Source organism: Candidatus Pelagibacter sp. PS_37 (genome assembly GCF_059417825.1).
Map to the genome: position 1 here is coordinate 1,204,859 of NZ_CM182067.1, position 112,265 is coordinate 1,317,123.

The 112,265-nt window shown below is 29.4% G+C and carries 127 protein-coding genes, 1 tRNA gene and 2 pseudogenes (1 of these 130 cut by a window edge); 61 read left to right on the plus strand and 69 right to left on the minus strand.

The annotated features are described in order from the left end of the window. Position 1: 1 nt before the first annotated feature. The 13 genes from glcF to hspQ all read right to left on the minus strand — a co-directional run bounded on the left by glcF (position 2) and on the right by hspQ (position 11,582). Positions 2–1,297, minus strand: coding sequence for a glycolate oxidase subunit GlcF (gene glcF, locus AC5SL9_RS06350; RefSeq protein WP_006997636.1), 1,296 nt, complete (start codon positions 1,295–1,297; stop codon positions 2–4). Beyond that, entirely contained in the window at positions 1,297–2,565 is a 1,269-nt protein-coding gene (locus AC5SL9_RS06355) for an FAD-binding protein (RefSeq protein WP_006997635.1), read from the minus strand. Before AC5SL9_RS06355 ends, glcF begins: the two co-directional genes overlap by 1 nt. Beyond that, positions 2,531–4,027, minus strand: a complete 1,497-nt coding sequence (locus tag AC5SL9_RS06360) for an FAD-linked oxidase C-terminal domain-containing protein (RefSeq protein ID WP_011281593.1) — start codon at positions 4,025–4,027, stop codon at positions 2,531–2,533. Before AC5SL9_RS06360 ends, AC5SL9_RS06355 begins: the two co-directional genes overlap by 35 nt. Positions 4,028–4,032: 5 nt before the next feature. Next, positions 4,033–5,196 carry a pyridoxal phosphate-dependent aminotransferase gene (locus AC5SL9_RS06365; protein ID WP_271481366.1) on the minus strand — a complete coding sequence of 388 codons (1,164 nt, stop codon included), beginning with the start codon at positions 5,194–5,196 and terminating at the stop codon, positions 4,033–4,035. Between the two features lie 73 nt (positions 5,197–5,269). Next, positions 5,270–6,421, minus strand: a complete 1,152-nt coding sequence (locus AC5SL9_RS06370) for an alpha-hydroxy acid oxidase (protein WP_494573996.1) — start codon at positions 6,419–6,421, stop codon at positions 5,270–5,272. A gap of 8 nt (positions 6,422–6,429) precedes the next feature. Next, positions 6,430–6,939 (minus strand): acyloxyacyl hydrolase, encoded by a 510-nt coding sequence (locus AC5SL9_RS06375; protein WP_006997631.1) that lies wholly within the window; start codon positions 6,937–6,939, stop codon positions 6,430–6,432. Continuing rightward, complete coding sequence (locus AC5SL9_RS06380; protein ID WP_006997630.1) at positions 6,940–7,320, minus strand: cytochrome c-type biogenesis protein; 381 nt, start codon at positions 7,318–7,320, stop codon at positions 6,940–6,942. After that, positions 7,317–7,838 carry a DsbE family thiol:disulfide interchange protein gene (locus AC5SL9_RS06385; protein ID WP_494573997.1) on the minus strand — a complete coding sequence of 174 codons (522 nt, stop codon included), beginning with the start codon at positions 7,836–7,838 and terminating at the stop codon, positions 7,317–7,319. The genes AC5SL9_RS06380 and AC5SL9_RS06385 overlap by 4 nt, the downstream gene beginning before the upstream one ends. After that, a complete protein-coding gene (locus AC5SL9_RS06390; protein ID WP_494573998.1) occupies positions 7,835–9,712 on the minus strand; it encodes a heme lyase CcmF/NrfE family subunit in 1,878 nt (625 codons plus the stop codon). The genes AC5SL9_RS06385 and AC5SL9_RS06390 overlap by 4 nt, the downstream gene beginning before the upstream one ends. A 1-nt stretch (position 9,713) precedes the next feature. Further along, positions 9,714–10,133 (minus strand): cytochrome c maturation protein CcmE, encoded by a 420-nt coding sequence (ccmE, locus tag AC5SL9_RS06395; protein WP_494573999.1) that lies wholly within the window; start codon positions 10,131–10,133, stop codon positions 9,714–9,716. Positions 10,134–10,143: 10 nt separating this feature from the next. Beyond that, on the minus strand, positions 10,144–10,371 hold the full coding sequence (locus AC5SL9_RS06400) for a heme exporter protein CcmD (protein ID WP_006997626.1): 228 nt from the start codon (positions 10,369–10,371) through the stop codon (positions 10,144–10,146). After that, positions 10,368–11,078: a heme ABC transporter permease CcmC gene (gene ccmC, locus AC5SL9_RS06405; protein ID WP_494574000.1), complete on the minus strand. Its 711-nt coding sequence runs from the start codon at positions 11,076–11,078 to the stop codon at positions 10,368–10,370. Before ccmC ends, AC5SL9_RS06400 begins: the two co-directional genes overlap by 4 nt. A gap of 183 nt (positions 11,079–11,261) precedes the next feature. Continuing rightward, positions 11,262–11,582, minus strand: coding sequence for a heat shock protein HspQ (gene hspQ, locus AC5SL9_RS06410; RefSeq protein ID WP_006997624.1), 321 nt, complete (start codon positions 11,580–11,582; stop codon positions 11,262–11,264). 78 nt (positions 11,583–11,660) lie between these two features. On the opposite strand from hspQ, the gene AC5SL9_RS06415 reads away from it, so the two are divergent. Together AC5SL9_RS06415 and AC5SL9_RS06420 are read left to right on the plus strand one after the other, a co-directional pair. Then, a complete protein-coding gene (locus AC5SL9_RS06415; RefSeq protein WP_494574001.1) occupies positions 11,661–12,212 on the plus strand; it encodes a septation protein A in 552 nt (183 codons plus the stop codon). Further along, complete coding sequence (locus tag AC5SL9_RS06420) at positions 12,205–12,549, plus strand: DUF2794 domain-containing protein (protein WP_020168913.1); 345 nt, start codon at positions 12,205–12,207, stop codon at positions 12,547–12,549. Before AC5SL9_RS06415 ends, AC5SL9_RS06420 begins: the two co-directional genes overlap by 8 nt. 5 nt (positions 12,550–12,554) lie before the next feature. On the opposite strand, the gene AC5SL9_RS06425 is transcribed toward AC5SL9_RS06420, so the two are convergent. Beyond that, positions 12,555–13,316 (minus strand): Bax inhibitor-1/YccA family protein, encoded by a 762-nt coding sequence (locus AC5SL9_RS06425; protein WP_020168914.1) that lies wholly within the window; start codon positions 13,314–13,316, stop codon positions 12,555–12,557. Between the two features lie 60 nt (positions 13,317–13,376). On the opposite strand from AC5SL9_RS06425, the gene AC5SL9_RS06430 reads away from it, so the two are divergent. From AC5SL9_RS06430 to AC5SL9_RS06460, 7 genes are read left to right on the plus strand one after another with little or no spacing between them, the layout of a single operon-like run. Continuing rightward, a complete protein-coding gene (locus AC5SL9_RS06430) occupies positions 13,377–14,414 on the plus strand; it encodes an aldo/keto reductase (RefSeq protein WP_494574002.1) in 1,038 nt (345 codons plus the stop codon). Then, entirely contained in the window at positions 14,405–14,911 is a 507-nt protein-coding gene (locus tag AC5SL9_RS06435; RefSeq protein WP_271564332.1) for an invasion associated locus B family protein, read from the plus strand. The genes AC5SL9_RS06430 and AC5SL9_RS06435 overlap by 10 nt, the downstream gene beginning before the upstream one ends. 4 nt (positions 14,912–14,915) lie before the next feature. After that, positions 14,916–16,103: an argininosuccinate synthase gene (locus AC5SL9_RS06440; protein ID WP_494574003.1), complete on the plus strand. Its 1,188-nt coding sequence runs from the start codon at positions 14,916–14,918 to the stop codon at positions 16,101–16,103. A gap of 4 nt (positions 16,104–16,107) precedes the next feature. Next, complete coding sequence (locus tag AC5SL9_RS06445) at positions 16,108–16,725, plus strand: DsbA family oxidoreductase (RefSeq protein ID WP_494574004.1); 618 nt, start codon at positions 16,108–16,110, stop codon at positions 16,723–16,725. A gap of 56 nt (positions 16,726–16,781) precedes the next feature. Next, entirely contained in the window at positions 16,782–17,240 is a 459-nt protein-coding gene (locus tag AC5SL9_RS06450) for a membrane protein (RefSeq protein WP_018413650.1), read from the plus strand. Next, on the plus strand, positions 17,240–17,620 hold the full coding sequence (locus AC5SL9_RS06455) for a phosphate-starvation-inducible PsiE family protein (RefSeq protein ID WP_011281610.1): 381 nt from the start codon (positions 17,240–17,242) through the stop codon (positions 17,618–17,620). The genes AC5SL9_RS06450 and AC5SL9_RS06455 overlap by 1 nt, the downstream gene beginning before the upstream one ends. A 6-nt stretch (positions 17,621–17,626) precedes the next feature. Beyond that, positions 17,627–18,769 (plus strand): FAD-binding domain-containing protein, encoded by a 1,143-nt coding sequence (locus AC5SL9_RS06460; protein ID WP_494574005.1) that lies wholly within the window; start codon positions 17,627–17,629, stop codon positions 18,767–18,769. Here the strand turns inward: AC5SL9_RS06460 and AC5SL9_RS06465 are convergent. Genes AC5SL9_RS06465 through AC5SL9_RS06490 form a run of 6 tightly spaced genes read right to left on the minus strand, consistent with a single transcriptional unit; the run spans position 18,766 to position 22,419 of the window. Next, entirely contained in the window at positions 18,766–18,987 is a 222-nt protein-coding gene (locus AC5SL9_RS06465) for a hypothetical protein (protein ID WP_011281612.1), read from the minus strand. The two genes, AC5SL9_RS06460 and AC5SL9_RS06465, sit on opposite strands and share 4 nt — an antisense overlap. Then, the gene (locus AC5SL9_RS06470; RefSeq protein WP_494574006.1) at positions 18,984–19,703 is read right to left on the minus strand and encodes a type 1 glutamine amidotransferase; all 720 of its coding nucleotides are present in this window, start codon (positions 19,701–19,703) and stop codon (positions 18,984–18,986) included. The genes AC5SL9_RS06465 and AC5SL9_RS06470 overlap by 4 nt, the downstream gene beginning before the upstream one ends. Positions 19,704–19,746: 43 nt before the next feature. Continuing rightward, positions 19,747–20,355: a MarC family protein gene (locus tag AC5SL9_RS06475; RefSeq protein WP_011281614.1), complete on the minus strand. Its 609-nt coding sequence runs from the start codon at positions 20,353–20,355 to the stop codon at positions 19,747–19,749. Positions 20,356–20,396: 41 nt separating this feature from the next. Continuing rightward, a complete protein-coding gene (locus AC5SL9_RS06480) occupies positions 20,397–20,810 on the minus strand; it encodes a YqaA family protein (RefSeq protein ID WP_494574007.1) in 414 nt (137 codons plus the stop codon). Continuing rightward, entirely contained in the window at positions 20,807–20,929 is a 123-nt protein-coding gene (locus AC5SL9_RS06485; RefSeq protein ID WP_018413654.1) for a DUF2256 domain-containing protein, read from the minus strand. Before AC5SL9_RS06485 ends, AC5SL9_RS06480 begins: the two co-directional genes overlap by 4 nt. Next, positions 20,929–22,419: a cryptochrome/photolyase family protein gene (locus AC5SL9_RS06490; protein ID WP_494574008.1), complete on the minus strand. Its 1,491-nt coding sequence runs from the start codon at positions 22,417–22,419 to the stop codon at positions 20,929–20,931. Before AC5SL9_RS06490 ends, AC5SL9_RS06485 begins: the two co-directional genes overlap by 1 nt. A gap of 27 nt (positions 22,420–22,446) precedes the next feature. On the opposite strand from AC5SL9_RS06490, the gene AC5SL9_RS06495 reads away from it, so the two are divergent. Continuing rightward, a complete protein-coding gene (locus AC5SL9_RS06495) occupies positions 22,447–23,157 on the plus strand; it encodes an SDR family NAD(P)-dependent oxidoreductase (protein ID WP_011281617.1) in 711 nt (236 codons plus the stop codon). On the opposite strand, the gene AC5SL9_RS06500 is transcribed toward AC5SL9_RS06495, so the two are convergent. From AC5SL9_RS06500 to hemC, 6 genes are all read right to left on the minus strand, one after another. Further along, positions 23,154–24,146 carry an MBL fold metallo-hydrolase gene (locus AC5SL9_RS06500; protein WP_271616709.1) on the minus strand — a complete coding sequence of 331 codons (993 nt, stop codon included), beginning with the start codon at positions 24,144–24,146 and terminating at the stop codon, positions 23,154–23,156. The genes AC5SL9_RS06495 and AC5SL9_RS06500 overlap by 4 nt on opposite strands. A gap of 74 nt (positions 24,147–24,220) precedes the next feature. After that, positions 24,221–25,066 carry a bifunctional 5,10-methylenetetrahydrofolate dehydrogenase/5,10-methenyltetrahydrofolate cyclohydrolase gene (locus AC5SL9_RS06505; protein WP_011281620.1) on the minus strand — a complete coding sequence of 282 codons (846 nt, stop codon included), beginning with the start codon at positions 25,064–25,066 and terminating at the stop codon, positions 24,221–24,223. A gap of 8 nt (positions 25,067–25,074) precedes the next feature. After that, positions 25,075–25,365, minus strand: coding sequence for a YggT family protein (locus AC5SL9_RS06510; protein WP_006997601.1), 291 nt, complete (start codon positions 25,363–25,365; stop codon positions 25,075–25,077). Further along, the gene (locus AC5SL9_RS06515) at positions 25,362–26,447 is read right to left on the minus strand and encodes a mechanosensitive ion channel family protein (RefSeq protein WP_006997600.1); all 1,086 of its coding nucleotides are present in this window, start codon (positions 26,445–26,447) and stop codon (positions 25,362–25,364) included. Before AC5SL9_RS06515 ends, AC5SL9_RS06510 begins: the two co-directional genes overlap by 4 nt. 2 nt (positions 26,448–26,449) lie before the next feature. Next, a complete protein-coding gene (locus AC5SL9_RS06520) occupies positions 26,450–27,148 on the minus strand; it encodes a uroporphyrinogen-III synthase (protein WP_494574009.1) in 699 nt (232 codons plus the stop codon). Between the two features lies 1 nt (position 27,149). Further along, entirely contained in the window at positions 27,150–28,073 is a 924-nt protein-coding gene (hemC, locus tag AC5SL9_RS06525) for a hydroxymethylbilane synthase (protein WP_494574010.1), read from the minus strand. 59 nt (positions 28,074–28,132) lie between these two features. Here hemC and tsaD point away from each other — a divergent pair, with 59 nt between their 5' ends. Genes tsaD through acs form a run of 3 tightly spaced genes read left to right on the plus strand, consistent with a single transcriptional unit; the run spans position 28,133 to position 31,678 of the window. Then, positions 28,133–29,206 carry a tRNA (adenosine(37)-N6)-threonylcarbamoyltransferase complex transferase subunit TsaD gene (tsaD, locus tag AC5SL9_RS06530; RefSeq protein ID WP_018413662.1) on the plus strand — a complete coding sequence of 358 codons (1,074 nt, stop codon included), beginning with the start codon at positions 28,133–28,135 and terminating at the stop codon, positions 29,204–29,206. After that, a complete protein-coding gene (locus AC5SL9_RS06535; protein ID WP_018413663.1) occupies positions 29,206–29,619 on the plus strand; it encodes an EVE domain-containing protein in 414 nt (137 codons plus the stop codon). The genes tsaD and AC5SL9_RS06535 overlap by 1 nt, the downstream gene beginning before the upstream one ends. Positions 29,620–29,632: 13 nt before the next feature. Next, complete coding sequence (gene acs, locus AC5SL9_RS06540; protein WP_494574011.1) at positions 29,633–31,678, plus strand: acetate--CoA ligase; 2,046 nt, start codon at positions 29,633–29,635, stop codon at positions 31,676–31,678. On the opposite strand, the gene AC5SL9_RS06545 is transcribed toward acs, so the two are convergent. Further along, positions 31,675–32,298, minus strand: coding sequence for a hypothetical protein (locus AC5SL9_RS06545; RefSeq protein ID WP_018413665.1), 624 nt, complete (start codon positions 32,296–32,298; stop codon positions 31,675–31,677). The genes acs and AC5SL9_RS06545 overlap by 4 nt on opposite strands. 135 nt (positions 32,299–32,433) lie before the next feature. On the opposite strand from AC5SL9_RS06545, the gene AC5SL9_RS06550 reads away from it, so the two are divergent. The 6 genes from AC5SL9_RS06550 to purH all read left to right on the plus strand — a co-directional run bounded on the left by AC5SL9_RS06550 (position 32,434) and on the right by purH (position 38,772). Next, the gene (locus AC5SL9_RS06550; RefSeq protein WP_018413666.1) at positions 32,434–32,694 is read left to right on the plus strand and encodes a DUF4212 domain-containing protein; all 261 of its coding nucleotides are present in this window, start codon (positions 32,434–32,436) and stop codon (positions 32,692–32,694) included. Next, complete coding sequence (locus tag AC5SL9_RS06555) at positions 32,694–34,502, plus strand: sodium:solute symporter family protein (protein ID WP_018413667.1); 1,809 nt, start codon at positions 32,694–32,696, stop codon at positions 34,500–34,502. Before AC5SL9_RS06550 ends, AC5SL9_RS06555 begins: the two co-directional genes overlap by 1 nt. Before the next feature lie 75 nt (positions 34,503–34,577). Next, entirely contained in the window at positions 34,578–34,934 is a 357-nt protein-coding gene (locus tag AC5SL9_RS06560) for a hypothetical protein (RefSeq protein WP_018413668.1), read from the plus strand. Positions 34,935–34,962: 28 nt separating this feature from the next. Next, positions 34,963–35,622 (plus strand): ribulose-phosphate 3-epimerase, encoded by a 660-nt coding sequence (gene rpe / locus AC5SL9_RS06565; protein WP_018413669.1) that lies wholly within the window; start codon positions 34,963–34,965, stop codon positions 35,620–35,622. Positions 35,623–35,626: 4 nt separating this feature from the next. Further along, a complete protein-coding gene (locus AC5SL9_RS06570) occupies positions 35,627–37,237 on the plus strand; it encodes a heparinase II/III family protein (RefSeq protein ID WP_494574012.1) in 1,611 nt (536 codons plus the stop codon). Further along, on the plus strand, positions 37,216–38,772 hold the full coding sequence (gene purH, locus AC5SL9_RS06575; protein WP_494574013.1) for a bifunctional phosphoribosylaminoimidazolecarboxamide formyltransferase/IMP cyclohydrolase: 1,557 nt from the start codon (positions 37,216–37,218) through the stop codon (positions 38,770–38,772). The genes AC5SL9_RS06570 and purH overlap by 22 nt, the downstream gene beginning before the upstream one ends. Here purH and AC5SL9_RS06580 read toward each other — a convergent pair. Continuing rightward, positions 38,762–39,106, minus strand: coding sequence for a 4a-hydroxytetrahydrobiopterin dehydratase (locus AC5SL9_RS06580; protein WP_494574014.1), 345 nt, complete (start codon positions 39,104–39,106; stop codon positions 38,762–38,764). The genes purH and AC5SL9_RS06580 overlap by 11 nt on opposite strands. A gap of 22 nt (positions 39,107–39,128) precedes the next feature. Next, positions 39,129–39,203 (minus strand) — tRNA-Gly (locus tag AC5SL9_RS06585). Positions 39,204–39,300: 97 nt separating this feature from the next. Here AC5SL9_RS06585 and AC5SL9_RS06590 point away from each other — a divergent pair. Further along, the gene (locus AC5SL9_RS06590) at positions 39,301–39,942 is read left to right on the plus strand and encodes an LON peptidase substrate-binding domain-containing protein (RefSeq protein WP_494574015.1); all 642 of its coding nucleotides are present in this window, start codon (positions 39,301–39,303) and stop codon (positions 39,940–39,942) included. 2 nt (positions 39,943–39,944) lie between these two features. Here AC5SL9_RS06590 and AC5SL9_RS06595 read toward each other — a convergent pair whose 3' ends face one another. Further along, positions 39,945–41,039 (minus strand): FAD-dependent monooxygenase, encoded by a 1,095-nt coding sequence (locus AC5SL9_RS06595; protein ID WP_494574016.1) that lies wholly within the window; start codon positions 41,037–41,039, stop codon positions 39,945–39,947. Positions 41,040–41,103: 64 nt separating this feature from the next. On the opposite strand from AC5SL9_RS06595, the gene AC5SL9_RS06600 reads away from it, so the two are divergent. Both AC5SL9_RS06600 and AC5SL9_RS06605 read left to right on the plus strand, forming a co-directional pair. After that, complete coding sequence (locus AC5SL9_RS06600) at positions 41,104–43,194, plus strand: FtsK/SpoIIIE family DNA translocase (protein ID WP_494574017.1); 2,091 nt, start codon at positions 41,104–41,106, stop codon at positions 43,192–43,194. Then, the gene (locus AC5SL9_RS06605) at positions 43,194–43,748 is read left to right on the plus strand and encodes a LolA family protein (protein ID WP_494574018.1); all 555 of its coding nucleotides are present in this window, start codon (positions 43,194–43,196) and stop codon (positions 43,746–43,748) included. Before AC5SL9_RS06600 ends, AC5SL9_RS06605 begins: the two co-directional genes overlap by 1 nt. Here AC5SL9_RS06605 and AC5SL9_RS06610 read toward each other — a convergent pair whose 3' ends face one another. From AC5SL9_RS06610 to hisB, 7 genes are read right to left on the minus strand one after another with little or no spacing between them, the layout of a single operon-like run. Further along, positions 43,749–44,252 (minus strand): GNAT family N-acetyltransferase, encoded by a 504-nt coding sequence (locus AC5SL9_RS06610; RefSeq protein WP_271726606.1) that lies wholly within the window; start codon positions 44,250–44,252, stop codon positions 43,749–43,751. After that, positions 44,249–44,614 carry an HIT domain-containing protein gene (locus tag AC5SL9_RS06615; RefSeq protein WP_494574019.1) on the minus strand — a complete coding sequence of 122 codons (366 nt, stop codon included), beginning with the start codon at positions 44,612–44,614 and terminating at the stop codon, positions 44,249–44,251. Before AC5SL9_RS06615 ends, AC5SL9_RS06610 begins: the two co-directional genes overlap by 4 nt. After that, complete coding sequence (hisE, locus tag AC5SL9_RS06620; protein WP_018413682.1) at positions 44,614–44,919, minus strand: phosphoribosyl-ATP diphosphatase; 306 nt, start codon at positions 44,917–44,919, stop codon at positions 44,614–44,616. The genes AC5SL9_RS06615 and hisE overlap by 1 nt, the downstream gene beginning before the upstream one ends. A gap of 2 nt (positions 44,920–44,921) precedes the next feature. Beyond that, a complete protein-coding gene (gene hisF / locus AC5SL9_RS06625) occupies positions 44,922–45,677 on the minus strand; it encodes an imidazole glycerol phosphate synthase subunit HisF (protein WP_494574020.1) in 756 nt (251 codons plus the stop codon). After that, positions 45,670–46,389: a 1-(5-phosphoribosyl)-5-[(5-phosphoribosylamino)methylideneamino]imidazole-4-carboxamide isomerase gene (gene hisA, locus AC5SL9_RS06630; protein ID WP_494574021.1), complete on the minus strand. Its 720-nt coding sequence runs from the start codon at positions 46,387–46,389 to the stop codon at positions 45,670–45,672. Before hisA ends, hisF begins: the two co-directional genes overlap by 8 nt. Before the next feature lie 2 nt (positions 46,390–46,391). Then, positions 46,392–47,018, minus strand: a complete 627-nt coding sequence (gene hisH, locus AC5SL9_RS06635; protein ID WP_494574022.1) for an imidazole glycerol phosphate synthase subunit HisH — start codon at positions 47,016–47,018, stop codon at positions 46,392–46,394. 5 nt (positions 47,019–47,023) lie between these two features. Beyond that, complete coding sequence (gene hisB / locus AC5SL9_RS06640; protein ID WP_018413686.1) at positions 47,024–47,614, minus strand: imidazoleglycerol-phosphate dehydratase HisB; 591 nt, start codon at positions 47,612–47,614, stop codon at positions 47,024–47,026. 91 nt (positions 47,615–47,705) lie between these two features. Here hisB and hslV point away from each other — a divergent pair, with 91 nt between their 5' ends. Further along, entirely contained in the window at positions 47,706–48,221 is a 516-nt protein-coding gene (gene hslV, locus AC5SL9_RS06645) for an ATP-dependent protease subunit HslV (protein WP_006997574.1), read from the plus strand. Next, positions 48,221–49,588 carry an ATP-dependent protease ATPase subunit HslU gene (gene hslU, locus AC5SL9_RS06650; RefSeq protein ID WP_271499265.1) on the plus strand — a complete coding sequence of 456 codons (1,368 nt, stop codon included), beginning with the start codon at positions 48,221–48,223 and terminating at the stop codon, positions 49,586–49,588. Before hslV ends, hslU begins: the two co-directional genes overlap by 1 nt. On the opposite strand, the gene AC5SL9_RS06655 is transcribed toward hslU, so the two are convergent. Further along, positions 49,578–50,099: a Smr/MutS family protein gene (locus tag AC5SL9_RS06655; protein ID WP_494574023.1), complete on the minus strand. Its 522-nt coding sequence runs from the start codon at positions 50,097–50,099 to the stop codon at positions 49,578–49,580. The two genes, hslU and AC5SL9_RS06655, sit on opposite strands and share 11 nt — an antisense overlap. Further along, entirely contained in the window at positions 50,100–50,693 is a 594-nt protein-coding gene (locus tag AC5SL9_RS06660; protein ID WP_271742108.1) for a Tim44/TimA family putative adaptor protein, read from the minus strand. Positions 50,694–50,751: 58 nt separating this feature from the next. On the opposite strand from AC5SL9_RS06660, the gene AC5SL9_RS06665 reads away from it, so the two are divergent. Further along, positions 50,752–51,174: an FxsA family protein gene (locus AC5SL9_RS06665; RefSeq protein WP_494574024.1), complete on the plus strand. Its 423-nt coding sequence runs from the start codon at positions 50,752–50,754 to the stop codon at positions 51,172–51,174. Next, positions 51,158–51,580 carry a protein-export chaperone SecB gene (locus AC5SL9_RS06670; protein WP_271480204.1) on the plus strand — a complete coding sequence of 141 codons (423 nt, stop codon included), beginning with the start codon at positions 51,158–51,160 and terminating at the stop codon, positions 51,578–51,580. The genes AC5SL9_RS06665 and AC5SL9_RS06670 overlap by 17 nt, the downstream gene beginning before the upstream one ends. Here the strand turns inward: AC5SL9_RS06670 and dnaQ are convergent. From dnaQ to AC5SL9_RS06695, 5 genes are read right to left on the minus strand one after another with little or no spacing between them, the layout of a single operon-like run. Further along, positions 51,573–52,244 carry a DNA polymerase III subunit epsilon gene (dnaQ, locus tag AC5SL9_RS06675; protein WP_494574025.1) on the minus strand — a complete coding sequence of 224 codons (672 nt, stop codon included), beginning with the start codon at positions 52,242–52,244 and terminating at the stop codon, positions 51,573–51,575. The genes AC5SL9_RS06670 and dnaQ overlap by 8 nt on opposite strands. A 1-nt stretch (position 52,245) precedes the next feature. After that, complete coding sequence (gene coaE, locus AC5SL9_RS06680; protein ID WP_494574026.1) at positions 52,246–52,815, minus strand: dephospho-CoA kinase; 570 nt, start codon at positions 52,813–52,815, stop codon at positions 52,246–52,248. After that, positions 52,812–53,609, minus strand: a complete 798-nt coding sequence (gene aroE / locus AC5SL9_RS06685; protein WP_494574027.1) for a shikimate dehydrogenase — start codon at positions 53,607–53,609, stop codon at positions 52,812–52,814. Before aroE ends, coaE begins: the two co-directional genes overlap by 4 nt. Next, positions 53,606–54,193 carry a Maf family protein gene (locus AC5SL9_RS06690; RefSeq protein ID WP_494574028.1) on the minus strand — a complete coding sequence of 196 codons (588 nt, stop codon included), beginning with the start codon at positions 54,191–54,193 and terminating at the stop codon, positions 53,606–53,608. The genes aroE and AC5SL9_RS06690 overlap by 4 nt, the downstream gene beginning before the upstream one ends. After that, a complete protein-coding gene (locus AC5SL9_RS06695; protein WP_020168957.1) occupies positions 54,186–55,010 on the minus strand; it encodes a pyruvate, water dikinase regulatory protein in 825 nt (274 codons plus the stop codon). The genes AC5SL9_RS06690 and AC5SL9_RS06695 overlap by 8 nt, the downstream gene beginning before the upstream one ends. 283 nt (positions 55,011–55,293) lie before the next feature. On the opposite strand from AC5SL9_RS06695, the gene hemE reads away from it, so the two are divergent. From hemE to AC5SL9_RS06740, 9 genes and pseudogenes are all read left to right on the plus strand, one after another. Then, positions 55,294–56,295 (plus strand): uroporphyrinogen decarboxylase, encoded by a 1,002-nt coding sequence (gene hemE / locus AC5SL9_RS06700; RefSeq protein WP_494574029.1) that lies wholly within the window; start codon positions 55,294–55,296, stop codon positions 56,293–56,295. Beyond that, on the plus strand, positions 56,296–57,330 hold the full coding sequence (gene hemH, locus AC5SL9_RS06705) for a ferrochelatase (protein ID WP_494574030.1): 1,035 nt from the start codon (positions 56,296–56,298) through the stop codon (positions 57,328–57,330). It begins immediately after the preceding gene. Then, positions 57,323–57,757 (plus strand): protoporphyrinogen oxidase HemJ, encoded by a 435-nt coding sequence (gene hemJ, locus AC5SL9_RS06710; protein WP_271616658.1) that lies wholly within the window; start codon positions 57,323–57,325, stop codon positions 57,755–57,757. The genes hemH and hemJ overlap by 8 nt, the downstream gene beginning before the upstream one ends. Positions 57,758–57,823: 66 nt before the next feature. Then, a complete protein-coding gene (gene rho / locus AC5SL9_RS06715; protein ID WP_006997560.1) occupies positions 57,824–59,092 on the plus strand; it encodes a transcription termination factor Rho in 1,269 nt (422 codons plus the stop codon). A gap of 65 nt (positions 59,093–59,157) precedes the next feature. After that, a complete protein-coding gene (gene mnmE, locus AC5SL9_RS06720; protein WP_494574031.1) occupies positions 59,158–60,489 on the plus strand; it encodes a tRNA uridine-5-carboxymethylaminomethyl(34) synthesis GTPase MnmE in 1,332 nt (443 codons plus the stop codon). A gap of 165 nt (positions 60,490–60,654) precedes the next feature. Further along, positions 60,655–62,526 carry a tRNA uridine-5-carboxymethylaminomethyl(34) synthesis enzyme MnmG gene (gene mnmG / locus AC5SL9_RS06725; RefSeq protein WP_494574032.1) on the plus strand — a complete coding sequence of 624 codons (1,872 nt, stop codon included), beginning with the start codon at positions 60,655–60,657 and terminating at the stop codon, positions 62,524–62,526. Beyond that, positions 62,526–63,161 (plus strand): annotated as a pseudogene (locus tag AC5SL9_RS06730) (16S rRNA (guanine(527)-N(7))-methyltransferase RsmG); the annotation flags it as partial. The gene mnmG and the pseudogene AC5SL9_RS06730, both read left to right, overlap by 1 nt. Positions 63,162–63,174: 13 nt before the next feature. Next, positions 63,175–63,969: a ParA family protein gene (locus AC5SL9_RS06735; protein WP_494574033.1), complete on the plus strand. Its 795-nt coding sequence runs from the start codon at positions 63,175–63,177 to the stop codon at positions 63,967–63,969. Then, complete coding sequence (locus AC5SL9_RS06740) at positions 63,969–64,817, plus strand: ParB/RepB/Spo0J family partition protein (RefSeq protein ID WP_494574034.1); 849 nt, start codon at positions 63,969–63,971, stop codon at positions 64,815–64,817. Before AC5SL9_RS06735 ends, AC5SL9_RS06740 begins: the two co-directional genes overlap by 1 nt. On the opposite strand, the gene holA is transcribed toward AC5SL9_RS06740, so the two are convergent. From holA to AC5SL9_RS06760, 4 genes are read right to left on the minus strand one after another with little or no spacing between them, the layout of a single operon-like run. After that, complete coding sequence (gene holA / locus AC5SL9_RS06745; RefSeq protein WP_494574035.1) at positions 64,807–65,802, minus strand: DNA polymerase III subunit delta; 996 nt, start codon at positions 65,800–65,802, stop codon at positions 64,807–64,809. The genes AC5SL9_RS06740 and holA overlap by 11 nt on opposite strands. Continuing rightward, positions 65,799–66,263 carry a hypothetical protein gene (locus AC5SL9_RS06750; RefSeq protein WP_494574036.1) on the minus strand — a complete coding sequence of 155 codons (465 nt, stop codon included), beginning with the start codon at positions 66,261–66,263 and terminating at the stop codon, positions 65,799–65,801. The genes holA and AC5SL9_RS06750 overlap by 4 nt, the downstream gene beginning before the upstream one ends. Before the next feature lie 3 nt (positions 66,264–66,266). Next, positions 66,267–68,801, minus strand: a complete 2,535-nt coding sequence (gene leuS / locus AC5SL9_RS06755; RefSeq protein WP_494574037.1) for a leucine--tRNA ligase — start codon at positions 68,799–68,801, stop codon at positions 66,267–66,269. A 31-nt stretch (positions 68,802–68,832) separates the two neighbouring features. After that, positions 68,833–69,393 carry a DUF3576 domain-containing protein gene (locus AC5SL9_RS06760; RefSeq protein WP_494574038.1) on the minus strand — a complete coding sequence of 187 codons (561 nt, stop codon included), beginning with the start codon at positions 69,391–69,393 and terminating at the stop codon, positions 68,833–68,835. Between the two features lie 217 nt (positions 69,394–69,610). On the opposite strand from AC5SL9_RS06760, the gene AC5SL9_RS06765 reads away from it, so the two are divergent. Continuing rightward, positions 69,611–70,618 carry a porin gene (locus AC5SL9_RS06765; RefSeq protein WP_494574039.1) on the plus strand — a complete coding sequence of 336 codons (1,008 nt, stop codon included), beginning with the start codon at positions 69,611–69,613 and terminating at the stop codon, positions 70,616–70,618. Between the two features lie 36 nt (positions 70,619–70,654). Here AC5SL9_RS06765 and AC5SL9_RS06770 read toward each other — a convergent pair whose 3' ends face one another. Continuing rightward, positions 70,655–71,197: a thiamine phosphate synthase gene (locus AC5SL9_RS06770; RefSeq protein ID WP_494574040.1), complete on the minus strand. Its 543-nt coding sequence runs from the start codon at positions 71,195–71,197 to the stop codon at positions 70,655–70,657. On the opposite strand from AC5SL9_RS06770, the gene AC5SL9_RS06775 reads away from it, so the two are divergent. Beyond that, a complete protein-coding gene (locus AC5SL9_RS06775) occupies positions 71,192–71,842 on the plus strand; it encodes a YggS family pyridoxal phosphate-dependent enzyme (protein WP_494574041.1) in 651 nt (216 codons plus the stop codon). The two genes, AC5SL9_RS06770 and AC5SL9_RS06775, sit on opposite strands and share 6 nt — an antisense overlap. Here AC5SL9_RS06775 and AC5SL9_RS06780 read toward each other — a convergent pair. Then, complete coding sequence (locus tag AC5SL9_RS06780) at positions 71,839–72,327, minus strand: L,D-transpeptidase family protein (protein ID WP_494574042.1); 489 nt, start codon at positions 72,325–72,327, stop codon at positions 71,839–71,841. The genes AC5SL9_RS06775 and AC5SL9_RS06780 overlap by 4 nt on opposite strands. Positions 72,328–72,347: 20 nt before the next feature. Between AC5SL9_RS06780 and AC5SL9_RS06785 the strand changes: the two genes are divergently transcribed. After that, entirely contained in the window at positions 72,348–72,929 is a 582-nt protein-coding gene (locus tag AC5SL9_RS06785; protein ID WP_494574043.1) for a winged helix-turn-helix domain-containing protein, read from the plus strand. 6 nt (positions 72,930–72,935) lie between these two features. Here the strand turns inward: AC5SL9_RS06785 and AC5SL9_RS06790 are convergent, their stop codons facing one another. From AC5SL9_RS06790 to AC5SL9_RS06815, 6 genes are all read right to left on the minus strand, one after another. Next, a complete protein-coding gene (locus tag AC5SL9_RS06790) occupies positions 72,936–73,865 on the minus strand; it encodes an adenosine kinase (RefSeq protein WP_494574044.1) in 930 nt (309 codons plus the stop codon). A gap of 1 nt (position 73,866) precedes the next feature. Then, positions 73,867–74,520: an endonuclease III gene (gene nth / locus AC5SL9_RS06795; protein ID WP_494574045.1), complete on the minus strand. Its 654-nt coding sequence runs from the start codon at positions 74,518–74,520 to the stop codon at positions 73,867–73,869. Next, complete coding sequence (gene dapB / locus AC5SL9_RS06800; RefSeq protein ID WP_494574046.1) at positions 74,520–75,296, minus strand: 4-hydroxy-tetrahydrodipicolinate reductase; 777 nt, start codon at positions 75,294–75,296, stop codon at positions 74,520–74,522. The genes nth and dapB overlap by 1 nt, the downstream gene beginning before the upstream one ends. A 36-nt stretch (positions 75,297–75,332) precedes the next feature. Then, positions 75,333–76,463, minus strand: coding sequence for a molecular chaperone DnaJ (gene dnaJ, locus AC5SL9_RS06805; RefSeq protein ID WP_494574047.1), 1,131 nt, complete (start codon positions 76,461–76,463; stop codon positions 75,333–75,335). A 32-nt stretch (positions 76,464–76,495) separates the two neighbouring features. Continuing rightward, positions 76,496–78,439, minus strand: coding sequence for a molecular chaperone DnaK (dnaK, locus tag AC5SL9_RS06810; protein ID WP_494574048.1), 1,944 nt, complete (start codon positions 78,437–78,439; stop codon positions 76,496–76,498). Positions 78,440–78,501: 62 nt separating this feature from the next. Then, entirely contained in the window at positions 78,502–79,137 is a 636-nt protein-coding gene (locus AC5SL9_RS06815) for a nucleotide exchange factor GrpE (protein WP_494574049.1), read from the minus strand. A 36-nt stretch (positions 79,138–79,173) separates the two neighbouring features. On the opposite strand from AC5SL9_RS06815, the gene rdgB reads away from it, so the two are divergent. After that, a complete protein-coding gene (gene rdgB, locus AC5SL9_RS06820; RefSeq protein WP_494574050.1) occupies positions 79,174–79,776 on the plus strand; it encodes an RdgB/HAM1 family non-canonical purine NTP pyrophosphatase in 603 nt (200 codons plus the stop codon). On the opposite strand, the gene AC5SL9_RS06825 is transcribed toward rdgB, so the two are convergent. Beyond that, entirely contained in the window at positions 79,760–80,911 is a 1,152-nt protein-coding gene (locus AC5SL9_RS06825) for an ABC transporter substrate-binding protein (RefSeq protein WP_494574051.1), read from the minus strand. The two genes, rdgB and AC5SL9_RS06825, sit on opposite strands and share 17 nt — an antisense overlap. A gap of 32 nt (positions 80,912–80,943) precedes the next feature. Between AC5SL9_RS06825 and rsmI the strand changes: the two genes are divergently transcribed. After that, entirely contained in the window at positions 80,944–81,807 is an 864-nt protein-coding gene (gene rsmI, locus AC5SL9_RS06830; RefSeq protein WP_494574052.1) for a 16S rRNA (cytidine(1402)-2'-O)-methyltransferase, read from the plus strand. Beyond that, complete coding sequence (locus AC5SL9_RS06835) at positions 81,797–82,390, plus strand: BON domain-containing protein (RefSeq protein ID WP_494574053.1); 594 nt, start codon at positions 81,797–81,799, stop codon at positions 82,388–82,390. The genes rsmI and AC5SL9_RS06835 overlap by 11 nt, the downstream gene beginning before the upstream one ends. On the opposite strand, the gene AC5SL9_RS06840 is transcribed toward AC5SL9_RS06835, so the two are convergent. Next, complete coding sequence (locus AC5SL9_RS06840; RefSeq protein WP_018413725.1) at positions 82,387–84,675, minus strand: NADP-dependent malic enzyme; 2,289 nt, start codon at positions 84,673–84,675, stop codon at positions 82,387–82,389. The genes AC5SL9_RS06835 and AC5SL9_RS06840 overlap by 4 nt on opposite strands. 50 nt (positions 84,676–84,725) lie before the next feature. Here AC5SL9_RS06840 and murJ point away from each other — a divergent pair, with 50 nt between their 5' ends. The 3 genes from murJ to AC5SL9_RS06855 are packed head-to-tail and all read left to right on the plus strand — an operon-like array spanning position 84,726 to position 87,848. Beyond that, positions 84,726–86,249: a murein biosynthesis integral membrane protein MurJ gene (murJ, locus tag AC5SL9_RS06845; RefSeq protein WP_494574054.1), complete on the plus strand. Its 1,524-nt coding sequence runs from the start codon at positions 84,726–84,728 to the stop codon at positions 86,247–86,249. Between the two features lies 1 nt (position 86,250). Next, entirely contained in the window at positions 86,251–87,252 is a 1,002-nt protein-coding gene (gene trpS / locus AC5SL9_RS06850) for a tryptophan--tRNA ligase (protein ID WP_494574055.1), read from the plus strand. Between the two features lie 53 nt (positions 87,253–87,305). Beyond that, positions 87,306–87,848 carry a NifU family protein gene (locus AC5SL9_RS06855; protein ID WP_006997529.1) on the plus strand — a complete coding sequence of 181 codons (543 nt, stop codon included), beginning with the start codon at positions 87,306–87,308 and terminating at the stop codon, positions 87,846–87,848. Between the two features lie 33 nt (positions 87,849–87,881). On the opposite strand, the gene AC5SL9_RS06860 is transcribed toward AC5SL9_RS06855, so the two are convergent. Next, entirely contained in the window at positions 87,882–88,022 is a 141-nt protein-coding gene (locus AC5SL9_RS06860) for a hypothetical protein (RefSeq protein ID WP_494574056.1), read from the minus strand. Positions 88,023–88,041: 19 nt separating this feature from the next. Between AC5SL9_RS06860 and AC5SL9_RS06865 the strand changes: the two genes are divergently transcribed. Next, on the plus strand, positions 88,042–88,965 hold the full coding sequence (locus AC5SL9_RS06865; RefSeq protein WP_494574057.1) for a glucosaminidase domain-containing protein: 924 nt from the start codon (positions 88,042–88,044) through the stop codon (positions 88,963–88,965). On the opposite strand, the gene AC5SL9_RS06870 is transcribed toward AC5SL9_RS06865, so the two are convergent. Continuing rightward, positions 88,962–89,960, minus strand: a complete 999-nt coding sequence (locus tag AC5SL9_RS06870) for a polysaccharide deacetylase family protein (protein WP_494574058.1) — start codon at positions 89,958–89,960, stop codon at positions 88,962–88,964. The two genes, AC5SL9_RS06865 and AC5SL9_RS06870, sit on opposite strands and share 4 nt — an antisense overlap. Before the next feature lie 7 nt (positions 89,961–89,967). On the opposite strand from AC5SL9_RS06870, the gene AC5SL9_RS06875 reads away from it, so the two are divergent. From AC5SL9_RS06875 to pnp, 12 genes and pseudogenes are all read left to right on the plus strand, one after another. After that, positions 89,968–90,354 (plus strand): peptidase M22, encoded by a 387-nt coding sequence (locus tag AC5SL9_RS06875; RefSeq protein WP_006997526.1) that lies wholly within the window; start codon positions 89,968–89,970, stop codon positions 90,352–90,354. Between the two features lie 9 nt (positions 90,355–90,363). Continuing rightward, a pseudogene (locus tag AC5SL9_RS06880) lies at positions 90,364–90,741 on the plus strand (Fur family transcriptional regulator); the annotation flags it as partial. A 36-nt stretch (positions 90,742–90,777) separates the two neighbouring features. After that, positions 90,778–92,118: a tRNA (N6-isopentenyl adenosine(37)-C2)-methylthiotransferase MiaB gene (miaB, locus tag AC5SL9_RS06885; RefSeq protein WP_494574389.1), complete on the plus strand. Its 1,341-nt coding sequence runs from the start codon at positions 90,778–90,780 to the stop codon at positions 92,116–92,118. A gap of 2 nt (positions 92,119–92,120) precedes the next feature. Next, on the plus strand, positions 92,121–93,122 hold the full coding sequence (locus AC5SL9_RS06890; protein ID WP_011281670.1) for a PhoH family protein: 1,002 nt from the start codon (positions 92,121–92,123) through the stop codon (positions 93,120–93,122). Further along, positions 93,115–93,576: an rRNA maturation RNase YbeY gene (ybeY, locus tag AC5SL9_RS06895; RefSeq protein WP_494574059.1), complete on the plus strand. Its 462-nt coding sequence runs from the start codon at positions 93,115–93,117 to the stop codon at positions 93,574–93,576. The genes AC5SL9_RS06890 and ybeY overlap by 8 nt, the downstream gene beginning before the upstream one ends. A gap of 1 nt (position 93,577) precedes the next feature. Further along, on the plus strand, positions 93,578–95,122 hold the full coding sequence (lnt, locus tag AC5SL9_RS06900) for an apolipoprotein N-acyltransferase (RefSeq protein ID WP_494574060.1): 1,545 nt from the start codon (positions 93,578–93,580) through the stop codon (positions 95,120–95,122). Continuing rightward, positions 95,115–96,284, plus strand: coding sequence for a methionine adenosyltransferase (gene metK / locus AC5SL9_RS06905; protein WP_494574061.1), 1,170 nt, complete (start codon positions 95,115–95,117; stop codon positions 96,282–96,284). The genes lnt and metK overlap by 8 nt, the downstream gene beginning before the upstream one ends. Before the next feature lie 98 nt (positions 96,285–96,382). Continuing rightward, on the plus strand, positions 96,383–97,936 hold the full coding sequence (gene nusA / locus AC5SL9_RS06910) for a transcription termination factor NusA (RefSeq protein WP_026225039.1): 1,554 nt from the start codon (positions 96,383–96,385) through the stop codon (positions 97,934–97,936). 10 nt (positions 97,937–97,946) lie between these two features. Further along, positions 97,947–100,151 (plus strand): translation initiation factor IF-2, encoded by a 2,205-nt coding sequence (gene infB, locus AC5SL9_RS06915; protein ID WP_027306833.1) that lies wholly within the window; start codon positions 97,947–97,949, stop codon positions 100,149–100,151. Next, a complete protein-coding gene (gene rbfA, locus AC5SL9_RS06920) occupies positions 100,151–100,519 on the plus strand; it encodes a 30S ribosome-binding factor RbfA (RefSeq protein ID WP_271480381.1) in 369 nt (122 codons plus the stop codon). Before infB ends, rbfA begins: the two co-directional genes overlap by 1 nt. Before the next feature lie 13 nt (positions 100,520–100,532). Further along, positions 100,533–100,781, plus strand: coding sequence for a 30S ribosomal protein S15 (rpsO, locus tag AC5SL9_RS06925; RefSeq protein WP_018413733.1), 249 nt, complete (start codon positions 100,533–100,535; stop codon positions 100,779–100,781). Between the two features lie 21 nt (positions 100,782–100,802). Next, complete coding sequence (pnp, locus tag AC5SL9_RS06930) at positions 100,803–102,875, plus strand: polyribonucleotide nucleotidyltransferase (RefSeq protein ID WP_006997515.1); 2,073 nt, start codon at positions 100,803–100,805, stop codon at positions 102,873–102,875. Positions 102,876–102,948: 73 nt separating this feature from the next. Here pnp and AC5SL9_RS06935 read toward each other — a convergent pair whose 3' ends face one another. The 4 genes from AC5SL9_RS06935 to fabA all read right to left on the minus strand — a co-directional run bounded on the left by AC5SL9_RS06935 (position 102,949) and on the right by fabA (position 105,932). Continuing rightward, positions 102,949–103,341, minus strand: a complete 393-nt coding sequence (locus AC5SL9_RS06935; RefSeq protein ID WP_271616622.1) for a cupin domain-containing protein — start codon at positions 103,339–103,341, stop codon at positions 102,949–102,951. Between the two features lie 93 nt (positions 103,342–103,434). Then, the gene (locus AC5SL9_RS06940; RefSeq protein WP_006997513.1) at positions 103,435–104,220 is read right to left on the minus strand and encodes an enoyl-ACP reductase FabI; all 786 of its coding nucleotides are present in this window, start codon (positions 104,218–104,220) and stop codon (positions 103,435–103,437) included. Beyond that, positions 104,221–105,432 (minus strand): beta-ketoacyl-ACP synthase I, encoded by a 1,212-nt coding sequence (gene fabB / locus AC5SL9_RS06945; protein WP_271563956.1) that lies wholly within the window; start codon positions 105,430–105,432, stop codon positions 104,221–104,223. Then, positions 105,432–105,932 (minus strand): bifunctional 3-hydroxydecanoyl-ACP dehydratase/trans-2-decenoyl-ACP isomerase, encoded by a 501-nt coding sequence (gene fabA / locus AC5SL9_RS06950; protein ID WP_020168997.1) that lies wholly within the window; start codon positions 105,930–105,932, stop codon positions 105,432–105,434. The genes fabB and fabA overlap by 1 nt, the downstream gene beginning before the upstream one ends. 73 nt (positions 105,933–106,005) lie before the next feature. Between fabA and AC5SL9_RS06955 the strand changes: the two genes are divergently transcribed. From AC5SL9_RS06955 to AC5SL9_RS06970, 4 genes are all read left to right on the plus strand, one after another. Continuing rightward, a complete protein-coding gene (locus AC5SL9_RS06955; RefSeq protein WP_494574062.1) occupies positions 106,006–106,434 on the plus strand; it encodes a Fur family transcriptional regulator in 429 nt (142 codons plus the stop codon). A 104-nt stretch (positions 106,435–106,538) separates the two neighbouring features. Continuing rightward, the gene (locus AC5SL9_RS06960) at positions 106,539–106,955 is read left to right on the plus strand and encodes a rubrerythrin family protein (RefSeq protein WP_006997509.1); all 417 of its coding nucleotides are present in this window, start codon (positions 106,539–106,541) and stop codon (positions 106,953–106,955) included. A 57-nt stretch (positions 106,956–107,012) separates the two neighbouring features. After that, positions 107,013–108,344 carry a (Fe-S)-binding protein gene (locus tag AC5SL9_RS06965; protein WP_494574063.1) on the plus strand — a complete coding sequence of 444 codons (1,332 nt, stop codon included), beginning with the start codon at positions 107,013–107,015 and terminating at the stop codon, positions 108,342–108,344. A 2-nt stretch (positions 108,345–108,346) separates the two neighbouring features. Then, entirely contained in the window at positions 108,347–108,940 is a 594-nt protein-coding gene (locus AC5SL9_RS06970) for a DUF3501 family protein (RefSeq protein ID WP_006997507.1), read from the plus strand. Here AC5SL9_RS06970 and AC5SL9_RS06975 read toward each other — a convergent pair. The 5 genes in view from AC5SL9_RS06975 to ubiB are tightly spaced (at most 8 nt apart) and all read right to left on the minus strand, a layout consistent with a single transcriptional unit that may run on beyond the window. Then, on the minus strand, positions 108,933–109,382 hold the full coding sequence (locus AC5SL9_RS06975) for an SH3 domain-containing protein (protein ID WP_006997506.1): 450 nt from the start codon (positions 109,380–109,382) through the stop codon (positions 108,933–108,935). The genes AC5SL9_RS06970 and AC5SL9_RS06975 overlap by 8 nt on opposite strands. Continuing rightward, on the minus strand, positions 109,379–110,134 hold the full coding sequence (locus AC5SL9_RS06980) for a HesA/MoeB/ThiF family protein (RefSeq protein WP_271486380.1): 756 nt from the start codon (positions 110,132–110,134) through the stop codon (positions 109,379–109,381). Before AC5SL9_RS06980 ends, AC5SL9_RS06975 begins: the two co-directional genes overlap by 4 nt. Further along, a complete protein-coding gene (dut, locus tag AC5SL9_RS06985) occupies positions 110,131–110,568 on the minus strand; it encodes a dUTP diphosphatase (RefSeq protein ID WP_006997504.1) in 438 nt (145 codons plus the stop codon). The genes AC5SL9_RS06980 and dut overlap by 4 nt, the downstream gene beginning before the upstream one ends. A gap of 6 nt (positions 110,569–110,574) precedes the next feature. Then, a complete protein-coding gene (coaBC, locus tag AC5SL9_RS06990; RefSeq protein WP_271564426.1) occupies positions 110,575–111,780 on the minus strand; it encodes a bifunctional phosphopantothenoylcysteine decarboxylase/phosphopantothenate--cysteine ligase CoaBC in 1,206 nt (401 codons plus the stop codon). An 8-nt stretch (positions 111,781–111,788) separates the two neighbouring features. Further along, positions 111,789–112,265: the end of a 2-polyprenylphenol 6-hydroxylase gene (gene ubiB, locus AC5SL9_RS06995; protein WP_494574064.1), read on the minus strand. It continues 1,092 nt past the right edge of the window; only the last 477 of its 1,569 coding nucleotides appear in the window; its start codon lies off the right edge, out of view — the gene reads right to left on this strand; its stop codon occupies positions 111,789–111,791.

Below are 112,265 nucleotides of genomic sequence, written 5' to 3' on the forward strand. Positions count from 1 at the left end.
GTTAGTTTTTTTGTAATATTTTTGGTTTTGGGCCACCAGTATACCAATCTAATATCTCAATGGTATGTAAAATTGGAGTTTTCGTTCCATTAGAAATTTGAGTAATACAACCAATATTTCCAGTTGATATAAAATCTGGTTTCAAACTTTCAATATTTTTTACTTTTTTGCTTAATAGTTCTTTAGCAATTTCAGTTTGCAAAATATTATAAGTTCCAGCAGATCCACAACAGATGTGGCCTTCTGGAATTTCCATAATTTCATTATTTGTTTTTGAAAGTAATGACATGGGTTGACTGTGTACTTTTTGTCCATGTTGCATTGAACATGCAGAATGATAAGCAATTTTGTACTTCTTATCTTTTACTTTAAAATTTAATTTTAAATTAGTATCTAAATATTCAGAAACATCTTTTGTTAAATCAGAAATCACTTTTGCTTTCTTTTTCATTTCTTCATCATCTTTAAAAATGAAACCATAGTCTTTCATGGTAGTTCCACAGCCAGAAGTATTTGATAAAATAGCGTCTAAATTTCCTTTTTGATGTTCGTCATACCAAGTATTAATATTATTTCTAAAATCTTGGTGCGCGTCATCTTCTTTTCCCAAATGATGATTTAATGATCCACAACATCTGATCTTTTTAGGCACAACTACTTCAACTCCATGTCTATTTAAAAGTCTGATTGTTGCCTCATTAATTTGAGGAGAAATTTCTTTTTGAACACATCCAGTTAAAAGAGCAACTCTTGCAATTTTATTTTTACCAGTTGCGGAATAAATTTCTTTTTGTTTTATGGTTTTTTTTGGAAAACTTGTCGGCATCAAATTCATCATATCTTTTATTTTTAATGGCATTAAAAATTTAAAAGGTTTAGCTAATTTAACCATATAACTTGCTAATCTGAAGTATCCTGTATTTGGTAACACTACTGATAAAAAATTTCTAATTGTTCTATCAAAAAAAGATCTTTCATAGTTTTTTTCAATATATTTTTTACCATGATCAATGATGTGCATGTAATTCACTCCAGCAGGACAAGTGGTCATGCAGCTATAGCAAGATAAACATCTATCTATATGTTTTACAGTTTTTGCTGTTGGCTTTTTTTGATTTTCCAACATATCTTTAATCAAATAAATTCTTCCTCGCGGTCCATCTAATTCGTCACCAAATATTTGATGGGTTGGACAAGTTGCATTACAAAAACCACAATGAACACACTTTTTAAAAATTTTTTCTGTTGCAGCGTTGTCACTGTCTTTTAATTGTTTTTCAGTAAAGTTTGTTTGCATTAAATTCCTCTATACATTTTTCCAGGATTAAAAATTCTTTTAGGGTCAAAACTTTTTTTGATCTTTTCTGATATTAAAAGTCTTGTATCATCTACTGTAAAAATTGTTTCTTCGTAATCATATTCATCCGATGTCTTTATGATAGTTAAATAACCACCTAATTCCTTGGTTAATTTTTTAATATCGCTAACCTTAGAGTTCTTCTTTGATTGAACCTCTATCCAATATAATGAGCCACACCAATCAATGTAATATTTATACTTATTACCTAAGAATTGCATCAACTTAGGGCCTTTCGAAGGAGGCACTACTACTCTTAAAAGGTTATTCTTTGTTGATTTGAATATTTCAAGATTATTTATTTTTTTCCAAAATGGTGTTGATTGATGAACATCTAAAACTGTTGTATTCAGCTTACTAAGCTCCAGTTCATTTGTTAAAGCTTTTAATTTTTCATCTATTGAAATTTTATCTCCTTCTATTCTTAGCGCTAAAAATGAACCTTTGTATTTTAAGTCATTAAATTTAAAGACCATCTCTTTGTTTTGGTCATAATTTTCATCTTTGGGTTCTTCAGGAATATAAACAGCTCCAGAGACTTCGCTGCTTGAACTAGATATCTTATCAAATAAATTTTTAACTAATTTTTTATCATCAGTATGTATAGTAATTGTATTAGATAATTTTTTTTTAGGTAGAACCTTCAATGTTATTTCAGTTAAAGCAACTAAAGTTCCAAAAGATCCTGTTACTAGTTTTGATAGATCATAACCTGTAACATTTTTTACAACTGTCCCACCTGATTTAATTATATCTCCTTTACCATTCACACCTCTAAAACCTAATATGTGATCTCTTAAACTTCCTACTTTAAATCTTCGAGAGCCAGCAAAGTTACAAGCTAAATGGCCTGCTATGGTGCCCTTATTTGATTTTCCATTTTCAATAAATCCAAAATCAATAGGCTCAAAAGCAAGTTCTTGATTGTTTTTTTCTAACTCCTTTTCAACTAACTCTAATGGCGTGTTAGCTTTAACCTTAATATATAGTTCTTCAGGCAAATACTCAATTACACCTGACAACTTAGACATAGATAGTTTTTTTGCAGATTGAATGTTGTTACCAATAAAATTTTTTGAACCTGTGCCAATTATTTCTGTTGGTTGGTTTTTTTTGTAAAGTTCCTGAACTAGATTTGAAACTTGCAGCTCATCTTCTGGATAATAAGTATTATTAGAATCTTGGAAGATCTGGGAATTTTTCTTCATTTCTGTGGACATGTACCCTTCCTTCCTCTGCACATTTTCTTAATATTGGATAAACTTTTCCTGGGTTTAGTAAATTTTTTTCATCCAGTGATTTTTTAATATCTAATTGTTGTTGAATATCTGTATTATTAAACATCTCACACATTAGTTCTCTTTTTTCTACTCCTACCCCATGTTCTCCAGTGATCACTCCCCCTAATCTAACGCACGTCTTTAGTATCTCGGCTCCAAATTCCTCTGTTTTTCGCAGTTGTTCTTTATCACTTCCATCAAACATTATTAATGGATGTAAATTTCCATCTCCTGCATGAAAACAATTTGCTACAGGTAATTTGTATTTTTCAGAAAGTCTTTTTATTTCAAGTAAAGCTTCCGCAAGTTTTCCTCTTGGTATGGACCCGTCCATACAATAATAATCTGGTGCCATAGCTCCACATGCTGGAAATGCTGCTTTTCTACCTGCCCAAAATGATAGTCTTTCTTTTTCATTTTTACTTAATTTTAAACTTGAGCAATTATTTTTTTCACAAATACTTCTCACCTGTTTTAATAATTCATCTACCTCAGATTCGGTTCCATCTAATTCTACAATTAATAAAAGTTCCGCATCTCTTGGATATCCTGCTTTACTAAAATTATCTGTTGCCTCTATCAAAGCTTTATCCATTATTTCCATACCTGCTGGAACAATTCCACTTGAAATTATTTCCGATGCTGCATTTCCACCTTCTTCAATTGTTGGAAAGCCTATTAGCGCTGCTTTAACTACTTGAGGGTTTTTTAAAATTTTTACTGTCACTTCAGTAATTACTCCTAATAATCCTTCTGAACCACAAATTAATCCCATTAGATCATACCCTTCTTGATCAAGAGTTTTTCCACCAACTCTACAAACTGTTCCATCCATCATTACCATTTCAACACCTAAAATATTATTAGTTGTCGTTCCATATTTTAGAGAATGAACGCCTCCAGAATTTTCAGCAACATTGCCCCCTATTGAGCATGCAAGTTGACTTGATGGGTCTGGTGCGTAGTAAAAATTTTTATGTTGTACGGCATGTGTTATTCCTAAATTTGTTACACCAGGTTGGGTTACTACACATTTATTTTCAAAATCAATTTCTATAATTTTGTTAAATTTTCCAAGACTTAATAAAATTGCATCATTTAAAGGTAGAGCTCCCCCTGAAAGACCAGTGCCAGCACCTCTTGGTACAACTTTAATATTTTCTTTGTGACAAAACTTTAAAATGTTACTTACTTCTTCAGTGTTTTCTGGCATCACAACAGCGAGTGGTGTTTGTGTATAAGCTGCTAATGCATCAGTTTCATATGGTTTAATATCATCTGCATGACTTAAAACATTTTCTGGATTGATAATTTTTGCAAGATTTTTAAAAATATATTCTTTTTTATTGATCGTTGCTTTGTCAATCTTTGGCAGAACTAATTCACTCATTAGTCTTAGCCTAGCATTTTTTTGATGTTTTCCAATGCGTTAGATATGTTGTCTTGTGAAGCTGCATAGCTAAATCTTACGTAATCTTGGCAAGTTTTACCAAAAGCTGTTCCTGGAACTATTGCTACTCCTGCTTCATGCATACATTTTTTTGCAAATTCTGAACCATTCATTCCTGTTCCAATAACTTTAGGAAATGCATAAAAGGCTCCTCCTGGTAAACTGCATTCCACACCTGGTAAACTATTTAAACCTTCGTGAATCAATTTCCTTCTTTGATCGAATTTTACCATCATTTCATGGATTGCATCATCTGGTCCATCTAAAGCTGCAATTCCTGCAAATTGTGACGGAGCATTAACACATGAAACACTATTAATAATTAGTCTGTTTACATGTGGTATTAATTCTTCTGGCCACACACTCCATCCCATTCTCCATCCAGTCATGGCGTAAGCTTTGCTCCAACCATCTAAAACAATTAATCTATCTTGCAGATCAGGGTAATTAAAAAATGTTGGCATTTCTTTTCCATCATAAATTTGTCTACTGTAAATTTCATCGCTTAGGATTGCTACATGAGGATGTTTTTTTAACCCTTCTGCTAAAACATCTATTGCAGATTTTTCAACAAAACTTCCCGTTGGATTATTAGGGTTAATTAATATTAACAATCTAGTTTTATCTGTAATTAAAGATAGAATTTTTTCTGGATCAAATTTTAAATCTTTATCTTCTGTTAAGTCATAAGGCACTGCAGTTGAGCCTGTATAATTAATCATTGATTCATATATTGGGAATGCTGGTGTTGGATGTATAATTTCTGCACCTGGTTCACCAAAACATTGTATCGCATAATACATTGTTGGTTTCCCACCTGGCATTATCAATACTCTTTCAGGGTCAATATCCTTATTATAAAGTTTTTTAATTTTTCTAGTAACAGCTTGTCTGCACTCTAAAATTCCGTTTGATAAAACATATCCATGATGACCCTCATCTAATGCTTTTTTTGCAGCATCTACTACGTGTTGGGGTGTCTTAAAATCAGGCTGACCTAAACCTAAGTGGATCATTGGTTTGCCTTGTGCTTCTAATTTTTTTGCTTCAGCTAAAACACTAAATGCAGATTCAGTTCCTAGTCTTTGTAAATTTTTTGCTAATTTCATAATAATTTAATTCTAATATCAATATTCTATAATTTAATTTATTTTTTTTATATATAATTTTGATAAGTAAAAACTATTTTCTATAAATTAATTTTGACATATCTAATTCTCTTAAAGTCTTACAACCCATTAATACCATATTTCTATTAATTTCATCATGCATGTTTTGCAATAGACGTTCCACACCTGGTTGACCCCCAGCACTTAAAGCAAATAAAAACATTTTTCCAAAACTGCACGCCGTTGCACCAGCTGCTAAAGCTTTTAAAACATGGGTTCCACGTCTTACACCACCATCTAAAATAATCTCTAATTTATCACCAACAGCCTCTCTAATTGCATTAACTTGGTCAAAGGGTGATCTTGAACCGTCTAATTGTCTACCCCCATGATTTGAAATCATTATTGCTGTACAACCAATATCTATTGCTCTTTTTGCATCTTCAACTGACATCACCCCTTTAAGGGCAAATGGACCGTTCCATCTTTTTACACAGTATTCAGCATCCTTCCAATTCATAGCCGGGTCATATTGTTCATTGATATATTCGATAACTGATTTTGAGATATTTGTTCCTTTATCTGTTTTATTTTTAACATTTGATAATTCAAATTTTTTATGAGTAAAATAATTAAATACCCATTCAGGTTTCATGGCAAAACTCATTAAGCTTTGAAGTGTCAATTTTGGAGGGGTAGTAAAGCCAGTTCTGTGATCTCTTTCTCTGTTTCCAGCAACTAACGTATCAACTGTTAGACACATACCATTAAAACCAGACACTCTACATCTGTCTATTAAGTCGTCCGTAATTGATTGATCTTTATGAACATATAGTTGAAATAATTTTGGTCCATTTGAAATATCAGCAATCTCTTCAATAGTATTATTGGCCATTGTAGACATGCTATAAAAAGTTCCAAACTTTTCAGCAGCTCTTGCTGAGGCTTTGTCACCTTCATGATGGTAAAGTCTTTGCATTGCAGTTGGTGAGAGAAAAACTGGCATATCAATTTTTTTTCCAAAAACAGTTGTAGAAAGATCTGGTTTACCAACACTAGCAAGAATGTTTGGAATTAAATCACAATCATCAAAAGAATCTGTATTTCTTTTTAAAGTTTTTTCATCGTCTGCACCACCATCGATGTAATGAAAAATTGGAGAAGGTAATTTTTTTTTTGCTAATTTTCTAAAGTCATTAAAATTATAGCAGTCTTTTAAGTTCATATGTTCTTTTAAAATGATTTAAAGAAATTAAACATATAACTATTTGCTCCAGGATTTTTTGTTCCCAAGCTAGCATTAGAAAGATGATTATAAGAAAAACCAAGTTGACTGTTGCTTACAAAATCTACAGAAATTTGTAGTTCACTTTTAAATTCTAAAATATGACCCAGATCTTTACCATCACCTTTACTATACAATCCCGGTGCAAAGCTTGGAATAAAATTAATTTTACCTAACTTATATTGAGCTTGAATACCTGTATAAATATATGCAGCAGAGTCCGCAGTCACTAATGCACCCGTTATTGGAGAAATATTACCTAAAAAAGTATCTCTATTTAAATCCTCATTTTGATGTTGAAATCCGATTAATGTTGATTTTTTACCAGTATCACTGAAGTCAAACATTCCAGAATAGACATTAAATTTAGAACTATTTTCTTCTGAATAAACCATTGAAGACAATAGACTAAAAAAAATGATAAAAATAAATTTTGATATTAACTTGGAATGTTTCATTTAAATTTTGTTATTTTTATTAGATATTATTTTTTTATATATTATTGCACCACCAAACAAAAATAACAATAATGGTAATAACCATAAAACATAAGTATTTTTGTTTAACTGGGGATCAAAAATCACCCAATCACCATACTTTTCTCTTAAAAATTGGTATATTTGTTTTTCTTTTAATCCTTCATTAATTTTTCTATCAACAATTAGTTTAATACTGGAGGCAAATTCAGATTCTGAATCGTATACAGACTGACCTTGACAAATTAAACAACGAATATTTTTTAAAATTTTATTTTTTAAAATATCATTTGCTTCATCTGATTTTAACTCAAAAAAGCTTGTGGCTAAAAATAGGATTATAAATATTTTTAAAATTTTCATTTAATAACTAATTTAATTTCATTAACAATTTCTTGATTGATTGGACCAACAAATTTTTTAATTACATTTTTATTTTTATCTATTAAAAAAGTTTCTGGAACTCCATAAGCTCCAAATTCAACTCCTAGAGTTCCATCTTTATCAATTAAAATTCTTGAATATGGATTGCCAAGGTCATTAATAAATTTTTTTGCATTATTAAAATTGTCTCTATAATTTAATCCAATTAACTTAATCGATTGATTTTTACTTAGTTGCATTAATAAGGGGTGTTCTGTTCTACAAGGTACACACCAGGATGCCCAAATATTTACAATATAAAATGTGTTCTCTTCAAAAATCTTATCTGAGTTTATATAACTATTGGAATAAAAGTCCTTAGCTTTAAAAGTTGGGATATTTTTTTTCTCATTAACCTTTGGGGTATAGGTGTTTGGAGTATTTAATCCTTTATAAAAAATAACAAAACAAAAGCTTAAGAAAATAACTACAACAAATAAGCTAAACTTATTTTTCATATCTTTCTTTTAAATAAACTCATTAATCCACCAAGGCATAATAGTAAAACTGAGATCCATATCCAAACCATAAATGGCTTTACTTGATATCTAATATTAAAATATTCATTACCCTTTACAAGGTTCATTACTAAAAACTTATCTTCTAATAATGTTGTTCTTATATCTGCTTCACTGGTAATAATTACAGGTTGATTATAAATTCTAATCTCAGGTTTTAATTCAATAGTTTTGCCATTTTTGTTTTTTATCTCAAAAGATGCAATGATAGAGTTGAAATTACTTTCATTTCTTTCTTCTATCTTTTTAAAAAAAATTTCACCTTTATTATAATCATATCTTTCACCAATTTTTATGTTGGTTATAATTTCTGAGGATAAAATACTATTAAATAGAATACTTAATATTAATAAACTAAAACCAAAGTGTGAAACAGTTTGAGAGATATTATTAAATTTTTTAATAAATAATTCTTTTAAAGTGGCAAAGAAAAGAAAAAAAGCAGCTGAAATTAAAACTGTATAAAAAAGTAAGTCAGCAGTTAAATTTTTTATAATAAAAAAGGTTAACATTACCGAAATTATAAATGTGATAATAAGTGAGTTCTTATTTTCAATTTTTGATTTAATCCATTTAAGTCTTGGTCCAAGAGACATAAATAATAGAAATGGTATTAAAAAAGGAACAATTAATTTTTGATAAAAAGGAGGCCCTACTGATATTTTTTCACTAGATATTACATCTAGAAAAATTGGATATACCGTACCTATTAAAACAACAGCTAAAAAATACATCATAAACCAATTGTTTATTAAGATGGAAGTTTCTCTACTAAGCCAAAAAAAATTATTTGAGCTTTTATTATTTTCTTTGTGAAATATAAAAAATATTCCTAACGATAAGACAATTAGTGCAAATAAAAATATTAATATAAAAATACCTCTTGCAGGATCATTAGCAAATGTATGTACAGAATTTAATATTCCTGATCTTACTAAAAAAGTTCCACACATACTTAGGGTAAAAGTGGTAATAGATAATATGACTACCCAAGATGTTAGTGCAGCTCTTCTTTCTAACACGACAATGCAATGTAACAATGCAGTTAATGTTAGCCACGGCATTAAAGAAACATTTTCAACTGGGTCCCAAAACCAAAACCCTCCCCATCCTAACTCATAATATGCCCAAATTGATCCAAGCATAATTCCTATAGTTAGAAAAATCCAAGAAACTAAAACCCATTTTTTAATATGCTGTCCCCATTCTTTAGTGACATAATTTTGTGTAACTGCCGCAAGGGATGATGAAAATATTATAGAGGTACCAACATAACCTAAATATAAAATTGGGGGATGAATTGCTAATGCTGGATCTTGTAAAATTGGATTAAGACCAAGACCTTCATTAGGAATTGGAAATAAATAATTAAAAGGATTAGATGTCATTAATACAAATAAGAAAAACCCAATAATTATTATTTGCTGAAATAATAATGTTAAAATTCTATATTTTTTAGGTTGTTCTCTTGATTTAATTAAAAATAAAAAAATAAACAAAGTTAATACTAATAACCATAATAACAAACTTCCTTCATGGTTTCCCCAAGTTCCTGAGATTTTATAGAATAATGGTTTAGTTGTGTGAGAATTATTAAAAACAGTCTCATTACTAAAGTCTGATTTTATAAAAGATACAATCAAACTCAAAAAACTCACAATTACAAAAACTAACTGTAGAAATGATAGAGATAATATATTTTGGTTAATCTGCTTATTAGTATTATTAAAGTCTTTAATTGAAACCCCACAAAGCAATACCGAAAGTAGTAACCCTAAAATTAAAGAATAATAACCTATCTGATTAGCTAGCAATTTATTTATCTCCTAAGGCTTCTTTAACTTCTGGGGGCATATAATTTTCATCGTGTTTTGCTAAAATTTTAGTAGCTGTAAAATAATTCTTATCTTTTAAAAAACCTTCAGCAACCACTCCTTTTCCTTCAGCAAATAAATTAGGGACTGCCCCTGAATAAACAACATTAATTTCATTTTTAAAGTCAGTAATAACAAAATTAACTTTATCAGAGTCTATAAAAATCGATTGTTCTTTAACCATCCCACCCACTCTTATTTTTTTTTTATTTAATTCTATTAAAGATTTTATTTCAGATGGGGACTGAAAATATACAACGTTTTCTTTTAATGATTGTAAAACTAAAAAAACTGTTAAAATTACTGAGGCTAAGATTAAAGCTAAAAATACAATTCGTAATTTAACCTTTTTACCATACATGGTTTATTAGTTAAATATTTGATGTATTGGATAATATTTCTCTATTAATATTTTGTGATCTTGCAGCCTTAGCTTTCTCAACATTTAGAGAACCAAATTTAGAAGTAAATCTTTTTTGCTCTTTTGAAAGCTGTAATTTAGTTACAAAGTACAGGGCTGTAAAACTAATCAATGTAAATGAAAAAGCTGACCATACGTAAGCTCCATATCCATTCATTGAAATTATTTCATTTATCATAATCTATCTAATCCTTTATTTTTAATTTTTATCAGTTCTGTATTATATTTCATCAAAAAAATGAGTAATGAAAAAAGGGCAAATGCCGCAGTCATAATGCCCAATGGGACTAGCATTGATGGGTGAATTGCCGTGTTGGTTGATAAAATATTAATTGAAGATGGTTGATGTAACGTGTTCCACCAGTCTACAGAAAATTTAATAATAGGAACATTTACCACTCCTAAAATTGCAATCAAAGAAGTAACCTTTACTACCTGTTCTTTGTCCTCATAAATTCTCCAGGCCAATAAATACATTCCATAAAACAAAGCTAAAATTAACATAGAAGTTATTCTTGCATCCCAAGCCCACCAAGTACCCCAAGTTGGTTTTCCCCAAATTGAACCTGTAACTAATGCTATAATATTAAAAATGAATCCAGAAGGTGCTAAACTTTTAGCAATTAATGCAAAATTTTTATTTTTAAAAACAAAACTTCCAACAGACAAAAAAGCTAAACTTGTAAATATTCCAAGTGATATCCATGCAGCTGGCACATGAACATACATAATTCTTACTGCATCACTTTGTTTATAATCTTCAGGTGAAAGTATAAGCGCTTCTGTTAAACCAATTGTTAGGACAATAATAAATAAAAATAGAACATACTTTGGTGCTTTAGAGGTTATTGCAAAAATTTTATTAGGTTCAAAATATTTAAACATTTTTAAATTATATATATTAAAAAAAAGATAAATTAATTTTTTTTATGGAAGATCATCCTGATCAAGAATGCAGAGGGAGTCAATAATGATAAAAAACGTTATTTAACACTCTTGATCAGAACATGAATATAGATAGCAACTATATATGTCGAAGATTTGAATTAATTGTGTTTGAAAAAAGAATTAATTAGAGGGCTTAAAGTAGCTAGAGCCTCTTTTACCAGAAAAAATCTCTTCAATTAAAGGATGTTTAATTGGATCTTCTGAATCGTCCATTAATAGATTTTGTTCTGAAACATATGCTTCATATGTAATTTCATCATTTTCAGCTAACAAATGATAAAAAGGCTGATCTTTTCTAGGACGAACATTCTTTGGAATAGATTGATACCATTCTTCAGAATTATTAAATTCGAAATCAACATCATAAATTACACCTCTGAACTCAAAGTGTTTATGTTTTACAATGTCTCCTATTGAAAATTTTGCTTTTTGAATTGCCATTGTTATTAATATGGGGGTTTAAAAATAAAAATCAATAAAAAACATTTATATTTTTTTTATTATGTTAATATCTGTCAAGTGAATAAATCTTTTCTTAAATTTGCAACAGACTTTGGGCCTTTAGCCATTTTTTTTTATTATTATTATAATAATGATAAGAATCTAGCAGTTGCGATTCCTCCACTTATAGTTGCAACATTAATTGCACTAGCAGTTGTTTGGTTTTTTGAAAAAAAAATACCTATGATGCCATTAATAAGTGGTATCTTAATTACATTTTTTGGGGGTCTAACAATTTATTTTAATGATCCAGTTTTTATCTATGTAAAGCCAACGATCATTAATATTTTATTTGCCCTTGCTTTATATTTTGGAAAATATTTTACAAAAGAACCTGTCCTTAAAAAAATTATGGGTAAATCAATTGCTCTAACTGATATGGGTTGGGAATTATTAAACAAAAGATGGATGTACTTTTTCTTCTTTCTTGCAATCCTTAATGAATGTGTCTGGAGAACGCAAACAGAAGAGTTTTGGGTTAATTTTAAGGTATGGGGAATGTTACCAATAACCCTTGTCTTTACAGCATTTCAAATATCATTGATTAATAAATTCAAGCTTGATGAATAGAAACTTAAAGCTAGTCGTAAATAATCCTCACAAACAAATAGAAGAAAGACAATTTTTTGAAAAAAATGAACTTAAAATCATTTTAGATCTATATGCAAAAATGGTCTCTGAGGGATCATGGAAAGACTATGGTCTAAACATTTCTAACAGACAGGTTAGTTTTAGTGTCTTTAAAAATGCAGCAGAAAATGCTTTATATAAAATTTGTAAAAACTTTAAACCTAGTAGTAAAAATCTAAAGTATTTAATTACAGACTCTAATGGGAAAGTTTTAAAAAATTCCTTTGATCTAGAAATTTTACTTAAAAATACTAATTGGAAAAACCTTAAGAAATAAAAAGACTATCGTCTTTGACCAAATAATCTTAACAACATTATAAATAAATTTATAAAGTCTAGGTAAAGAGTTAAGGCACCCATTACAGCTTTTTTACCCATCAACTCACCCGTATCGCTTGATACATACATGTTTTTAATTTTTTGAGTGTCATAAGCAGTAAGGCCTACAAAAATTAAAACACCTAGAATTGAAATTACAAAATCCATCATTGAAGATTTTAAGAACATGTTAACAACTGATGCAACAATAATACCAATTAAGCCCATCATTAAAAATGATCCTAATTTTGTAAGATCTCTTTTAGTTGTGTAACCATACAAACTCATTGCACCAAAAGTAATAGAGGTAATAAAGAATACTCTTGTGATACTCGCTCCAGTATAAACTAGGAATATTGAAGATAATGATAGCCCCATTAAAGAAGCAAAAACCCAAAAAGTAGTTTGAGCAGCTGAAGCTGTCATTTTATTAATTCTAGCACTCATGTAAAAAACTACTCCAAGTGGAGCAAGCATAACCACCCATTTAAAACCTGAAAGAAATATAGTATTTCCTAAGCTTGTTAATGCTGTAATTGATCCATTGGCATCTGTTACTACAGATAGTTTGAAAAATATTAAAGATATAAGTCCTGTTAACAAAATACCAGAAGCCATGTAGTTATAGACTTTTAGCATGTAGGCTCTTAAGCCCTCATCCATTACTACAGTTGATTGCTGAGCTTCTTTTACTTTATTTAATATGTTTTGCTTATTGAATTCCATGACACATATATAATAGCCTTTTACTATTATTTCAAGATGTCTTAATAAGATTAAATTATTGTGAATTATAAAAAATTAGGAAATACAGATTTAGAAGTAAGCACTATTTGTCTCGGTACAATGACTTGGGGTGAGCAAAACTCTGAAAATGAGGGTTTCGAACAGATGGATTATGCCTTAGATCAAGGTGTAAATTTTTGGGATACTGCAGAGCTTTATGCTGTTCCTCCAAGAGAAGAAACTTACGGTCATACAGAAATCATAATTGGTAATTGGTTTAAAAAATCCAATAAAAGAGACAAAGTTATTTTAGCAACTAAAGTTGCTGGACCTATGAGAGCCTATTTAAGAGGTGGTGGAAATAATTATGGAATAGAGAAAATGACTCAAGCTGTAAATGATAGTCTAAAAAGACTACAAACAGATTATATCGACCTCTATCAACTACACTGGCCAGAAAGAAATACCAATATGTTTGGAAGATTGGGTTATGAACATAAAGATAATGGAGAATGGAATAAATTTGAAGATGTTTTAGGCAACTTACAAAAATTTGTTGATGCTGGTAAAATTAGAGAAGTGGGTTTATCTAACGAAACACCTTGGGGTGTCTCTAAGTTTTTAGAGTTATCAAAAGAAAAAGGTCTTCCAAGAATGATGTCAATTCAAAATCCTTATAACTTATTAAACAGAACTTATGAAGTTGGTCTTGCTGAAATTTCGGTAAGAGATGAAATTGGTTTATTGGCCTACTCTCCTTTAGCAAGTGGATATTTATCTGGAAAATATAGAAATAATCAAATGCCAAAAAATTCAAGAATTGAACGTGATGGTAGTTTTTGGACTCGGTACGCAAAACCTAATACTGGTAAAGCAGTAGATGCATACTTTGAAATAGCTAAAAAACATAACCTTGATTTAACTCAAATGTCTTTAAAGTTTTGTGAAATACAGTCTTTTATGACAAGTGTTATTATTGGGGCAACTACAATGGAGCAGTTGAAAACCAACGTGGAAAGTGTAAATATAGATTTAACTGATGAAGTAATTAAAGAAATAAATGAAGTACAAACAATTTACCCTAATCCATGTCCATAATTAAAAATTTCATAATCCTAATTATTGTAAGTGTGTTTTCTCTTAGTGCAAATTCACAAGAAGTAAAAAAAATTGGTAAATTTAAAGACTGGGAAACAATGGTTATCACTGAACAAGCAGGTAAAGTTTGTTTTGCTCAATCAGTTCCGGTATTACAAGCTCCAAAATCTAACCCTAGAGAAGCAAGGATGTTTGTTTCATTTAGACCAAGTGAAAAAGTGAGTAATGAAATAAGCATTACTGGTGGCTATGAATTTAACAACAAAAATTCTATTATAGCTACTTCAGGTAAATCTAAATACAAATTTGATATTGCTCAAGAGGGATTTGCTTGGATTGCTGATAACAAACTTGAAAATAAAATGATTAAGACCATGAAGAGAGGATCAAGAATTATGATCACTGGTCATAATCAAAAAGGCTCTCAAACTATAGACCATTATTCATTGTTAGGATTTACTAAAGCCTATAATGCTGCAAAAACTAGCTGCAGTTAATTAAATGAAATCTAAAAAGAAAATTGTACTCGCATATTCTGGCGGACTAGACACTTCTATTATTTTAAAATGGCTTCAAGAAAATTATGATGCAGAAGTTATTTGTTATACTGCAGATGTTGGGCAAGAAATTGATAGAAAAAAAATTATAAAAAATGCCAAAAGACTAGGTGTTAAAAATATCATTATTGAAGATTTAAAAGATACATTTGTAAAAGACTATGTCTTTCCAATGATTAGAGGGCATGCAATTTATGAAGGTGTTTATTTATTGGGTACTTCAATTGCAAGACCTTTAATTGCAAAACGTCAAATTGCTGCCGCTAAAAAATTTGGAGCTTATGCAGTTTCTCATGGTTCAACTGGCAAAGGAAATGATCAAGTGAGATTTGAATTGGGATATCATTACTTCGGTCCAAAAGTAAAAATTATTGCACCATGGAGAATATGGAAATTAAACTCTAGAACAGATTTAATTAAATATGCAAAAAAAAACAATATTCCAATTCCAACAGATAAAAAAGGTGCTCCTCCTTTCTCTATTGATGATAATTTATACCACACATCAACTGAGGGTAAGATTTTAGAAAACCCAAAAAATTCAGCTCCTGAGTTTCTTTTTCAAAGAACAGTATCTCCTGAAAAAGCACCTAACAAAGCTTCATTTGTAACTATAGGATTTAAAAATGGAGACCCCATAACTGTTAATGGTAAAAAACTATCGCCTGGAAATTTGTTAGAAAAACTTAATAATGTTGCCGGCAAAAATGGAATAGGTAGAGTTGATTTAGTTGAAAACAGATTTATTGGGATTAAATCTAGAGGTGTTTATGAAACGCCTGGTGGAACACTTTTAATGTCAGCGCACAGAGCAATTGAGTCTGTTACTTTGGACAAAGAAACTATGCATAAAAAAGATGAAATTATGCCTAAATATGCTGAACTTATTTACAATGGTTACTGGTACTCAAAAGCAAGATTTAAACTTCAAAAAATTGTTGATCTTAAAAAGAATAAAGTTAATGGCTCTGTAAAGCTTAAATTATACAAAGGTAATATCACCATAATGTCTAGACAGACAAAAAGTAATGCTTACTCAATGAAAAAAGTTTCTTTTGAAGAAAATAAAACCTTTAATAAATCAAATGTAGAAAGATTTATTAACTTTCATAAACAAAAGCTTCGTTCATAAATTAATGAAAATAAAAGTATTTGCTGACACAATTTGTGGGTGGTGTTTTATTGGTCAAACAAGATTAAATAAAGCATTAAAAAATTTTCCTGAAACTAAGTTTGGGATAGAGCATGTTCCATTTCAACTAAATACTGACATGCCTAAAGAAGGAATTGAAAGAAACAAGTACTTAGAAATAAAGTTTGGTGGAAAAGATTTTGCTCAACCAATGTATGATCGAATGACAGAAGAGGCGAATAAAGAAAATCTTAATTTTAATCTAGATAAGATAAAGAAAACACCCAATACTGTATTTTCTCACTTATTAATAAAATTAGCCGAACAATCTAATGTACACAACGAAATTAAAGAAAAAATATATCAATCATACTTTATTGAAGGTCTTGATATTGGAGATAAAGAAATCTTAATTAATATTGGCAAAGAATTTAATATTAATGGAGATACAATCAATAATTTTTTTAATTTAAAAAATATTGAAGAAGTTAATTCATATATTTCAGTCGCAAGAGAGAAAGAAATTAATGGAGTACCCTTCTTTGAAATAGGAACAGATTTTATTTCAGGCGCCCAAAGCTCTGCAAATTTAGAAAGTGTAATAAAGTCCAATTTAAGCTAAAAATTAAAGGACACTTTATCCTTTGCCTTTAACATATAAATATCTATTCTAGCTATATGGAAGCACTAAAAAATTGGATGAAAGATGCCGCTAACATTTTATTTGATGATAGCAAAAATGATCTAAGGTCTTTACCAAGATCTGTTAGATTACAAATTTTATTAGTTCTGAGTTTCGTTTGGACAACTGTTTTTAGTTTATACATATTTTCTTATACAACTTTTGTATTTGGTTGGGCCGGTTTATACGTTGCTCATATTGGATTGATATTTGCAGTTTATATGACATTCAAACATTTTCATAAAGCAGAGGCGCAATCTAGCAGTGTATTCAAAACTAAAAACTTTGATCCATTTAAGATTATGGTTATTGTTTTTGTAATTGTATTCATCTTTGTATTTTCTAAGGGAATAGAAATTTTAACAAGTCCAAACCCTAGCTCTTATTCAATTCCATATGATGGACCAGTAAAATCAGTGTTTGAAAAATGGCTACCATTTAGTAAAGATAAGTAATGGATAAAATAGCAAAAATTTTACAGCTTGCACTAATGTGCATTATTTTAGTGAGCACTGTAATTGCTGTTGGTATGGAAATTAATAATATGTTTCTAAATCAATCTGTAATGCTAGCAGATTTACTTTTAATGTTTCTTTATTTAGAGGTCTTAGCAATGGTTCGTGTTTTTTGGAATCAACAATCAATCAGTATAACTTTACCTCTTTTAATTGCCATCACTGCTCTCGCACGATTTATTATATTACAAGGAAAAGAAATGGATCCATCAGCATTAGTCTATGAAGCTATAGCTATAGTTCTAATTGCATCTGCAATAGTTATTTTAAGATTAAGACACAGTGATAAATTGGGTCTAAAGAAAAGAAAATCTAAATAGTTTAAAATGATTTTTGAAGCTTCAAGGGCTAAAGCCGTTGATAAATTAAATACTTTTGTTGAACAAAATCTTTCAGATTATTCAAAACTAAGAAATTTTGATTTTGGGCCTAGTAATAGATCTAATGTTTCTTGTTTATCCCCCTTTATAACTCACGGAATAATTAATGAATTAGAAGTAATTAATAAATCTCTTAAAAAGTTTTCATTTGCAAAAAATGAAAAATTTATTCAGGAAGTTCTTTGGCGTGTTTATTGGAAAGGTTGGCTAGAATTAAGACCTGATGTTTGGTCAGATTACTTAATAGAATTAGATAAAATTAAAAAAGAATTTAAAAACAATCAAAGTTATTTGGATGCAATTGAAGGAAAAACAAATGTAGATTGTTTTAATCAATGGGTAATTGAACTTAAAGAGAGCAATTATCTTCATAACCACACAAGAATGTGGTTTGCTAGCATTTGGATTTTTACACTAGAATTACCATGGCAGTTGGGTGCTGAGTTTTTTATGCAACATCTATATGATGGGGATGCTGCATCAAATACCCTTGGTTGGAGATGGGTTGCTGGCATTCAAACTCAAGGCAAGCATTACCTCGCAAGTGAATGGAATATAAATAAATTTACAAATAATAGATTTAAAAACATAAAACTAAGTGAAAATGCCAAACCTATATCCAATGATAAGATATATTCTGTTATTAACAAAGGCTTTAAAAATTCTGAGATTTTGGAAGATAAAACTTTATTAATATTTGAAAATAATATGACATTTGAATTTTCTGATTTTAAAGAACATAAGTTTAAAAAAATTTTGTTAGTCTCAAATAATACAGATAGAACTATCAAATTAAGTGAAAAGGTGTTGAAATTTAAAGCAAATCTTTTAGAGGATCAAAAAATAAGATTGAAAGAAAAATCAATAAATTGTGAAACTATTAATATTAATGATTTAAAAAATATTACCGAAGAAGTTTATGCGCTTTATCCAACCGTTGGTGAAAATTTAAATTTTATTCAAAATAATCAATTAAAAAATATAAGATTTTTATATAGAAAGTTGGATCAGTTTTCTTGGCAATATTGTAATAAGGGTTTTTTTAATTTTAAAAATTATATTCCAAAAATTATTGCTAATTTTAATTAAAACCAACGTATCATTCCGATTATACCTGCTGTTGCATAAAAAAATTGCAACACAAGTATTCCCTTGTGACCTCCTCTATATGCCCAGATACCAATTAAAATGGCAGACAACAGTAACAAACAAAATCCTAAAAACTCTATTCCAATGTTTAAGGCTACAAACATAGAATAAAGGATTGCCGTAATAACCCCTGCCCATTCAAAAAATTTATTATTCATAATAGCCTTTTAAAATTCTCATAAAGTATCTTAGAATAATTATTCATATCAGGCATATTATTTTTTGCAGCTTGATCAAATTTATCTAAAGCTCCCTCACCTAATTGACTTTCAAGAGCTTTTTTATATTCAGGCACACACCCCCATTCATTAACTGTTGTATCTTTAATTTCTATATGAAATTGAATTGCATATGCATGATTTTGGTATTTGAAAATTTGATATTTGGTTACTGGAGATGATGCTAGCAAAGTTATATCCTTATTATTTTCTATTCCTTGCACTTCATATGAATGCCACTGCAAACTTTTAATTTGATCTGGAAATTTTGAAAATAAAATATCTTTATTTTTTTCTTTAGTAAAATTTATATCCATTATTCCAATTTCTGCTGGATTTGATTTAACTACCTTACCACCTATTACCTCGCCTAATAACTGGCACCCAAGACAAAAACCTAAATAAGGTTTTTTTAAATTAACAACAAATTCTTTAATTGCTTTTTTTTCTTCAATTAGCCATGGATATTCTTGTTCCATAAAAGTATCCATTGGACCACCCATACAAAACATTCCATCAAATTTTCTCAGATCGCTTGGAATTTTTTCACCTTCATCCAGTTCTATGGTAGTTAAGTTAAAACCATCAGCTAACATTAAATCTTTGATATACCCTGGGTCTTCAATCTTTATGTGCTGTAAGACAATTATGTTCATTTCTATATTTATAGTATTTTAAAATAGTCTACTGAACAATATTTTAAGCTAGAAAGGTTTTTATTCCATCTAAAATATACTGAACACTTAATCCAACTAGAATAATTGCTATTACTCTTGAAATTACACTAATAACTTTTTTGTTTATTATCTGAGAAAATTTTGAAGCAGTAAAAAAAAATATAAAAGTTAAAAGCAAAACTGAAGCTAAAGCAATCATTCCAACAGATTGGTTTGTAAAATTACTTCCCATATCTGAAACAGAAACAATAACAGATGTGATTGCAGCTGGTCCTGCTATAATGGGTGTTGCTAAAGGAAATACACTTACATTTTCAGAATTAAAATCAATGTCATCTTCTTTTCGTTGTTGTCTTTTATCAAACAACATTTCCATGGAAATTATTAATAAAATGATGCCTCCACCAATTGTAAATGCTGGAAAAGATATATTCAAATAATTTAATAAAGTGCTTCCAAGAAATGCAAAGAATAGCAATATGATTGATGCAATTATTGTTGCGCTCAATGCAGTTTTAACTCTTTGTTGGCTGCTCATATTTTGAGTTACTGCCAAGAATAAAGGTGTATTTCCTAGTGGATCAATAACAATAAAATATAAAAAGAAAGTTTGAATAAATATTTCAAGCATTCACTTTTCTAGCATAGTTACCTGGATAAATTCAGCAAATATTAAAACAAATAATAAATTAAGACGTACCTACTTACTTTTCCAATTGCCACTAAAATAATAAAATCTAAAAATCTAACTCTTAATAAGCCTGCAATTAAAGTCAGTGGATCACCTATTATTGGAACCCAAGCAAATAATAATGACCATTTACCAAATTTATTAAACCATTTTGGTGAGTTTTCTATTTGTTTGTCTTTAAACGGAAACCACTTTTTTGTACTAAGATTTCTTGAATAAAATCCCAAGACCCAGTTAACAACTGATCCCAAAATATTCCCAAAACTAGCAACAATTAACAATAATAAATTATCAAAATTTGATGTTGCAATTAATCCTGCCAATGTCAGCTCAGATGAAAATGGTAAAATTGTTGCAGCTAAAAAAGATATAGCAAATAAAGATAAGTAAATCACTTAGAGCACTTTTTGGAGCAATACTTTACCTTATCCCAATTAAGCTTCCATTTCTTACGCCAAACAAAAGGTCTTTTACAAACGGGACAAACTTTTGAAGGTAAATTTTCTTTTTTCATTAAATAGTATTTTGTTTAATAAATTTATCAGCTTCAGATAAAATCATTTTCTTTCTTTCATCTTTCATTTTATCAAAAACATAAACCATCATAGACAATCTAGGGTTCTTTAAAAAAAATTTTCTATTTTTATCTATAAACCTCCAATAAAGACCATCCATCGTATTACACCATTCCCCTTTTTTAAAATCCATCATTTTCATAAAATAACTTGATCCACAAATGTATGGTTTCGTTGCAAAAATACCTCCATCACTAAATAAGCCCATTCCATAAACATTAGGAACCATCACCCAATCAGAAGAATCTACAAACATTTCCATAAACCACTTATAAACAATTGTTGGTTTCACCTCACAAAGGTTCATTATATTTGATAAAATCATTAATCTTTCAATATGGTGAGACCAGCCATGATTAACGGCATTTTTAATTGCATGATCCAATGGAGGCAAACCTGTTGTGCCTTCATACCAAGACTTTTTCATTTTTCTTTCATGGTTGAAAAAATTTTTTGTTTCCATTTCATCGGAGTAACCTTGATAAATTCCACGCATGAACTCTCTCCAGCCTATTATTTGACGAATAAAACCTTCAAGTGAGTTCATTCTAATTTTGTGTTTTTTATGAAATTCTAAAATTTTTTGAATGATAATTTCAGGGGTTATCAATCCTAAATTAATGTACGGGCTTAATGCGCTATGAAATAAAATATTGTCTTTTTGATTAACAGCATCTTCATAATCGCCAAATAAATTTGATTTTTCTTTAATAAAAAAATCTAAAAGTTTGACCACATCATTGTATTCTGTTGCTAACCAAAAATCATTTGTGCTACCAGGATGATCTTTAAATAATTTTTCAATAATTGGTTTTAATTTTTTAGTATGATTAGTTTCGTTAATTTTTGGAAATTTTGGTATTGATATATCTTTTGGTAATTTATTTCTGTTATCTTCATCAAAACTCCATTTACCCCCAATAGGATTTCCATCTGCTCCCATTAATATTCCAGATTTTTTACGAACTTCTTTGTAAAATGTTGCCATAAAAGGTTTTTTTGATTTTACTAAATAATTTTTAAACTCATCTCTTGAGTTTAAAAACATTGGAGTTTTAATAATATTCCAGTTTATTTTTTCTTTTTTTAAAAATTGATAAATTTTCTTTTCAAAAAATTTATCCTCAACCTCAAAACTTGAAATTTCAGTAATTTTTTTTTGATTAATGATAATTTTTAATTTTTTAAAATAGGTATCTTTAAAACCTTTGTCCTCAATTTTAGAATATTCAAGTTTGTATTTATTTGCTCTAAGCATATCTGCATAAGACCTCATAGAAGAGAGAAATAGTATTATCTTTTGCTTATGATGCTTTTCATAAGTACATAGTTCATAGTCTTCTGCCATGTAAAAAGAGTGGTCCTTTTTGAAGCGGTCTACGTATTTTAATGGAAATAATTGATTGCCAAGTATAAAAAACAATTTCATAGTTAAATATAACTAAATAAAAATTATATGTCAGAAAAATATCTTATTTTTGGTGCGACAGGTTCTGTGGGTTCCAGCTTAGCTGAACAATTGAAAAATTCAGGAAATGATATTCATCTAATAGCAAGAAATGAAAATGAAGTTAAAACTATTGCAGAAAAATTAGGCTGCACTTATACGGTTGCTGACGTTTTAGAAGAAGGATTTATAGAAAAAGTAAAATCAGACATTAGTGAAATTAAGGGTATCGCTTACTGTGTGGGATCTATTGATTTAAAACCATTAAGGATGGTTACAGAAGCAGATATGAATAAATGTATGAAACTAAACCTTTATTCAGCTATTGAAGCAATAAAAGGATTTCAAGAAAGTTTAAAAAAGAACAAAGGCTCAGTTGTTTTATTTTCAACTGTTGCTGCTCAAAGAGGTTTTACTAATCACACAATTATTGCTTCTGCTAAAGCTGCAGTTGAGGGGCTAACTGTTACACTAGCTGCTGAGTTTGCTCCACATATTAGAGTAAATTGTATTGCACCAAGTTTATCAAAATCTAAAATCGCAGAGCCAATGTTAAAAAATCCTGCAATTGCAGAAGGAATTGCTAAAGCTCATCCTCTTAAAAGATTAGGTGAAGGAAAAGATTCCGCAGCGCTTGCTAAATTTTTAATTACTGAAGAAAGTTCTTGGATTACTGGACAAATAATTGCAGTTGATGGTGGTAGATCGAAACTTTCTTAATTTGATAATATATTTTTTAAAGAGTTTATCTCTCCAATTTTAAAGATAATAGCATCATCTTTTTTAAAACCATACTCCTCAGCACTAGCTTTAAATCTTACTGGTGGTTCCATAATAGGTTCCAGCGATAAAACAAAAGTTCCCCAGTGTGTTCCCATAACCTTTTTACTTCTTAAATCTTGCGCTACATTTAAAGCTTCTTCTGGTGTTGTGTGATAAATCGATTTATCAAACATAGGCTTAAAGTCATAAGCTCCAATATTAATCATTGTTAAATCAATTGGACCATATTTTTCACCTAATTCTTTGTAAATATTTCCATAGCCAGTATCACAAGCAAATAAGATTTTTTTACCTTTATATTCAATTAAGAAATTGCCCCAGAGTGTTTTGTTCATATCTGTAAGGCTTCTCTTCGACCAATGGACAGCTGGGAGTAATGTTACTTTCAGATCATCATTAACCTGAATTTCCTCATACCAATCCATTTCATTTACATCTTTAAATTTATTTTTTGTAAAGTATTTTCCAAGATTTAGTGGGGCCAAAACTTTTGTATTCTTAAACGGATATTTTCTAATGGTGCCCATATCTTGATGATCATAATGATTATGTGTTAATAACAATAAATCTGTCTTTGGAATTTCATTTAAATTTAAGGCAGGCTCAGTAAATCTGTCTGGGCCAAAAATTAAAGGTCCCGCATTTTTTGAAAATACTGGGTCAGTTATAATTGTTGTATCTCCAAGTTTAATTAAGTAAGTAGCATGACCAATCCATGCAATATAATCTTCATTTTTATACTTTTCTAAATCAGATAAAACTTTTTCTTTATCAACAACGTGTTCTTTAGGGACCGTCATGTCTATTTTCTTTTTCAATTTAATGAATTGTGTGTAAGAAAACTTCGCTTGACTAGTTCTAACAGGTGATCCTTCTGGATTTCTAAAAGTTCCATCTGGTAAATGATGATAAGGTTTTTTTTCCATAGCAATTAGTGATGAGTTATATGCAATAATTATAAATATAAAAATTATAAATTTTGCCACCTATAATGATATTTTTATTTTTGAGATCTTTTAAAACACTCAATAGTATTTTTTAACAAGCAGGCAATAGTCATTGGCCCTACTCCACCTGGAACAGGTGTTAAAGCTCTTGCAACTTTTGAAACTTCTTCGAATGCAACGTCACCGACAATACCGTTTTCAGTTTTATTAATCCCAACATCTATTACAATTGCATCTTTTTTAACCCAGTCCGCTTTCACAAGCTCTGGAATGCCAACAGCAGCAACTATAATATCTGCCTCCAAGCATTCTGCTTTTAAATCTTTAGTCTTTGAATGAGTAATTGTTACTGTGCAATTTTCTTTTAAAAGTAACTGCGCCATTGGTTTACCGTTTAAATTTGATCTACCAATCATAACAGCTTTTTTTCCACTCAAATTTGGTTCAATTTTTTTAATCATTAAATAACATCCTAAAGGAGTACAAGGAACTGAACTTTCATAACCTGAAGAAAGATTTCCAACATTCATTGGGTGAAACCCATCAACATCTTTTCCTGGTAAAATAGTTTCAATAACTTTTTGCTTATCGATATGTTTTGGTAAAGGTAGTTGAACTAAAATTCCTGAAATACTTTCATCTTTATTTAATTCCTCAATTTTATCTAATACTGTTTTTTCTTCCACAGCTTCAGGGTATCTAATTACTTCAGATTTTAACCCTACTTCATTCGCAGCTTTCTCTTTCATACGAACATAAATTTGACTAGGGGCCATTTCTCCAATTAAAATAACTGTAAGCCCAGGAATTTTATTGTGTTTAGCTTTTAGCTCTACGACCTCTTGTCTTAATTGCTCTCTAAGTTCAGCTGCTATTTTTTTCCCATCTATTAAGATCATGTGTTCCTCTAAAAAATCATTGGCGCAATGTACAACTTCATACACATTTCTATAAACCAAATCAATAAAAGTAATATAACTGGTGAAATATCTATTGATCCTAAATTAGGTAAAAAACTTCTTATTTTATTAAGTGCAGGATTTGTTAATCGATAAGTCACCTCTAAAATAGAATAAACAAATCTATTTTGAGTATTTAAAACATTAAATGCAACAAGCCAGCTGATAACTACATTTGCAATTACCACATAAGAATAGAGCTTTAATATTTGAAGAACCAAATAAAAAATTGCTATCATTTTTTCTCGATATAAATTGACTGACTTGGGAATGCAAATGAAGCTTTGTTTCCTTCTACTATTTCTTTAATTGCAATCGCTAATCTTTCTTTAACTAAAAGAGAGTCGCTCCAACTGTTGCTGGCCGTAAAACATCTAACTAATAAATCTATTGAGCTATCAGAAAACTTTTCAATTCTTACCGCAACACCAACACTTTGGCTGAAGTCCTCACTTTTATTAATATAGTTTTCTATTTCTTCTCTTACTTTTTTTAACTGTGCAACAGTGGTATCGTATTGAAGAGTAATGGACCATCTTATTCTCCAATTGGTTGTTTCACTAATATTAACTACTGAGTTTTCAGCAAATTGAAAGTTTGGAATTATTGCTAAAGATTTATCAAATTTTCTAATCACTGTTGATCTAAATCCAATTTTTTCAACAATACCTTCAATTGTTCCTTCAACTAAAATCCAATCTCCAATTTTAAATCTTTTTTCAACTAAAACTAAAATTCCTGATATTAAATTTTTAAATAAGTCTTGTGCGCCTAAAGCAACTGCAACACCAAATAAACCCAGTCCAGCAATAATTGGTCCAATTTTTATTCCCCAAAGTTCAAGAACAGCCGCTAAACCTAGAATGAAAATCAAAATTTTTAATGATTTAATAATCCAGCCAATTAACTCTCTAGTTAACATTTTATCTAAACCACTTAAAATATAAGAGATGGGTTCAACAATTTGATGTATCACCCAAAAAATAAAAATAGTTATTAAAGTTCTATTAATTGTATCAATAGCTACTTTGCCATCTTCTCCAAAAGACATGTAATAACTTGCAATAAAAAAACCTAGAACAATGGGAAGAAATCTTGCTGGCCCAACCATTGCATGAACGAAAGTATCATCTAGTTTATTGGTTGTTCTTTTAGAGATACTTTCTAATCTTTTAATAATTACTTTACTGATAATTCCTCTAAAAATTAAAAAAATAAAAAAAATCCCAATTCCAATTAATATTTGAAAAATATCAATACCGTGAATTCCCTTTGACCAAACTGAAAAAAATAAGTCACTAAAATTGTTAAAAATGTCCATAGCTAAATTTTATATAGCAAAAATTCCTCTTCTCCAGGGTTAAAAAGAAAAATTTTTTTCCACTTTATTTCATTAAGAATTGAAGAGGTTTTTTCTCCAATGCACATCAAATTAGTATTCATCCATAAGGTTTCTAGCTGATAATTTTTAATTACTTTTAAAAAATTAATCGCACTATTTTGTGAATAAATGTAAGTGATTTCAGGCATTTTTAATTTTAGTTTTTCGATAAAGCTTTCATCATATTTTTCAATTGGGTTGGCTCTGTAATTAATTAATCGTTCTATCGTATACCCACTCGAAATGAGCTCCTTATCTAAATCGCTAGATATTATTTCTCCACTTATATAAATTAGCTTTCCATCAGAAGTGTTAAAATTTTGTAAAATTAATTCCTTAAGATTACTAACATTTCCTTCAGCTGCAAAAACATTTTGAAAACCAACACTTCTAGCTTTTTTTTCAGTAGCACTTCCAACACAAAAGCATTTTAATTTTTTATCAATATTTTTTATATCTAAAAATTTAATAGCGTTAGCACTTGTAAAGATAATTCCTTTAAACTCAGAATAGTTTGGAGCTTCATGTTTTAAACCTTCAATATTAACTAAAGGTAAATGAGATATTTCATGACCCAGTGATTGAAATTTTAATATCATTTCATGACAATCTTCTAATGGGCGTGTGAATAAAATATGCATATTATTTTTTATAAGAATTATTAGACATTTTTTTAAGAGTTTTTCCCATCTCTATTCCTAATTCTTCTGCTTTGTCTATGCTTTCAGATGATTTTAAATGAAATCTTTTAGTGCCATCTAACGAAAAAAGCTCTACTTCTAGATTAATTTTATTCTCCTCAATGTTTGCAAATGCTCCTACTGCTGTTTCACAGTCTCCTTCTAAAACTTTCAAAACATTTCTTTCAGCTTTTATGGAGCTATGTGTTGATTGGTGATCAACTTGTTTTAATAATTCAATTAAACTTTCATCGTTATCTCTACACTGCAAAGCAATAACTCCTTGTCCAGCACAAGGTATAATTTCTGAAGTAGAAAAAGTTTGAGAAATATTTTGATTTAATCCTAAAGAATCGATTCCAGCATAAGATAAGATAATTGCATCATATAAATTTTCCTTAAGTTTTCTTATTCTTGTATCAACGTTTCCTCTAATTAATTTACAATTAAGATCATCTCTTATTTTTTTAATCTGAAATTCTCTTCTATATGAAGATGTTCCAATAATTGAATTTGAAGCTAAATCTTTTAGATGTTTATTGTCTTTGCTAATTAAAATTTCTCTAGGATCATTTCTTTCTAAAAAGCAATCTGTCAACAATCCTCTAGTTTCTTCAGAAGGCATATCTTTTAATGCATGTACCGCTATATCTATTTTTTTTTCTAATAATTCAACCTCTATAGTTTTTGAGAAAAGTCCCTTACCCCCTACTTCTGATAACCTTTTGTCTTGAACTTGATCACCCTTAGTTACAATTTCTTTAATGATTACTTCTTCAATTCCAAAATCTTTTGAATGTTTGAGAATTTTTTCTCTGGCCTTTTCTGCATAGATTAGTGCTAATTTGCTTCCTCTAGTGCCTATAATAATTTTTCTATTTTTCATTTAATTGCTTTATACTTCATACTTATATTGAGAATGTATTATTAATAAAAACTAATTTAATGAATAAAAAACCCATAATTTTAGGAATTGAATCAAGCTGTGATGAAACAGCAGCCTCTATCATAACTGAAAATGAGCAAGGTATGCCAACAATTTTATCAAGTATTGTTTCAAGTCAGGTGGATGTTCATAAAGAGTTTGGTGGTGTTGTGCCAGAACTTGCCGCAAGATCCCATATGGAAAAAATAGATTTAATCACAAAAAAAGCATTTGATAAAAGTGGAGTAAAAATGGAAGATCTAGATGCAATAGCAGCAACTGCAGGACCTGGTCTTATGGTCTGTCTGTCTGTTGGTTTAAGTTTTGGAAAAGCAATGGCCTCTTCGCTAAACAAACCTTTTATAGCTGTTAATCATTTAGAAGGACATGCATTAAGCCCAAAACTAAATTCTGAATTAAATTATCCTTATTTATTACTTTTAATCTCTGGAGGTCACACTCAATTTTTAAGTGTGCAAGGCTTAGGAAATTATAAAAGATTAGGAACAACTATTGATGATGCTGTAGGTGAAGCCTTTGATAAAACGGCAAAATTATTAGGAATAGAATTTCCTGGTGGTCCCCAAATTGAAATATACGCAAAAAAAGGTGATCCTAATAAATATGAACTACCAAAGCCAATTTTTCATAAAGGAGGATGTAATTTATCATTTGCAGGTTTAAAGACTGCTGTTTTAAAAATATCAAAACAAATAAAAACTGAACAAGAAAAATATGATCTTGCAGCATCTTTTCAAAAAACAATTGAAGAAATACTATATAAGAAAAGTAAAATTGCTTTTGAAGAATTCAAAAAAATGAACACAACAAATAAAAATAAATTTGTAGTTGCGGGTGGTGTTGCTGCAAACAAGAGAATTAGAGAAGTTCTAACTAATCTTTGCAAAGAAGAGGAATTTGAAGCAATATTTCCACCTATTAATTTGTGTGGAGATAATGCAGCAATGATTGCAATGGTTGGATTAGAAAAATTTAAGTTAAAACAGTTTAGTGAATTAGATAGTCCTGCAAAACCTAGGTGGCCTCTAGATGCAGATGCTGCTTTTTTGAAGGGTGCTGGAGTAAAATTGTAATGCAGTATTGGTTGATGAAATCAGAACCTGATGTTTGGTCAATTGATCAGCAAAAAAAAGCTGGTGCTAAAGGTGCTCCTTGGGATGGAGTAAGAAATTATCAAGCTGCAAAAAATTTAAGAGCAATGAAAAAAGGAGACCTTTGTTTTTTTTATCACTCAAATATAGGCAAAGAAATTGTTGGTATAGTTGAGGTTATTAAAGAAGCTTTTTTAGATAAAACTGACAAAGATGGACGATTTGTAGCTGTTCAAGTAAAGTTTAAAGAAAAATTAAAGAAAAGTGTAACTCTAGAAGAGGTTAAAAAAACCAAGTCTCTTAGCCATTTATCACTTATTAGACAAAGCAGATTATCTGTTATGCCCATAGACTCTAAAAGCTGGAAAATTTTAAATAAGATGAGTAGTATTTAAATAAAAAAAATTCATGCCTAAAAAAAAATCATTATCAAAAGTAAAAAAAAAAACTTCTAAAAAAACTAAGGCTAAAAAAAAAGTAAAGCCTTTTAAGAAAAAGGTTTTAAAAAAAATAGAAGAAAAAGAATTAATCATAAAAACTAAACCTGAGTGGATAAAAAGTGCTCTAGTAAATAAAGCGAAATATCAAAAAAAATACTCAGACTCGATTAAAAATAACAATGACTTTTGGAAGAATGAGGGGAAAAGAATTACTTGGATTAAACCATATAAAAAAATTAAAGACGTTAAGTACAGTAAAAAAGAAGTTAGAATTAAATGGTATGAAGATGGGACTTTAAATGCTTCTGCTAATTGTATAGACCGTCACCTTAAAGATAAAAAAGATAAAACCGCTATTATTTGGGTGGGGGATGACCCAAAAGATACAAAAAAAATTTCATACAAACAATTACATAATGAAGTTTCAAAAACTGCAAATGGTTTAAGAAAATTAGGAATTAAAAAGGGTGATAGAGTTACAATTTATTTAACTATGATTCCAGAGCTTGCTGTAACAATGCTTGCTTGTGCTAGAATTGGTGCCGTTCATTCTATTATTTTTGGTGGTTTTTCGGCAGACTCTATTTCTGGCAGAGTTAATGATTGTGAATCAGAATATATTATTACAGCTGACGAAGGAGTTAGAGGTGGAAAAACTATTCCTTTAAAAGAGATCACAGATCAAGCTTTAAGAAGCTGTCCAAATGTTAAAAAATGTATAGTTGTTAAAAGAACTGGTAATATAGTTAATTGGGTTAAAGGAAGAGATGTTTGGTTTGACGATTTGATTAAAGATATGTCAACTAAATGTGAGCCTGAGGAAATGAATGCAGAAGATCCTTTATTTATTCTCTACACATCTGGTTCTACTGGAAAACCAAAGGGGGTTTTACATACAACGGGTGGTTATATGGTTTATGCATCTATGACCCATCAATATGTCTTTAACTATAAACCAAAAGATATTTATTGGTGTACAGCTGATATTGGCTGGGTTACTGGCCATAGTTATATAATTTATGGCCCTCTTGCTAATGGTGCAACAACAATAATGTTTGAAGGAATTCCAACCTACCCTGACAGCTCAAGATGGTGGGAAATCATTGATAAATATAAAGTTAATATTTTTTATACAGCGCCCACTGCTATTAGAGCTTTAATGAGAGAGGGAGATAAACCTGTTAAAAAAACCTCAAGAAAATCTTTAAAATTATTAGGTACTGTTGGAGAGCCAATAAATCCTGAAGCTTGGATGTGGTATTATAAAACAATAGGAAATTCTAAATGCCCAATAGTTGATACATGGTGGCAAACTGAGACAGGCGGAATATTAATTAGTCCACAAACAGGTGCTATAAATTTAAAACCAGGGTCGGCTACTAAACCATTCTATGGAATTAAACCTTCAATAGTCGATAAGGACGGAAAAGAAATTAAAGGAGCTGGTGAGGGAAGACTGTGCATTTCTCAATCTTGGCCTGGACAAATGAGAACTGTGTACGGTGATCATCAAAGATTTATTGATACTTATTTCTCTCAGTTCGATGGAAAATACTTTACTGGGGATGGGGCTAGAAGAGACAAGGATGGCTACTACTGGATAACTGGTCGTGTAGATGATGTAATTATTGTCTCTGGTCATAACCTTGGAACTGCTGAAATTGAGAGTGCATTTGTTGCTCATCCAAAGGTTGCCGAAGCTGCTGTAGTTGGATACCCACATGACATTAAAGGTAATGGCTTATACTGCTATGTCACTTTAAATGTTGGGGAGATAGCTGACCTAGATCTTGAGAGAGATTTAAAACTTTGGGTAAGAAAACAAATCGGTGCACTAGCGACACCTGACATTATTCATTTCTCACCTGGTCTTCCAAAAACAAGGTCTGGAAAAATTATGAGAAGAATTTTAAGAAAAATTGCAGCTAATGAACATGAACAATTAGGGGATACAACAACTTTAGCAGACCCAAGTGTTGTGCAAAGTTTGGTGGATAATAGAAAGAATATTTAAAATTCTATTAATTTCTCAAATTCTTTTTTAATAATATCCCATTTCAATATCATAGAATTCAATACGATTTTTCGATCTAAAGTTTTAAGCTCTTCAGCTATTGGTGCCCATTTGTATAATGACAAAGCACTAGGATTAAAGGGTAAATCTTTATAATAAATTTCCCAGTTTATATTTTGAAGTCTTTCATTAAAAGTTTTTTTTGCTTCCTCAATAATATCAAGTGGCATCTTATTAGAAATCTCATCATCTAAAATTTTAGAAAAAATCTCTTTAGACTGGTCAACGTTTTGAAAATTAAAGTTAACTTTTAAATAAGAAAACGTAAATAACATCAAATCTTGTAAGGCTACAGAATAAATATTCCATTTGGCAATATTAAGGGAAGACATGAACACATCATTATCAAAGTGAAGAACATACCTTGTTCCCATCCTGGTTTTTAAATAACTATATAAAGTTACTTGTGTTACCCAAGCAGATTTTGTTTGAATAAAGTGTTCAAGCTCATCTAAATTCTTAATTTTTTTCTTTGGAATAAAAGCCCTAAACATGGCAAACAAATAAACTTTAAAATCATCAAACGATATGTCTTTCCAGGAGAGTTTATATTTTTGCATAAAAATTCATATATGCTCATTATACCTTAAAAAGGTAGGTAAATAAGCACCTAATATGAACAATTTTAAGTCTTTTAAAAACTTACAGAATGGTTATGGTTTAGGGTAGTTATAACTAAAAATAGAGAGGTATAAATGTCAAACGCAACAAAACACTGGGAAAAGACTAGATCATTGTTATTCGTAACACTGGCTATTTGGTTTGTTTTCTCAATCGGCATCTTCCTTTTTGCAGCTGAAATGAATGAGGTTACAGGACCTTTCGGTTATCCATGGACATACTGGTTTACATGTCAAGGATCTCTTGGAATTTTTGTAATTTTATGTTTCTGGTTTGCTAATAGGCAAGAGAAAATCGATGAAGAATTCGGCTTCAACGAAAAAGGAGATCAATAATGATTAAAGGTAAATTTATAGACAATTTGCCAAAAGTTTACGGAATCTATACAGGAGGTTTTATAGGTTTCATAATCTTAATGGCAATTGGTGAGCAGATGGGTATGACTGCTAAAGCAATAGGTGTTGCTTTTGTAGCCTTTACAATATTCATCTATGCACTGATCGGTTATCTATCAAGAACAGCTCAAGCAGACGCATATTACGTGGCTGGAAGACAAGTGCCCACTGTATTCAATGGAATGGCGACGGCGGCAGACTGGATGTCTGGTGCTTCATTCGTTGCAATGGCAGGTGGTATTTACTTCAAAGGCTATGGATATATGGCTCTACTTGTCGGTTGGACTGGTGGTTACATATTAGTTGCAACTTTATTAGCACCATACTTAAGAAAATTTGGATGTTACACAGTTCCAGATTTTGTGGGTACAAGATACGGTGGTAACTTAGCAAGGTTCTGTGCTGTAGTAGTTTTGACTGTTGCTTCATTCACTTATGTGACTGCTCAGATTAATGCTACGGGTACTATTGCATCTGTTGCTCTAGATATCGACTTTAAATATGCTGTATATATTGGACTAATAAGTATTTTACTTTGTTCAATGTTAGGGGGTATGAGAGCGGTAACTTGGACACAGGTTGCACAATATATCGTGCTAATTATAGCTTACATGCTTCCAATTTTTTGGATCAGTAACAAAATGGGTGCGGGTTTCTTCCCTCACTTTATGTTAGCTGACGAGGTAGCTAGAATTGGTGAGTTAGAACAACAGTTTGGGTTTATTAAAAACTCTGCTGCTGATCTAGCAACGGTACCTAAAGGGTTAGCTGGAATAACTAAAGCACACTCTGCAGTAAATGCAACGCCTTGGGCGTTTATTTCATTAGCATTGGCGATGATGATGGGAACAGCATCATTACCACACGTGATGATGAGATACTTTACTACTCCAAGCGTTAAAGCAGCTAGAAAATCAGTTGGTTGGTCATTATTCTTTATCTTCCTTCTGTATTCTTCTGCGCCAATGTTAGCAACGCTATCAAAACTATCATTGATTGATCCGACATTACCAACTGGTATTATTGGTAAATCATTTGCTGAAGTTCAATCTTTAGATTGGTTCCAAAACTGGAATAGTGCAAACTTGATGTTTATCAGCGACTTTAACGGCAATGGAACTCTTGAACTTAATGAGTTTTTCATGGGCGGTAAAGCTGTTGTGTTAGCAACTCCAGAAATAGCTGGATTACCATATGTAATCTCAGGACTGGTTGCTGCTGGAGGTATGGCTGCTGCCATGTCAACAGCTGATGGTTTGATTCTAGCAATTGCTAATGCGATCTCTCATGATGTTTATTACAAAATGATTGATCCAAAAGCGGAAACTGCAAAAAGACTACTTGTTGCAAGGGTATTACTTGTAGTAATTGGTTTTGCTGGAGCAACTATTGCTGCAATGGAGATCCAAGGTATTTTAGGTTCAGTTATCTGGGCTTTTGACTTTGCGATGTCTGGTTTGTTCTTCCCACTTGTACTAGGTGTATGGTGGAAGAGAGCTAACAAAGAAGGTGCAGTTGCTGGTATGGTTTTAGGTCTTGGTTCTGCTATTTGGTACCTTGTATGGGTAAGAAATGGTGGAAGTGGGTTCTTAGGACTTACTCAGTTAACATTTGGTATCTTCGGAGCAGCTGTTAGTTGTGTATCAATGGTGGTAGTAAGTTTAATGACTTCTGCACCTGATGCTTCAATCCAAAAAATGGTTGATGAAGTTCGTATACCAAGTGGTAAAACTGTCACTGGTAAATAGAGCTTAAATCTTGATTCTAGGGGCGATTAATTTCGCCCCTTTTAATTCAATAAGTTTTCAAATATAAATTTCTAAATGTCTGCCAACTTTCATCCTCTAGTTTATTTTATAGATTATCTACTTGGAGTTATCATGTGGACTTTAATAGGAAGAGTTGCGATGAATATTTTTCAAAAAGAAGATTCTGAATTTTTTTTTATGAAGATATTTGTAAAATATACCAATCCATTAATAAAAATTTTTAAGCCAATAACCCCTTCTTTCATCATAGGACCTCTGATTCCATTATATGTTGCTTGGTTTTTTTATATGATTAGATTTTACTTTATGCCATGGGTCTTAGGTTATTCTGTAATGGGAATGTTATCATTTCCTCTAGAAAGTGAAATTTCTAAACAAATTTATCAATTATTTAATTCAATTAAATTTTAAAAATTGATACTAGTAGAGCTGGCAATCAATGAAAAAAATACAAATATCCCCTTCAATTTTATCTGCTGACTTTAGTCAATTAGGAAATGAAATAAAAAGACTTGAAGAAGGTGGTGCAGATATGATCCATGTGGATGTGATGGATGGTCATTTTGTTCCTAATTTAACCATGGGTCCACCTATCATAAAATCATTAAGAAAATTCACAAAACTACCATTTGATGTTCATTTAATGATTTCACCCGTGCATAAGTATATTAAAGATTATGCAGATGCAGGTGCAGATATTATTACTATACACCCAGAAGCAACTGAAAATTTAGCAGTCTCTATTGACCATATTAAAAGTTTAGGAAAAAAAGTAGGGGTTTCTTTAAATCCAGAAAGTAAAATTAATTTAATAACTGACTTATTAAATGAGATAGATTTAGTTCTAATTATGAGCGTAAACCCTGGATTTGGAGGACAAAAGTTTATGCCAGAAGTTTTAGAAAAAATTAAAGAATTAAAAAAAATAAGAGATCAAAAGAATATAGATTTTGATATCGAGATTGATGGTGGGATTAATTTTGACAATAATAAACTAGCAATAGAAGCTGGTGCAAATATTTTAGTTTCTGGGACAACTATATTTAAAAATAACAATGGAGATATAAAAAAAAATATAGACCTTTTAAAATCAAGTTAAAATAATGATTTTAAACAATTCATTTAGACTTATTAAAAAAAAAATCCGTCACTTTTATTTAAACTCTTATCTATATAATAAAAAAATTACACCCTCTTCTATTGAGTTACTCGAATATCAGCCAAGCCCTAACTTATTAGATGGCCTTATAAAATATGATAAAAAAAAGATTAACATAGAAAATTATTCGTTAAATGAAATTTGGGATAATCCAAATTTAAAAGGGAAAGACCAACAAAATTTAAACAGTTTTTTTTGGCTATTTAGCCTAGATCTTAGATCTTCAAAAAAAGATACTCAAAATGTCATTAATCAATGGATTAATACAAATGACAGGTATAACTCTAAAAATTGGAAAATTGATATAATTGGAAAAAGAATAATAGCCTGGATTTCAAATTCTAGGCTTACCTATGAAGATGGTAATATAGATTATAAAGACAAGTTTAACGGCACTATTAAGAAGCAGATCAATCACCTTATTAATGAAATTGAAATCTCTGAATTAATTGATAATAAAATTATAGGGTGTGCAGCTATCATTTTAACTGGTCTATCGTACCCTCAAAATAATAATTATTTAAACACTGGGTTAAGTTTACTAAAAAAATTAGCCAAATATTCATTGGATAATGATGGCTTTCCAAAATCAAGGAATATTAGGCAATTAAGTTTTTACTTAAAATATTTTATATTAATTAGGGAATGGTTCAAAGAATCTCAAAATGAAATACCAGATTTTATAAATGAAAATATATATTATTTAGGTCAGGCTTACGCTTTTATTTGGCAAAACAATAAAATATATTTTCTCTTTAATGGTAATCATAAAACAAATAATCATAATTTTGACCTTTATTTAAAAAGACTTGGATATAATTTTAAAAATCAAAATAATGAGCTGGGTGGCTATGTGGTCCTTAATAGTAAAAAAAATTCTTTAATAATGGATGTTGGATCGAGCCCAAATAAAAAATTATCTTCAGATTATCAAGCTGGTGCTTTATCTTTTGAGATTATATCAAATAGTAAAAAATTAATTAGTAATTGTGGTTATTTTCAAAAAATTGATCATCAATTAAATGAAATATCTAAGTCAAGCGCAGTCCATAGCACACTAATTTTAGATGACAAGTCCTCTTGTACTTTTAGCAAAGTAAGAGGTAAAAAATCTAAAATTAATCAAGAATTAAGAATATTAAAAAAAAAAGTAGTATTTGAAAAAAATTATTGGAAAATTAATGCTTCTCATGATGGCTATTTAAAACCACATGGTATTGTTCATGATCGAGAAATAGAATTTTACCCAGAACAATTAAAATTCATTGGCCATGATAAAATTATTTCTAACAAGGGTATTAAAAACTTAAAATTTGATATTAGATTTCACTTGGAGCCAAATATTCGATTAATGAAAACTCAAGATGAAAAATCAATACTTATTGATCTTGATGGAGAAGGTTGGAAATTTAGCTCAGAAAATTCTAAGATAAATATTGAAGAAGGGTTATATTTTGGAGAAAAAAATTCTTTTACAAATAATCAAAATATATTTATTTCAGGAATGACTAATGAAGAAAATCAAACTATAAGATGGGAAATCACAAAATTATAATGAAAAAAATAAAAAAAGCTCTTATTTCAGTATCTGATAAAAAAAATTTAGGCAGTCTTTTAAAAGTTTTAGCGAAATACAAAATTGAATTAATTAGCTCTGGAGGCACCTTTAAAGAAATAAAGAAACTTAAATTTAAATGCCAAGAAGTTTCAGAGTATACTGGTTCACCAGAAATTCTTGGTGGAAGAGTTAAAACACTACACCCAAAAATTCATGCTGGTATATTAAGTAAAAGAAACGACAAATCTCACACTAAAGAACTAAAAGCTAATCAATATGATGAAATTGACCTTGTTATTGTTAACTTTTATCCTTTTGAAAAAACTTTAGATGAAACAACCAATCATTCAAAAATAATAGAGAATATTGATGTTGGAGGTCCCACTATGGTTAGGGCAGCTGCCAAAAACTATAACGATGTTGCTGTTATTACATCCTCAGATCAATATGAAACCTTAATTAATGAATTAGAAAATAATAAAGGATCAACATCTATTGAATTTAGAGAAAAGATGTCTTTAGAGGCCTTTTCTGAAACAGCTTATTATGATGCTGTAATTTCTAACTATTTTAATAAAATTAAAAAAAACAATTTCCCCAAAAAAAAAATTATTTATGGAAATTTAATTGAAAAATTAAGGTATGGTGAAAATCCACATCAAGAAGCTGCAATTTATTCTAAAGCTCAAAATCTTAATATTAAACAAATTCATGGTAAGCAGTTAAGTTATAATAATTATAATGATATTTTTTCTGCATTAACAATATCAAAATCTTTACCAAAAAACTCCGGAACCGTTATAGTTAAACACGCTAATCCTTGTGGTGTTTCAATTAATAAAAATAGTTTAAAAAGTTATAAATTAGCTCTTGCTTCTGATCCAGTTAGCGCTTTTGGTGGAATAGTTTCTTGTAATTTCAAAATAAATAAAACTCTAGCATTAGAGCTAAATAAAATTTTCTTAGAAGTTATTATTGCTAATGGTTTTCAAACTGATGCTTTAAAAATTTTAAAAAAGAAAAAAAATATAAGAATTATTGATGCATCGGAATTTATGATGAAAGATTTAATAAGATTTGGCTCTGTGAACGAATCTATTTTAACACAATCTGAGGATTTAAAAGTTTTTGAACCAAAAGATTTCAAAGTAGTTTCAAAACTAAGACCAAATAAATCTCAATTAAAAAATTTAATTTTTGCATTTAATGTTTGCAGATATGTAAAATCAAATGCAATTGTTATTGCAAGCCAAGAAGCAACCGTTGGTATTGGCTCAGGGCAACCTAGTAGACTTGATAGCTGTCAAATTGCTATAGATAAAATGAATAAATTTCAAAACTTAAAAGAAGATGTTGTGGCAGCCTCTGATGCATTTTTTCCATTTGTTGATGGTATTGAAAAATTAGTACAATCAGGAGTTTCAGCTGTAATACAGCCTTCTGGATCAATTAGAGATAAAGAGATAATAAAATTTGCAAACCAAACTGGTACTATTTTAGTTTTCTCTAAAACAAGACATTTTAGACATTAAAAATTTGATCAATTTTTGCTGCTAAAATAAAATCATTTTCTGACAATCCTTCAATAGCATGAGTAGTAATTACAATTTTAGCATATCCCCAACCAAAAGAAATATCTGGATGATGATTTTCATTTTCCGATATTTCACTAACTTTATTTATAAAATTTTGACTATTAACAAAATTCTTAAAAGTAAAATTTTTCTCTAAAAAATATATTTCTTTTGTGTTTTTTTTAACATCCCAACCATCAACTTTTTTTTGATATTTATGAATTTCACTAATATCAAAAGGTAAAATTCCACCCTCACATGGTACACATTTCTTATTAAGTAAATCACTCATTTATTAATATGTTTCAAAATTTTGGAGCGGGTCAAGGGAATCGAACCCTCTACCTAATCGTTGGCAACGATTCGCTCTACCAATGAGCTAGACCCGCTTATAAAAGACACTATAAATAGATGGTTTTTTTAGTTCAATCAATAATAAAGTGTTTCATTGGTATATAGATTTTCAAAAATTTGCTAAAAGAAAGAATGAAAAAACAAGATTTACCAAAAACTATCCCTGTATTTCCATTAAGTAACTTTATTATATTTCCTCATACAACAGTTCCATTAAATATATTTGAACCAAGATATATTGAAATGATTAATGATAGTATGAAAACAAACAAGATGATTGGTTTGATTCAACCAAAAAATAATGATGATAGTTCAATCCCTGGTCTTCATAAGGTTGGCTGTTTAGGTAAAATAACCAATTTTAAAGATACATCAGATGGTAGATACATGATTGATCTAAATGGTATAACGCGGTTTGAAGTAACTAAAGAAATTAAAAGTTCAAAACCTTATCGTATTTGCGAAACTACTTATGATAATTTTGAGCTAGATTTAACTTCTGAAAAAAAGAAATTAAAATTTTCTGATCTAGAGTCAATATTTAAAGATTTAAAATTATTATTTGAAAAAAAAGGATATATTATAAATTGGAAATCTTTAGAGAAACAAGATTTGAATGAAACGATAAATGCTCTAGCAATGGCATCTCCTTTTTCACTAGAAGAAAAACAAATTTTATTAGAAAGTAAAAATTTAGAAGCAAGAAAAGATAGAATTTCAGAAATATTAAGTACTTATAGTTTTGATGATTTTCACAATACAACTATTCAGTAAACTTAAAAATTTATTCCTGCATCCGCTAGTTTAATAAAATAATTATTTAGATTTTTGTTTTTTCCAATTCTTTTAAGAATTTTGCTAAAGCTTTTATTTTGAACTTTTTTATCTAAATTAAAAGATTCATAAATTAAGTCTATGGCTTTAGAAAAAACAAAGTTTTTATCTTTTGTTTTTTTTTCAAATTCATCAAATATCTGTGAATCTAACTGCATACCTAATTCAATTTTGTCTTCAATAATTTTAGTTAGAATTCTAAGATCTCGTATTGTCATATTAAATCCTTGTCCTGCTAATGGGTGTACTCTGTGAAGCATGTCTCCAAAAGCTAAGATATTTTTATGATAATAGTTTCTTAAATTTGAAGAACTCAACTCGAAACTATTTAATTTATTAATTTTATAGATTAGATATTTGGGGTTATTTTTATTAATTAAATCTATTACATCGCTATTATTAAATTTTTTATTCTTAATATCTATTGAGTATACTACAGATGTTTCAGTACTAGAGATTGGTAAAAATGCAATTGGACCTTGCTTTGTAAAAATTTGAGTTGCTGTATTATTCACTATTTTTTTATGTTTTAAAATAGTGGTATAAGCAAGATTATAATAATTTTTACTAATTTTTTTAGTGAAGTACTTTTTTGCTAAAAAATTATTTGCATCACAATTTATTATTAAATCATATTCTTTTTTATTTAAAAACTCCTCATTAATATTTTTGCTTAATATTATTTTTTTAAAAAATTTACTTTTAATAAGGTTACTATTTAACGATTTTAGAAGCTCATCATTTTTTATAATATAAAATAGATCATTTTTATCATTTTCAAATTTTAATAAATTTTCTGTATCAATTTTATCAGTATAAATTTCTATTCTACTTATTTTCCAGTAATTATTTTTTGAAATTTGAAAAATTTTTTCTTTGAAAAATTCAAAATTACTTTTAGATATTCCTATTGTTCTATTGGAGGAAAAATTACTATTTCTACTTTTATAATAATAATGAACATTTATTTTTTTATTTATAAGGTTTTTAGCTAAAGATAGAGCAGTTAGACCTTCACCAATAATACAAACATTCATAATAATTTTAATTTTAACAATAAAAATTAGATGATACAAAGTGATTAATTAGACTCATTTATTTATGGAATTTAAAAAATTAGCCAACAATACAATTAATTTCGGTATAAACAGAATTATAGAAACTGCTGGAATTGCTTTTGTTATAATTGGTCTTCTTTTGCTGGTTTCCCTTGCAACTTTTTCTCCTGATGACCCTAATTTTATTTTCCCAGATAATACAGAAATTAAAAATTTGCTTGGTTTTAATGGAAGTTACACAGCTGATCTTTTTTTTCAAACCTTTGGACTCATTTCTTTATTAATTCCATTTACGCTCATATTTTCTGGCATAAATATAGTTCTGAATAAGAAAATTTTTTTGATATTTGAAAGTATTTTTTATTCAGTTCTTTATTCTTCATTTGGTTCTCTATTTTTTTCTTTTTTTTACCCTACTGCCTTCAAACTTTATATTAATGGAAATGGTGGTTTTATTGGAAAATATTTAGAAACAACTTTTTTAACTTCTTTAATTAATATTAATCCTCAAATTTCTTATTACTTTTTAATTTTAATTATTTTAATTTTATTTTTAATTAGTATCCAATTTAAAATTACTTATTTTTATAAATTGATAAAAAAACTTTTTAAATTAATCTTTATAAAAAAAGAAAAGAGTTATACTAATGAAAATGAGATAATTAGTGAATTTATACCACAAGAAGAAATTACAAATTTAATTCAAGAAGATTTACCTTTTATAAAAAGTGAAAATAAATCTCCAAGTAAAAAAATTCGCTTCAAACTACCTACTATCGACTTACTTAAAGTCCCAACACAAAAAGATAGGGGGAAACTAAAAGATGAAGATTATATTGATAGTGAATTTTTAGAAAAAATCTTATTAGATTTTGGGGTAAGTGGGGATATAAAGAAGGTTAGTCATGGCCCTGTAGTAACACTAAATGAATTTGAGCCAGCAGCAGGTGTTAAAGTATCAAAAATTATAAATCTCTCAGATGATATTGCTCGAAATACTAGCTCTGAATCAGCAAGAATTGCTACTATTCCAGGACGTAGCACCATCGGTATAGAGCTTCCGAATTCTAGTCGTGAGAATGTTTATTTAAGTGAAATACTCTCTAACTCTGATTTTAATAAAAAAGATATTCGATTACCAATTGCACTTGGTAAGAACATTTCCGGTGTTCCTATTGTTGGAGACTTAGCTTCTATGCCTCACTTATTAATTGCTGGAACTACTGGATCAGGTAAATCTGTTTGTATAAATACTATTATCTTGTCTTTACTCTACAGGCACACACCAGACAAATGTAAGTTCATACTAATCGATCCTAAAATGCTTGAACTATCAACCTATGAAGGCATACCTCACTTATTGTGTCCTGTGATTACTGAGGCAAAGAAAGCTGCTTCTGTCTTAGGTTGGGTTGTTAAAGAGATGGAAAATAGATACCGACTTATGACCAAAGAAGGAGTGCGTAATATTGATGGCTATAATACTAAGCACACTTTGGCTATGCCCTATATTGTTGTTGTAGTAGATGAAATGTCTGACCTAATGCTTGTTGCTGGTAAAGAGATAGAAAATTATATTCAAAAATTATCACAAATGGCTAGAGCTGCTGGAATTCACATTATAATGGCCACACAACGACCAAGTGTTGATGTTATTACAGGAACTATTAAGGCAAATTTTCCTACAAGAATATCTTTTCAAGTAACCTCAAAAATAGATAGTAGAACAATTTTAGGTGAACAAGGTGCAGAGCAACTACTTGGTAAGGGGGATATGCTTTATATGTCTTCAGCAAATAAGATCGTTAGAATTCACGCTCCATTTGTATCAGAAACTGAAATTGAGAAAGTTAATAATTATTTAAGAGGTCAAGCAGAGCCAGATTATATAGATGAAATCTTAAATTTTGCTGATGAGAAAGAATTGAGTGGAGAAGCTTCTGGCTCAGGGGATAAAGATGAGTTGTACCAGGCTGCACTTGATATTATTAGATCTGAGGGCAAAGCATCTACCTCGTTTTTACAAAGAAAATTACAAATAGGGTATAATAGAGCAGCAAGAATTATTGATATGATGGAAGCTGACGGGGTTGTGAGTAAAGCTAATCATGTTGGTAAAAGAGATGTTCTTTAATGCTTAAAGTAATAATCATCTTATTGTTTTTCAGTTTTTATCTTCCAGCCAACTCATCCCCAAAAGATAAAATAATTTCTCAAATGAAACTTACTAATAATTTAAGTTTTAATTTTATACAAACAATTAATGATAAAAGTGAAGATGGAAAATGTATTATTGAATATCCTAAAAAAATTTTTTGTGATTATATTAATCCCAATAAAAAGAATTTAGTATCAAATGGGAAATCTTTAGTTATTAAAACCAGTAACAAGGGAAGTTATTATCGTTACCCACTTAACAAAACTCCTTTAGAATTTTTACTAGATAAAGAATATCTAATTTCTAAAATAGAAGAACTTGAGCCAAGGGATATTGATAATAAGTATTTAAATTTTAAAATTTTTGAGAATAATAATGAAATTAATATTTTTTTTGATAAGAAAGATTTAAATTTAATTGGATGGCAAACTGAAGATATTTATCAAAATTTATCAATAACATTTATTTCTTCTATCAAAAAAAACCAAGAGATAAATGGAAATATTTTTAAATTACCTGAAAATAATTAATCATCTGATTAAGGTTTCAGACTTAAAATTCTTCATACCTCTAGCTAGGTAATTTTTTAATGCATTTTTGTGATCTAGAGAACAAGTGTGAAGCCAAACTCTTACACCACCCATATTAAATGAGCATTTAATTGCCTCACTTAATAAATATCCTCCTAATTTTTTTCCAAAATATTCTTCTAAAATTCCAAAATAAGCAATTTCAGCTTCTTTGCTTTGTTTATTAAATAATAGTTCAAAATAGCCAGCTATTTCACCTTTATCTTTAAGAATGTATGTAAATAACTGGTCATTAGAAACGTAATCTGTCCATTTTAAGTCTGTCCAAATAAGTCTATCAATCCATTGACAGTTCTTACCAATAGATTTGTAAAAAAATTTATTTAATTGAAAATCTTTTGGGTCTACAAGCTCTACGGAGTAATTCTCTGCAGGCCTCTTAACTTCTTTTAATTCATCTAGAGATCTTATCTCTAAATAATTTCGGAAAATTTTTTCTGTCACTCAACCATTTTTCCAACTTTTTCTCCTCCAAATAAATGGAAGTGTAAATGTGGAACCTCTTGACCGCCATCTTCACTCAAATTTGTTAAAGCTCTATAACCTTTACCCATGTCTGTTGAGATATTTAATATTTTCGAAACTTCTGTAATAGCTTTACTTAACGCAACGATCTCTTGATCTGAAGCTCTAGCATTAAAATCATCTAAATCAATGTACTCACCTTTTGGAATAACTAGTGCATGTATTTTTTTTTGAGGACTTATATCATGAAAAGAAAGAACATGTTCATTTTCAAATATTTTTTTACAAGGAATTTCTTTTCTCAAAATTTTTGCAAAAATATTATTTTTGTCGTAACTCATTATCTATTATTCTTTTCTTCAATACCTGATTGTTTTTTTCTGTCTTCCAACTCTTTTAAGACGTCTTCAAACTTAATATCGGCTGCCTCAAGTGTAACTAATATATGATATATTGTATCTGCTGCTTCATGAACTATATTAGATTTATCATTTAGGGCCTCTTTTAGTTCATCAAATTCTTCTTCCATTTTATCTATACATTTTGACAGGCCACCTGACAATAATGATGAAGTATAAGATTTATCTTCATCTTTATTTTTTCTGTCTCTAATTGTATTTACTAAATTTAATAGATTTTCTGACATCTCTAAATCCTAACGGGAATTCCTTTTGAATTCAAATATTGTTTAGCTTCATTAATTGAATGTGTTCCGTAATGAAAGATTGAAGCTGCTAGTACAGCGCTAGCATTGCCAAGCCTAATACCATCCACAAGGTGATCCAGGTTACCTACTCCGCCAGAGGCAATCACTGGTATATTAACTGTTGAAGATATTTTAAACATTAAATCATTATCATAACCAATTTGGGTGCCATCTCTATCCATAGAAGTAACTAATAATTCTCCTGCTCCATTATCTTCCATTTTTTTTGCAAATTCTGTTGCATCTATATTTGTGTTGTTTCTTCCACCATGGGTAAAAACCTCCCATTTATTGCCATTTTTTTTAGCATCTATTGCAATAACAATGCACTGTGATCCAAATTTTTTTGAACTTTCAATTATCATTTCAGGGTTTTGAACTGCCGCAGTATTGATTGAAACTTTATCTGCGCCACAATTTAATAATTTATTAATATCTTCAACTCCTCTAACCCCACCCCCAACCGTTAACGGCACAAAACATTTTTTAGACGTTCTTTCAACCACATCATATATTGTGTCTCTATTTTCATTGGAAGCAGTAATGTCTAAAAAACAAATCTCATCAGCACCACCATCACTATAAATTTTAGCTTGCTCAACTGGATCGCCAGCATCTTTTAAATCTACAAAGTTAATTCCTTTAACAACTCTCCCATTTTTAACATCTAAACAGGGTATAATTCTATTTTTAAGCATCTAATTCTTTTACTAATTCTTCCAATTTAATATCACCATCATAAATAGCTTTACCAACTATTATTCCTTCAATATTTTTTAAATCTTTTGCTTTTTTAATGTCATCAATTGAAGACACTCCTCCTGAAATAATTACTGGGCAATTAGATACATTTGCAACATTAATTGTTTCTTCAAAATTAGGACTTTGTTTAGTGCCATCTCTATTTATGTCTGTATAGATTAATCTGCTTGCACCATAATCATTTACTTCTTTTAAAAAATCTAAAGTCAATTGATTAGAGTTTTCCTTCCATCCTGAGACTGACAAGTAACCATCTTTAGCATCTAGACCTAAGGCAATTTTGTTTGGAAATTTTTTACATGCTTCTTTTAAAAAATTTTTATCTTTAATAGCTGCGCTTCCTAAAATAACTTTTTCAACTCCTGCATCTAAGTATTTTTCAATACTATCAATGCTTCTAACGCCTCCACCTACTTCAATTTTTAAATCAAATTTATGAACTATTTCTTTAATAATATCCAGGTTAACTGTCTCCCCCGTTAAGGCACCATCTAAATCAACAATGTGTAAATTTTTAAAGCCATGATCTTTGTATTTACCAGCTTGATCAACTGGTGATATTTCATATTCAGTTTTATTATTAAAGTCCCCTTTAATTAATCTTACACATTTTTTGTCTTTAATATCTATAGCTGGAAATATTTTCATATTTATAAATTTAAAAAATTTTCTATAATTTTAAGCCCCAATTTATCACTCTTTTCAGGGTGAAACTGGGTTCCGTAGATATTTTCTTTTTCAACTGAACAAACAATATTTGATGAATAATCTGTTGTTGCTGAAATTACACTTTTATCATCAGGTATAAATTCGTAGCTGTGTACAAAATACATATGTGACTTATTTTCTATGTTCTTAAAAATCTTACTTTCTTTAACAATATTAATTTCATTCCAACCAATGTGTGGAAGTTTGAATTTATTATTTTGATTGTCGATCTTTGAAACTTTTCCTGAAATCCAACCAAGTCCTTTTGTTTTAGTTTCTTCATATCCAAAATTTGCGAACATTTGTAAACCAACACAAATTCCTAGAAGAGGTTTTTTATTGGTTATTGCAAATTCATTGAGTGTTTCTACTAAGCCATTTATAGCATTTAATGCATCAACACAGCTCTTAAACGATCCCTGTCCCGGCAATACTACCTTGTCACTTGATCTAATCTTATTTAAGTCTGATGTTACTTCAATATTAACTTTATCTTTAGCGACTTCTTTAAAGGAATTTATTACAGAGCTGATATTTCCTGAGTTATAATCAACAATTGTGACATTCATTAAACTTATAATGAGCCTTTAGTTGACGGAATGCTCTTCTTATTTCTAGGGTCTATCTCTAAAGCTGTTCTTAATGATCTTGCAAGAGCCTTATAACAAGACTCAATTATATGATGGCTATTATCTCCATAAATATTTTCCATGTGCAAAGTTATTCCTGCTGATTGAGAAAAAGCTTGAAACCATTCTTTAAAAAGTTCTGTGTCCATCTCTCCAAGTCTTTCTACTTTTAATTTAACTTTCCATATTAAATAAGGTCTATTTGAAACATCAATTGCAACTCTTGTTAATGTTTCATCCATTGGAATCATTGCATGAGCGTATCTCTTAATTCCTTTAAAATCTTTCAATGCTTTTTTTAAAGCCTCACCTATAGCAATTCCAGTATCTTCTGTTGTGTGGTGAAGATCTATATGAGTGTCACCTTTTGCTTTAACTTTTAAATCAATCAGTGAATGCTTTGATAATTGTTCAAGCATATGATCTAAAAAACCTATTCCAGTATCAATTTTATATTGACCTTTCCCATCAATATTAACTTCAACACTTATACTGGTTTCTTTTGTTTTTCTGGAAACTTTTCCAATTCTGCTCATAATATATAATATGTATATAGGGATTAATTAACTATATCAATATTTGCAATCTACTACTTGAAGAATAAAAATTAATATCCATTTATAATCTATGACTACAATAGTACTTATTAGAAAAAACAATGAAGTAGTGGTTGCAGGAGACGGGCAAGTTAGTATGGGCAATACTGTTATAAAAAGTACTGCTGCAAAAGTTAGAAAAATTGAAAAAAGAAATGTAATAGCTGGATTTGCTGGATCAACTGCAGATGCTCTAACTTTGTTTGAAAGACTAGAGGCAAAACTTGAAAAACATGCTGGTAATCTTCCAAGAGCAGCTGTTGAGTTAGCAAAAGACTGGAGAACTGACAAATACTTGAGAAGACTTGAAGCTTTAATGGCAATTGGTGATAAAGAAAATAGTTTTATAATTTCTGGAACAGGTGATGTGTTAGAACCAGAGGGTGATGCCATAGGTATAGGATCAGGTGGAAATTATGCTTTGGCTGCTGCTAAAGTTTTATTAGATACAGATTTGAGTGCTGAAGAAGTTGCTAAAAAAGCAATTCAAGTTGCATCTGAAATTTGTGTATTCACTAATAATAATATTAAAATTGAAAAAATTTAATGGAAGACACAAACGTTACACCTTTCCCAAAAGAAAAAACTGAAAAGAAAGATAACTCTTTAGTCAGTTCTTTATCACCTAGAGAAATAGTTTCTGAATTAGACAGATATGTTGTTGGACAAAATAAAGCTAAAAAGGCAGTGGCTATTGCTTTAAGAAATAGGTGGAGAAGACAAGCTTTAAAAGGTGAAATGAAGAATGAAGTTTTACCTAAAAATATTTTAATGATTGGGCCAACTGGAGTTGGTAAAACAGAAATTTCTAGAAGACTATCTAAGTTAGCTGAAGCTCCTTTTGTAAAGGTGGAGGCTACAAGATTTACTGAAGTTGGATATGTTGGAAGAGATGTTGAACAAATCATAAGAGATCTTCTTGAAATTGCAATTGCAATGGAGAAAGTAAAAAAAAGAAAAGAAGTACATACAAAGGCACAAAAGTTAGCAGAAGAAAAGGTTTTGGATGCTCTAGTTGGAAATAAAGCAAGTCTTGCTACTAGAGAAAGTTTTAGAAAAAGATTAAGAGATGGTGATTTAGATGATAACGAAATTGAAATTGAAGTAAATAATAGTGGCTCTCAAGCTGCATTTGAAATTCCTGGAATGCCTGGAGCAAACATAGGAATGATAAATATTGGAGAGATGATTGGAAAATCTGTTGGTAATAAACAGAAAAAGAAGAAAATGACTGTCAAAGAATCTCATGAAATTTTAATTAATGATGAAGCTGACAAGTTAATAGAAGAAGATAAAATTATAAAATCAGCAAAAGATTCAACAGAAAATAATGGGATAGTTTTTTTAGATGAAATAGACAAAATTTCAGGAAGAACAGATAGATCTGGTGGAGATGTTTCTAGAGAAGGAGTACAAAGGGATTTGCTTCCTTTAATTGAAGGAACGACAGTAAGTACAAAGTACGGTACAATTAAAACTGATCATATCTTATTTATTGCCTCTGGAGCCTTTCAGCTTGCTAAACCTTCAGACTTACTTCCAGAGTTACAAGGTAGACTTCCAATAAGAGTTGAACTTGAAGCTTTAACCAGTGATGACTTTAAAAGAATTCTTAAAGAACCAGACTATAGTTTGATAAAACAATATGTTGCTCTTTTAAAAACAGAAAACGTTGAGCTAGAATTTTCTGATGATGGTATCGATGCAATTGCCAATATGGCTTCAGAAGTTAATAACACTGTAGAAAATATTGGTGCTAGAAGACTTCATACTATTATAGAAAGAATATTAGATGATATTAGTTTTACAGCAACAGATAGGGCTGGTGAAAAAATTATAATAGATTCTAATTATGTAAAACAAAATCTAGATGAGCTTGTTAAGGATACAGATTTATCTAAATTTATTCTTTAAATTTGTTTTTATTTTTAAGATAAATATAAAAAGCTCCACTACCACCATCTTCAATCTTAGCATCTGTTGTTTGAATAATAAACTGTGTTAAACTTTTATTTTTTTCAATAAATTCTGGAACTGAATATTTTAGTATGCTCAAATCTTTTGAGAGATAAGGATTTTCTATATTTTTAGATCTTAGTCCCTTGCCTGTAATCACTATTATTTTAGTAACATTTTCATCAAAACATTTTTGAATAAATTGTTCTATGGCCTTATTTGCTTCTTCAATAGTGTAACCATGCAAATCTATTTTCTTTATCTTCTCGTATCTTATATTTTTTTTAAGAATAAAATCTTTATTGGGAATTTTCTCTTTAGTGTTTAAAAAATTTTCCCAGTCCTGTATGTTTTTGTCTGGGTTATTTATATCTTTTTGTTTTACAGAATTTTTATTAAGAATTTTTTTTTTATTATTTAGGAAGTTTTCCCAATCTTCTTTATCTTTGTCTGTTATCTTCTTAATCAATTAGGTAATAGTATTAATTAATAACCAATTTGGATTTGATGATTTAATGTCTTTTGAAAAAACCCAAGTATCATAAACAGTTTTTATTTTCTCACTATCCCCTGATACAATATTTTTATCTTTATCTTTTATACATGTTATAATTTCACTAACAAAATCTACTGTAACTTCTAAGCTATCTTCAATTTTTTTATGCGTTTTAATTACAGCTGACTTAATCCCTATAAAAGTTATTTCAGCAAAATGACCTTTGTTAGCTCTATCTTCAAGCGCCTCCTTAAACTGATCATAAATTTTTTTACTTAAAAGCGGTTTGCTTGCTATCAGCTTGTTGTCACTATCACTAAAATCTGTAATAATTGTTTCATAAGCAATTTTAGCGCCTTTTAAAAATTCCTTTTGTGACACTTCATCAAAGTTTTCACTAACTGGTTTTGGAGCTATATTTGTTTTTTGAAATTCCTTTTCAAATTGTGGTGGAATTTTCCCTTCGAAACCAGTTTTTTTACCAAGTATTCCTCTTAGACGAAGAAAAATAAAACCAGCAATCATTGCTAAAAGAATAATATCTATGTATTCAAAACTATAACTCATAATTTAATAATATTTACTATGTTGATTAATTACAACTAGCAATTTAGACTAAGGACAAATGAACACATTTTTATTATTATTAATTGGTATTCCAATCGTTGAGATTTATTTGTTCATCAAGCTGGGTTCTCAAATTGGCGCCTTTAACACCATTTTACTTATCTTTATTACGGCTTTTTTTGGGGTTATCTACGCCAGATATGAAGGCTTTAACACTCTAAAATCGGGGATGTCTCAAATGGTAAAAAATGAACTGCCAGTTTATGAAATTATTTCCGGTGCTGCTTTAGCATTTGCAGCCTTACTTTTGATTTTACCTGGTTTTGCTACAGACTTCCTAGGTTTATTAATAATATTTCCACCAACAAGAAAATTGATATTTAAAAAAGTATCAATTAAAAAAAAGCCTATAAATAAAAAACAAGATTTTATTAATGGTGAATTTGAAGATATAGAGGATGAAAATGACAGAAAATTATAAAATTATTGGAAGCTTTATTAAAGATATGTCGAGTGAAACACCTGACACTCCAACACATATATTTGTAAGAGATAAAATTTCTAAATATAGATTAAATATTGATATTAATTCAAAGGCAGTAAAAGATGGAATTATTGAAGTCAACACAATCATAAAATTTTCAGACCAACCTGAAATTTTAAAAAAAGCACATTTTGAAATAACTTACACATCTATAGTTAAAGTAGATGAAAAGGTTTCTGATAAAAAAGAAATGGAAAAAATTATTCTATGTGATGTGCCTAATAAAATTTATCCTGACTTAGAAAGAATATTTTTAAATTTATTAACCGACTCTGGCTATCCTGGAATAAAATTTGAAAAAAAAATTAATTTTACTGAATTATACAAACAAAGAGCTAATTAAAAAAATTCTTCTTTAAACTATTTTTTAGATATTCTTTATGAAGTTTAAGTTCTGTCTCTGATGGTTTAACTACTTTTTTATAATACTGGTTTGTGTCATTGGAGTTTATTATTATTTTTTCATTATCTTCATTTTTAAAATTTAAAGTTGGTTCTTTTTGATCAAGAAGATTAATATAAACTTTAGCTAATAGATCACAGTCAATAAGGGCAGTATGTTGTATTCTTTTTGAGTTATCTATTCTGTATCTTTTACACAACGCATCAAGACTTATTGGAGAGCCTGGAAATTTATCCCTGGCTAAAGTAAGTGTGTCCACAACATTTTCACTATTTAATTTTGCCTTACCTAGCAATGATAATTCGTTGTTTAAGTGAGATAGGTCAAATTCAGCGTTATGTATTACAAGTCTCTTATTTTCTATAAAACCCAAAAACTCATCAACTATATCTCCAAACTTTTTGTGAGTAGATAAAAATTCATCCGTATAACCATGAACTTCTAGGGCTTTTTCAGAAACTTTTCTTTCAGGATTAAGATAACAATGAAATCTATTTTTGGTTGGTATCAAATTTTCTAACTCAATACATCCAATTTCTACAATTCTATGTCCATCTCTAGCAGATAGTCCTGTTGTTTCAGTGTCTAATATCACTTCTTTCATTTTATATAATTTTTTTTAGTATTTTTTTTACACTTTGCTTAACAAGCTTATTGGTAAAATTATTTTTAATAACATGATTGGCTTTTTTCTTTTTATAACTAAGTGGTAACTGTATTTTTTTAAATTGATTATATAAATTTAAATTAAAATTATCTCTTTTTTTTAGTCTTTTTATAATTTCACTTTTTTTTGACTGAACAAAAACTATTATATCACTTTTTTGGTTTAATTTATTTTCTAATAAAAGAGGAATGTCTAAAATTATAGCTTTTCTTTTTTTATTTTTTTTTAAAAAAACACTTAATTTCTTTCTAACTTCTGGATGAATAATTTTTGTAATTTTTTTTAAATTTTTTTCACTGTCTTCTATTGCTTTTATAATTTGTATTTTGTTTGCTGGAAATACTGAAAAATATTTAGGTAAATTTTTTTTTAATTTTCTAAAACAATTTTTGTTTTTTTTATATATGCTTGCTACTTCTTGATCTGCATTAAAAACTGGATAACCAAAAAGTTTAGCAATATGACTTTTTCCAGAACCAATATCTCCTACAACTGCAATTTTAATCATACATCTAAAAGATTAATTGTTTCATTGTCTACTTCTGGAACAACTTTATGCCAGATAAAAAAGGCTTTTTGAGCTTGATAAATAAACATCATTTTACCATTTTTTGTTATTCCACCATATTTTTTTGCATTTTTTAAAAAGTTTGTTTCTGGTGGATTATAAATTACATCATAAAAAAATTTATTTTTGCTTATTTGTTGATAATTAATATTAATTTCATCTTCTTTTTTTAATCCAATACTTGTTGCGTTTATGATTATATCAAAATCTAAAGTTTCTCCCCATTTAATTATTTCAATTTCCGGAAAATTTCTCTTTAGTTCTATTGCCTTTAATTCTGTTCGATTACTTAAATAAATTTTTTTAATTTGCATTTTTTTAAGCGCAGTAATAATTGAAGGAACAACTCCACCCGCCCCCAGTATTAGGGCTTTTTTATTTTTAGTTTCTTGTTCTATTTTTTCTAAACTAAGTTTAAAACCTTCAATATCAGTGTTATCGCCTAAAATTTTATTATCCTTTTTAAAGATTGTGTTTACCGATTGAGAAATTTTTGCTTCTTCACTTAATTCATCTAAAAAAGGTATAACTATTTTTTTGAATGGTACTGTTACATTTATTCCATGAATTTTTTCTTCTCTTATATTAAAAATTAATTCTTTTATCTCATTACTATTTAAGAGCTTTTTTCCATAAACTGCATCAATTTTATATTTTTTTATCCAGTAATTGTGTAGTTTTGGTGACAAGCTATGGTCAATTGGATTTCCTATAACTAAAAAATTTTTTTTCATTTTATAATTTTAAGATATTCTTTAATTTTTTTAACAGGAAGGCCCATAATTGTATCTTCATCTCCTTCTATCTTTGAAAACAAGTTTCTCCCCTCTCCTTCAATTTGATAAACATTATAAGCATAGAGATCCTCATCAGAAATTTTTTTCAAGTAGTTCTCTAATTCTAAAAAAGTCATATTTTTCATGGTTAATGAGGCTTTATCAGTGTAATTCCATATCATCGATCCACCCCTTGAGATACAAACTGAACTTATCAATTGATGAGTTTTTCCGTTCATCCTTTTTAATATTTCTAGTGCCTCTTCTCTATGATTTGGTTTTGAGATTATTTCGCCCTCTAAATCTATTACGCTATCTGCTCCAAGCACTATTTCCTCTGTAAATTTTTGGCTAATTTTATTGGCCTTTAATTCTGCTAGGTTTTTTGAAATAATTGTTGGAGTTGCCTTTTCTTTTAACAAACTTTCTTTAACGCTATCCTCATCCACATTGGATGACTCCACCCTAAATTGAACATTATTTTCCTCTAAAATTTTTTTTCTCACACCACTTTTAGATGCAAGTATTATTTCTTTAACCATTATTTTTTTTTATTTCATATATTTTAATTATTGATGCTGCAGTCTCTTCCACTGATTTTCTAGTAACATCAATTGTTGGCCATTTATATTTAGTAAATGTTTTTTTGGCTTCGTTAATTTCTTTTTCGATTTTGCTAATATTTGTATAGTTTGTATTTTCTTTTTCTTTAAGAGCATTCATTCTATTTTTTCTAATATCAACTAGACGCTGAGGTTCGGTTGTTAAACCAACCACACAAGAAAGTTTGGGATTCTTTTTTAAGCTTTCTGGTATTGATTGCTCATTTACCAAAGGAATATTTAAAGTTTTATAACCTCTGTTAGCAAGATAAATTGATGTTGGTGTTTTGCTTGTTCTGCTTACCCCCAATAATATCAAATCTGCTTTATCTACATCTTCAACAAGGTTTCCATCATCATGAGCCATTGTAAATTGGATGGCCTCTATTCTTTCATAATATTCTTCGTTCAAAGCATGTTGTCCGCTTGGGACGTGAGATGCTTTTTGATTTAAAAGTTTAGAGAAGTTCATTATTAAATTTCCTAAAACACTAAAACATGGAATTTTCTTTTCATCTCCTTTATTTGCTAAAAATTTTGCAAGTGAAGTGTCAACAATCGTATATAAAATTATTGCATTATCATTTTTTTTTGCCTCATCCATTATTTTTGAAACTTGATTTTCTGTTCTTGTAAAAAAATAAGATTTAACATCATATTTTATGTTTTTGAATTGAGCCTTAATTGCTAGAAAAACTCTATCTAGTGTTTCACCCGTAGAGTCGGAAATAAGGTATATTTGATATGTATTACTCATGAATAAAATGTTGATAATTAAGTATTATTTTTATCATTCTTCAAAATAATCTTGTTTGTTATTTTTCTTTGTAAAAACCCATTTTTATAAACATTAATAAACATGTTAAGCAATAATATACATTTTATCTAATAATATTAAATAAACCCTTAAATTTAAGACTATGTGCTAATTCTATAAATTATTAATTGTTAATAAATCATGTATAAAAACTGAAAACAATTAATTACCATTATTCACATACTATATAACTAATACTATAATTAAATATCTACTTATTATTATGACACCCATCCAAGATACCATAATAAACAAAAAAACTAATAATTCTCCAATATGGTTAATGAGGCAGGCAGGTAGATATTTACCAGAGTTTAGAGAAATTAGAAAATTAAATCCAGATTTTATAAACTTATGTCTAAACGAAAACCTATCTTCAGAAATAACCTTACAACCTCTTAAAAGATTCGATCTAGATGCTGCTATAATTTTTTCAGATATTTTAATGATTCCATATGGATTAAACCAAGAGGTAAAATTTGAAAAAAATTTTGGTCCAAAACTGGGTTCATTAGATTTACAAAAAATATCTAAGATTGATGAAATTGATTTTATAGAAAAGTTATATCCGGTTTATAAATCAATCAAAAAAGTTAGCGAAGACAATTTAATAAAAAATAAAAATTTAATAGGATTTGTGGGCGCACCATGGACATTGTTAGTCTATATGATTAATAAACATTCTCCAAAAAAAGATCTGGTAAAAAGTTTTTTTAAAGATGAATTTTTAATAAATAGAATTTTAATAATTTTAGAAAAATTTTTGAAATTACATATTGACCAACAAATTAAAAATGGTGCTACAATAATTCAAATCTTTGACAGTTGGGCTGGTCTCTTAGAAGAAAAAGACCTACCAAACTATGTATATGTGCCAACACTAAATTTAGTGAATTATATTAAATCATTAAATATTCCTGTAATTTGTTTTCCAAGGGGAATAAAAAATTATAAAAACTATTGTGATATCGTTAAACCTGATGCAGTTAATATTGACTATGATGTCGATCCTGTTTCAATATGTAGAGAAATAAAAATACCAGTTCAAGGAGGCCTTGATCCTAAAGTTTTGTTAACGGATAAAGAAAATTTGAAAAAAGAGACTTTGAAATATTTAAACATCTTTAAAGATCATCCCTATATATTTAATTTAGGTCATGGGGTGTTACCTGAAACCAATCCTGACATGGTCGACTACTTAGTCAAAACAGTGAAAGATTATTAAATGAAAAAAGCAGTAATTTTATTTAACCTTGGTGGTCCTGATAAAATTGAAAATGTAGAGCCGTTTTTATTTAACTTATTTAATGATCCTGCAATTCTAAATTTACCAGCTTTATTAAGATACCCTTTGGCAAAACTGATATCTAATAGAAGAGCACCAGTTGCTAAAAAAATTTATGAAGAGCTAGGTGGCTCATCACCGATACTAAAATTAACCAAAGAACAATCAGAAGCACTAGAAACAAAATTAAACCAAACTGAAACCGATAGCGAATATAAATGTTTTATTGTAATGAGGTGTTGGAACCCTAGAGCAAATGATGTGATCAAAGACGTTCAATCATTTAACCCCGAAGAAATTATTTTAATGCCTCTTTATCCACAATATTCTGCCGCAACTTCTGGGTCTTCAATTAAAGAGTGGAAAAATGTTTGTAAAAAAAACAACTACCATGTTAAAACAAGTACAATATGCTGTTATCCAACAGATCAAAATTTTATCAATGCACATACAAAAGAAATAATAAAAAAAATTAAAGATCTTAAAAATTTTAAATTAATATTTTCTGCGCACGGCTTACCAGAAAAAAATATTAAAAAGGGAGACCCCTATCAATGGCAAGTAGAGCAATCTGTTAAAAAAATAGTTGAGAATTTGAACATTAAAAACTTGGATTGGATATTAAGTTATCAAAGTAGAGTTGGTCCACTGAAATGGATAGGACCATCCACAGAAGATATAATTGTTGAAAATTCTAAACTTGGCAAGCACATTGTTTTGGTCCCCATCGCATTTGTTTCTGAACACTCAGAAACATTGGTTGAACTAGATATAGAATATAAGGAAATAGCAGACGCTAATGGATGCAAAAATTATACACGTGTTCCGGCTCTTGGCACTAATGAGGATTTTATTAAAGCAATGTCAGAATTAATAATAAAAAAAAATGAATATAAATTAAGTGAAAATCTTTATCCTCCAAAAATTCAGTGTCCTTCAAATTTCAAAAAGTGTCCTTGTTTAAATTATGAATAGTTATCTTTTGTTTAAAAGCCTGCATCTGATAGCCGTAATTTCTTGGATGGCTGGACTTTTATATCTTCCAAGAATTTTTGTTTACCATGTTGAAAATATTGATCATAAAATTTCATCCTCAATATTTAAAACAATGGAAAGAAAATTATTTTATTTTATCATGATGCCAGCAATGATTTTATCCTGGATTTTTGGATTAATATTAATCACTGTTGTTGGCTTTGAGGTTATTTTAACACTTTGGTTAAAACTAAAATTAATATTAATAACTTTGTTGACAATTTATCATTTTTATTTAGGAAAATTACTTAACGATTTTAAACTAGATCAAAATACTAAATCCTCTAAATTTTTTAGAATAATTAATGAAGTGCCAACAATATTGCTTATTTTGGTTGTTTTTATTGTTATATTTAAACCGATCTAGACTTGAAATACTCGTTAGAGTATATATATTGAAATTATCCAATAACCTTAATCACAATCCCTCAACATGAATATTCAAGAATTAAAACTAAAATCGTCTGAACAATTAATAGCTCAAGCAGAAAAGCTTGGGATTGAAAATGCTAGCACACTTAGAAAACAAGAAATTTTATTTGCGATACTAAAAAAAGTTGCAGAAAAAGAAGAAATAACTGGAGCTGGTGTTTTACAATTATTACAAGATGGATTTGGTTTTTTAAGAGCAATGGAATCAAATTATTTAGCTGGACCAGACGACATCTATGTTAGTCCAAGTCAAATTAGAAAATTTGGTTTAAGAACAGGAGACACAGTCGAGGGTCCTGTTAGAGCGCCCAAAGAGGGGGAAAGATATTTTGCGTTATTACAAGTAGAAAAAATAAATTTTGAAGAACCAGAAAAAGCTCGTCACAAAATTGCATTTGACAATTTAACTCCACTCTACCCAAACAAACAAATGGTGATGGAAGTTGAGACAACCAAGATTGAAAAAAAACCAGACTTAACTCCAAGATTAATTGACCTTGTGAGCCCTATCGGAAAAGGTCAAAGATCAATAATTATATCTCCTCCTAAAGCGGGTAAGACAATGATTTTACAAAGTATTGCAAACTCAATTGCAAAAAACTATCCAGAAAGTTACTTGATGGTTTTATTGATTGATGAAAGACCAGAAGAAGTAACGGATATGAAAAGAACAGTTAAAGGTGAGGTTATCAGTTCTACTTTCGATGAACCTGCTTCAAGACACGTTGCCGTAGCTGAAATGGTAATTGAAAAAGCAAAAAGATTAACTGAGCATAAGAAAGATGTGGTAATTTTATTAGACTCAATCACAAGATTAGGTAGAGCTTATAATGCAGTAATTCCAAGTTCTGGAAAAGTATTAACAGGTGGAGTTGACGCGAACGCTCTTCAAAGACCAAAAAGATTTTTTGGTGCTGCAAGAAACATTGAAGAAGGTGGATCTTTAACAATCATCTCAACAGCCTTGATTGATACTGGATCAAGAATGGATGAAGTAATTTTTGAAGAATTTAAAGGAACTGGAAATAGTGAAACAGTTCTAGATAGAAAAATTGCTGAAAGAAGAATTTATCCAGCGATTGATATAACTAAATCTGGAACAAGAAGAGAAGAATTACTTTTTGATAAAGATGACCTTTCAAAAATGAATGTGCTAAGAAGAATTATCAGTCCCATGGGAACAATGGATGCTATTGAATTTATTAATTCAAAACTTAAAGAAACAAAAAGCAATGCAGATTTCTTTAGCTCAATGAATAAACCAGCTTAGTAAAAATTTACTACCAATTGATTTAAAGTTTTACAGAACTACAAAATTGAAGCTATAATATTAGCATGACAATTTATGCTCTCTCCACTGGCCCAGGAATTTCTGGAATAGCAATTGTTAGAGTTTCTGGAGAAGACACCAAGAAAGTAATAAAGCTATTAACAAATGCAGAGCTTCCTAAGCCAAGAGTTGCTACATTAAGAAAAATCAATAAAATCAACACTTCTGAGCTTATTGATGAGGGTATAATATTGTGGTTTCCTGGCCCTGAGAGCTACACAGGTGAGGATATGGCTGAATTTCATATACATGGTAGCAAGGCAGTAATTGATGCCCTACACCACTCTATTTCAAAAATTGAAAATTGCCGTTTAGCCGAAGCAGGTGAATTCACAAAACTTGCATTTCAAAATGGAAAAATAAATTTGCTGAAAGCAGAAAGTATTGCAGATTTAATTTCGGCAGAAACTGAAATCCAAAGACAACAAGCAATAAAAATTATGAATGGAAAATCTGCAGATAAATTTAATAGTTTAAGAGAAAAACTTTTAAAAATTTTATCTCACGTTGAAGCAAAAATAGATTTTCCAGATGAAGACCTGCCTGAAGATATTTTGAAAAATATTAAAAAAATCTCCAATGAAGTAATTTTAAATATTAAAAAAATTTTAGATGATCAAAAGATTGGAGAAAGAATTAGAGAAGGTTTTAAGATTGCAATCATAGGACCAACCAACGCTGGAAAGTCTAGCTTACTAAATCACCTTTCTAATCGAGATGTAGCAATCGTTTCAGAAATAGCTGGAACAACAAGAGATGTAATTGAGACTCATTTAAATATTGATGGTTATCCAGTTGTTGTTTCTGATACTGCAGGAATTAGAGATTCTAAAAATGAAATAGAAAAAAAAGGAATAAAATTAGCCCTTGATAAAGCAGAAAATGCAGACTTAAAGTTAATTGTTATAGACGCTAAAAGCATTGATTTTAAAGGAGTTTTGAAGGAATTGATGGACGAAAATGCAATACTAGTGATTAATAAATCAGATCTTCTAAATAAAGATTTAAATTCTGAAATAAAAAATTATGAACATGTTTTAATTTCTGTAAAAAATAATCTCAATTTAGAAGATTTAATTTCAAAGATTAAAAATAAGTTAAAAAATAAATTTATCACAAGTGAGGATATTTTAATTACCCGTGCAAGACATAGACAACATCTTGAACAAAGCTTAAATTGTTTGAAAAACTTTGAAGAAAAAAATGAAGCAGAAGATTTTGATAAAGCTGCAGAAGATCTTCGTTTAGCAACACGACATTTAGGAATGATAGTTGGAAAAGTAGATGTTGAAGAGATATTAGGTAGTATTTTCAATGATTTTTGCATTGGCAAATAATCAACATTAGAGGGGTTTTTTAGCCTATTTTCTCTATTTTAGTTGATAACCATAACTAATTCTTCAATTTTAATCATAAAAAAGTAGCCTTAATTAACTTAAGAAATATTTATTAAAAAAATACTGTCTGCTTGTAAATATTTATATCAGTTATAAATTTAACTTATGAAAAATGATTTATCATTTGAGGTAGTAGTTATTGGAGGAGGACATGCTGGCTGTGAAGCTGCTGCAGCGTCTGCTCGTCTTGGAATTAACACTGCTCTTTTTACACACAAAATTGAGACCATAGGAGAGATGTCTTGTAACCCAGCGATAGGTGGTCTTGGCAAAGGTCATCTTGTTAGAGAGATAGATGCTTTAGACGGTGTGATGGGAGATGTTGCAGATAAATCAGGTATACAATTTAGATTATTAAATAGAAGTAGAGGGCCAGCGGTACAGGGGCCTAGAACGCAATCAGACAGATCATTATACCGTAAATATATGCAAGAAAAATTACTAAACTATTGTAATTTAAGCGTTTTTTCTGATCCAGTAATAAAATTTATTTTTAATAAAAACACTATAAGTGGTTTTGAAACAAAGTCAGGTAAAAAAATTTTATGTGGTAAGCTAATCTTAACAACGGGCACATTTTTGAATGGCTTGATTCATATTGGTGATGAAAGAACACCGGCTGGAAGATTTAATGAGAAGCCTTCAACAGGATTAAGTGAACAACTTGAAAAATATGATTTCAAAATAGGAAGACTTAAGACAGGAACACCACCAAGGCTTGATGCTAGAACAATTAAGTATGATAATTTAGAAGAACAGTTTGCAGATGAAGATCCTTACTTTTTTTCTTTCTTAACAAAAAAAAATTTAAACAAACAAATTTCATGTCGGATGACTTATACGAATGAAAAAGTTCATAAGATAATCCAAAAAAATTTAAAAAGAAGCGCGATGTATTCAGGTAGTATACAGGGGGTTGGCCCAAGATACTGTCCTTCAATAGAGGATAAGATAGTAAAGTTTGCAGATAAGGACCGTCATCAGATATATTTAGAGCCTGAGGGCCTGAATGACCACACAATATACCCAAATGGAATATCTACTTCACTACCTGAAGATGTTCAGCAAGAAATTTGTAACAATATCAACGGTTTAGAAAATGTTGAGATAATTAGACCAGGTTATGCCATAGAATATGACTATATCGACCCTAGAGAACTATTTTTAACTCTTGAAACTAAAAAAATTCAAAATTTATATCTTGCTGGACAAATAAATGGGACGACTGGTTATGAAGAAGCTGCAGCCCAAGGATTAATTGCTGGAATTAATGCTGCGTTATCCTTTAAGAGAGAAGAGCCATTTATTTTAGATAGATCAGATGCATACATTGGAGTTATGATAGATGATTTGGTAACAAAGGGTGTTGCGGAGCCTTACAGAATGTTCACTTCAAGAGCAGAATATAGACTAAGTCTCAGAGCAGATAATGCCGACCAAAGGTTAACAAATAAAGGAATTAAAATTGGATTAATATCAAAACAAAGAGAGGATATTTTTAAAGATAAAGAACATAAATTAGAAATAATATCCAAAATAATGTCTGAATCATCAATATCTCCAACAAAAATAAATAATTTTGATATTAAAATTGCAAAAGATGGTATTATAAGAAAATCTTATGAAATACTAACCCAAAAAGGTGTTGATATGAAAAAAATAAGAGAAATTTGGCCTGAAATTCCTTATTTTGATAAAAAAATAGACGAGCAAATTGAAATAAATGCTCATTACAGAGGTTATCTTAAAAAACAAAAAGCAGATATATTAGCATTTAAAAGAGATGAAAATTTAGTTATACCTGAAAATGTTATTTATGATGATCTTTCTGGACTATCAAATGAGGTAAAAGCCAAATTTAAACAAATAAAACCAAAAACTATGGGACAAGCACTGAGAATTGATGGAATAACCCCAGCTGCTGTATATATTTTGTTGTCACATGTAAAAAGAAAGTCTATTAAGCTAATAGCTTAATGGAAGAAATTTTTAAAAATTATTCACTACTAAAAAATCAAAATGTTCCACGTGAAACATTAATTGAGTTTGATCTATTCATATCTATGCTTCAGGAAGAAAATGAAAAAATTAATATAATAAGTAAAGAAACAGCTAAGAATGAGGTAATTAGAGAGCGTCATATAATTGATTCAGCACAAATTATTGAATTTGTTGATTTAAATAGCAATATTGTAACAGATATAGGTTCAGGTGGAGGTATGCCAGGTATAATTATATCAATTATGATTAAAAATCAAAAAAATTTAGCCAAAGTTCATTTATATGAAAAAAGTCACCATAAAAGCTCTTTTTTAAGAAAAGTATCAAGAGATTTAAAATTAAATACTGAAGTTATGCAAGAAAATATTTTTGAAGCAGAAAATTTAGACTCGGGTACAATAATGGCAAGAGCTTTTAAACCTTTACCAATAATTTTAGATTTAGTTTATAAAAATTTTAGCAGTTATAAAAATTTAATTGTATTCATGGGAAAAAACGGAGAAAAAGTTTTAGAAGAAACTTTAATGAATTGGGATTTTGATTTTGAAAAAAAAAAAAGTATTACGAGCGAAGATTCATTTTTATTAAATATAAAAAATATAAAAAAAAAAATTAAAAAACTAAATGCAAATTATTTCTGTGATAAATCAAAAGGGTGGGGTTGGAAAAACAACAACAGTAATTAATCTTGCAGCAGGTTTAGCGCAACAAGAGAAAAAAGTTTTAGTAATAGACCTTGACCCACAAGGAAACGCTACTACGGGTCTTGGTCTTTCCAATTTAGAAGGCTCGACAGATACTATTTATGGGGTGCTAAATGGAACAAGAGTCATTTCTGATGTGATTAGAAAAACTGAGTTTAAAAATTTAGATATTATCACTTCGAATGTAGATTTATCTGGGCTTGAGGTTGAGACAGCTGATGATAGCATGAGAGCATTTATTTTAAAACGTGAATTAACCGCTTATTTAAATGATTCTAGAACAACTTATGATTATGTGCTTATAGACTGTCCACCATCACTAAGCTTGCTTACCGTTATGGCTCTTGTGTCTTCTCACTCACTATTAGTTCCACTGCAGACTGAATTTTTTGCTTTAGAGGGTTTAACCCAGCTAATGAAAACCATAGAACGGATAAAAGTTAATTTAAATCCTGAATTAAAAATTAGAGGCATACTTTTAACAATGTTTGATAAAAGAAATAAGCTATCCACACAAGTTGAAAAAGAAGCAAGAGACTATTTTAATGAAAAAGTTTATCTAACAGTGATTCCAAGAAATGTTAGACTGTCTGAGGCACCGTCCCATGGCATGCCAGTTTTAATGTATGATAAATCTTGTCCAGGTAGTAAATCATATTTTAACTTTACAGACGAATTTATTAATCAAGAACAAAAAATAGGGAGCGCCGCATAATGGATGCAAATAAAATAAAAAAAGGCCTAGGTAGAGGCTTGTCATCTTTAATAGGTGAAACAAAAGCGGAAATAAATATCAATAAAGTTTCGATATCTGATATCGTAAGTAATAAATTTCAGCCAAGAAAAACATTTGATGAAGAAAGTTTACAAGATTTAACTAACTCAATAAAAGAAAGAGGCATTATTCAGCCAATTATTGTCAGAAAGTCTAATGAAGGTAGCTCAAAGTATGAGATAATTGCAGGTGAGAGAAGGTGGTTGTCAGCACAAAAAGCAGGGCTACACGAAGTTCCAGTAGTTATAACGAACATAGATGATTTAAAATCTTTAGAATTTGCAATTATTGAGAATGTTCAAAGAAATGATTTAAATGTAATAGAAGAAGCACAAGGTTATCAGCGTCTTATTGAAGAGTTTTCATATGATCAAGAAAAAGTAGCACAATTTATTGGAAAAAGTAGAAGCCATATTGCTAATTGTTTGAGATTACTTAACCTTCCGGAAGCAGTTTTAAAGTTAATTCAAACGCAAAAATTATCAGCAGGACATGCAAAAATTTTAGTAGGTCTGGATAATGCAGATTTTGTTGCAAATAAAATAATTGAAAAAAATCTCTCAGTTAGACAGTCAGAAAATTTTGTTAAAATATTTAAAACTAAAAAGCACTCTCTTAAAACATCTAAGGATATTAACCTACAAGTCTTGGAGAACTCAATTAAAGAAAAAATTGGTCTTAATGTTTTAATTAAAAATAAAAAAAATAATTCAGGAACTTTATTATTAGAATATAAAGATTTAGATCAGTTGAATAAAATAATTGAAATTATTAAATCTAATTATTAGTTTTTTTTGAATTATTAATTATAAAATCTACCAATATATTTTTAGCAAGCACAGAGTTTTTTTTAACTAAAAGTTCAATTTCATTAGTTTTATAAATTAATTGTTCTAACCCATCTTTTTTCCAAGACCTTATTTGCTGAGTAACAAGAGGTTTATCTTTCCAAAAAATTGGTGGTTTATAAGCAGAAATCGCTTGTTCGATATTGTTTTTTTCATTAACTAATTCATGAATTTTAACTAGTCTTTTTAGCTTAGCTAATAATGTTCTAATAATTATGATATTATCTTCGTCTGAATAGTTGTTTTCACCTAAAATAGTGACTGTTTTCCTAGTATTTTTAGCTAGTGAGTGATCAACGAGTTCTGAAGCACTATAATTATCTGCAAGGTTAGTTAACTTAATTATTTCTTGAATGTTCAAATTTTTTTTATTTAATGAAAAATTTTCAATCTTTTCTAATTCATTATTCAGATTTTTTCTATCACCCCTGCTTCTTTCTACTAAGACATTAATTAATTGCTGAGATATTGGGATTTTTTTATTTCTAAAAAAAAGACTAATAATTGAGTTTAAAGTTTGACTATTATCTTCATAAAACGGGATGCATACAATTGATTTTTCTTTTTCAAATAGTTTTCGTAAGCTAGATTTTTTTTCTAAATTTTTTGAATTTAAAATAATTTGTATATCTTCAGGGTTTTTCTCCATCAACTCTTCTATGATTGTTTTAATTTTATCTGTAGTTCTATTAATAATTATGAGTTTTTCATTATCAAAAAAGGATTTAGTAAGAACGCTATTAAAAAAAATATTAATATCATCTAGTATCTCTTTTTCTTCATATCTATGAATTTTATCTTGATAATTTTTTTCAAATAAATTTTTAATATTCTCTTCTTTTAGACCTTCATTATCACCATAGAATAGATAAAATTTATAATTATTTAGTTTTATTTTGTTTAATTCAAACGACTTTAGTATCATTGAATATTGGATAGTTTAAAAATTAATTTATCAGAAGCTGTCTCAGCTAAATTATTTTTATTTTCTTCTTCATATTTTTTCAAATTAAATTTATTAGAAATGTTATTATAATTAAAACTTTCCAAAATTATAAAATTGCTTTTAAACTTATTGTTCATCAAAACTTCTACATTAATAGAAACTGAATTTTTAAAGGATGTGGCGTCCCCAGCAGTATTTTTTGCTAAAGTTATTTTTTCTGAAGTGCTAGAGATTCTTAGTATAAAATCTTTATCTTTTTTAGCTTGAACATAGTTATTTAGTTTTTCTTTGATCTTTAGATTAACTTTTCTATCTCCAACAAAGTTTAATTCACTTACTGAAAAATTATAATTTACAGAATTCTTTTTGGAGTAAATTGCTTCATACCCACAGGATGATAGTAGTAATAAAAGAAGAAGTATAATTTGTTTTTGGAACATTTTTTATAGTATAATATTTATAAGCCTGTTGGGTACAAATATTGATTTTTTTATTGTTTGGTCTTTTAAAAATTTTTCAATTTCTAGGTTTGTTTTTATGATCTCTAAAATTTCTTTTTCAACCACATCTCTTTTTACTTTTAAAATAGCTCTTTTTTTACCATTTATCTGAACAACAAAGTTAATATCTTCTTCTATTAAATCTTTCTTTGAAATTTTTGGCCAATTTATTTGATTTTCATTAATGGTATTTAAACATTCATTTGAAAAATGTGGAATAAATGGATTCATTAGAATTAAAATTTTTTTATAATTTACAATTAAAATCTCTTTTTTTATAGGTTTGTCTATTTCTTTGATTAAAAAATTATACATTTCATAAAAGTTAGCAACTATTACATTGTAATGAAATTTTTCTAAGTTTTGGGTTATTTTATTGATTAATTGATTAGTAAATTTAGTTAAATCTTTACCTTCATCTCCTTCGTTATTATCTTTTATTTTATCTAAAATTTTAGAATTTAAAGTCCATAATTTTTGAACAAATTTGAATGATGCTATCATACCCTGATCAGACCATTGTACATCTTTTTCTGGGGGACTGTCTGATAAAATAAATAATCTTACAGAATCTGCCCCATAATTTTTTATTATATTCTCTGGATCAATAGTATTTTTTTTAGATTTTGACATAGACTCTGTTGGTCCAACTATTATTTTTTCAGAAGGGTTATCTTTTTTATAAAATTTTTTACCATCTTCTGAAATTACCTCATCAGGACTTAACCATGCATTTGTTTGATCTTTATAGGTTTCGTGACAAACCATTCCTTGTGTAAACAATCCATCAAATGGTTCTTTTAATTTAAAATCATCATTTTTATAAGAAAGAGCTTGCATAAAAAACCTAGAATATAATAAATGCAAAATAGCATGTTCAACACCTCCGATATACTGGTCAACTGGCATCCAATAATTAGCCTCTTCTTGAGTAAATCCACGATCTAAATTATGAGGTGAGCAAAACCTTAAAAAATACCAAGAAGAATCCACAAAAGTATCCAATGTATCGGTTTCTCTTCTGTATTTTTTTCCATCTAAAGTAAAGAATTTCCAGTTATCCTCCGAATCTAATGGGTTTCCTGTGGTATCTAATTTTTCAATTTCCGGAAGTTTAACTGGCAGCATATTTTTTGGAATTTTAATAGGTTGATCATTTTCATCATAGGCCATTGGAATGGGGCAACCCCAATATCTTTGTCTTGAAATACCCCAATCTTTTAATCGATAATTAGTTTTTTTTGTCCCTAAATTATTCTTTTCAAGAAATTCTATAGTCTTAATAATAGATTCATTCGGAACTTTTAAACCATCAAGAAAATCTGAATTATAAAGATATCCTTCACCCGTATAAGCCTCATTATTTATTTCAAAATCTTTATCTTTTTCAGGCTTAACAACAGGTGTAATTTTTAAATTATATTTTTTTGCAAAATCTAAATCTCGTTGATCATGTGCAGGACAACCAAAAACAGCACCTAAACCATAATCCATTAATACAAAGTTTGCAAAATAAACAGGAACTTTCATATTTTTATCTAGCGGGTTAACTGCAATCATATCAGTTTTAAAACCAAGTTTTTCCGCAGAAGCAATGGATTCTTCAGTAGTTCCTGTTTTAGAGCATTCTTCTCTAAATTTTTGAAATTCCTTATCTTCCTCATAATATTTTGCTAAAGGGTGATCGACTGAAAGAGCAAGAAAAGAAAAACCAAATAAAGTGTCAGGTCTTGTTGTATAACACTTAATATTTTTAATAGGTTTTTCACTTTCAATTTTAAATTCAACTTCACAACCAAACGATTTACCTATCCAGTTCTTTTGCATCACCTTTACTTTGTTGGGCCAATTTTCTAATGTATCTAATCCCTTCAGTAAGTCTTCTGAGAATTTTGAGATATTAAAAAACCATTGATTTAACTTCTTTCTTTCAACTATGGCTCCTGATCTCCAACCTTTACCATCTACAACTTGCTCATTAGCAAGAACAGTTTCATCAACAGGATCCCAGTTAACATAATTCTCTTTTCTATAAACTAATCCTTTATCATAAAGATCAAGAAAGAATTCTTGTTGGTGTTTGTAGTAATCCTCAGAACAAGTTGAAATTTCTTTATCCCAATCAATTGATAGCCCAAGCTTTTTTAGCTGAGATCTCATGGTTTCAATATTTGACTCTGTCCAAGTTTTAGGATCTAAATTATTTTGTCTTGCAGCATTTTCTGCTGGCATACCAAACGAGTCCCAGCCCATTGGATGAAGAACATTATAACCTTGTAAAGTTTTATAACGAGCTAGCACATCACCGATTGTATAATTTCTGACATGACCCATGTGGATTTTGCCCGACGGGTAAGGAAACATTTCCAAACAATAAAATTTTTTTTTTGTCTTATCTACCCTAGTAGAAAAAGTTTTATTTTGGTCCCAAAACTTTTGCCATTTTTCTTCTACAATTTTAAAATTATATCTATCCATAAAATTTAATGATATTTTTTAATTTTACAGCTTAATCTGGTTTTCTATATATATAAGGTTTTGAATTTTTTGTTTTTTTATTTGTTTGATATACTGCAGCAGTTTTTAAAATCTTAGTTTTTAATTCATTGTTGATATTACCTTCTTTTTCAGAGGTAACACAATTTGATTGAGCTACACATTTTTTATTAAAAACTTTTATATCTAGAGCATCAGACCTTATTTCATTTGTTAAAAATCGAATTGAAATTTTAATACTTTCATTTGAATTTTGATCAGTTGAATACCAATCAGTGATTATAATACCACCACTGTAATTAACAGAAGCTAAAGGCATGAAATCTAATGTATCTAAAGACGCTCTCCATAATTCATTAGAGCTTGCAAACTCAAAAACTCCCCCACCAGATTTACCCATCTGTTCTGAAAGCCTAAATCCTCTTCCTTCTTCTAAGTTTTTAGCAACTCTTTTTGCAGGATCTGGATCGTACTTTCTAGCGTCAGCCCCAGGAAGCTTTCCACCACATGAAATTAAAAGAGTAGAAGATAATAATAAAAGCAGAGTGATATTTAAGTTCTTAAATGAAATCATAATAAATTAATTGTTAATTTTATATTTTTATACAATATATAGAGAAATATTGTAAAAATATAAGAAAATAGCCATTTTTAAAGTGATGTAAAAATACAACACTTATCATAATTTTCAATAAAAAACTAAACTTTTCATAAAAAATAGAACCAAAATTGATACATATTCAGTGTTTATTATTAATAATAAAAACAATAACAACTAACAAAGGAAAAATATGAATAACTTTAAAAAAATAGGTATGTCTGCATTAGCAGCATCTCTAGTTTCTACATCAGCATTTGCTGGTGAATTAACAGCATCTGGTTCAGCATCAGTAACTATGGAAGGTTTTAGTGGAACTGCAGTTCAAACTGAAACTGCTCTTTCAATGGGTGACAGTGTTTATTTAGCTGGTTCTACAGAGCTTGATAATGGAATGACTGTTTCAATGTCTTTTGAGTTAGACGGTGTAAACGAAGGTGGATCTTCAGCATACGATAATAACTCATTAACAGTTTCATCTGATTCATTGGGAACAGTTACATTCGCAGCTCACGGTGGATCTTCAGCTTCAACAGCTATAGATACTACTGCTGCAGGCGACATAATGGATAACTTTGATGACGTTGTAACAACTGCTGGAGGCAACTCTGCAGCTGTTCAAGCTAATCTAACAAAAGAAGCAGGTACTGGAAACAACAGTATTTATTACACATTACCATCTATGGTTGATGGTTTATCTGTAAGTGCTTCATTATCTACATCAGGTGGACAAACTGACAGCACTGGAAACAATGCAATAGGTTATAATGCTGTGTACACAGGTGTTGAAGGTTTATCAATTGCTTATGGTATTGCTGATATCGAAACAGGTGCTTCAGCATCTGATGGTGATCAGACAGTTATGAGCGCTTCATACGCTTATGGTCCAGTAACAGTTGCTTACTCTAATAGTGATTACGATGTTGGAGCAGCTAATACTGAAGCTCTTAAGCAAGAAGTTTCTTCTTATGCAGTTTCATACACTGTGTCTGATTCAATTTCACTAACATATGGTTCTGAAACTGTTGAGTCAGGTTTAGCAGGATCTATTGATGCAGAATATGAAAAATTATCTGCTTCATACACTGCTGGTGGAATGACTGTTACACTTACAAGCGCAGAAGGTGATAACATTTCTCACACAACAGCTTCTAATGAAGACATGGAATATTGGGCTTTAGGCCTATCATTTGCATTCTAATTAATTTAGAACACAAATTAATAAAAGGGCCCCTTTTTAGGGGCCTTTTTTTTGTTTAAAAAAAGAAATACCAGCAAAACCATGGCAGTTAGTAAGAGCTAGTTTTTTGAAATTATTATCTGATATTCCGCCAAGAGCTATGACAGGCTTACCACTTAAAAGAGAAAGAGATTTAAATTTATTTATACCTAAATAATTTTTATTTTTTTTAAAGATTGATGATAAAAATATAGCATTAACATTTTGTAACTCTTTGGTTCTCATTTCATAAACATTATGAGCCGAACCTAATAAAATAAAGTTTTTTTTAACTGAATAAGAGAGGTGTTTTTTATCATGATTAAATGAGGGAATATATGCACCATCTAAATTGAGCTTAATGGCTAATTTTATATTATTAGAAATTAAAAACTTATTTCCTTTTTTCTTACAATAATTTTTTATTGTTAAAATTAATTTTTCATCAATATCTTGATTATAATTTCTAAATATTATGATTGTTTTTTTATCCTGTTTATCTATGTGACTTTGGTCAAATTTTTTTATAAAGTAATATCTGTTCAAAGTTTTATTATGCATAACACTGTTAAAAATTTAATTTATATAGAAGAGCTTATCAAATCAAAAGCAAATCATGATAAATTACCTAAAATTATAACGGTATCAAAAACCTTTCCTATTGAAAACATTTTACCCCTAATAGAGCACGGCCAGCTTCATTTTGGAGAAAACAAAGTTCAAGAGGCTCTAGATAAATGGAGAGATATAAAGATAAAAAATGATACTATAAAGCTTCATTTGATTGGCAGACTTCAAACTAATAAAGTTAAATTTGCATTACAAATATTTGATTATATTCACTCCTTAGATAGTGAAAAACTAGCAATTAAAATTTCGGAAGAGCAAAAAAAACAAGAAAAAAAACCTAAGATATTTATTCAAGTTAATATTGGTAATGAAGATCAAAAATCTGGAATAAATAAAGACAACTTAATAGATTTTTATAAATTTTGTAAAAATTTAAATTTAGATATTATTGGAACAATGTGTATTCCTCCAAATGATGGTAATACAGAAAAATACTTTGCTGAGATGAGTGACCTAAATAAAGAATTAAATTTTAAAGAATTAAGTATGGGTATGTCTGGAGATTATCTAGAAGCAATTAGATACAATGCAACATATGTTAGGGTAGGCTCAAAAATATTTGGTAATAGAAATTAACCTGTTTTAATTTTAGTTTTTTTATCTATTAACTTTAATAATATTTCAAAATCTTTTTTTTTTAAAGCGATACATCCTGCGGTTGGTTTATAATTATCTGTTAAATGAATAAATACTGCACTCCCTTTACCTGGAGTTTTTTTTTCATTGTGACTAATTGAAATTATATAATCATATTTATGATCTTTTCTGTGTAGATTTTCTTTAAGATTTTTCTTACTTGTTTTGATTTCTTCATTATATTTTTTATGTTTTGGGTCATCACACCAAGCCATATTTAGTTTAATGATTTTTTTATTGATTTTACATTTTGGGATACCAACACGATCTTTTCTAAAATACAATTTTCTTAAATTAAACAATCCTTTGGGGGTTGAATAATCGCCCTCTTTTTTATTAGAATTTATGCCACTTTTTCCAATACAACATCTCAATTTAAAGTCGTCGATTATAAGAGTGTTTTTATTGGGCACATGAATTATCATAAGTAATATTAAATATAATTATGCAAAATGTTTTTATTATAAACTTTAATTCACTATATGAAATTTTAGACGAGATAAAAGAAAATTTATCTTTTACGATTATAAAAATTGACAATGAAGACGATTTTGAAAAGAAATTTGATCTAAATAGATTAGATTATTTAGTAATTTCCAAAACAGATCATAAATTATTATTAAATAATAATATAACTGATAAAAATTTTTTAGATTTTATTGATTTGCCTTTATCTTTTAAAAAATTATTAGAATTAATAAATATTAAATTAATCAAATTAAAATTTAACCAACAGTCTAAGATTATAATTAAGGGCTATGAATTAAATTTAAATTCTAAATTTTTTTCTAAAGATAATTTAAAATTAAAGTTAACAGAAAAAGAAATTGAAATTATATTATATTTAAATGATAAAAAAATTAAACACAATGTTGCAGACTTACAAAAAAATATATGGGGTTATGCAGTAAATATGGAAACCCATACAGTAGAAACACATGTTTATAGATTACGAAAAAAAATAAGTGATTTATTTAAAGATGAAAAATTTATATTAAGCGATAAAAATGGCTATTTTATTGACTAAAATAGGTTAATTTAATCTAGCTCCAACTTTTTGAATTATCTTTGAAGACATTTCGGTTCCTTTTTCAAGACATTCTTTTGTTGAGATATTATTAATTAGTCCATGAAGAAATCCAGCTGCAAAGAGATCTCCTGCACCCGTTAAGTCTACAATTTTTAAATTTGGTTTACTTTGACATTCTACAATTTCTTGATTTTTAATAGCAACACTTCCTTTTTCACCACGTGTGATAATTAAAAGTTTACCTAGTTGTTTGCCAAATTCAATCACCTCTTCAAAGCTTTTGGCATCAATTAATGATCTAATTTCTTGTTCGTTAGCAAAAGTAATATCAAGTTTATTTTTAACTAAATCTAAAAAATTATTTTTATGTCTCTCTACACAAAACTGATCTGATAAGGACATTGCTTTAGTGTTAGAGAATAACATGGCTTTATCAAAAGCTGACTTTGGTTCGCCCTCATCCCACAAATATCCTTCTAAAAATATCAATTCACTATCTTTAATTGCTTTTTCATTAATATCACTAGGGCTAATTTTTCCAGCAATACCTAAAAATGTAACCATAGTTCTTTCTGCATCCGGTGTGATTAAAATTAAACAAGTCCCCGTTGGTGAGATTTCCTTTTTTTTATTATAAAAATATTGAACTTTTTCTTTGGTTAGACCTTCTTCGTATTTTTGTCCTAAATCATCATCGTTAACTTTACCTATAAACCCAACATCATTTCCTAATTGTGATAATCCAACAATAGAGTTTGCAACTGATCCACCAGAGATAGTTTGTTCTATCTTAAGACTTGATAAAAGTTTTTTAAATTCTGTCTCATCAACCAGTTTCATTGTACTTTTTATTAATTGATTATTTATTAAATATTGATCATCAACTTTACAAACGACGTCAACAATGGCATTACCAATTCCTAGTATTTTCATATTAAGCATTTTTTATTTTAACTGGATTTTTTCGATTAGGATAACAAGTCGTGCAAATTTTACAAGTCAAACCATAACATTCTCTTGCCTTACAAAATTCTCTTCCATAATAAATTATTTGTAAATGCAATTTGCTCCATGTTTTTTCTGGGAATATTCTTTTTAAATCTTTTTCAGTTTGAATTACATTTTTGCCATTCGTTAAACCCCATCTTTGAGCCAATCTATGGATGTGAGTATCAACTGCAAATGCTGGAACTCCAAAACCTTGAGACATAACTACACTTGCAGTTTTATGGCCTACACCAGGTAGTTTTTCGAGCTCTACAAAGCTTTTGGGTACTTTGCCTCCATGCTTTTCAAGAAGCTGTTTAGACATCAAATAAATACTTTTAGCCTTAACTCGAAAGAGACCAATACTTTTAATCAATTTTTCTATTCGTTTTTTGCCTAATTTTACAAAATGCTCAGGTCTATTATATTTCGGATATATATTTTTAGTTACATTATTAACATTTAGATCAGTACATTGTGCTGATAAAAGAACTGACATTAAGAGAGTAAAGTTACTAGTATGATGTAGCGGGATAGGGGTTGTTGGATAAAGTTTATTTAAAATTTTTAGTATTTTTTTTGCTTTATCTTTTTCATCCATTATTTAAAGTTTAATAAATCTCTCATCGAATAAAGTCCTGGTTTTTTATTAATCAACCATTTTGCAGCAGTTAGAGCTCCATCTGAATAAAGTGCTCTATCAAAAGCCTCATGATTTAATTTTATTATTTCTTTGCCACTAGAAAATGTAACTTCATGTTCACCAATAATTTCACCTTTTCTAATTGAATTGAAATTAATTTTTTTTCCATAAGGAAAAGATTTTTTATTTAAAAATTTTTTACCCATTAAGTTATAAAGGTTTTTATTTTTTCCATCTGCAATTCCCTTTCCAAGCATTAAAGCCGTTCCTGATGGATAATCTTTTTTGTGTTTGTGATGAACTTCAAATACCTTGCTTAAATATTCTTCATTTAGTGATTTTGAGGCAATTTCTGTTAAATACATTAATAAATTAACACCAAGGCTCATATTACCTGCTTTTAAAATTGGAATGGTTTTAGAAAATTTTTTAATCAAGGCCTCTTCTTTTTGATTAAATCCTGTTGTTCCAATTACTACTCTTTTTTTTAATTTTGAGGCAATTTTTAAAATATCTAAAGTACAGTTTGGGACTGTAAAATCTATTATTACATCAGTTTTTTTAAAAGTTTGTTCGGTGTTTACATCAAGCTTGATACCAGCAATTTTTTTATTGATAGCTTTGTTTTCTGTCAGAGCAGTTAGTTTAAAGTTTTTATTATTTTTTGAGGATTTAATAAGCTGTTGACCCATTCTCCCTAGACAGCCAGAAATAGCTAAATTAATTTTTTTCATCTAGGAAAATATTAACCTTTTTTAGTTAATTAGTCTTTAGTTTTTCCAAAAACTTTTTGCTTTTTGAAAGAATTGTTTGATACTTGGATTAGACTTTTCATTTTCAATTTCTCTAAATTTTTCAAGTAAAGCTTTTTGTTCTTTATTTAAATAAATAGGAACTTCAGTATTTACTTGGACATAAAGGTCCCCATTTCCACTACCTCTCATATAAGGCATACCTTTACCTTTTAGCCTAAATTGTTTTCCATTTTGAGTTCCATCAGGTATTTTAATTTTAGCTTTTCCGCCATCAATTGTTGGTATCTCTATTGTGGTTCCTAAAGCTGCATCAGCAATGGATATAGGAAATTCAAAAAATAAGTTTTCATCAGATCTTTTAAATAAATCATGTGAATGAACATTTACAAAAAGATAAAGATCACCATTTGCTCCACCTTTGGATCCTGCTTCACCTTTGCCAGCTAATCTAATCCTAGTTCCATCATCGACACCTTTAGGTATTGTAACTGATATTTTTTTCGAGGCTTGTTTGTTACCTTGACCATTACAATCTGTGCATGGATTTGTTATTTCTTCACCAGAGCCTGCACATTGAGGACAAGTTTGTTGAACAGTAAAAAAACCTTGGTTAGATCTTACTTTTCCATTTCCACCACAAACCGTACATCTGTCTGGAGAATGACCAGGTTTAGAACCATTACCACTGCAAGTATTACATTTTTCTGTAGTTGAGAATTTTATATCTTGTTTTTTACCCTCATATGCTTCTTCAAGGGTAATAGATAAATCATATCGAAGATCAGACCCTCTATTATTAGTTTTTCTTCTTCCTCTTGATTGTCCACCACCAAAATCTCCAAAAAAATCTTCAAATATATCTGAAAAATCAGCTCCACCAAAACCACCTCCAAAGCCTCCTCCTTGTCTGCCTCCACCACCCTCAAAAGCAGCGTGGCCAAAGTTGTCATAGTTTTGTTTTTTTTCTTTATCTGAAAGAATGCCGTAAGCTTCACCAGCTTCTTTAAATTTATCTTCTGAGGCTTTATCACCTGGGTTTTTGTCTGGGTGATATTTTACAGCTAATTTACGGTAAGCAGATTTTAATTCTTCAGGGCTTGCACTTTTGCTAACCCCTAAGACGTCATAAAAATCTCTTTTAGCCATAAGTTACTTTAAGATGATAGTTGCTGTAAGTCTTAGGCGCTTTTTTCTTTATCTTCTTCTTTGCCTTCTTTGCTTTCTTCTTTAACTTCTTCAAAGTCAGCATCAACTACATTATCGTCTTTTTTTCCTTCATCATTTTTATCACCTTCTTTTGGTGAGCCTTCTTTTTTCTCTTGAGATTTATAAATTGCTTCACCTAACTTCATGGAGGCTTGAACTAAAGTCTCAGTTTTCTTTTTAATTTCTTCAGTATCAGTTCCTTTAATAGCTTCTTTTAAATCAGTTGAGGCATCTTCAATTGCCTTTTTATCAGCATCAGAAACTTTGGCACCGTGCTCTTTTAGATTTTTTTCAGTAGAGTGTAAAAGAGTGTCTGCTTGATTTCTAACATCAACAGATTCTCTTTTCTTTTTGTCATCTTCTTTATTTGCTTCAGCATCTTTTACCATTTTTTCAATCTCTTCATCACTTAAGCCACCAGAGGCCTGGATTTGAATTTTTTGTTCTTTTCCCGTTCCTTTATCTTTAGCAGAAACACTCACAATTCCATTTGCATCAATATCAAAAGTTACTTCTATTTGAGGCACTCCTCTTGGAGCAGGTGCGATCCCAACTAGCTCAAAATTTCCTAACATTTTATTGTCAGATGCCATTTCTCTTTCACCTTGAAGCACTCTGATTGATACAGCAGGTTGGTTGTCATCAGCTGTTGAAAATACTTGGCTTTTTTTTGTTGGTATTGTTGTATTTTTTTCAATTAATTTTGTTGAAACACCACCTAATGTTTCAATTCCAAGCGATAAAGGTGTTACATCTAAAAGAAGGACATCTTTAACGTCTCCTTGAAGAACACCAGCTTGGATTGCAGCACCCATTGCTACAACTTCATCAGGGTTTACACTTTTATTAGGTTCTTTACCAAAAAAGTTTTTAACTTCAGCTAGAACTTTAGGCATTCTTGTCATTCCACCAACCATTACAATTTCATCAATTTCACTTGCAGTAAGCCCTGCATCTTTAAGAGCAGTTTTACATGGTGGTAATGTTCTTGAGATTAAATCTTCAACCAAAGCCTCTAATTTTGCTCTAGTCATTTTTAGATTAATATGTTTTGGACCAGTTTTATCAGCTGTTATAAAAGGTAAATTAACATCTGTTTGCTCTGCAGAAGATAATTCAATTTTTGCTTTTTCAGCAGCTTCTTTTAATCTTTGAAGAGCCAATTTATCTGATCTTAAATCAATTCCAGAATCTTTTTTAAATTCACCAATTAAATAATCAACGATTGTATTGTCAAAGTCTTCACCACCTAAAAATGTATCACCATTTGTAGATTTAACTTCAAATACACCATCACCTAACTCAAGGATAGAGACATCAAAAGTTCCACCACCTAAGTCATAAACAGCTATTTTTTTATTTTGTTTTTTATCTAAACCGTAAGCAAGAGAAGCAGCTGTTGGTTCATTAATAATTCTTAAAACTTCAAGACCAGCAATTTTACCAGCATCTTTTGTTGCCTGTCTTTGAGCATCATTAAAATATGCAGGAACTGTAATTACAGCTTTCGTTACTTCTTGGCCTAAATATTTTTCAGCTGTTTCTTTCATCTTTTGAAGAATAAAAGCTGAAATTTGAGAAGGTGAATATTTTTCCCCTTTAGCTTCAATCCAAGCATCTCCTTTTTCTGAATTCACAATTTTAAAAGGTGCAGCTGCAATATCTTTTTTTACAGTAGGGTCTTCAAAACTTCTTCCAATTAATCTTTTTACGGCAAAAATAGTATTTTCAGGGTTGGTTACAGCTTGTCTTTTTGCAGGTTGACCTACAAGTTTTTCCCCATCCTCAGTAAAAGCTACAACTGAAGGAGTTGTTCTTGCACCCTCAGCATTTTCTAAAACTTTTGGCTGACTACCTTCCATGATAGAAACACATGAATTTGTTGTTCCTAAATCTATTCCTATAATTTTGCTCATAATTTAATTCCTTTCCTTCATATAAGTGTTAATTTTCAATCTACAAGTTCTTACAATTATAATTAATTGTCTGAATTTTCTTTATTTTCCTCGCTTTTTTGTTCATCTGGAGTTTTAGTTTTTTTTGAAACTCCGACTAATGCTGGTCTTAAAAGTCTATCTTTCATCATAAAACCTTTTTGAATTTCTTGAACTATTGTTCCAGGTTCTTTTTGATCATCATCAATTTCCATCATAGCTTGGTGTTGATTGGGATCCAATTTTTTACCAATAGAAACAACAGGTGTAATTCCATTTTTTGAAAAAATTGACACCATATCTTTACTAATAATTTCAAAATGCTCTAAAGTTTTTTTTAAAGCTTCAGTATCTTTTAGTACTTCATCACTTTCTAAAATTTGTTTTGATCTTTCAAGATTATCAATTAAATTTAAAGCTTCTTTTGCAAAAGAAAACCCACCATAATCAAAAGCATCATCTTTTTCTTTTTCAAATCTTCTTCTTTGATTTTCCATTTCAGCAAAAGTTCTAGTAAGTTTATCTTCTAACTCCTTAATTTTTTCTTCAGGTATAACCTCTTTTGCCTCTTCAGTTTTATTGGCTGAAATTTCTTGTTCTACTTGGTTTTGCTCCTCAGCTTCACTCTCTTTAACTTCTTCATTTTGGTTTTCAGAATTAATGTTTTGATCTTTTTCCATGACAACTTATATGGTATGAAATTTGATAATTGCTAGATGTTAAAGAATAAAATTATAAAATTGTTGGTAGGCACTAATAATAAAGGAAAATTAAGAGAAATTAAGGATTTATTGCCTAAAAATGTTGAAATATACTCTCCACAGGACTTTAAAATAAAAAGCCCTCCTGAAAATGGCAAAACATTTAAGGAAAACTCCTTAATCAAAGCTAAATTTTTTTCTAAAAAATCAAAAATGATATGTCTGTCTGATGACTCAGGTTTACAAATAGATGTTTTAGATGGAGACCCTGGAATTTATTCAGCTAGATGGGGAGGTAAAAAAGGTGATTTTAAAGAAGCAATGAATAGAGTTTTTAAGGAGTTAGATAAAAAAGACAAAAATTGGCGAGAGAAAAAAATTAAGGCCAGGTTTATTTGTGCCTTAACCATTTATAATAAAAATAAAGAAATAATAAATTCTATTGGAAAGGTTGAAGGTTTTATTTCACCAGTTATAAAAGGTAAAAATGGTTTTGGTTATGATCCTATTTTCATACCACTTGGAAAAAAAATTACATTTGGTGAAATGAGAGCATCACAGAAATATAAAATAGATCATAGATTTAAAGCTTTTAAAAAAATTAAAAAACTTTTTTAAATTCTCCATCTTCAGCTTTATAAAAATTTAAAATATGATTAATTTTATTGTTTTTAATTTCAAAAACTCCAACCTTTCCTTTAAACAAGGTTTTTTTAGTAAACATTTTTTTATCAATAACAGATTCGTTTTGAAGAATTAAATAATACACAAGCCCAACCAAGTCATAACTTAAAAATGACAATTGATTAGGGTACTGATTATATTTTTCAAAATATTCATTAGAAAATTCATCATAATTATCTTTATTTGCAGAAGGAAAATACAAGGGTTGTGAGCTTGTCTCTTTTAAAAGAGACTCATCAAACCATTGATTAAGAGTAATAAAATATTTTTCTTTAGGAGTTATATCCGTATAAAGTAGAGAAGTTGTTACACTTTTTAAACTTTCATCAAAATCAGAAATTACCACTGAGTCAAATTTTACACTACCAAGAGTATCTCTCTTTTTTAACCTTTCAATTAAAAACTCTTTATTGCTTTGTTCCGATTTCTCTAGTCTATTTATTTCATCTTCAAGGTTTTGTTTTCTAATTTCATAACGTGTAATTTTTTCAATTTGTTTGGTAAGTTTAGTCGGGTCAGTATTATAAATATAATTTTCCAATGTTTTTATTTTAGAATTAGAAATAGCTTTTTCAATTTCATTTTTAAAACTTACATCTGGAGTAAGAAAGATAGTTTTTTTTATTTCGTTTAATTCTATAAACTTCTTAATTGCATTTAGTTGTGAAGTTGCATTAATTCCAGCGTTAATAATGTTTTTGGAAAAATTATCATTCTTATTCGTTAGAGCCAAGAATGTTAATTCACTTAACTCACCTAGGTAAATTAGACTTTCGTTAAAAACTGGACCAATTACAATTTTTATTCCTGAATTAGCCAACTCTTTGGCTGCCTTTAAAGTGACCTCAGGGTTTGACCGTGTATCTTTTGGTATAATCTCAATTGATGCATTGTTTATTGTGTTAATTGCAAGACGTGTAGATTTAATTATAGAAGGTCCTATTTCAGAGTTCTTTCCAGTTAAAGGGACAAGAAGACCAATCCTAATTTTCTCATTTGCCAAGAGTGCTACTGGAGTAATTAAGAAACCAAAAGCTAAAAAAAGTATAATTTTAATAATTTTGTTCATTTTAATGTTATTATTATAACTATTATAATTTGATGATTCTACATACTGAAAATATAAATAATAAAGTTAAAATTGGTCTTTATATTGTATCTACTCCAATTGGGAACTTAAGTGACATCACTTTAAGAGCCCTAGAAGTATTAAAAAAATCGGATTATGTACTGTGTGAGGATACACGTATTTCAAAAAATTTATTAGAACGGTATGAAATTAAATCAAAACTTATTGCAAATCATAAATTTAATGAAAAAAAAAATTTATCGAAAGTAATTGATATTTTAAAATCAGGATCGGTCGTTTCTTTGATTTCTGACGCTGGAACTCCATCTATCTCAGATCCAGGAGCTATATTAGTCAATGAATGTGTTATTAATGAAATAGATATCTTTCCAATTCCGGGTGCGTCAGCTGTTTCTTCTGCAGTTTCCATAAGTGGATTTAATGAAAAATATTTTTTTTATGGTTTTTTTCCAGATAAAAATAGCAAATTAAATGAAGATTTCGAAAGGCTTGCAAATTTAGAGGGCTGTATTGTTTTTTTTATTTCTCCACGAAAATTTAATAGATCGATAAAAGATTTAAAACGTTACTTTTCAAATAGAAAAATTTTGGTTTGTAGAGAAATGACGAAATTTTACGAGGAATATATAAGAACAGATGTGGAGACACTTGAACCATTTAAATCTGATCCCAAAGGAGAGTTAACAATTGTTATTTCTGAAAAGGTAAAAGAAAAAAATTCATCGATAATATTAAAAGAATCTGATAAAATAATTATTCAAAAATTAATTAAAAAACTAAGCATAAAAGATATTACAGATTTAATTAGCCAAAATACGAATGTATCAAAAAAAGAAATTTACAATTATTGTCTAAAAATAAAAAATGAAAAATAAAATATTTTTAATAAGTTTAATTTTTTTAATCTTAACAGGATGTGTTGGGATTAGCTCAAAAGGAGTTTTTGGAACAGGTGTTAGTGTTGCGTTTGATCCAAGATCTTTAGGGACCCAAATAGACGATTCTGTGATGCAAAAGAATTTAGCTACAAGATTAGCCCTAAGAGACAAGAGCTATATCTTAACTGTAAGCACAAAAGTTTTAGATGGAAAAATATTTGTAACAGGAAAAGTAGATGATCCTGAAGAAAAACTTCAAATTACTAAACTTGCATGGGAAACAAAAGGTGCTAGATCAGTTAAAAACGATATTAAAATAAAAGAAGATTTTAATTTTCAACAATCTGCTAAAGATTTATTAATTACATCTCAACTTCGTACAGCTTTAATATTTAACAAAAAAATTAAAGCAACCAATTATCAAATTGATACTTATAAGAAAAAAATATTTATTTATGGGATTTCTTTAACCACAGAAGAAAGAAAAGAAGTAATAAATGAAGCAAAAGAAATACTAGATGTAGAAGATGTTATTGCAAGTATTGTCTTGGTTGAAGACTTAAGAATTCAAAAAAATTAACTTTTTTTATAATCAATTACATCAGCAGAGTAGGCAGCAACTGATGCTAAATTTATGATTTCTGAAGTAGATGATCTTAAAGGGGCTATTTCAATGGGTTGACCCAATCCAATTAAAAGAGGACCAATAACTTTTGTGTCACCCAAGCTTTTCATCATTTTATAAGAGATAGCAGCACTGTGTTGGCCCGGCATTATTAATATATTTGCATTTCCTACAATACTTGAGAAAGGATATAATTCTTTGTATTCTTCATTTAAGGCAACATCTGGCTGCATGTCCCCATCAAAATCAAAATCTACATTTTTATCTTTTAAAATTTCAACAGCTTTTTTTATATGTTTAGTTCTACTTGTTAGAGGTTGACCAAAAGTAGAGTGAGAAACAAAAGCAACTTTTGGAACAAAGCCAAACATTTTAACTACTCTAGCTGATGAAATTGCAATTTCTGCAAGCTCCTCTGAACTTGGATATTCATTTACACTCGTATCTCCAACAAAAATAGTTTTTCCTTTAGCAACAACCATATTTAATCCAAACATGATTTCACCTGGTCTAGCATCTACAACTTGTGTAACTTTATCAAAAGAAGCTCCAAATCTTCTAGTATTTCCAGTTACAGCACCATCTGCATCACCACAAGCAACCATACAAGATGCCCATACAACCCTATCATTTCTAACTAATCTATCACAATCTCTTTCCAAAAGACCTTTCTCTCTTTGCAATTTTTCAAATAAAAAGTTTACGTATTTCTCTCTTTTTAGTGTGTCTTCAGAATTAACTATTTCGATATCAAAATTTTCATTGTAGCCAATTTCTTTTATTCTTTCTTTAATTTTATTTTTTTTACCAATTAAAATTGGTGTACCTAATTTAGAATTTTTAAATGCAATTGCCGCCTTAAGAGTGTTTTCGTCTTCTCCATCCGCAAAAACAATTCTCTTTTGATTTTTTTTTATATGAGAGTTAATACCTTGCATAATAGTTACTGAGGGATCTAGCCTTTGTTTGAGTTGGTCTCTATAAGCCTCAAAATCTTTTATAGGTTTTTTTGCAACACCACTATCCATAGCAGCTTTTGCAACAGCTGCAGGAATTACACTAATCAGTCTTGGATCAAACGTGGATGGAATTATATAATCTTTTCCATATTTAGGACGATCTCCTCCCATGGCGGCAACAACTTCATCTGGAACATCTTCTCTTGCTAATTTTGCAATTGCGTTTGCAGCTGCAACCTTCATTTCTTCATTAATAGTTGTAGCTCTTACGTCTAATGCTCCTCTAAAAATATAAGGAAAACCAATTAAATTGTTTACTTGGTTGGGATAATCAGATCTTCCAGTTGCAATAATGGCGTCATCTCTAACTTCCATTATTTCTTCAGGTTTTATTTCAGGATCAGGATTTGCACAGGCAAAAATTATTGGGTTCTTAGCCATAGTTTTTACTAACTCTTTTTTCAAAGCTCCTTTGGCAGATAATCCTAAAAATACGTCAGCTCCATTTATAGCTTCTTCTAAAGTTCTTTTTTTAGTTTCTACTGCATGGGCAGATTTCCACTGATCCATTCCCTCAGTTCTACCTCTATAGACCACTCCTTTACGATCAAGCATGATTACATTTTCACTAGGTACACCACTATTTTTAAACAAATTTGTACAAGCAATTGCTGATGCACCTGCTCCATTTACAACAACTTTAATGTCTTTTATTGATTTACCACTAATATCTAGGGCGTTAATTAATGCAGCTGTAGTTATAATTGCTGTTCCATGTTGATCGTCATGAAAAACTGGAATATCTAAAATTTCTTTTAATTTTTCTTCAATTATAAAACAATCAGGAGCTGCGATATCTTCTAAGTTAATACCACCAAAACTGCATGCAAAGTTTTTAATACTATTAATAATTTCATCGGAATCTTGAGAGTCAATTTCTAAGTCAATAGAATCTATATCGGCAAATCTTTTAAATAAAACTGCTTTTCCCTCCATGACAGGTTTAGATGCAAGTGCTCCTAAATTGCCCATTCCTAAAATAGCTGATCCATTACTTATCACTGCAACTAAATTTCCTTTAGATGTATAATCGTATGCTGTCTCTGGATCGTCAGCGATTGCTTGAACTGGAACTGCAACACCAGGAGAATAAGCTAATGCCAAATCTCTCTTAGTTGTCATTGGTTTTGAAGAATTTATTTCTATTTTTCCTGGCTTATTTAAGCTGTGAAATTCTAGAGCTTCTTTATCAGTATAATGATCTATTTTAGTTTTTTTCATTTATGTTAATTAGATATACAAATGGAGCAAATTTAAGACTAATATGATTTATGAACCTTATTAAGTCAACAAGCACGTTTAGCTTTTTTACAATAATTAGTAGGTTACTGGGCTATTTAAGAGATATTTTAATAGCAGTATTCCTTGGAACTGGAATTTTGGCAGATGCTTTCTTTGTGGCGTTTAGAATTCCCAATACTTTTAGAAGATTATTTTCTGAAGGAACTTTTAATGCAGCTTTTGTTCCAAGCTACTCATCATTATTGAATAAAAAAAAAGCACAAAATTTTGCTAATAGTATTTTTAATCTACTCACCCTAGGTCTAATAGTTTTAGTTCTGATTGTAGAGATATTGATGCCTTTATTTGTTTATCTAATTGCACCAGGTTTTGAAGGCGATTATGATAAAATGGAACTAGCTATAACCTTAACAAGAATTACTTTTCCATTTTTAATTTTTATAAGTTTAGCATCATTTTTTTCTGCAATTTTAAATTCACATAATAAATTTGCAATAGCGTCCGCTGCTCCAATTATTTTAAATATACTTTTAATTGGAGTTTTGTTATTTGCAAAAACATTAGACGATAATCTTGTTTATTATTTATCTTATGCTGTAACCATTTCAGGCGGTGTACAATTTATTTTTCTATATTTTTTTGTAAAAAAAAATTTTTCACCTGAGATTAAATTTAAAATTAATATTGATAAAAAAATTAAAAACTTTTTTAAAAAATTATTACCTAGTATTTTTTCATCAGGTGTTACTCAAATAAATATTTTAGTAGGAACAATTATTGCATCTTTTCAAGCTGGTGCTGTTTCTTATCTTTATTATGCTGATAGAGTTTATCAAATAAATTTAGCCATTGCTGGAATTGCAATTGGTACAGTTATTTTACCCCAACTATCTAAATATGTTAAAAGTCAAAATAAAGATAAAATAAACTTAATTCAAAATAAAGCTTTAGAACTTAGTCTATTCTTGAGTATCCCAGCAACAGTTGCATTATTAATTGCCTCAGAAGAAATTATTTCTTCATTATTTGGCTATGGTTCTTTTGATGAGTTAAGTGTTAAGAATTCAGCAAAAGCTCTATTTTATTTTGCAATTGGTTTGCCTGCTTTTTCATTAATAAAAGTTTTTTCGACATTTTTTTTCGCAAGACATAATACAAAAATACCGTTTTATATTTCATTATTATCTGTTTTATTAAATATATTTATTAGTGTTATCTTTTTTAAACAAATTGGTTTTATAATTATACCAATCGCAACTACCATTTCATCTTGGTTTAATGCATTGCTATTGTTTATCTTTTTAAAAAAAGAAAGTTTTTTCAATTTTAATCTTATCTTTATAGATAGATTAATTAAAATTTTAACAACATCAGTGATTATGGGAATATTTTTTAATTATATAATTTATTTTTTTAACAATGAATTGTCCTATCAAGAAAATTTTAAAGCAATCTATTTAATGGGTGCTGTTATTGCTGGTCTTATATTTTATTTTTTCATTGCAGTTTTAATCAAGGCTTTTAAAAGAACGGATATTAATTTAAACTATTGATATGATTAAAAAAATTTTTTCTGGAGTACAACCTACTGGTAACCTACATTTAGGAAACTATCTCGGAGCAATTAAAAATTTTGTAAAACTCCAAAATGAAAAAGAAAATGAGTGTATTTTTTGTGTAGTTGACCTTCATGCAATTACAGTAAAACAAGATCCTAAGGAACTAAAAAAGAATATAAGAGAAACTGCAGCAACATTTATTGCAAGTGGAATAGATCCTAACAAAAGTATAATTTTTAATCAATCAATGGTTCCAGCTCACTCTGAAGCCGCATGGATATTAAGTTGTGTTTCAAGAATTGGCTGGCTTAATAGAATGACTCAGTTTAAGGAAAAAGCTGGAAAAGATAAGGAAAAAGCTAGTATTGGCCTTTACTCCTATCCTGTATTAATGGCTGCTGATATTCTGCTGTATGACGCAACCCATGTTCCTGTTGGTGATGATCAAAAACAACACTTAGAACTTTGTAGAGATATAGCACAAAAATTTAATAACGATTTTAATGCAACAGATTTTTTAAAAGTTCCAGAGCCCTTAATACAGAAAGAGTTTTCTAGAATAATGAGTCTTAAAGATGGTTTAAAAAAAATGAGCAAATCAGATCCTTCAGATTTGAGCAGAATTAATCTTACAGATAATAGCGAAGAGATATTAAATAAAATTAAAAAAGCAAAAACGGATCCTTTGCCACTTCCTTCAGATATTAAAGATTTAAACGAAAGACCAGAAGCTGAAAATTTATTAGGGATCTATTCAAGTTTAAAAAATCAAAATTTAGAAAAATCTATTATTGAATTTAAAGCAAAAAATTTTTCAGAGTTTAAGGAGAAGTTATCAGAGACTTTAATTGAAACTATTGACCCAATCTCAAAAGAAATAAAAAAATTATTAAATGATGAGGGTTATTTAGATAAAATTCTTTTAGAAGGTTCTAATAAAGCTAATAAAATTGCTTCAAAAAAAATAAAAGAAATTAAAGATTTAGTAGGTTTTTAATAAGATTATATTAATTAGTTTAAATTTTCTCAGTAATCATTATATATAAAAAGATGTTTATTCAAACCGAAGTAACACCAAACCCAAATTCACTAAAGTTTTTGCCTGGAAAAACAGTTTCCAATAATGGTTCATTTGAAGTGATAAAAAAAGAAGAAACTGATAATGAATTAGTAAGAAATATTTTATCAATTAATGGGGTTACAGGCGTATTTTTAGGAGAAGATTTTATATCTATAAATAAAAATGAAGAAGTAAATTGGGAGGATATTAAACATATAGCTATTTCACTGATTAATGATTTTTATTCTACAGGAAAAGAATTTGTAATTGCCAATGAGTTACTTGGAGAAAAAAAAGAGGAACACACTGAAATCGAAAAGCAAATTATAAGTATCTTAGAATCAAAGATTAGACCTGCTGTTGCAAAAGATGGTGGTGATATTAAATTTAAAGAATTTAAAGATGGAATTGTTAAGGTAGAATTACAAGGAAGTTGTTCTGGTTGTCCCAGCTCGACAATGACCTTAAAACAAGGTGTACAAAATCTTTTGTGTCATTATTTGCCTGAGGTTAAAGAAGTGGTTGCAATATAGTTATGAGAAAAAAAATAATTATTAGAAAAAAACTTACATCGTTTTTTGAAACTGCAAAAGATTTAAAAAAAAAAATAAACTAGAAGCACAAAAAAGTGGACTAGATAATCTTTCAAGAACTTTTTTATCAAGTTTAATCATTATATCGATTTTTTTTATAGCTCCATTAGCCATTAATCTTACAAAAGAAAAAATGATATTTTCTAAGGACTATGAAAATAATTCAAAGAATAATTTAAAAAAATTATTAGAAAACAAAACAACAAAACTAGATGAACAATTAAATAAAAAGTTTTTATATGAAGATGTTTTAACATTCGATGAAAAGCCTTCAGATGCCATACTATTAAGTGCTGCAACAATTGAAGAACTTTTTAAATCAACAAATTATAATTTAAAAGATGTTAGAGAAAATAAATTAGTAAAGCCTATAAATTTAGATCTATTACCAAAAGAAATTGGAAAAATAGAAAATACTAAAAAAAGAAAAGAATTATTCATTCAGATAATTTTGCCTTTAGTCATTGATGAAAATAATAGTATTAAACTAGATAGAATAAAGCTCTTTAATATTTTAAATAAAAGCAAAAATACAAAGACAGAACAAGAGTGGTTAAACATAAAATTTAAACAATATGGAGTTGTAAACAAAGATTTATCTACATTGAAAATTAGAATGGATGAAGTGCCCGTTTCAATGGCAATTGCACAAGCTGCAAAGGAAACTGGTTGGGGAACATCAAGGTTTGCTCAAGAGGGAAATGCATTGTTTGGTCAGTGGACGTGGAGTGGTGAAGGAATAAAACCAGCCGATGCAGAAGATGATAGTACACATAAAGTTATGAGATTTAAGGTTTTGCAGGCGTCTGTAAAAGCATATCAAAGAAATTTAAACACACACTCGTCTTATAAAGATTTTAGAAGTGCAAGAGCAGAATTGAGAGATGAAGGAAAAGAATTAGACAGTATGATTCTTACCGAATACTTAGATAAATATGCACAGACAGGAAAAGAGTATGTTAAAATTTTACAACAAATTATTAGACAAAATGATTTAACAGATTTTGATGATGCAAAGTTATTACCATCTAGCAAAGATTTAGAAAGTTTAATTTAATTTTGATTCACTGAAAATTGAACGCCGAACCATCTCCATATTCCATCATCATTAAGTGAACAATTAACTCTACCTCTTCTGAATGTAAATTTTTCTCTAAAATTTATGTTTAGTATATTTTTATTAAAAGTAATATTTGACTTATCCCATCCACTACCCTCATCAGAGAAACAATTAATATTTTCTATATTTTTTTGATTTTCAAAAAATTCAACAGATAGTTTTGGTGGATTGTTATTGATAATATACTTGTCTTCAGGGTTTAGAGATTTGTATGGAAGTGGACCAAGATTAATTAAAAATTTGAATCTTTCTAAGTCACCATATTTCTCATTAATTGGGAATCTGGGTAATTCATGAGGATCTTTATTAATATCAATAACACCAGAATGTTGTCCAAAAGCAAAATCAAAATTTTTGGAAATAAAATCTTTAATAGTTTTGCTATATTCACCAAATGGGTATGAAAAAAAGATTGGGTTATAACCTAAGTTCTGATTAAAAATTTCTATTGAAGTATTAATATCAGCCAAAAAATTTTTTGTTTCCATATCAACCAGGTAATTATGAGAATGAGAATGATTGCCAATGTAAGCATATGGCTCTTTTTCTACTTCTTGTATTTGTTGCCAACTCATATAGCCAGTTTTACCTACGGTTTCAGTTGAAACAAATAAAATAAAAGGAATTTTTTCTTTTTTCAAATATGGCCACGCAATTTTATAAAAAGATAAGAAAGCATCATCTACAGTGATAAGTATTTCTTTTTTATTTTTTGGAAAATTAAATTCTTTTTGTAAATATTGTGGATCAAAAAATTTATAATTTGAGGTATTGATTATAGACATTTGTTCTTTGAAAATATCCATTTGTATATTTGTTGAAGGATACTTATTTTCATCAAATCGGTGATACATCAAAGAAAGAATGCCACTATCTTCAGAATAATATTTGATATTATTTTCTTCTGCTTTAGAATTGACAGCAAATAACATTATTATAATGAAAAATTTAATAGTAGATGCCACAAGAGATAAAATTTTTTTAACACTCATAGTTAGTGAAAATATTTATACTTGTACTCATGAAAATAGTAAAATTAATTTTGAAAAATTAATGATCTTAATTAATGATTTTTTAAAGGTAAATTCCTCTACTTTAGATCAAATTGATATTATTTATGTTAACAGAGGACCCGGTAGTTTTGCAGGAATTAGAAATTCATTAGCGACGATTAAAGCTTTATTTCTAACAAAAAAAATCAATTATTATTGTTTTAGTTTTGAAGATTTTAAAGGATTTAAAGAAGTTAAGTATGAAGAAGTCCCTAGTTTATGTGAAAAATTTAAAATTAAAAAGAATTTGATTAATCCTATTTATTTAAGTTAAAATTAAAAAATGTCAGAAAATATTGAACAAAAATGTTTAGCTAAAGGAGTTAAACTAACGGATCAAAGAAAAATTATCGCAAAAGTAATGTCAGAGTCTAATGACCATCCAGATGTAGATGAACTATATAATAGAGTTTCAAAGATTGATCCAAAAATAAGTATTGCCACAGTATATAGAACAGTAAAACTTTTTGAGGAGTCTGGAATTTTAGCTAAACATGATTTTAAAGGAGGCAAAGCTAGATACGAGGAATTAAATGAAGGACATCATGATCATTTAATTGATGTTAAATCAGGAGAAATTATTGAATTTGTGGATGAAGAGATAGAAAAGCTACAAGAAAAAATTGCTGATAAATACGGTTATCGATTGGTTGATCACAAATTAGAATTATATGGGGTTAAAAAAAATCCTAACACAATGTTAAAAAAAATTTTTATTAAAACTTTCGGTTGTCAAATGAATGAATACGATTCAAATCGTATATTTGATACTGTAAAAAAAATAGGCTTTGAAAAAACTGAAAAATATGAGGATGCAAATTGTTATCTTTTAAACACCTGTCATATTCGTGATAAAGCAAAAGAAAAGGTTTACCATGAAATAGGAAGAGTCAAAAAAATTTTTAGAGAGAAAAAAAAACCAATTGTAATTGTTGCTGGTTGTGTTGCTCAAGCTGAAAATCAAGAAATGTTAAAAAGAGAACCTTATATTGATATTGTAATTGGTCCACAGTCTTACCATAAAATAAATGAGGCAATATTAAATCATTTAAAAAACAAAAAAAAAGAGGAAGAAACAGAATTTGATACAATTTCTAAATTTAATTATTTAAGTCAGATTAAAAATAAAGACAGTAAAGTCTCTTCATTTTTAACAATCCAAGAAGGTTGTGATAAATTCTGTCATTTTTGTGTAGTGCCTTATACTCGTGGACCAGAATACTCCAGACCTTTTGATCAAATCATAAATGAAGCAAAAGAATTGGTTCAAAGTGGTGCAAAAGAAATTATCTTGTTAGGTCAAAATGTAAACGCATACAGTTATGATGAGGAAGGTAAAGAATATAGACTATCAGATTTGCTAATCAAACTTGATAGCTTTGATAAACTTGAAAGAATTCGATACACAACATCTCATCCTAAGGATATGACAGATGATTTGATTAATGTTTATAAGACATCATCTAAACTGATGCCCCTTGTACATTTACCAGTACAAAGTGGATCAAATAAAATTTTAAATCTAATGAATAGAAAACACACCATTGAAGAATACCTGCTAGTTTATGAAAAATTAAGGAAGATTAACCCAAAAATTGAGTTTTCTAGTGATTTTATTATTGGATACCCAGAAGAAGATGAGCAAGATTTTAAAATGACAATGGAACTAATTGAAAAAGTAAAATTTATCAACTCTTATTCGTTTATCTTTAGCCCAAGACCAGGAACCGTTGCTGCAAATTTAACACTCGTGGATCAAAAAAAATCTAAACAAAGATTAGAGATAATTCAGGAGAAATTATTTAATAACCAAATAAAAAAAAATAAATCTTTAGAAAATAAAATTTTAAATGTTCTAGTAGAAAATAAAATGAAAGATGGGATTAAGTTATTTGGAAGAACAGAATATATGACATCAGTAATTTTTGATGGCAATATAGAAAATATTGGAAAACTTGTGCAGGTCGAAATAACAAGTAGTAATCAAAATAGTCTTTTTGGAAAATTAACTGAAAGCTCTAAAAAAAAGGTAGCTTAAAATTGAATAATACAGTTTCAAAAAAAATTAATTCAACATTAAAATTTGTATACTCTGATAATAACTCTTTAAGCGTTATCTTTCATGATAATGATTTATTAATGGGAGTTGTTGGTGAGTTTAATGAAAATTTAAAAGAACTTGAAAAAATTACTAATACAAATCTTTATTCAAGGGGAAATTCTATTTTAATAAAATCAACCCCAGAACAAAACGAAATTACAAAAAATGCTATTCAATTTCTTGCAAATCAATTTATTAACAATGGCAGTATTGAGAAAAAAGATATAATCTCATCTATAGATAAATTTATGATTGAAGAAAAAGTAAAAAATCAAAATGTTTCTGATATAATTAAAACACCAAAAAAATCTGTTATCCCTAGATCAGAGAGACAAAAAGAATATGTTAGAGCTTTAAGACAAAGTGATATTGTCATATCTGCAGGCCCTGCAGGGACAGGTAAAACTTTTTTAGCAGTAGCAGTTGGATTAACTATGTTGCTTGATAAAAAAATTGAAAGAATTATTCTATCAAGACCAGCAGTAGAAGCTGGTGAGAGACTTGGTTTTTTACCAGGAGATATGAAGGAGAAAGTAGATCCTTATTTAAGGCCTCTATATGATTCTCTCTATGATTTATTTGATTTCGAAAAAATACAGAGAATGATTGAAATTGGTGATATTGAAATAGCACCACTTGCTTTCATGAGAGGAAGAACGTTAAAGAATTCTTTTGCAATTTTAGATGAAGCCCAAAATGCAACAGATACTCAAATTAAGATGTTTTTAACACGTATAGGTGAGAATTCTAAAATTGTTATAAATGGTGATCCTTCTCAAATAGATCTACCAAATAAAAACATGTCAGGCCTAAGTAGATCTAAGAAATTACTTGGACACTTAAAAGAAATTTCAGTTGTAGATTTTGATCATTCAGATGTGGTGAGACATCCTTTGGTATCTAAGATTGTAAAAGCGTACTCTGACCAAGAAAATGATTAAAATTGATGTAGTTTCGGAGTGCACTCTCTGGAGCAAAAAAATCAAAAGAAATAAAACTTTTTTTAATTCTATTCTAAAATTTTTTCCAAAAAAATATAAATTTATAGGTAAAAAAATAAATCTAACAATTTTACTTTCAAATAATAAGAATATTAAAAAGCTAAATAAAGATTTTAGAAATAAAAATAAACCTACAGATGTATTATCATTTCCATTTGAAAAAAAATTTAACCCAAAAAAATCAAATTATCTTGGTGATATAGTAATTAGCTATGAGTTTATGAATAAACCAAAAAATATAAGCATTTTAGAGTTTAAACAAAAAGTAGTTAAAATTTTTATTCATGGATTTCTTCATTTATTAGGACACGATCATATAAAACTAAAAGATTTTAAAAAAATGATTAAAGAAGAAGATTTAATTTATAAATTCATCAAAATAAAAGTTGCTTAACTTGCTTAAAAAAAATTTTTTAAACATATTATATGTATTTTTTTTAGGTGCTATCAGCTCTTACAGCTTGCCACCTTATAATTATTTTATAATTAATTTTTTTACTTTTTCGTTATTCTTTATTTTCCTTTTTACACAAAAAAAAATTAATTCAAATAATAAATCGTTCTTTAAATATGGATGGTTTTTTGGTTTTGGTTATTTTTTATGTAGTTTATATTGGATTGCAATTTCTTTAACTTTTGATGAAAGCTTTAAATTTTTAATACCAATAGCTATAGTTTTATTTCCTGCTTTTCTTGCATTATTTTATGGATTTATAACTTATTTGTTTTCTGTTTTTTATTCTAGAGATGTTGTTAGTACATTTTTTATTTTTTCAATTTTATTTGGATCTATTGAATTTATTAGAGGGTCCATTCTTACTGGTTTTCCATGGAATTTAATTGCTTTTAGTTTTTCAGAAAGTATTTATTTTATTCAAATTCTTTCAGTAATTGGGACTTATTCTTTCAATTTAATTTGTATATCTTTGTTTACTGTTCCAGCTGTATTTATCTTAAGAAAAACTAGAAAAGAAATTATTGTCTGTTTTTTCTTGATAATAATTTCTGTAGGTTTTTTAGTTTTTGGCAATTTAAAATATAATCAATTTAATACTATAGCTGATATTAAAAATAATTTTACAATAAGAGCTGTATCACCCAATATTAGTTTAGATCGATTTTATTCAAAGCAGGATGAATTAAAGATAATACAAGAATTAATTACCTTGAGTAATCCAGAAAAAAAAGAGCCAATGATTTTTTTATGGCCTGAAGGAATTATTCCAGACAGTTATTTAAGAGATATGGATATATATAAGGAATTATTTTCAAATAGTTTTTCGAGTGATGATTTAATTATCATGGGTTTAAATAGTATAAAGACTGAAAATAGTGAAAATTTATTTTTTAATTCAATGGCGATTTTTAACAATAAATTGGATTTAATTCATAGTTATAACAAAATTAATTTAGTGCCATTTGGAGAGTTTACTCCATTTGAATCAGTTTTTAGTTTAATAGGACTTAAAACAGTAACCAATGATTACCAATCTTTTTCAAAAGGTGAGAACCAAAAAGCACTTTTAATAAAAAATGACAAGATAGAATTAAAATTACTTCCCTTAATTTGTTATGAAATTATTTATTCAAATAGACTATTTAAAGACAAAAATTTTGATTATATAATTAATATTTCAGAAGACGGGTGGTTTGGAAATTCTATTGGCCCAAAGCAACATTTTGCACACAGTGTCTTTAGATCAATTGAAAGTGGAAAATATGTAATTAGATCAGCAAACAATGGAATATCTGCCATTGTTAATCCAATAGGTATTATAGAAAAAAAAGTTGAGTTTGGCACTACTGGATATGTTGATTTTAAAGAGAGTAAAATCCTTAAATCTACACCTTATATGAATTATGGGGATAAGATATTTTTTATACTTATTTTATTATATATTTTTTTAATTTTTTCATTTAAGAAAATTACACATGAGTAATTTAAAAAATTTTTTATTTACAAGCGAGTCTGTTTCTGAAGGACATCCAGACAAAGTGTCAGATCGTATTTCTGATATGGTTGTGGATAGCTTTCTTTCAGGTGATCCTTTTTCAAGAGTAGCATGTGAAACTTTAACCACTACAAATAAAGTTGTTTTAGCTGGAGAAGTAAGGGGACCGAGCATCAAAGAAGAAGATCTTATTCAAAAAGTAAGAGAATGCATTAAGGATATTGGGTACGATCAAGATGGTTTTACTTGGAGAGAAGCTACAAAAATAGAAAGCCACCTTCACGCACAATCTGCTGATATAGCCATGGGTGTGGACTCATCAAGTAATAAAGATGAGGGAGCAGGTGACCAAGGAATAATGTTTGGTTATGCCTGTAACGAAACTGAAGAATTAATGCCAGCACCAATTCATTATTCTCATAAGATTTTGAGATTAATGGCGGAAGATCGAAAATCTGGAAAATTAAAAAATATTGAGCCAGATTCAAAAAGTCAAGTCACGTTTGAGTATGTAGATGCAAAACCAACCAAAGTAAAATCAGTTGTTATATCTTCACAACACTCAGCAGATGTAGATCAAGCAAAAGTTAGAGAATTATTAAAACCTTATTTATTAAAATCAATTCCAGAAAAGTTTTTGAAAGATTTTAATGAAGAGGAATTATATATAAATCCAACTGGAAATTTTGTAATTGGTGGTCCAGATGGGGATTGTGGCTTAACAGGTAGAAAAATTATTGTAGATACTTATGGTGGAGCAGCACCTCATGGTGGAGGAGCTTTCTCTGGTAAAGATCCAACTAAAGTTGATAGATCAGCCGCTTATGCAGCAAGATATATTGCTAAAAATATTGTTGCATCTAACATTGCTGAAAAATGTTTAATTCAACTAGCATACGCAATTGGAGTTTCTAAACCTTTATCAATTTATGTAGATTTATTTGATAATGATTTAGAAAAAAATAAATTTGTAACAGAAAAGATCTCAGAAAATTTTGATTTAAGCCCAAGAGGTATAAGAGAAATGCTTGGCTTAAATAAACCTATTTATGAAAAAACAGCAGCTTATGGTCATTTTGGAAGAGTGCCTGAAGCTAACGGCTCATTTTCATGGGAAAAAACTGATAAAAAAGACGTTTTTTCTAAATAGTTGCTATTGAATTAAAAAAAAATCTTTATATATTGCCCTTACATTATTGAAATTACAGAATGGGCTTTAGCCCATTTTTTTTTGGAGCTAATAAACTTATGTTAAATAGAAGATCAGATAAATTAGAATTATTAAGAATTGCTGAAGCAGTTGCTTTAGAAAAGTCTATAGATAAAGAATTAATTATAGATTCCATGGAAACTGGAATTGCAAAAGCTGCCAAATCAAAATTTGGACAGGACAATGAAATTAAAGTTTTAATAGACAGAGAAAGTGGCGATATTGGAATTTTCAGAAAATTAATTGTTGTAGAAAAGCCAGAAAATACAAATACAGAAATTAATCTTCAAGATGCAATCATTTTAAATGAAGTCAACAAAGATAAAAAAATTGGTGACGAAATTTTACAACCGCTTCCCTCTTTTGATTTTGGAAGAATAGCTGCACAAACAGCAAAACAAGTTATTAGTTTTAATGTAAGAGAAGCAGAACGTGAAAGACAATACAATGATTTTATAGATAAAAAAGACTCAATTCTAAGTGGAATTGTTAAACGTCTAGAGTTTGGAAATGTGATAGTTGATTTAGGTAGAACTGAAGCAATTATTCAAAAAAATGAAATGATCCCTAGAGAAAACATTAAAGCTGGAGATAGAGTTAAAGCTTACTGTTATGATGTTAAAAGAGAAGCTAGAGGACAACAAATATTTTTATCAAGAGCACATCCAAAATTTATGGAAAAATTATTTGTTCAAGAGGTTCCTGAAATTTATGATGGTTTAATTGAAATCAAATCATCAGCAAGAGATCCTGGAAGTAGAGCAAAAATCTGTGTTAAAGCAGTTGATACTTCATTAGATCCAGTAGGAGCTTGTGTTGGAATGAGAGGATCAAGAGTCCAAGCAGTAGTTAACGAATTACAAGGTGAAAAAATTGATATTGTTAATTGGTCTGAAGATCCAGCAATAGTAGTTTCAAATGCATTGTCACCAGCTGAAGTTCAAAGAGTAAACGTTGATAGTGTTGCAAAAAAATTAGATGTAATTTTAACAGAAGAAAATTTAAGTAAAGCAATTGGTCGTAGAGGTCAAAACGTAAGACTTGCTACTAAATTATTAAATTACGAAATTAATATAATGACTGATGCAGAAGATTCAGAAAGAAGACAATCTGAATTTAAAGAAAAAACCGAAAACTTTGTTAAAAACTTAGAGCTGGACGAAACATTAGGACAATTACTTGTTGCTGAAGGTTTTTCTTCAATCTCAGATATTAAAGATAGTTCACCAGAAAATTTAATGAAAATTGAAGGTATAGAGGAAGACACTGCCAAGGCTTTGATTGAAAGAGCAAAAGAGTTTTACCAAAAAGATCAAGAAGATATTACTCAAAGAATTAAAGATTTGGGACTTCAAGATGATCTTATAAATCACAAAGGACTGACCCCTGGAATGTTAGTTACTTTAGGAGAGCAAAAGATTTTAAAATTAGAAGATTTTGCAGACCTTGCCTCTGATGAATTAACAGGTGGTTATGATGTTGTGAAAGGTGAAAGAATTAAGATTCAAGGATACCTTGAAGATTTTGCTTTATCAAAAACAGAAGCGGATGAATTAATAATGTCTGCAAGAAGCATAATTTACAAAGATTGAGTAATGAAATATGGAAAACAAAAAAACAAAATTAACACTGTCTGGCATAGCCAAGAAATCGATAGAGAATATAGAGTTAGCAAAAACTCAAAGTAAAAATTCCGTTGTAATTGAAAAAAAGCCCAGCAAATTCGCACCTAGAAGTAACTTTACTAGACCTGCTAGTGTTAGGTCAAAACCAGCAGTATCAACAACAAGTAGTTTCCCTCCAAGAACCACATCAGCACCTAAACCGGCTTCTCCAATAACTAATGATTATGAAAAACGTAAGTTAGCTGAACAAAGAGCAACTAGAAGATTGAAAGGGGATACAGGTAAACCTGAAACTAAAAAAAGAGAATTAAAATTAACAGTATCAAGAGCTTTAAGTGATGAGATTGAAGCAAGATCAAGAAGTATGGCTTCGCTTAAAAGAGCAAAATTAAAAGAAAATAGAGAACTTACTAAAGAGGAAATTCAAGAAAGCTTAAAGCCTGTAAAAAGAGATGTAAATATTCCTGAAGCAATAACAGTGAGAGAACTATCTAACAGAATGGCTGAGCAATCAAGCAATGTAATCAAACATTTATTTGGAATGGGTGTTACGGTTACTATCAATCAAACATTAGCTGCAGATACTGCTGAATACTTAGTAAAAGAATTTGGCCACAATCCGATTAGAGAAACAAAAGCAGAAGAAATTATTCAAAAAATAAAAGAGTCTAGATCTGAAAATTTAAAGAATAGACCACCAATCGTAACTGTGATGGGCCACGTGGATCATGGAAAGACCTCGGTATTAGATGTTTTAAGAAGTGCGAATGTTGTCTCTGGTGAATTTGGTGGAATAACACAACACATTGGAGCTTACCAAATACAACACGAATCTAATAAACTAACTTTTATTGATACACCAGGTCATGCTGCATTTACAGAAATGAGAGCTAGAGGATCAAAATTAACAGACGTTGTAGTATTAGTAGTTGCTGCAGATGATGGTGTTAAACCTCAAACAATTGAATCTATAAAACATGCAAAAGCTGCGAACGTTCCAATAGTTGTAGCAATTAACAAGTGTGATCTACCTGAAGCAGACCCACAAAAAATAAAGAATCAACTTTTAGAGTACGAACTTATTGCAGAAGATCTATCGGGAGATACTTTAATGGTTGAAATTTCTGCAAAAAATAAAAAAAATTTAGATAAGTTAGTAGAGTCGATTGTTCTACAAGCAGAAATTTTAGACTTAAAAACTGACTTTGAATCTAAAGCTACAGGAATTGTTTTAGAATCTAAAATTGATATTGGCAGAGGAGCTGTTGCAACAGTTGTGGTTACATCTGGAACAATTAAAAAAGGTGATTTCTTTGTTAGTGGATTAAAATGGGGAAAAGTTAGAGCTTTGATTAATGATAAAGGAGAAAATGTTAATGAAGCACCACCATCAATGCCAGTTGAAATTCTTGGAATTAATGGAGCGGCTAAATCTGGAGATGATTTTATTGTACTAGATTCAGAAAAAGAGGCAAAAACATTGAGTCAGAATAGAGCAGAAGAAAGCAAAACTGGTGGAAGTCCTTTAACTTTTGCTACTCAAGACTCAGCTTTTGCTGATAAGTCAGCTGCAGAATTAAATATTATTGTAAAATCAGATGTTCATGGATCTGCAGAGGCAATCAAAAGTGCGATTAATCAAATTACCCATGATGAAGTAAAACCTAAAATAATTTTATCTGATATTGGAATGGTAACAGAAACAGATGTAACTTTAGCAAAAGCATCTAACGCTGCACTAATTGCATTCAATGTTAAACCAAGTAAGGAAGCAAAAAAATTAGCAGAAAATGAAAAAATTGTAATCTCTTCTTATAATATTATTTATGAAGTTTTGGATTATATTAAATTAAGAATGTCAGGACTTCTTGCTCCAGATGTTCAGGAAAAAATTATTGGTACAGCTCAAATTTTAGAAATTTTCAAAGTTTCAGGTACAGGAAAAGTTGCAGGCTCAAAAGTAACTGAAGGTGAAATAACTAGTGGCGCAAGTGCTAGGGTAGTAAGAGATGGAGCAATTATTTATACGGGTAAAATAAGTACTATTTTTAGAGAAAAAGATCAGGCAAAACAGGTTAGTAATGGCCAAGAGTGTGGAATAACGCTTAAGGACTTTATCGATTTCCAGAAAAACGATACAATAGAGGCCTTTAGTACGACCACAACGGATAGAACAGTATAATGGCTGATAGAATAGGAAAACCAGTATCACAGAGACAATTGCGTGTTGGAGAGATGATTAGGCAATCTTTAGGCATGATTTTTGCCAGAAATGAAGCTAAGGTCCCGAATTTAGAAACTAACACTATAACGGTTACTGAAGTAAAAATGAGTCAAGACCTTAAAATTGCAAAAGCTTACGTATTACCATTAGGCGGTAAAGATACGGAGCTAGTTATTAAAAAATTAAAAGAATATTCTTTCTTAATTAGAAAAGCTTTATCTAAAAAAATAATTATGAAATATTTACCAAAAATACTTTTTGCTAAAGACGACTCATTTGAGTACGCAGAAAAAATAGAAAACTTAATAAAACAAACAAATAAATAGGAAAATAAATAGTATGACGAAAAAAGCAGAAGAATTAAAAATGCACGCGAAGGACACTGGTTCTTCAGAAGTACAAATTGCATTATTAACGGGAAAAATTGAAACTCTTTCAGCACACATTAAACAATTCAAAAAAGATAAACACTCTTCAGTTGGATTATTAAGAGCAGTAAATAGAAGAAAAAAATTGTTAGAATATTTAAAGAAAAATAAATTTGATTCTTACAAAAATGTATTAACTCAATTAAATTTAAGAAAATAGACAGAAGGAAACGGAAAATAGATGTTCAAAGTATACAAGAAGGAAATTGAAGTAGCAGGTAAGAAGATAAGTTTAGAAACAGGTAAGGTAGCAAGACAAGCAGACGGAGCAATCATTGCTTCATGTGGTGAAACAGTTATTTTAGCAACAGTAGTAGGAGCCAAAAAAGTAAATCCAGATATGGATTATTTTCCTCTGTCTGTAAATTACCAAGAAAAATATTATGCAGGTGGTAAAATTCCTGGTGGATATTTTAAAAGAGAGGCAAGACCAACTGAAAGTGAACAATTGATTTCAAGATTAATTGATAGACCCATCAGACCTTTGTTTCCAAGTGAATTTAAAAATGAAGTTCAGTTGTTACCAACTGTAATTTCATATGATAAAGACAATCAACCAGATATTTTAGCAATTACAGCTTCATCAGCTGCATTAGCCATTTCAGGAATGCCATTTATGGGACCTGTAGGTGCTTCAAGAGTTGGTTTAGTTGATGGAAAATACATATTAAACCCATCAAAAGCTGAGTTAGAAAACTCTACTTTAGATTTAGTTGTAGCTGGTACTAAAGATGCTGTGCTGATGGTTGAGTCAGAAACATCAGGTTTAACAGAAGAAGTAATGTTAGATGCAGTTAAGTTTGGTCACGAAGGTTTTGTTCCAGTAATCGAAATGATCGAGGAACTTGCAAAAGAATGCAGGAAACCAGAATGGACTGTTGAGAAAAAAGATTTATCGGAAGTTAAGAAAAAACTTGAAGAAAACTTTACAGAAGATTTAACTAAAGCTTTTGCAACAATAGACAAACAAGAACGATCAAATCAAATTTCAGAAATTTCTGATAAAGCAAAACAACTTTTTGCAGAGGATGAAAATTATTCTGATTTTAACGTTAATGATGAATTAAAAAATCTTGAAAAGAAAATTGTTAGAACTGACATTCTTAAAAATAAAAAAAGAATTGATGGCAGAGGCTTGGCTGATGTAAGAGCTATTGAGTGTGAAGTTGGTGTTTTACCAAGAACTCACGGATCAGCTTTATTTACAAGAGGTGAAACACAAGCGATTGTGGTTACTACTTTAGGTACATCTGATGACGAACAAAGATTGGAAAGTTTAGATGGACAGCATAGAGAAAGATTTATGCTTCATTACAACTTCCCTCCTTTCTCAGTTGGTGAAACTGGAAGAATTGGAACTGGAAGACGTGAAGTTGGTCATGGAAAATTAGCATGGAGAGCAATTAACTCTTCATTACCTCCAAAGGAAGAGTTTCCATACACTTTCAGAATAGTGTCAGAAATTACAGAATCCAATGGTTCTTCATCAATGGCAAGTGTTTGTGGTGCATCTCTTGCACTTATGGATGCTGGAGTGCCAATTAAAGAGCCAGTTGCAGGTATTGCTATGGGGTTAATTAAAGAAGGCGATGACTTTAGTGTCTTGTCAGATATTTTAGGTGATGAAGATCACCTAGGAGATATGGATTTTAAGGTTGCTGGAACTAAAGATGGAATTACTTCGCTTCAAATGGATATTAAAATTACAGGTATCACATTTGAAATCATGGAGCAGGCCTTAAAACAAGCAAAAGAAGGAAGAATTCATATCTTAGGTGAAATGAATAAAGCTTTAAGTGAATCAAGAGCTGATGTTGGTGAACACACTCCAAAAATGGAACAAATTACTGTTGATAAAAAAGATATTGCAGCTGTAATTGGAAAAGGTGGAGCAACGATTAGAGAAATTGTTGAAAAATCAGGTGCTAAACTAGATGTGAACGATGAAGGTGTGGTCACTGTTGCTGCTCCGGACGAAGAGTCTAGAAACATTGCTATGCAAATGATCAAAGACATCACAGCAAAAGCTGAACTAAATAAAATTTACTCAGGTAAAGTAATGAAGATTATGGAGTTTGGTGCATTTGTAAATTTCTTAGGCAAACAAGATGGTCTTGTTCACATTTCAGAACTTGCTACTAAAAGAGTAGAAAAAGTTACTGATATTGTTAAAGAAGGTGACGAAGTAAAAGTTAAAGTGATTGGTTTCGATAGAGGTAAAGTTAAACTTTCTATGAAACAAGCTGCTGAATAATTTTTAAATTAAAATTCTAAACCCCTGGAATGAAAGTTCTGGGGGTTTTTTTATGAGGCTTTTATTAAAAACCTTACACACTCTTTTGTTTTGCTGGAAAGTATTCTACTTCTGAAAAACGATCTGTCGGAAAAATCCAATAAAATTCAAGGGTTTCTTTTCCATTATTTTTTAAGGCATGTTCAGCATTTCCAGCTATATAAACTACATCGCCCTTTTTAATTGTTTCAAGTTTACCTGATTTATTTAAAATTCCTGTACCATTGGTAACCACATATATTTCTGCTGGTGAGTGATAATGAAGTGTTAAATCTCCACCAGGCGCTATTTCAGCAAAACCAAGGGATAAACCAGAACTACCATCAAAATCTGCATCAATTAAAAATTTCCACCTTACTCCAGGATACTTTTCAGTTGATGACCATTCTTGACTCAAAACAGAAGCAAGATTTTTTACAAAAATCATTCAAAATCTTAGCTTATGTCTTATTTTTTTTAAATATAAATTATTAAGTCTAAAAAATTCTTCCAAATTTTTTTAACTAAATTTAACTATATTTTAGGTAATATTTTTAGGATCTGGCATTCCAACCTTGTTATATCCAGCATCTACGTAGTGAATTTCACCAGTAACACCATTTGCAAGGTCGCTTAATAGATATAATGCTGAATTTCCAACATCATGAATATCTACGTTTCTTTTAAGGAAAGAATGATCTTCATTCCACTTGTATAAGAATTTTGCATCTCCAATAGCAGAAGCTGCTAAAGTCTTAATGGGTCCAGCACTTATAGCATTCACTCTCATGCCTTTAGCTCCTAAATCTCTTGCAAGGTACTTAACACTTGCCTCAAGAGCTGATTTACAAACACCCATTACGTTATAATTTGGAATAGCTTTAGTAGATTCGTAAGTTAAGGTTAGCATGCTTCCACCTTCTTTCATTATTTTAGATGCTTCTTTTGCAACTTCTGTAAATGAAAAACATGAGATTAACATACTTCTTAAAAAGTTTTCTCTAGTAGTGTTTAAATACTCACCTGATAATTCTGATTTATCTGAAAATGCAACTGCGTGAACCACAAAATCTATTTGTCCCCATTCAGATTTAATATCTTCAAAAAGTTTTATTACTTCTTCTTTATTTTCAACATCACAACTAAATGTAGCTTTTGAATTTAATTTTTCTGCTAAAGGGATTACTCTTTTCTTTAATGCATCACCAAGATAAGTGAATGCAAGTTCTGCTCCAGCTTCTGCAAGTTTCTGCGAAATACCCCAAGCGATAGACCTTTCATTGGCAACGCCCATGATTAATCCTCTTTTGCCTTTCATTAAACTCATTTAGACCTTTTCAAAAATTAAAGTTGCATTTGTTCCGCCAAAACCAAAGCTGTTAGACATAACAGAGTTTAATTTAACATCTGTTTCAGTTTTAGTAACGATTGGGAATTTTTTTGCTTCATCATCCATTTCAGTGATGTTAGCTGAAGCTGTGATAAAATTATTTTTCATCATGATTAAACTATAAATTGCCTCATGAACTGAAGCAGCACCTAGTGGGTGACCAGAAAGGGATTTAGTAGAACTTATTTTTGGTACCTCAGCACCAAATGCTTCTCCAACACCTCTAAGTTCTGTTATATCTCCAACAGGAGTTGAAGTTCCGTGAGTGTTTAAGTAGTCCATTTTATTCTTAGCAGTTGCTAAAGCCATTTTCATACATCTAACAGCACCTTCACCAGATGGGGCCACCATATCATACCCGTCAGAAGTCGCGCCATAGCCTGTTAATTCAGCATATATGTTTGCACCTCTTGCTTTTGCATGCTCGTATTCCTCAAGCACCAAAACTCCACCACCACCTGCTATTACAAAGCCATCTCTAGTCTTATCATAAGCTCTAGAAGCAGTTTCAGGCGCATCATTGTATTTAGAAGATAATGCAGTCATCGCATCAAACATTGCAGTCATTGCCCAGTGTAATTCTTCACTACCACCTGCAAACACAACGTCTTGTTTACCCATTTGAATTAATTCACTTGCATGACCGATACAGTGTCCGCTAGTTGCACACGCAGAACTCATCGTATAATTAACTCCTTTAATTTTAAAAGGTACAGCAAGAGTTGCTGAAGATGTACTAGCCATAGTTCTTGGAACAATAAATGGTCCCATTAACTTTGGAGTTTTGGCTCTAGTCTTATCAACTGATAAAACAACATTTTCAATTGAAGGACCCCCAGAACCCATAACTATTCCAGTTTTAAAATTACTTATATCATTATCCTCTAATCCTGAATCCTTAATAGCTTCTTTCATTGCAATGTAATTATATGCAGATCCAGAGCCCATAAATCTGATAGTTTTTCTATCGACATGATCTTCAAGTTTAATATTTGGTTTGCCATGAATGTGGCTTCTTAAATTATGCTCTTTATATTCCTCGCAAAAAGATATTCCAGATTTTGAATTTAAAAGAGATTGATAAACTTCTTCTTGATTATTCCCCAAACAAGAAACAACTCCCAAACCTGTAACTACTACTCTTCTCATTATTTAAATAACCCCACTTTTAAACTTTCTGCTGAATATATTTTCTTGTCATCGGCAAATACTAAACCATTTGCCAAACCAACTGTTGTTCCACCTGGTGCCATAATTTTTTTCATATCAATTTCATATCTTACATTTTTAACATTTTGTAAAACTTCACCAGTGAATTTTACTGTACTCACTCCTAAAGCTCTCCCTTTGCCTGGATTGCCAAGCCAACCAAGATAAAAACCAACTAACTGCCACATAGCATCCAAGCCAAGACAACCTGGCATAACAGGGTCTCCTTTAAAGTGACAATCAAAAAACCAAAGGTCTTCTTTGATATCAAGCTCTGCTTTTAAAGAGCCTTTACTAAAAGCACCATTGTCCTCGTTGATTTCTGTTATTCTATCAAACATGAGCATTGGTGGAAGCGGTAATTTTGCATTACCTGGGCCAAAAAGTTCTCCATTTCCGCAGCTTATTAGCTCATCATATGTGAATGAGTTTTTTTTCATAAATTTCAGTCCCTTAATACTTGATTTATGATGATTATAATATAGAAATAGTTTAGAATTATTATAAATAATAATGAATAATATTAATATATACAAAAAAAAACTGAGAGAATCTGGTTTAAGACCAACTAGACAAAGGTTAAAAATCTGTGATGTATTGTTTTCACCTGAAAAAACTTTTCATTTTACGATAAATGATTTGACCAAAATTATTGAAGAAAAGTTGAGTGAAAAAATTTCCCTAGCAACAGTTTATAATACAATTCATGCATTTAAGAAAAAAGGATACTTAAAAGAAATTTCAATTAATAGTGATAAAAGTTATTTTGACACTAACGTAACTGAACACCATCACTTTTTTGACGAAGATACAAATGAGTTGATTGATTGTAGCAACGAAGAAATTGATTCAGTGAATATAAAAAGAAATATCACAGAAAAAAAAATAAAATCAGTAGAAGTATTAATTAAAGTTGCAACTGATAATCAAACTCAAAAATAATTCAATAATTTCAATAATTTAACAATTACATTAAAATAATTCTAAACTGTTGACTTACAGTTTAGAATGATTATATGTACACCATAATCATTAAGGAGAAAAATATGTCATTAAAAGGAAGTAAAACAGAAGAAAACTTAAAGGATGCATTTGCAGGTGAGAGCCAAGCAAACAGACGTTATTTATATTTTGCTCAAAAAGCAGATATCGAAGGCTATAACGATGTAGCATCTGTATTTAGATCTACAGCTGAAGGTGAAACAGGTCATGCACATGGACACCTTGAGTATCTTGAAGAAGTTGGAGATCCAGCAACGGGACTACCAATTGGTGAGACTAAAGCAAATTTAGCTTCAGCAGTACAAGGTGAAACTCATGAATATACAGACATGTACCCAGGTATGGCAAAAACAGCTAGAGAAGAAGGTTTTCCAGAAATAGCTGATTGGTTTGAAACTTTAGCAAAAGCTGAAAAATCACACGCAGGTAAATTCCAAAAAACATTAGAATCTATTGCGTAAATAAAACTTAATTTATGGTGGGGTTTTCCCCCACCATTAAATCCTAAAATTTTAAATATGAGTAAAGAAGGCAGTATAGACGCACCCATTAGACACCCAATCAATTTTGAGCATCCAGATTTTTTAGATCCTAAAAAATTAGATGACGAAATGAGAAGAGCATTCGATATCTGCCATGGGTGTAGAAGATGTTTTAATTTATGTGACTCGTTTCCAAAATTATTTGACATGATAGATGAGTCAGAAAATGAGGATGTAGAAAGTTTAAAAAGTGAACAGTTTGAACCTGTAGTAGATGCTTGCACATTGTGTGATATGTGTTTTATGACCAAGTGTCCTTATGTACCGCCACATGATTTTGATTTAGACTTTCCTCACTTAATGTTGAGATACAGAACAGCTCAAAAAAAATTAAATAAATTACCTGCAGTACCGGCACAATTAGCTCGAATTGATAGAAATGCAAAAATTGGTGTAATGTTATCATCACTTATAAACTGGGCATCAAACATTAAAAATAGATTTTTTAGAAAAATATTAGAATTAGTTGCTGGAATTGATATGAGGGTTAAGCTTCCAACCTACAATTCAGAAACATTTACAAAATATTTTAAAAAAAATAATATTCCAGTAAACAGTGAAGCTCCATCTAAAGATAGAAAAGTTGTAATTTATTCAACATGCTTTGTTAATTTTAATAAAAAAGACACTGGTGTAGCTGCATTAAAAGTTTTAAAAAAAAATGGAGTAGAGGTTCAAGAGGCTTATCCAGGTTGTTGTGGAATGCCTTATCTCGAGCAAGCAGATTTACCAAAAGTTGTGGAGCAAGCTAAAAAAGTTTCCAAAGATTTATTAGAGTGGGTAGATAAGGGTTATCAAATTATTACTCTAACAGCCAGCTGTGGTCTAATGTTAAAATTTGAATGGCCATTGCTATTACCAAACGATGAAAATATTAAAAGACTTTCAAAAAGTGTTAGTGATATAGATGAGTATATCGTTGATATTGCACAAAACGAAGGCTTAGCAGAGGGCTTACAAGAAATTGATGGTGGGGTTACAGTTCACAACGCTTGTCATGCAAGAGCACAAAATATGGGTATTAAATCTAGAGATATGCTTAAATTCATTCCTAATATAAAAATGGATGTTGTTGAAAGATGTGCTGGTCACGGAGGAACTTTTGGTGTGATGAAGGAAACTCACGATCTAGCTATAAAAGTTGGAACACCAACAGCAAAACAAATTAAAAATAAAAATAATAAATACATGGCTTCAGATTGTCCTTTGGCAGGTAAGCATTTGAAACAATTAGAAACAGACACAAATATTTCAAATGATGAGGCACTTCATCCTATCGAATTAATGGCAAAAAGTTATAGATTGTAATTATGAGTAAAGAAAAAAGACTAATAGAAAAAGAAGACTTACTACCATCTGATGTTTACGCAAAAAGTAGAAAACAAATCAGAAAAGATTTAGTTGAGTTTAAAAAAGATAGAAGAATAGCACTTGGTCCTTATGCTACTTTTTATTTTGAAAGTTTTGAAACTATGGTTGCCCAAGTTCAAGAAATGCTTCATATCGAAAAAGGTGGAGATGAGCAATTAAAAGATGAATTAATAGCCTACAATCCCTTAGTACCAAGTGGAAAAGAACTTATAGCAACACTAATGTTTGAAATTGATAATCCAATTTCAAGAGCTAAATTTTTAGGTAAAGTTGGAGGTATTGAAGAAAAGGTATTTATGAAAATAAATAATGAAATTGTTAAAGCAGTTCCAGAAGCAGATGTTGACAGAACATCAGCAGAAGGAAAAGCTTCTTCAGTACAGTTTATCCATTTCAAATTAAATGATGATCAAATTTCTAAATTTAAATCAGATAGTGCAACTATTGAACTTGGGATTGATCATAAAGAGTATACTCACACAACAAAACTATCAGAAAATAGCATTAAATCGCTATGTGATGATTTTATCTAATAGAACCCCAAATATTTTCAGTTTTGACCCAGCCTGAATAATCTTCAGTTTTTACGTTACACCATATATTTTCACATTTTTTTAAGATTAATAGTCTTCCCTTTTCTAGTTTGGCTATTGGTTTTGAAAAGTTAGATGGTTTTTTATATAAAATTTTATCTTCTAAAATAATAATAGAATTTGATTTTTTAATCTGAGAAATGTGGATCCATCCACTATTATTTTTTAAATCTACAATTCTCCTAAAATTTTCTTTTTGATCTATTTGTTTTATCGGTAAATTTATTTTTTTATAAATATATTTGATTTTTGAATCAAAACTTGGTCCATATCGAACATTTACTTTACTTTTTTTTAAAGAAAGAAACTTTTCTTCTGCCATTGAAAATTGACCAAATAAAACTGATAGACACAAAAACCAGATAGCTATTTTTTTTATCATTTACAAAAACAGTTTTTTCTTTTTTTAAGTTTAACTTTTCTAAAATTTAATTGTAATAGATCTAAGATAAAAATATATCCATCAAGGCTTTTTCCAATACCAAGTATTTTCTTTAAAACTTCATTTGCTTGTATTGTTCCAATTATACCAGCAACAGTGCCAAGAATACCTTCTGACTCGCAATTTAATAAGTCATCTGAAATATCAGAGTCTTGAAAAAAACATCTTAAACATGGAATTTTTTTATTTTTAAAATTAAAAGTAAATATATGACCGTCAAATTTACTTATGGCTCCGGTTACAAGTATTTTTTTAAATTTATAACAAAAATCATTTAATAAAAATTTTGTTGAAAAATTATCAGAACCATCAACTATATAATCATAATCTTTTATAATTTTCTTAAAGTTATTTTTATCAAGTCTTATTTTGTAAATTTTAATTTTAATACTTGGGTTTATTTTTTTAATTTTAACCCTTGCTACTTGAACTTTAAATTTTCCTATATCGCTGGTGTTATAAAGACTTTGTCTGTGTAGATTAGATAAACTAACTTTATCATCATCAACTATACCTATCGAACCAACTCCAGCTCTTGCAAGAAATTCTGCAACAGGAGATCCTAAACCACCCATTCCAACAATTAAAACTTTTGAAGATATAATTTTTTTTTGTCCAATAGTGCCAATATCTTTTAGTACTATTTGTCTTGAGTATCTTTCTATTGATGCTTTTTTTAATTGGCTATTCATTTACCTGTTGAGCCAAATCCACCATCACCTCGCAATGTATCAGGTAAATTATCTGTTTCTTCAAACTCCATCTTAATTACAGGCATTAAGACCATTTGTGCTATTCTATCTTTATTGTTGATAAGGAAATCTTCTTTACCATGATTAAAAAGTATAACTTTAATTTCTCCTCTATAATCACTATCAATTGTCCCCGGAGTGTTTAAAACTGTAATACTTTTTTTAGCAGCCAAACCAGATCGAGGACGAATTTGAACTTCATAATCCTCTGAAAATGCCATTGAAAGCCCTGTAGGAACCAAATATGAGCTATTAGGTGCTATTCTAATAGGCTCCTCTATAAAAGCCATCAAATCCATACCTGAAGCACCATCTGTTTTGTAAGCAGGTAATTCTACTTTAGGATTTAATTTTTTGATTAATACTTTAGCCACTGAATTTTAATTTAATCTTTTAATAACTCTATCTACTATTTCATCAGAAATTTCAGATTTACTTTTTATTGTAAGCCTTTCATCATCCATATTTTTATCTCTATAATAAATCGAAACTTCATTAAAACTAGAGTCAAATCCAATTGCTTTATTGGAAACATCATTTGCAATTATCCAATCACAGTTTTTTTCATCTAATTTTTTTTTTGCATTTTCTTCTATATTATTAGTTTCTGCAGCAAATCCAATTACCAACTTTGGTCTAAGAGAATTATGTTTTGATACATAATTTAAAATATCAATATTTTTTTCTAGTTCTAGATTTAATTTTTCTTGCTTTTTAATTTTGCTATTACTTATTTCTTTAACTTTAAAGTCAGCAACAGCTGCTGAAAAAATTGCTACATCTGTTGGTAAATTATTTTGTGCAGCTTTAAACATTTCGTCTGCAGTTTCTACTTTAATTAAGTTTATATTGTTGCTTACTTCTAAATTTGTAGGTCCAGAAATTAAAGTGGTTTGAAATCCTTTTTTAGCAAATGCTTTTGCTAAAGCATAACCTTGTTTTCCAGAAGATTTATTTGTTATAAATCTTACAGGGTCAATATATTCATTGGTTGGTCCAGCCGTTACTAAGGCTTTTAATTTATAATTTTTATTTAATTCACTAAAGTATAAATTAATTTCTTGAACAATATTATCTGGTTCGGTCATTTTACCTTCACCAAATTCTCCACAGGCCATATCTCCAATTTCAGGACCTATAATTTTATAACCAAATGATTTTAATTTTTTAAGGTTTTCTTTCGTCGATGGATGGTCCCACATTCTAACATTCATTGCTGGTGTTAAAAAAATATCTTTATCTGAAGCCAAAATTACAGTTGAAGCAAGATCATCTGAAGACCCTGTGCTTAATTTTGAGATTGTATTAGCGGTAGCTGGAGCTACAATAATTAAGTCTGCCCATCTAGATAGTGAAATATGATCCATTTCAGCCTCATTTTCAGAGCTAAATAAATCGTCATAAACTTTTTCTTGAGATAGTGAGGCAACGGACAAAGGAGTTACAAATTCTTTAGCACTTTTAGTAAGAATAGTTTTAACCTTTGCACCTAATTTTTTTAATGATCTGATTAATTCTAAACTTTTGTAAGCAGATATCCCACCACATATTATTAAAAGTATTTTTCTTTCAGATATATTATTCATTGTGAGAATTAAAATACTACTAGACCAAAAATTACAAGCAGTAATAAACCAACAATAGACTGATTTCTAAAGGCAGTCATTTCAGATCTCTTTTCATTTAAGGCAGTAAATGAATTTGAATTTTGGGGGATCTGTCCACTTGCTAAAAATGATAAAGCTTGATTGGCTTTATCCATAATCTCTGGAAAATCAGGCAGTCTTTTAATTACTTCAGTAGTACTTTTTAAACTTTCATTTAAGGTATTAATTGGATCTTTTGTTTCTCTTAACCAACTTTCTAAAACTGGTTTTGAAGTTTCCCATATATTGGTATTAGGGTTAAGTTTTCTCGCAACACCCTCAACCACTACCATTGTTTTTTGTAACATTAATAATTGAGGTTGAGTTTGCATATTAAATTTTTCAGTAACTTCAAAAAGTTGTTTTAATAATTTTCCCCCAGAAATATCTTTTACAGATTGACCAAAAATTGGTTCACCAATTGA

What these genes read in the sequence shown, in the direction of transcription:
- AC5SL9_RS06460 (WP_494574005.1), top strand. Translation starts at nt 17,627, where the DNA reads ATGATTTTTGAAGCTTCAAGGGCTAAAGCCGTTGATAAATTAAATACT.
- hemJ (WP_271616658.1), top strand. Translation starts at nt 57,323, where the DNA reads ATGAATAGTTATCTTTTGTTTAAAAGCCTGCATCTGATAGCCGTAATT.
- AC5SL9_RS06960 (WP_006997509.1), top strand. Translation starts at nt 106,539, where the DNA reads ATGTCATTAAAAGGAAGTAAAACAGAAGAAAACTTAAAGGATGCATTT.
- AC5SL9_RS06470 (WP_494574006.1), bottom strand. Translation starts at nt 19,703, where the DNA reads ATGAACATAATTGTCTTACAGCACATAAAGATTGAAGACCCAGGGTAT.
- AC5SL9_RS06840 (WP_018413725.1), bottom strand. Translation starts at nt 84,675, where the DNA reads ATGAAAAAAACTAAAATAGATCATTATACTGATAAAGAAGCTCTAGAA.
- aroE (WP_494574027.1), bottom strand. Translation starts at nt 53,609, where the DNA reads ATGAAAAAAAATTTTTTAGTTATAGGAAATCCAATTGACCATAGCTTG.
- rbfA (WP_271480381.1), top strand. Translation starts at nt 100,151, where the DNA reads ATGGCTGATAGAATAGGAAAACCAGTATCACAGAGACAATTGCGTGTT.
- AC5SL9_RS06595 (WP_494574016.1), bottom strand. Translation starts at nt 41,039, where the DNA reads ATGAATGTTTGTATTATTGGTGAAGGTCTAACTGCTCTATCTTTAGCT.
- AC5SL9_RS06790 (WP_494574044.1), bottom strand. Translation starts at nt 73,865, where the DNA reads ATGAAAATACTAGGAATTGGTAATGCCATTGTTGACGTCGTTTGTAAA.
- leuS (WP_494574037.1), bottom strand. Translation starts at nt 68,801, where the DNA reads ATGGATAGATATAATTTTAAAATTGTAGAAGAAAAATGGCAAAAGTTT.
- AC5SL9_RS06545 (WP_018413665.1), bottom strand. Translation starts at nt 32,298, where the DNA reads ATGCAAAAATATAAACTCTCCTGGAAAGACATATCGTTTGATGATTTT.
- AC5SL9_RS06365 (WP_271481366.1), bottom strand. Translation starts at nt 5,196, where the DNA reads ATGAAATTAGCAAAAAATTTACAAAGACTAGGAACTGAATCTGCATTT.
- AC5SL9_RS06500 (WP_271616709.1), bottom strand. Translation starts at nt 24,146, where the DNA reads ATGGAAAAAAAACCTTATCATCATTTACCAGATGGAACTTTTAGAAAT.
- coaE (WP_494574026.1), bottom strand. Translation starts at nt 52,815, where the DNA reads ATGATTAAAATTGCAGTTGTAGGAGATATTGGTTCTGGAAAAAGTCAT.
- AC5SL9_RS06455 (WP_011281610.1), top strand. Translation starts at nt 17,240, where the DNA reads ATGGATAAAATAGCAAAAATTTTACAGCTTGCACTAATGTGCATTATT.
- AC5SL9_RS06495 (WP_011281617.1), top strand. Translation starts at nt 22,447, where the DNA reads ATGTCAGAAAAATATCTTATTTTTGGTGCGACAGGTTCTGTGGGTTCC.
- hisB (WP_018413686.1), bottom strand. Translation starts at nt 47,614, where the DNA reads ATGAGCAGAATTGGAAAAGTTTCCAGAAAAACAAAAGAAACCAGTATA.
- AC5SL9_RS06935 (WP_271616622.1), bottom strand. Translation starts at nt 103,341, where the DNA reads ATGATTTTTGTAAAAAATCTTGCTTCTGTTTTGAGTCAAGAATGGTCA.
- AC5SL9_RS06590 (WP_494574015.1), top strand. Translation starts at nt 39,301, where the DNA reads ATGAAAAAACAAGATTTACCAAAAACTATCCCTGTATTTCCATTAAGT.
- AC5SL9_RS06870 (WP_494574058.1), bottom strand. Translation starts at nt 89,960, where the DNA reads ATGTTATTTGCTGTCAATTCTAAAGCAGAAGAAAATAATATCAAATAT.
- AC5SL9_RS06490 (WP_494574008.1), bottom strand. Translation starts at nt 22,419, where the DNA reads ATGAAATTGTTTTTTATACTTGGCAATCAATTATTTCCATTAAAATAC.
- purH (WP_494574013.1), top strand. Translation starts at nt 37,216, where the DNA reads ATGGGAAATCACAAAATTATAATGAAAAAAATAAAAAAAGCTCTTATT.
- AC5SL9_RS06740 (WP_494574034.1), top strand. Translation starts at nt 63,969, where the DNA reads ATGGATGCAAATAAAATAAAAAAAGGCCTAGGTAGAGGCTTGTCATCT.
- AC5SL9_RS06660 (WP_271742108.1), bottom strand. Translation starts at nt 50,693, where the DNA reads ATGAGTTATAGTTTTGAATACATAGATATTATTCTTTTAGCAATGATT.
- AC5SL9_RS06505 (WP_011281620.1), bottom strand. Translation starts at nt 25,066, where the DNA reads ATGATCTTAATAGATGGGAAAAAAATAGCAGCTGAACTTAGAGAGCAA.
- AC5SL9_RS06760 (WP_494574038.1), bottom strand. Translation starts at nt 69,393, where the DNA reads ATGATTTCATTTAAGAACTTAAATATCACTCTGCTTTTATTATTATCT.
- AC5SL9_RS06385 (WP_494573997.1), bottom strand. Translation starts at nt 7,838, where the DNA reads ATGAAAAATAAGTTTAGCTTATTTGTTGTAGTTATTTTCTTAAGCTTT.
- AC5SL9_RS06440 (WP_494574003.1), top strand. Translation starts at nt 14,916, where the DNA reads ATGAAATCTAAAAAGAAAATTGTACTCGCATATTCTGGCGGACTAGAC.
- rho (WP_006997560.1), top strand. Translation starts at nt 57,824, where the DNA reads ATGAATATTCAAGAATTAAAACTAAAATCGTCTGAACAATTAATAGCT.
- acs (WP_494574011.1), top strand. Translation starts at nt 29,633, where the DNA reads ATGCCTAAAAAAAAATCATTATCAAAAGTAAAAAAAAAAACTTCTAAA.
- AC5SL9_RS06780 (WP_494574042.1), bottom strand. Translation starts at nt 72,327, where the DNA reads ATGATAATTCATGTGCCCAATAAAAACACTCTTATAATCGACGACTTT.
- mnmG (WP_494574032.1), top strand. Translation starts at nt 60,655, where the DNA reads ATGAAAAATGATTTATCATTTGAGGTAGTAGTTATTGGAGGAGGACAT.
- rdgB (WP_494574050.1), top strand. Translation starts at nt 79,174, where the DNA reads ATGTTAAAGAATAAAATTATAAAATTGTTGGTAGGCACTAATAATAAA.
- AC5SL9_RS06965 (WP_494574063.1), top strand. Translation starts at nt 107,013, where the DNA reads ATGAGTAAAGAAGGCAGTATAGACGCACCCATTAGACACCCAATCAAT.
- hemH (WP_494574030.1), top strand. Translation starts at nt 56,296, where the DNA reads ATGAAAAAAGCAGTAATTTTATTTAACCTTGGTGGTCCTGATAAAATT.
- AC5SL9_RS06360 (WP_011281593.1), bottom strand. Translation starts at nt 4,027, where the DNA reads ATGAGTGAATTAGTTCTGCCAAAGATTGACAAAGCAACGATCAATAAA.
- hemC (WP_494574010.1), bottom strand. Translation starts at nt 28,073, where the DNA reads ATGAAAAATAGAAAAATTATTATAGGCACTAGAGGAAGCAAATTAGCA.
- AC5SL9_RS06465 (WP_011281612.1), bottom strand. Translation starts at nt 18,987, where the DNA reads ATGAATAATAAATTTTTTGAATGGGCAGGGGTTATTACGGCAATCCTT.
- AC5SL9_RS06485 (WP_018413654.1), bottom strand. Translation starts at nt 20,929, where the DNA reads ATGAAAAAAGAAAATTTACCTTCAAAAGTTTGTCCCGTTTGTAAAAGA.
- hslU (WP_271499265.1), top strand. Translation starts at nt 48,221, where the DNA reads ATGGAAGACACAAACGTTACACCTTTCCCAAAAGAAAAAACTGAAAAG.
- AC5SL9_RS06690 (WP_494574028.1), bottom strand. Translation starts at nt 54,193, where the DNA reads ATGGTTAAAGAAATAATACTTGCATCTAAAAGTGGTGTGAGAAAAAAA.
- AC5SL9_RS06750 (WP_494574036.1), bottom strand. Translation starts at nt 66,263, where the DNA reads ATGTTCCAAAAACAAATTATACTTCTTCTTTTATTACTACTATCATCC.
- AC5SL9_RS06815 (WP_494574049.1), bottom strand. Translation starts at nt 79,137, where the DNA reads ATGGAAAAAGATCAAAACATTAATTCTGAAAACCAAAATGAAGAAGTT.
- AC5SL9_RS06560 (WP_018413668.1), top strand. Translation starts at nt 34,578, where the DNA reads ATGTCTGCCAACTTTCATCCTCTAGTTTATTTTATAGATTATCTACTT.
- miaB (WP_494574389.1), top strand. Translation starts at nt 90,778, where the DNA reads ATGTTAAAAAAAATTTTTATTAAAACTTTCGGTTGTCAAATGAATGAA.
- AC5SL9_RS06855 (WP_006997529.1), top strand. Translation starts at nt 87,306, where the DNA reads ATGTTTATTCAAACCGAAGTAACACCAAACCCAAATTCACTAAAGTTT.
- AC5SL9_RS06580 (WP_494574014.1), bottom strand. Translation starts at nt 39,106, where the DNA reads ATGAGTGATTTACTTAATAAGAAATGTGTACCATGTGAGGGTGGAATT.
- AC5SL9_RS06570 (WP_494574012.1), top strand. Translation starts at nt 35,627, where the DNA reads ATGATTTTAAACAATTCATTTAGACTTATTAAAAAAAAAATCCGTCAC.
- AC5SL9_RS06785 (WP_494574043.1), top strand. Translation starts at nt 72,348, where the DNA reads ATGCAAAATGTTTTTATTATAAACTTTAATTCACTATATGAAATTTTA.
- AC5SL9_RS06600 (WP_494574017.1), top strand. Translation starts at nt 41,104, where the DNA reads ATGGAATTTAAAAAATTAGCCAACAATACAATTAATTTCGGTATAAAC.
- AC5SL9_RS06775 (WP_494574041.1), top strand. Translation starts at nt 71,192, where the DNA reads ATGCATAACACTGTTAAAAATTTAATTTATATAGAAGAGCTTATCAAA.
- AC5SL9_RS06695 (WP_020168957.1), bottom strand. Translation starts at nt 55,010, where the DNA reads ATGAGTAATACATATCAAATATACCTTATTTCCGACTCTACGGGTGAA.
- AC5SL9_RS06670 (WP_271480204.1), top strand. Translation starts at nt 51,158, where the DNA reads ATGACAGAAAATTATAAAATTATTGGAAGCTTTATTAAAGATATGTCG.
- AC5SL9_RS06615 (WP_494574019.1), bottom strand. Translation starts at nt 44,614, where the DNA reads ATGAGTTACGACAAAAATAATATTTTTGCAAAAATTTTGAGAAAAGAA.
- AC5SL9_RS06735 (WP_494574033.1), top strand. Translation starts at nt 63,175, where the DNA reads ATGCAAATTATTTCTGTGATAAATCAAAAGGGTGGGGTTGGAAAAACA.
- fabB (WP_271563956.1), bottom strand. Translation starts at nt 105,432, where the DNA reads ATGAGAAGAGTAGTAGTTACAGGTTTGGGAGTTGTTTCTTGTTTGGGG.
- rpsO (WP_018413733.1), top strand. Translation starts at nt 100,533, where the DNA reads ATGACGAAAAAAGCAGAAGAATTAAAAATGCACGCGAAGGACACTGGT.
- hisA (WP_494574021.1), bottom strand. Translation starts at nt 46,389, where the DNA reads ATGAAAATATTTCCAGCTATAGATATTAAAGACAAAAAATGTGTAAGA.
- nusA (WP_026225039.1), top strand. Translation starts at nt 96,383, where the DNA reads ATGTTAAATAGAAGATCAGATAAATTAGAATTATTAAGAATTGCTGAA.
- AC5SL9_RS06515 (WP_006997600.1), bottom strand. Translation starts at nt 26,447, where the DNA reads ATGGACATTTTTAACAATTTTAGTGACTTATTTTTTTCAGTTTGGTCA.
- nth (WP_494574045.1), bottom strand. Translation starts at nt 74,520, where the DNA reads ATGGATGAAAAAGATAAAGCAAAAAAAATACTAAAAATTTTAAATAAA.
- AC5SL9_RS06445 (WP_494574004.1), top strand. Translation starts at nt 16,108, where the DNA reads ATGAAAATAAAAGTATTTGCTGACACAATTTGTGGGTGGTGTTTTATT.
- AC5SL9_RS06825 (WP_494574051.1), bottom strand. Translation starts at nt 80,911, where the DNA reads ATGAACAAAATTATTAAAATTATACTTTTTTTAGCTTTTGGTTTCTTA.
- AC5SL9_RS06520 (WP_494574009.1), bottom strand. Translation starts at nt 27,148, where the DNA reads ATGCATATTTTATTCACACGCCCATTAGAAGATTGTCATGAAATGATA.
- AC5SL9_RS06355 (WP_006997635.1), bottom strand. Translation starts at nt 2,565, where the DNA reads ATGAAGAAAAATTCCCAGATCTTCCAAGATTCTAATAATACTTATTAT.
- AC5SL9_RS06425 (WP_020168914.1), bottom strand. Translation starts at nt 13,316, where the DNA reads ATGGAATTCAATAAGCAAAACATATTAAATAAAGTAAAAGAAGCTCAG.
- hslV (WP_006997574.1), top strand. Translation starts at nt 47,706, where the DNA reads ATGACTACAATAGTACTTATTAGAAAAAACAATGAAGTAGTGGTTGCA.
- hisH (WP_494574022.1), bottom strand. Translation starts at nt 47,018, where the DNA reads ATGAATGTCACAATTGTTGATTATAACTCAGGAAATATCAGCTCTGTA.
- tsaD (WP_018413662.1), top strand. Translation starts at nt 28,133, where the DNA reads ATGAATAAAAAACCCATAATTTTAGGAATTGAATCAAGCTGTGATGAA.
- hisF (WP_494574020.1), bottom strand. Translation starts at nt 45,677, where the DNA reads ATGCTTAAAAATAGAATTATACCCTGTTTAGATGTTAAAAATGGGAGA.
- AC5SL9_RS06875 (WP_006997526.1), top strand. Translation starts at nt 89,968, where the DNA reads ATGAAAAATTTAATAGTAGATGCCACAAGAGATAAAATTTTTTTAACA.
- AC5SL9_RS06475 (WP_011281614.1), bottom strand. Translation starts at nt 20,355, where the DNA reads ATGCTTGAAATATTTATTCAAACTTTCTTTTTATATTTTATTGTTATT.
- AC5SL9_RS06980 (WP_271486380.1), bottom strand. Translation starts at nt 110,134, where the DNA reads ATGAATAGCCAATTAAAAAAAGCATCAATAGAAAGATACTCAAGACAA.
- AC5SL9_RS06835 (WP_494574053.1), top strand. Translation starts at nt 81,797, where the DNA reads ATGAAAAATAAAATATTTTTAATAAGTTTAATTTTTTTAATCTTAACA.
- AC5SL9_RS06450 (WP_018413650.1), top strand. Translation starts at nt 16,782, where the DNA reads ATGGAAGCACTAAAAAATTGGATGAAAGATGCCGCTAACATTTTATTT.
- glcF (WP_006997636.1), bottom strand. Translation starts at nt 1,297, where the DNA reads ATGCAAACAAACTTTACTGAAAAACAATTAAAAGACAGTGACAACGCT.
- AC5SL9_RS06400 (WP_006997626.1), bottom strand. Translation starts at nt 10,371, where the DNA reads ATGATAAATGAAATAATTTCAATGAATGGATATGGAGCTTACGTATGG.
- ybeY (WP_494574059.1), top strand. Translation starts at nt 93,115, where the DNA reads ATGATTAAAATTGATGTAGTTTCGGAGTGCACTCTCTGGAGCAAAAAA.
- hemE (WP_494574029.1), top strand. Translation starts at nt 55,294, where the DNA reads ATGACACCCATCCAAGATACCATAATAAACAAAAAAACTAATAATTCT.
- AC5SL9_RS06770 (WP_494574040.1), bottom strand. Translation starts at nt 71,197, where the DNA reads ATGCATAATAAAACTTTGAACAGATATTACTTTATAAAAAAATTTGAC.
- AC5SL9_RS06380 (WP_006997630.1), bottom strand. Translation starts at nt 7,320, where the DNA reads ATGAAAATTTTAAAAATATTTATAATCCTATTTTTAGCCACAAGCTTT.
- rpe (WP_018413669.1), top strand. Translation starts at nt 34,963, where the DNA reads ATGAAAAAAATACAAATATCCCCTTCAATTTTATCTGCTGACTTTAGT.
- dapB (WP_494574046.1), bottom strand. Translation starts at nt 75,296, where the DNA reads ATGAAAAAAATTAATTTAGCTATTTCTGGCTGTCTAGGGAGAATGGGT.
- fabA (WP_020168997.1), bottom strand. Translation starts at nt 105,932, where the DNA reads ATGAAAAAAAACTCATTCACATATGATGAGCTAATAAGCTGCGGAAAT.
- dnaJ (WP_494574047.1), bottom strand. Translation starts at nt 76,463, where the DNA reads ATGGCTAAAAGAGATTTTTATGACGTCTTAGGGGTTAGCAAAAGTGCA.
- AC5SL9_RS06555 (WP_018413667.1), top strand. Translation starts at nt 32,694, where the DNA reads ATGATTAAAGGTAAATTTATAGACAATTTGCCAAAAGTTTACGGAATC.
- trpS (WP_494574055.1), top strand. Translation starts at nt 86,251, where the DNA reads ATGATTAAAAAAATTTTTTCTGGAGTACAACCTACTGGTAACCTACAT.
- AC5SL9_RS06955 (WP_494574062.1), top strand. Translation starts at nt 106,006, where the DNA reads ATGAATAATATTAATATATACAAAAAAAAACTGAGAGAATCTGGTTTA.
- AC5SL9_RS06940 (WP_006997513.1), bottom strand. Translation starts at nt 104,220, where the DNA reads ATGAGTTTAATGAAAGGCAAAAGAGGATTAATCATGGGCGTTGCCAAT.
- AC5SL9_RS06765 (WP_494574039.1), top strand. Translation starts at nt 69,611, where the DNA reads ATGAATAACTTTAAAAAAATAGGTATGTCTGCATTAGCAGCATCTCTA.
- AC5SL9_RS06370 (WP_494573996.1), bottom strand. Translation starts at nt 6,421, where the DNA reads ATGAACTTAAAAGACTGCTATAATTTTAATGACTTTAGAAAATTAGCA.
- rsmI (WP_494574052.1), top strand. Translation starts at nt 80,944, where the DNA reads ATGATTCTACATACTGAAAATATAAATAATAAAGTTAAAATTGGTCTT.
- holA (WP_494574035.1), bottom strand. Translation starts at nt 65,802, where the DNA reads ATGATACTAAAGTCGTTTGAATTAAACAAAATAAAACTAAATAATTAT.
- AC5SL9_RS06535 (WP_018413663.1), top strand. Translation starts at nt 29,206, where the DNA reads ATGCAGTATTGGTTGATGAAATCAGAACCTGATGTTTGGTCAATTGAT.
- AC5SL9_RS06435 (WP_271564332.1), top strand. Translation starts at nt 14,405, where the DNA reads ATGTCCATAATTAAAAATTTCATAATCCTAATTATTGTAAGTGTGTTT.
- AC5SL9_RS06865 (WP_494574057.1), top strand. Translation starts at nt 88,042, where the DNA reads ATGATATTTTCTAAGGACTATGAAAATAATTCAAAGAATAATTTAAAA.
- AC5SL9_RS06510 (WP_006997601.1), bottom strand. Translation starts at nt 25,365, where the DNA reads ATGATAGCAATTTTTTATTTGGTTCTTCAAATATTAAAGCTCTATTCT.
- mnmE (WP_494574031.1), top strand. Translation starts at nt 59,158, where the DNA reads ATGACAATTTATGCTCTCTCCACTGGCCCAGGAATTTCTGGAATAGCA.
- AC5SL9_RS06550 (WP_018413666.1), top strand. Translation starts at nt 32,434, where the DNA reads ATGTCAAACGCAACAAAACACTGGGAAAAGACTAGATCATTGTTATTC.
- murJ (WP_494574054.1), top strand. Translation starts at nt 84,726, where the DNA reads ATGAACCTTATTAAGTCAACAAGCACGTTTAGCTTTTTTACAATAATT.
- coaBC (WP_271564426.1), bottom strand. Translation starts at nt 111,780, where the DNA reads ATGAATAATATATCTGAAAGAAAAATACTTTTAATAATATGTGGTGGG.
- hisE (WP_018413682.1), bottom strand. Translation starts at nt 44,919, where the DNA reads ATGTCAGAAAATCTATTAAATTTAGTAAATACAATTAGAGACAGAAAA.
- pnp (WP_006997515.1), top strand. Translation starts at nt 100,803, where the DNA reads ATGTTCAAAGTATACAAGAAGGAAATTGAAGTAGCAGGTAAGAAGATA.
- AC5SL9_RS06665 (WP_494574024.1), top strand. Translation starts at nt 50,752, where the DNA reads ATGAACACATTTTTATTATTATTAATTGGTATTCCAATCGTTGAGATT.
- AC5SL9_RS06375 (WP_006997631.1), bottom strand. Translation starts at nt 6,939, where the DNA reads ATGAAACATTCCAAGTTAATATCAAAATTTATTTTTATCATTTTTTTT.
- metK (WP_494574061.1), top strand. Translation starts at nt 95,115, where the DNA reads ATGAGTAATTTAAAAAATTTTTTATTTACAAGCGAGTCTGTTTCTGAA.
- ccmE (WP_494573999.1), bottom strand. Translation starts at nt 10,133, where the DNA reads ATGTATGGTAAAAAGGTTAAATTACGAATTGTATTTTTAGCTTTAATC.
- infB (WP_027306833.1), top strand. Translation starts at nt 97,947, where the DNA reads ATGGAAAACAAAAAAACAAAATTAACACTGTCTGGCATAGCCAAGAAA.
- dnaK (WP_494574048.1), bottom strand. Translation starts at nt 78,439, where the DNA reads ATGAGCAAAATTATAGGAATAGATTTAGGAACAACAAATTCATGTGTT.
- AC5SL9_RS06420 (WP_020168913.1), top strand. Translation starts at nt 12,205, where the DNA reads ATGAATAGAAACTTAAAGCTAGTCGTAAATAATCCTCACAAACAAATA.
- AC5SL9_RS06975 (WP_006997506.1), bottom strand. Translation starts at nt 109,382, where the DNA reads ATGATAAAAAAAATAGCTATCTGGTTTTTGTGTCTATCAGTTTTATTT.
- ccmC (WP_494574000.1), bottom strand. Translation starts at nt 11,078, where the DNA reads ATGTTTAAATATTTTGAACCTAATAAAATTTTTGCAATAACCTCTAAA.
- hspQ (WP_006997624.1), bottom strand. Translation starts at nt 11,582, where the DNA reads ATGGCAATTCAAAAAGCAAAATTTTCAATAGGAGACATTGTAAAACAT.
- AC5SL9_RS06970 (WP_006997507.1), top strand. Translation starts at nt 108,347, where the DNA reads ATGAGTAAAGAAAAAAGACTAATAGAAAAAGAAGACTTACTACCATCT.
- AC5SL9_RS06860 (WP_494574056.1), bottom strand. Translation starts at nt 88,022, where the DNA reads ATGGCTAATGGAGCTATAAAAAAAATCGATATAATGATTAAACTTGAT.
- dnaQ (WP_494574025.1), bottom strand. Translation starts at nt 52,244, where the DNA reads ATGAAAGAAGTGATATTAGACACTGAAACAACAGGACTATCTGCTAGA.
- AC5SL9_RS06605 (WP_494574018.1), top strand. Translation starts at nt 43,194, where the DNA reads ATGCTTAAAGTAATAATCATCTTATTGTTTTTCAGTTTTTATCTTCCA.